The sequence below is a fragment of the Alloprevotella sp. Lung230 genome (assembly GCF_014385435.1).
GTDB lineage: Bacteria > Bacteroidota > Bacteroidia > Bacteroidales > Bacteroidaceae > Alloprevotella.
The window spans coordinates 1-115,343 of record NZ_JACSUD010000002.1; the positions used below are offsets into that span (position 1 = coordinate 1).

Sequence of the window (115,343 nt, forward strand, 5' to 3'; positions counted from 1 at the left end):
ATTAACTTCAAAAAAACAAACAACAATGAAGAAATTATGGTATGTCTCGTTCGCGCTCTGCGCTGTTTTTCTTGTTTCCTGTAAGGAAACATCATCACAATCTTCTACGATTGATACCTCTACTGTCGATTCGACTTCTATTACTCCAAATGAAAATGAGAGCACGCTAAGTGAAAGTGAGAGTGCGTCTTCTTCTGAAGACTGGGATGCCGTGATTGAGGAATACGATAGCTTCACGGATAAGTACATCACGATGCTTAAGAAGGCTCAAAAAGGTGATATGAGCATGTATGCAGAACTGGCTGAAGTCACAGAGAAACTGGAAAGTCTCACACAGAAAATAGAAGAAGCAAAGGGAGAAATGTCCGCATCTCAAGCTGCTAAGTTTACAAAGATACAAGCCAAGTATCTAAAAGCTGCAGCTCAGTCGATGTAGTTCTTGACTGAAGGAGGATTAAGTGGGTCTTCAAATTTAATCGCAACTATTTTAATAAATCTAGTATCAATTAATTTTGAATATCTGCTTAATGATTCCCTAAATTCAAAAAAATTATGATCAAGTATGTAATTCGTTCAAAGAAAAACCCACAGAAAAAGGACGTGGTCAAGTATTATCCACAGATGGCTCCAACCACTCCGTTGAGTCTTGAGCAGATTATCAGACGTGTGGAGAAGCGATCCACAGTGTCGAGTGCCGATGTCAAAGCGGTTTTGGATGCGCTGCAGTACGAAGTGATGGAAGCGTTGGCATCGGGAAGCACCGTCCGTCTGGGCGACTTAGGCTCTTTCCGCCTCACCATGAAGTCCGAAGGAGCAGCAACGGCAGCTGAAGCCAAGCAGAAAGGCGCACAACTCATCAAACGAGTAAATGTGCAGTTCACCAAGAGCACAACCATGCGCGACACGCTTGCAGTGCCCCTCTTAGACTTTGGTGCTCAAGAGGACATCGTCAACGCTACGGACAAGAAAAAGAGTAGCAACGACAAAACTTCGGGGGATGTGAACCACTCATATCTCCGTTGACAGACTTCATTTCGGTGCGTAAAATCAATAGGTTTTGCGCACCGAAATTTATTGTTGTCGGTGAGCCAAACCCACTGTGTCGGCACTCTTTTGAGAGAAGAAGGTAAGAGGGCGAAAATTGTCTTATAGGACAATTTGAATTGTCTTATAAGAGAATTTGAATTGTCTTATAAGACAATTTTGAGAGGCATCGTAGAGAATGGCAAAAATGACGGAAATCGAGGAGGAACTACTTTTTTCAAGAGAAAAGTTGGCCATTTCGAAAACAGTTTGTAAATTGCGCTCGATTTGACAGGAGGAGATGTCATTTTCCATGTGAAATGAGTTTCTCGTTGAAACGACACCTTTACCTGAAAAACACAATCTATCATTCTTTGTTTTCATTATTCTAATGGTCGTCACGTTCTGCTCCTGCAGCATTTCGACCCCCTCTAAATCTTTACTGTTATGAAAGTGTACAACTCTCAAGACATCAAAAACATTGCCCTTCTTGGCAATGACGGCTCCGGCAAAACCACCCTGACCGAGAGCCTGCTCTATCATGCCGGCGCCTTAAAACGCCGTGGCCGCATCACGATGAAGAATACGGTTTCCGACTACTTACCGGTGGAACAGGAGTATGGCTATTCGGTGTTTGCCACGGCTTTTCATGTGGAATGGAAGGGCAAGAAACTCAACATCATCGACTGTCCGGGTTCGGACGATTTTGTCGGTGCAGCCATGACGGCGCTGAACGTGACCGACACGGCGGTGTTGCTCATCAATGGCGGATTTGGACATGAAGTGGGGACGCAAAATCACTTTCGCTATACGGAGAAGTTGGGCAAGCCGGTCATTTTTTTGGTCAACCAATTGGATAGTGAAAACTGCGACTATGAAGCTATCGTCGAAGACTTGCAAAACATCTATGGTCCGAAGGTGGTGCCGGTGCAGTATCCCATCAGCACAGGACCAGACTTCCACGCCCTGATTGATGTCATCCTGATGAAAAAGCTCTCTTGGTCGGCCGACGGGGGAGAACCTACGATAGAGGAGATTCCGGCCGAAGAGCGCGACCGCGCCGAGGAGATGCACAAGGCGTTGGTAGAAGCTGCGGCCGAAAATGATGAAAGTCTGATGGAGAAGTTCTTTGAGACGGACCATCTTTCGGAGGACGAGATGCGCGAAGGCATTCGCAAGGGAATGGTGACGCGGAGCATTTTCCCCGTTTTCTGCGTCTGTGCCGGTAAGGATATGGGCGTGGGCCGCCTGATGGAGTTCTTAGGCAACGTTGTGCCTTTTGTCAATGAAATGCCCAAGGTGCACAACACACGCGGCGAAGAGGTTGCTCCTGTCGAAAATGCCCCTACAAGTGTCTATTTCTTCAAGACCGGCATCGAGCCACACATCGGCGAAGTGCAATACTTCAAGGTGATGAGCGGAATTGTGCGCGAAGGTGATGATTTGACCAATGCCGACCGTGGTTCGAAAGAACGTATGGCACAACTTTTTGTTTGTTCCGGCGCTCAGCGCGACAAGGTAGAACAACTTTCAGCAGGTGATATCGGTTGCACCGTCAAGCTCAAAGATGTCCGCACCGGCAACACCTTGAACAGTAAAGACTGCGACAATCGCTTCAATTTTATCAAATATCCCAATTCGAAGTTTACACGTGCCATTCGTGCCGTCAACGAGGCCGACACCGAAAAGATGATGGTTGCTCTCAACCGTATGCGCCAGGAAGATCCGACATGGGAAGTTGAGCAGAGTAAGGAACTTCGTCAGATTTTGGTGCACGGACAAGGCGAGTTCCACCTTCGCACCTTAAAGTGGATGCTTGAGAACATCGACAAAATTGCAGTGGAATACTACCAACAGCGCATCCCCTATCGCGAGACCATCACAAAAGCCGCTCGCGCAGACTATCGCCACAAAAAGCAGTCCGGTGGCGCCGGGCAGTTTGGCGAAGTTCATCTGATTGTCGAGCCTTACTATGAAGGCATGCCCGACCCAACGACCTACACCTTTGGAGGACAAGAATACCGCATCACGCCCCGCGGCAAAGAAGAAATAGCTCTGGAATGGGGCGGTAAACTCGTGTTTATCAACAGCGTGGTGGGTGGTGCCATCGATGCCCGTTTTATGCCGGCCATCTTGAAAGGCGTGATGAGTCGTATGGAGCAAGGTCCTTTGACCGGTTCTTATGCTCGTGATGTGCGCGTCATTGTCTATGACGGGAAGATGCACCCCGTGGACAGCAACGAAATCTCTTTCATGCTTGCCGGACGTAATGCTTTCTCACAAGCTTTCCGTGAGGCCGGTCCGAAGGTGCTTGAGCCTATTTATGATGTCGAAGTCTTCGTTCCTGCCGACAAAATGGGCGATGTGATGAGCGACCTCCAAGGGCGCCGAGGGATGATTATCGGCATGAGCAGTGAGAATGGCTACGAAAAGTTGCAAGCCAAAGTGCCCCTTAAAGAAATGAGCACTTATGCGACGGCCTTGTCCAGCCTCACCGGAGGCCGTGCGAGCTTCATCATGAAGTTTGCCAGCTACGAGCTTGTGCCCTCTGACATTCAGACAAAACTTGTGAGTGAGTTAGAACAAAAGGACGAAGAATAAGCAAGTTTTCAAAATCAAACGTAGCTGTCTTAATGATAGACTGCTCCCTACTTTTTAGGTTCGCTTCCATTGTGGAGGCGAGCCTTTTTGCTTGAAGATCCACTTTCTAACCTTTCAGGGCGTGTTTCTTAAAATAAATCACTAATTTTGCGAGGCAAAACAAATAACTACAATTCAAATGTTGACAATCAAACAAATCACAGACAATAAGGAAGCCGTGATACGCGCTCTTGAAAAGAAACATTTCGCAGGTGCGCGCGAGGCCATTGAAGCCGTGCTGGCAGCCGACCAAAAGCGCAAAACTGCGCAATCGGACATGGACGCCACTCTGGCCGAGCAAAAGCAACTGGCCAAGGCCATCGGCGGACTGATGAAGGAGGGAAAGCGCGAAGAAGCAGAGACGGCCAAAGCCCAAGTGGGCACTCTCAAAGCCAAAAGCACCGAACTTGAAGAGGCCATGAGAGCCGCTGAACAAGAGCGCACAGAATTGCTTTACACCATCCCCAACCTCCCCTACGACCTCGTGCCCGAAGGAAAAAGCGCCGAGGACAACGAAGTAGTGAAAATGGGCGGCCGGCAAACGGCACTGCCTGAACATCCCCTTCCCCACTGGGAGCTTGCCAAGAAGTATGACCTCATCGACTTTGACCTCGGGGTGAAAATCACGGGCGCTGGTTTTCCCGTCTATAAAGGCATGGGCGCCCGCCTACAACGTGCCCTCATCAACTTCTTCCTCGATGAAGCACGCGCTTCGGGCTACACAGAAATCATGCCCCCCACCGTGGTCAACGAAGCCTCGGGCTATGGCACCGGTCAGCTTCCCGACAAGGAAGGCCAAATGTACCACTGCACGCTCGACAATCTCTATCTCATCCCGACAGCCGAAGTTCCTGTGACCAACATCTATCGCGATGTCATCCTTGACGAAAAGGACCTGCCCATCAAGAACTGCGCCTATACGCAATGTTTCCGCCGTGAAGCCGGTTCGTATGGCAAGGACGTCCGTGGACTGAACCGTTTGCATGAATTTTCCAAAATCGAAATTGTGCGCATCGACCGCCCCGAACACTCAGAACAAAGCCATCAAGAGATGCTCGATCACGTCGAAGGGCTGCTTCAGAAGCTCGAACTCCCTTATCGCATCCTGCGACTTTGTGGTGGCGACATGAGTTTCACCGCCGCTATTTGCTACGACTTTGAGGTTTACAGCGAAGCACAAGGTCGTTGGCTCGAAGTGTCTTCGGTTTCTAATTTTGACAGTTATCAGGCCAACCGTCTCCATTGCCGCTATCGCCGTGCGGAAGACAAGAAAATCGAACTCTGCCACACCCTCAATGGGTCGGCACTGGCCTTGCCTCGCATCGTGGCCGCTCTGCTCGAAAACTTCCAAACTCCCGATGGCATCCGCATCCCGAAGGCTTTGCAGCCTTATATGGGCTGCGAGATGATTTCCTAAGCACTGCCCTTTTTGCTCCACATTCTTCCGGCGCGCGTCCCTCACCGACAATCAGACTCGGGGTAACGCGCGCTTGGAATTTTCTTTTCATCCTGACCTTCAAGTAACACTCATCTAAAACAATGAAACTGTCTCTGTCTTATTGGTTATCGGCTGTCATAGGTGCTATGCAGCGATTTGGTTTAGCTTTTGCTTTTTTGTTGGCATTAGGAAGCGTTTCTCTATTGCAAATATGGAATGAAAAATCCCTTTGGAGTGATTATGAATTTGGTGTATTGATTTACTATACCTCAGTGGGCTTGCTGTTGAGCCTCGTCTTGCAGCTATGGGGTGAAGAAAGGGTGTCACGTTCTCGACAGGTAATCGTGGGCACACTGGGTCATGGTTTGCTTCTGGTGGACAGCTTGTGGCTGTGGTCGTTGAGCAGCGATGCGTTCAGCACAGGTTTAGGGATAGGTCATCTTTCTGCCATCGTGTCTTTGGGATTAGCTCTTTTCTTTCTGCCCTTCTTTCGAGAACGCGATGACCTCCCTTCTTGGCACTTTGCTTTGCAGGTGTTTGTCGGTGCAGCGGTGGCACTGCTGGTGGGCAGCATCATGACCGGTGGGCTGTGTCTGCTCATCAGTTCGCTGGATTTATTGTTTGGAATTTCTCTCGACTGGGAATGGTATGGCACGACGGCCGTACTCTTCGAACTGATGTTGCCGATACTCTTGTGGATGAGTCGCTTTCCTCAAGGGGATAATAAACATTGTCATCACATCGTCCCGTCCAACTTTCTGACCGGCATCGTGCGCTTCCTTTTCCTTCCCTTATTGGGTTTGTACGTGTTTGTGCTCTATGTCTATGCACTTACGATTTTGGTGCAATGGGAGTTGCCCAACGGGGGTGTGGGCTGGATGGTCTCTGTGCTGACTTTCGGAACTATTGCCTTGACCTTCACGCTTTATCCTGCCATGCAGCAACGTCCGAATGCTTGGGAATGTCGTGCGGTGAGATGGCTCTCTATCGTTATCCTACCTCTTCTGCTCTTGATGACTATCGGCATCTGTCGGCGTCTATCGGATTATGGTGTGACCGAGATGCGACTTTATGCCTTGCTGCTCAACATCTGGTTTTACGGTGTGTGTATCGGCCTGTTCGTCACTCGTGCTCGCCGCATCCACTGGGTCGCCCTCTCTTTTGGTACGCTGTTTCTACTTTCATCGGCATTGCCCATCAACTTCTCTACGATAGCCTTGTCTGCGCGCAAGGTCAAACTGCAAGAACTGTGGGCTTCTTTTCCTCCTCCGAACTCTCCCATGAACCAATCACAATTTGAGACTTGGTTGCAACACTATCAGGGCAAACGCCGTGCAGCGATTGTAGAGAATTTACGGTATATCGAAAGCCGCTACAATGAGAAGGAAGTGGCACAATGGGTGAAAAGCGATGTTTCTCTTTGGACGGACGACTATGCACAAGCAGAAGCCGCAAAGCAAGCGGGTGAGATTTTGCTAAGTGCCGAGATACGTGAAGCCATCAATGTCCCCAAAGGATTTGGCAAAGTGATTCATATCCCTTACCTAAATGTAGACTGCTCGTGGAAAGATAGTACTGCAATCATCAGTTTTCAATTCTCAGAGCGTGTCGGCAAGCAAGAGGGAAAGGAGGCTGAATATACGACGGTTGATGATAGCGTAAGAGCGACTATTCACGAACTGTCTACTCTAAATGACGACAACCTTCATCTTCGTTTTTTTCCTACAATAAGTGGAAAGTATCATCTGGTGTTGGAAAGTATCGAAGGCTCTTATGTGCCCAACAATCCGGAGGCTTCTTCTTTACGGGTAAGTGGGGCTTATGTATTCTTCCGAAAATGACATTTGTCAACTCACTCAGGGCAAAATCAGCCCACTTTCCTCGGAGGAAGTGACACATTTCCGCAGGGACTTGCCTTAAAAACGCAGTTTCTTGAAAAAAAACGTCCAAAAACTTGTCCGTAAACAATTATATTTCTACCTTCGCATTGCAAAATCATTGTTTAACCCTTATTCTCTAAAACTTCCTCTTTATTATGAACATTGAACTTTTTATGAGCCAACTCGAGGCTCGTCACCCTGGTGAAAAAGAGTATTTGCAAGCCGTTCACGAAGTCTTGCTGTCGATTGCTGACATCTATGATCAACACCCCGAATGGGAAAGCGCCTCCTTGTTGGAGCGTATCGTAGAACCCGAACGTATCATCACTTTCCGTGTACCCTGGGTAGACGACCGTGGTAAAGTACAAGTCAATTTGGGCTACCGCGTACAATTCAACTCCGCGATTGGTCCTTACAAGGGGGGCTTGCGCTTTCACGCGTCAGTAAACTTGAGTATCCTTAAATTCTTGGGATTTGAACAGACTTTCAAGAATGCCCTCACCACTCTTCCCATGGGAGGCGGAAAAGGAGGAAGCGATTTCTCTCCTCGTGGCAAAAGCGATGCCGAAATCATGCGCTTCTGCCAAGCGTTTATGAATGAACTATACCGCTATATTGGGCCGGAAATAGATGTTCCCGCCGGCGACATCGGTGTTGGTGGTCGTGAAATCGGCTACTTGTTTGGACAATACAAGAAGCTGACACGAGACTTCTCAGGCGTCCTCACAGGAAAGAACCTTGAGTTTGGCGGCAGCCTTATTCGTCCCGAGGCCACAGGATTTGGCGGACTATATTTTGTCAATGAGATGCTTCAAACGGCAGGAATTGACATCAAGGGGAAGACCATCGCCATCTCGGGCTTCGGCAATGTGGCTTGGGGAGCTGCCACCAAAGCCACAGAACTTGGAGCAAAGGTCGTGACCATCAGCGGACCTGACGGCTACATCTATGATCCCGATGGCATTAGCGGCGAGAAGATAGACTATATGCTCGAACTTCGTGCTTCCGGTAATGATATCGTTGCACCTTATGCCGAAGAGTTCCCCAATGCAAAATTTGTGGCAGGCAAACGCCCATGGGAAGTCAAGGTAGACATTGCTCTCCCCTGTGCGACACAAAATGAGCTGAATGGTGCTGACGCCAAGCAGTTGCACGAAAATGGTGTGCTCTGTGTCGGTGAAATCTCCAATATGGGTTGCACTCCTGAAGCCATAGACCTCTTTATCGAAAAAAAGATGCTTTATGCTCCCGGCAAAGCCGTCAATGCCGGCGGTGTGGCCACTTCTGGTCTTGAAATGAGTCAGAATGCCATGCACTTAAGTTGGACTGCCGAAGATGTGGATGCACGTTTACACCAAATTATGCATGGTATTCACAAGCAATGTGTTACCTATGGCACAGAACCTAATGGCTATATCAACTACGTGAAGGGTGCTAATGTGGCAGGCTTCATGAAGGTGGCTAAAGCCATGATGGCACAAGGCATTGTATAACTCTGAATCCTTTTTCAATACTCCCACTCAAAAGTGTTTCACAATATTCAGTGTTTCACTTTTGAGTGGTTTTTGCTTTTTAGGCATATCAATATCGACTCTCTATTTTCTATTATCTCTATTTCCAATTTGAAAAGTAAGTAGAATCAAAAAATAATCACTATCTTTACAATCAATTTAGGATAGTATATACTATAAATTACATCCACTTCATTTGTTCCAAATTGATAATGCTCTATTTTATTATGAAAGCAACATCTCTCAAGAAAATCAGTTTCTGGGTACTTCTTGCACTCCCTTTGGGAATGTGGGGACAATCAATAGATGCGGTTGGTATCAACACACGTAAGCCAACAGAACTATTAAATGTAAATGGGACAGTGCGTATACGAGAACTACCTCAGAATGGTTCTACTAATAGTATACGCACCCAAAGCAATGGAATAGTTTCGGCGGCTGGAAAAGATCAAGAGTTTAAGATTTCAGATAATAATGTAGATAATGCAACCCATACTTTCAGAGACCCTGATCAAAGAGGGGTTCTCCATGCTAATGATCAAGGAGTGATAGGAGCTGCACCGGCAGCAAAGCCGCTTTTCTTCCATATGCCTTGTATGGTATTACCTTTAGAAACGACTTTTTCGGGTTACAATCCGACAACTCAAGAATTTGTTGTGGATCTCTATCAGACCTATGCAGACCAGTTTGCCACACACTATGTTGCCTCACCGACTCCCACCAGTACCTCTGCTGCCAGCAATACAGCAGGTGAACTTCCTGTGGAGCAAGCAGCGGATTTGGAATACTACATTACCTATTATGACCCTTTGGTCTTCTCTAATGTTAGTGTAGATAATGATGGCAAGTTGCACTATAAAGTAATTCCTGGCGCAGAAGCAACGCAAAACACCTTTATGAACGTCATTTTTAAGGTGAAATGATTAAACTATAATATGGTATAATATGGAGTCCCCTTTGGAGGCTCCATATTTTATTGTAGTGTTCTCATAGTTTTCCTATTCGGAGTTCTTGATAAAGTAGATGCTCAAAATAAATGGGAACATTTAACTTTGAGCATCTACTTATTTTCTATTTAAGAGGAAATATCATCGCCTCGGAGGGTGGGCAGATTGATTTTGTAGCGTACAGCCACCACTCGCGAGATTATGACGACGGCCCCGCACACTAAGCCGCACCCTACGGAGTCTAAGCCTAAACCTCGGCAAGCCCAATAGGCGATGCCACCGAACACGCAGGCCACAGCGTAGATTTCGGCACGGAAGATGAGTGGGACTTCGTTGAGAAAGACATCACGCACCACACCGCCGCCGGCACCGGTGAGCGCCCCCATCACGATGGCCACCCAAAAGGGATAGCCGGTGGAGAGCGTCTTTTCGATGCCAATCACGGCAAACATCCCCAAACCGATGGTGTCGAAGATGAACCAAGTGTTTCGCTGGCGAATGACAATCTTTCCAAATAGCGCCACCAAGAGCAAGGCCACCAGGTTGATGAGGAAGTAGATGCCGTTGTGCATCCAAAAGATAGGCACATTGAGCAGCAAGTCGCGGATTGTGCCGCCCCCAATGGCTGTGGCCAAACCTACAACGTAAGCTCCAAAAAGGTCAAAACGTTTGGCACTGGCCAAACGAATGCCGGAAATGGCAAAAGCCAGCGTACCGATATAGTCGAGCAGGTTGACAAAAGTCAGTTCGAGAGGAAGAAAAGTCATGTGGTACAGAAGGAGGAAAAATCAGCTTTTTGCAGTGGTTGCTCCTACCAGTCGGGTGTAGCGTTCGCCCGGCCTTTGGTAGTAGATAAGAATGGTGTAGTCGTTGGTGGTTTGGAAGAAGTCGCCCTCTATCAGAGAGGAGTCTGTCGGGTGCCCCACCTTTTTTTCGAGAGTAAGATAACGATAGCTGTAATAGCCCTGTTTGAGCCATAAAGCAGCTTCATAGGCTTGCCGTTGCTCATCGTAGGTCATACGATACTGCTGAGGAGGGCCATTCGTCCATTGTCCATCAATATAGATTTCGGTGTTGGGCAAAGGAGAACTTTGGAGACTAAAATGCACAAAGACATATTCACTCTCGGTGGCGTTGTCTTGATTGTCCGTGTTGCGGATGACGCTCGTGCCATTGCTGTCCCCTACCAGCAAGTAGTTCTTTCGAGGCTCATCAGTTTGCAATGTGGTATGGAAGTAAGGAGGAAACCACTCGATACGCTCCATGTGCATACCGGGGAAACGCGTACTGAGCATCTCAAAACTTCGATACTCGTTGCCGGCTCGGAAGATGAGGTCCGGACAATGCTGCCAAATCAATGTCCCTCCTCGGGTTAATGTGGGGGCCGGGGCAACAACAGCGCAATCCACATCGGCATTCTGCACAATCTCGACCTTCAAGGCTTCACGCAAGTCATTGCTCGGCAGAGCTTGGGCATTTAGTTCGACGCTCACTTGCTGGTGACGGGCATTCCAGTCGATGTCAGTGTTGCTGCTCACCTGTGCCTGCACGCCCACAATGGGCTCTACGACTCGACAGCAGACCTCAGCAACAGGCGTTGACTTCTCTCCATTATCATCGAAAATCGTGATGCGATAATTTCCTGAAATCAAAGGGCGCATTTCACCATTGGGAAAGGAAAAGGAATAGTGTGTGTAGAGCGTCGAAGTGTTGCGACTCTCGCTATGGTTCTCAATGGGCACATCAGTTTGAGTACTCTCCATAAACTCTGCGGCAAACAGTCCCTCTGTGGGCTTCCAGTTGAAGTCGCAATGTTCCACCCGATAGAAAAAGCGCAGGTTGTCGTGCGACATTTGGTCGAAGCTCACGTGCATCAACTGAGCCCCCTGAAGCTGAATCACCGGGAGGGCTGAGAGCCGTCCATCGACTTCACAGCGCAACGTGCACACATCGTCGCGCAACGTTCGGTGGTGCTGAGGAAAGAGGACTCCGCAACAATAGCAAAAGAGGAAGAGCAAACTAATGCGACGCATAAATTCCATTAAGTAGGTGTTCAAAATTAATGGATACTATATTTGTTTCAATTTTTCGTCAGGCTGTCTTTGAGAAGAAGGAGTGTAGCGGGCTACACGACTGATGAACAAAGGTAAGATGACGGAAAAGGGGAGACAAAGAGGGTTGCAAAGTAGAGAATCGCCTACAACTAAGATAATTACGTTTAGTTTTGAAGACTGACTTATTACTTTAGAGAAATCACAAAGATGCGGTCGGCCATTTCTTTGTCTGCAGGTGGGAGGTCAAAGGACAAGCGTCTGCGAGTTTGCTGAAATGTCATCGGCAAGGTGTTGCCAAAGGGCGTCATGCGTTTGACGCGTCGGTCGCACTCCACTTCTATATGTGTGCAGTTGGGGTCAAGCACGTGTAGGTACACCTCGTTTCCTCGTTGTGTGCTCACCACATCTTCACCATTTCCCAAGCACCCGGCTTCCGTACCATAGATGGTTGTCCCATAACGACTGAGCCATTTGCCCAGGTCTGCCAAGCGTTCGAGTGCCGCCGTAGGCAGATTGCCATCAGGTTGCGGACCGATGTTGAGCAAGAGATTTGCCCCCTTGGAGGCGGTGCGCACCAGTAGGCGAATGAGCGTTTCAGGCGACTTGTAGTTTTGATCGGCCACTCGATAGCCCCACATACCATTCATCGTTTGACAGGTCTCAAGAGGGAGAGGGCTGATGTCTTGTCCGCTCAGTCCGGCGTGATTTTCACCAGGCACATCCCGCTCAAAGATTTGGATGTCTTCCCCTTCATAGGGAGTTTGGTGGTGATTGTTGCCCACCAAACACGCGGGTTGCAGGCGATGGATGAGCGCGTACTGTCCTGGCAACTGCCAATCAAAGGGTACACTGTCCTCATCGTGATCCCACCAGCCATCAAACCAGATGGCACGAATAGAGCCATAGCGTGTGAGGAGCTCGGTCAGTTGCCGATTCATGAAGTCGTAATACTGAGGCCAATTCTCCAGCTTGGGATCTTTGCCCGTGTGGCGGGCAGTGCGTCCGGTGGGATAATCATCACGCGTCCAGTCGATGTGGCTGTAATAAAGGTGCAATGCGATGTCATTGTCGTGGCAGGCACGGGCAAGTTGAGCCACGATGTCCTGTCCGTAGGGAGTATGCATGATGTTGTAGTCGCTCGCTCGAGTGTCCCACATCGAGAAACCATCGTGGTGTCGTGTGGTGAAAGTGATGTAGCGTGCCCCGGAGGCTTTGATGGCTTTCACCCAGGCATTGGCATCAAAGGCATGAGGATAGAAAGCATTGGCAGCTTTGGCATACTCTCGGTGATCGATATTGGCATTTTGCATATACCACTCGCCTTGTCCGAAAATCGAGTAAATTCCCCAATGCAGGAAGATGCCCAATCGGTCGGCCGCAAAGGCACGACGGCTATTGAGATTTTCGGAAGAGGGTTGATAATGTTGTGCTGTGGAGGGCGATGTCCAGAGCAGCAGAGCGAAGAGGAAGACTAGAAAGCGTTTCATGGGGACGTAAAGGATTTATTCTCTGCGCAAAAGTAGTGAAAAAAGCCGATTTCCCCACGTTTTCCAGAGAAAAGTTGTACTTTTGCAGCAGAAAGGTTGCAGTCGGACAGTCTGTCGCTTGCATTCTTGTGATGTAAGAGGAAAGTCCGGGCAACACAGAGCATTCCGCTTCTTAATGGGAAGTTGCTCGCGAGAGTAAATCAGTGCAGAAGAAAACAACCGCCCCTCACGCTCCTAAGGGCTTCGAGGGGTAAGGGTGAGAAGGTGGGGTAAGAGCCCACCGGCTGAACGGTGACGTCTCAGGCCGTGCACATCGGAAGTTGAAAGTTCATGTAAACCGACGCAGTAAGAGTTGCTCGCTCAAATCTCTATGGAGATGGGTCGGAGGGTAGAACGATAGAGTGGGTCGGCAACGGCTCACCAAGATAAATGACAGACGGCTCACCCCGCGTGAGAGACAAAACCCGGCTCATCGGCCGGCTGCTCCTTTCTTTTCAAGAACCAAACGGCTTTACATAAAATAAAAAATGGGCCATAGAGACGTCTCTATGGCCCATTTTTTATAAGAGGGTTGTCGCAAAGCAACACTGCGGCTTAGTTCTGCAGCAGCCAAGCGTCAGGATGTGTGCTTCTGAGCTGGTTGCGGCTTTGCGCTGCTTGTGCTTTGTCATCGAACGAAGAAGCCACTACACGGAACCAACCGGTATGTCCATTGATGGTTTCGTTGGTTTTCACCACGCGTGCAGCAAAACCTCGATTGCGCAACGTTGTCATCACGCCCTCGGCATTGGTCTGATTGATGAAACTGCCCACCACCACACTATAAGCTTTGAGAGGCTCACCATTGATGACAGTGACACCACCGGCAATGGTGCGTACAGGTACATCGTCTACCACGACAGGGGTCGTCACAACGGGGGTTACTTCTTGCTTGGGAGCAACAGTCACGGTCTGTGTGTTGTTCTGCTGTTCCTTAGCACGAGCAGCTTCATAGGCTTTACGATAAGCGCTTTCTTGAGAGCCACAAGAAGAGAGGGACGCCACAGCGGCACAAAGGGAAAGGGCGAGAATGATGTGATTCTTCATGTTGAAAATGACTTTTATGCAATGAAAATGATGATTATTTCTACGAAAGGAAAAATCGTCCTCTGTTTCTGAGGAAAATCCGTTCAGAGGGAAAGATTTAATGTGGCAAAGTTACAATGAAAATCCTATTTAAGGCCAAGAAAAGGCAAAAAAAAGATTAAACCTTCTACTTTTGAGTAAGTTTATTGCCTTTTCTCAAATAAAAGTGCTATTTTTGAAGTCGAAAATTTATTAACCCTCTAACACCCAACTATTATGAAAGGTTTAAGCATCCTTGCAGCATTTCTTGGTGGTGCCGCTGTTGGCGCCGCTTGTGGTATCCTCTTTGCTCCCGAACGCGGTGAAGACACTCGCTCACGCATCGCTGAAGCTATCCGTAAGCGTGGCATCAAGCTCAACGGCAAAGAGCTCGAAAATCTGGTCGACGACATCGCCGACGAACTCAATGTGTCTAACGCATAATTCCTGACCGTGTTTTCAAACGATAAGAACATCGAAGCCTTGGTGCGTTTGGTCGAAAATCTCAAACGCTACGGAGAGTTACGCTGGGAGAGTTTACAGCTCGATTTTGTGAGCAAGATGACCCTTTTGGCCACGACACTCATTTTAGGAGCGGTGATTTTTGGCATCACAGCGCTGGTGGTCGTGTTCTTGTCCTTTGCAGCTGTCCACTTCTTGGCTTCACACGTTGGAGGATTGGCGATGGCCTATCTTATTGTTGCCGTGGGCTATGTCGTCTTGGCCTTTTTGGCCTATTCCCTACGGCGTCCTCTTCTGCTTAATCCGATAGCCACTCTTTTGGAACGCCTCTTCTTGGCCGACGACCATCGCCCCGAAGACAGCACTGTTTCTGATGGATATCGTGCTGCACGGCGTGGAGAAGATTACGACTACCTTTAAGATTGAATGCCTATGCCAACTTCATCCCCACTTGCTGCCTTGAAGGCACGTCGTGTTGCTGTGGAACAAGAGTTGAGCAAAGTCGAAGCGCAAATCGCCAAAGACTATGCCTTCTTAACAGCACCTCCTCCCCCGACCAACAATCGATTTGAAAACATCCTTAGTGTGGCCTCACGCGCTTGGTTTGTGGCCGATGGCGTCATGACGGGCTATAAGCTCTTCCGTCGTCTAAATGGCCTGACCGGTATTTTTCGCCGCAAGAAAAGCAAGCGCTAAGGTTTACCCTTTACTTTAAGAAAGCCCTTGCACCTTTGGCAAGGGCTTTTTTTTGAGTAAAACCTCACGGCCGATTCGCATGCTCTCTCTTCCGTACGTTCACTCCTCACTTTTTCGACTACGACCTTTCGTCTAATCTATCTTTTCATGCCCATCAAGTCTTTCTTCATTAGCATTGTCTGCCTCCTGAGCAGCACGCTTCCTCTTCCCGCTCAGTCATTCAACATCATTCCCATACCTTCTCATCTCGTTGCTGGACAAGGAACTTTTTTGCTGTCACGCAACACGTCCGTATGGGTGCAAACGCCCATCGCCACGACTGCGGCACAATATCTGACTCGGAAAATCAACCGCGCCACAGGTTTTTCGCTTCACGCCACAACAGGGAAAACCGGGAAATCCGGAATTTTGCTGCGCCTTTCGTCCACGCCGCTGCCTGCCGAAGGCTATGTGCTCCACGTGGATAGACGCGGCATCGAGTTAGAGGCCGGCGATGCATCTGGTTTCTTTTATGGCGTGCAAACTCTCCTCCAACTGCTTCCTCCCTCGGTCGAAGGAGAACGCGCTGCGATGGGCATTTCGGGGTGGGAAGTGCCGGCGGTGAACATCGAGGATGCACCTCGCTTTGCTTATCGCGGTGTGATGCTCGACCCCTGCCGCCATTTTCTGAGTGTGGAGGAGATAAAGCGCGAAATAGACCTCCTTTCTTCCTACAAAATCAACCGCCTGCACTGGCACTTGACCGACGACCAAGGCTGGCGCATCGAAATCAAGAAGTATCCCCAACTCACTGCCATCGGAGCGTGGCGTACAGAAGCCGACGGTACACGCCATGGCGGCTACTACACCCAAGAAGAGGTGCGCGAAGTCGTGGCCTATGCCGCTGAGCACGCGATGGAAGTCGTGCCCGAACTCGAAGTGCCGGGACATGAACTGGCCGCCATTGCCGCACTGCCCGAACTCTCTTGCAAAGGGGAAACTACCACGCCGCGCATCATCTGGGGCGTAGAAGAAACGGTGATGTGTCCGGGCAAGGAAACTATGTTCAACTTCCTGCGCGATGTCATTGATGAGATGACAGCCCTCTTTCCCTCCCGCTTGTTCCACATTGGCGGCGATGAATGCCCTCGCACAGAATGGGCCGCGTGTCCTCAATGCCAACAGCGGATGAAGAGCCTGGGCTACACCCGCGAAGCGCAACTTCAATCCTACGTGGTGGAACGTGTGGCGCGCTATTTGAAGAAGAAAGGCAAGACGGCCATCGGATGGGACGAAGTGCTGGAAGGGGGCAATCTGCCGAAGGAGGTTGTGGTGATGTCATGGCGTGGGGTGGAAGGCGCCACAGAAGCCGTCAAAGCCGGGCATCCTGTCATCCTCTCTCCTGCCAGCGATGGTTGCTATTTCGACTATCTGCAAGGCGACCTCGTCACCGAACCGATAGCTTTCAGCGTCTATGGCGACCTGCGCATGACCTACGGACTCGACCCTGTGGCCGCTTCGCAAGCCGATGAAGCCCAACGTCCCTTGGTGATGGGCGTGCAGGGCAACTGCTGGAGCGAATACATCCACAATCCGCAACACCTCGAATACAAAATCTTCCCTCGTGCTCTCGCCCTGGCTGAAGTGGGATGGTCCCCCCAGGAGAAGCGCGACTTTGACTATTTCTGTCGACGTCTCGACAGCGATGCAGCTCTGCGCCTGCAAGCCCGTGGCGTGAACTTCCACATCCCCCTTCCCGAACAGCCCGGAAAGAAGCGCGGTGACTGGGCTTCGTGCAATAAGGTCGTGTTTATGGGCGACAGCACTACCCTATCGCTCACCACCACCCGTCCGCTTGACATCGTCTACACCCTCGATGGCAGTCAGCCATCAGCGCGCTCTCCGCGCTACACCGGCCCCATCCGCCTGCACGACACCCGCCAAGTGCGCACACGCAGCGTCCTGCCCTGCGGCATTCTCGGTCCAGAACGCACCATCGATGTGCTGCGCGAAACACCGCGCCCTGCTATTCCTTCAGGGACAACAGTGGAAAAGGGCATCAAGGTGCGCTATGTCAAGGGCAACTTCACCTACGCCAACGGAGCTCAAGCTCCTTTCGACCGCGACACCGTGGTGAGCACTTTTGCAGACGTGACGCGCCTCACTCCCTTGCCCAAGAACATGCGCGGAGTGGAGCACTACACCGCCATGGCCCAAACCCTCATCGACATCCCCACCGATGGTGTCTACGAATGGACCACCCACAACGCCTGCCTTTGGATAGACGACGAATTGCTGGTCGACAATCGCGCCGTCTTCATTCCGCGCAACTCTCTCCAACCTGCTCAAATAGCTCTCCGTGCCGGACGCCATCGTGTGCGCACCCTCTTTGTCGGGGGCATCTTCCAGGGGTGGCCCACCTATTGGGACGAAGGCTTCGTCCGCTTCCGAAAAATCGCAGAATAGCCTCATCATCTTTCTGCTAAAACCAACAACGCCGATTGCTTCACCGCAGTCGGCGTTGTCTTTTTTCGTTGTCTTTTTTCTGTCTCTCGTCCCCCACCGCGACAGTCCTCAAACCTCATGCTTCGTTTTGGCCCTACACGTCCGGCTGAAAAAAGTTCGTTGCTTCAGCAAGAAAAGTTCAAAAGATAGGGAGCATTCTATAAACCAAAGTTTGGTTTATGTAATTCAAACCTTGGTTTATATAAACCAAAGCTTGGTTTATGTAATTCAAAGTTTGGTTTATAGTTTATCCTTGGAGAAAGCAACTTTTTGTCGTAGGTAGCATCTTTTTCGCACTGCGCGTCGAACTATACGAGAACATGGATACATCCAATCTTTGAGCGGACAGTAATATCAAAAAGTAGGGAGAGCGCTGCTTCGTGCAGCACTCTCCCTACGACTGAGGGGAAGAAAAATAGAAGTTCTGTAAGGGATTTTAGTAGAGATGTTCGTCCTGTTCGAGTTCTCGGCGGGTGAGACTCTTGCGGTCGATGGCGCGCCAAGCGTAGAAGATGTAGGCCAAGACAAAGGGGATGATGAGGGAAACAACGCCCATAGCCGTGAGGGTGAACTCGCTCGAGCAACTATTGGCCAAGGTGAGAGAACTCTGCGGGTCGGCCAGCGAGGGATAGTAAGCCGTGTGGTTGTAGCCGGCAATCATCAGCAAAGCCCATACTGCCAAAACTGCACCGATACCGGTGGCCCAGATGCCGCGCTTGAAGGTGGGCATGAGAAGGGTTTTGGCAATGCCGAACAAGACAAGGACAACGCCCAGCAGGAAGAGCACGAGGACAGCGGGGAGTGCTAGGAAATTGTGAAGATATTTGTAGGCTTCAAGGCCGACCACGCCTGTGGTGGGATCGACCGCCCAACCGTCCATCAGGAGCAGATGTCCCACGAAGGCGAGGAAAAGGATGAGGAAGACCACGGTGTCGATGAGCAACTGGCGACGCACGCGAGGGGCAAGTTGTTCGTCGTCGATGTTGTTGACGAGGTAGAGGTCGCCCAAAATGCGATCGAGGAAGAAGACCACCAAGCCGAGGACAACATTCCAAGGATTGGCCACAGCGTCAAGTCCATGCCAAGCATTGGCCCACTGGCTGATGGCAGGAGCGATGCTTTCGCCCATCACGTCTTTGTTGACCACAAAATTAGCGCCATGGAAGAAGGTGCCGACGGCAGTGCCCAAGAGCACCGGCCCCAACACACCATTGAACACGAGGAAGGCGCGATAGGTGGTCTTGCCCAGGAAGTTGCCCAGTTTGGATTGGAACTCATAGCTCACAGCTTGGAGCACGAAACTGAAGAGGATGAGCATCCACACCCAGTAGGCACCGCCGAAACTGGTGCTGTAGAAGAGGGGGAAGGAGGCGAAGAAGGCGCCGCCGAAAGTGACGAGCGTGGTGAAGGTAAACTCCCATTTGCGTCCTGTGGAGTTGACGATGAGCTGGCGTTCGGCTTCGGTTTTTCCCAAGGTGAAGATTTGGCTGTTGGCGCCTTGTACGAACATGAGAAACACCAAGAGTGCACCGAGCAGCGTGACGAGCAGCCACCAGTAGTTTTGAAGCAATTCGTAAGTAATCATGAGACGAAGTTTTGTTTGTGGATAATGGAGTTACTCTTGTTCGTGCTTCTTGATGGCACTAAACAGGATGCGCAGTTCGGCGATGAGGAGTGCGGTGAACACGATGAGGAACAGGAAGAAGGTGGTCTGCACACTGCTCACCGAGAGTTTAGAGATGGCAGCCCCTACGGGAAGAAGGTCTTGGATGGCCCAAGGTTGCCGACCCACTTCAGCCACAATCCATCCGGCCTGTTCGGCGAGGTAGACCAAAACCACGCTCCAAATGCCCACGTGGAGCAACCAGCGATGTTGTTGCAAACGCCCTTTGCGCTCGAACCACCAGAAGAGTGCCATGACGAGCAGCAGAGCACCGCCGGCACCCACCATCACGCGGAAGGGCCAATAGACGAGGAACACGGGCGGCACGAGATCTTCGACCTTTTGGATGTAGCCGTAGCCAAAATAGGCTTTGTGCTCTTCGAACGTCTTGCGAGCTTCGGCAGCCTTCTCAGGGTTGGTGTGGCGAGTGGCACGATAGGTCTTGAAGGCTTCGAGTGCTTTCTGTCCTTGCTTCATCTTCTCAGTGGCGGGCAACACTTGTTCTCCCTCTGTATTGGTGTAGCCTTTGTAGAGAATGTCGTTGATGCCCGGCACGTAGCCATCAGGATCGTGCGTGGCCAAGACGGAAAGAACTTTAGGGACATGGACGCCGGGAACGATAGAGAAAGGCGCCCCCTTTCCGCCATCGTACAATCCCTCGGCAGCGGCCAACTTCATGGGCTGGTGTCGAGCAATGTCCACACCACTCTGGTCGCCTGTTCCGGCCACGACAAGGGCTGCAAAGAAGCCTACGATACTGGCCACCTTGATGCTCTTGGTCGCCATCTTGACATTGCGGTTGCGCAGAAGATACCAGCAGCTCACCGCAACAACAAAGACTGCGCCGGTGAGCCAGCCGCTCGACACGGTGTGGAAGAACTTGTGTACGGCAAAGGATTGAAAAGCCACACCGAAGAAGTCCATCATTTCGTTGCGGACGGTGTCGGGATTGAAGTCCATGCCCGTGGGGTGTTGCATCCAGCTGTTGGCCACCAAAATCCACCAAGCAGAGATGGTGGCTCCCAAGCCGGTGAGCCAAGTGGAGGCCAAGTGGAACCCTCGGCTCACTTTGTTCCAGCCGAAGAACATGACAGCAATGAACGTAGACTCCATAAAGAAGGCCAAGATGCCCTCAATGGCCAAAGGTGCGCCAAAGATATCGCCCACAAACCAAGAATAGTTGCTCCAGTTGGTGCCAAACTCAAATTCGAGAATGATGCCGGTGGCGACACCGATGGCGAAGTTGATGCCGAAAAGTTTTTGCCAAAACTGAGCCGTCGTTTTCCAAAATTCATCGCCTGTGCGATAGTAGGCCGTTTCGATGATGGCCATCACCAGTGCCAAGCCCAGTGTGAGCGGGACAAACAACCAGTGATAGCATGCCGTCAAGGCAAATTGCGCTCTCGACCAGTCGAGCACCGCAGGGTCAAATGCATGAAGTAATGTCATATCTATAAAATTAAGGATTGGATAATTCAGTGGCAACGTGTATCTCCTTTTCTTCGGGTGTTCCTTTCAAAACCGGCTGAAAGAAGAATAGGCGCAACACAGCAAACATCACGAACAGCTTGATGGCAATAATGAGCCACAGCGTACGCCCCCAGGTCATTTGTCTGAAGCCGTCGTAATAGAAATGTAAGATTGTTTTCAGAGGATTTCTCATATTGAGAATAAGAATTCATTGTTTTGTGGCTACAAAAGTAGTCTATCTCCTCATAACTACCAAGTGTTTTTTGAGATTTGTAACTTTTCAAACCTATTTTTCTGCATCAACGATATAAAAACAGGATTTTTAGGCTTGAAATTTGGCCTTTAACGGTGTTCTCCGTACCTTTGCACATCGAAAATGAACCTATGGCAATGAACATTATTCATACTCAAGAAAATCTGGCTGCCGCAGTCGCAGCGGCCAAGGCCGGAGGCAAAATTGTGGGTCTTGTTCCGACAATGGGCGCACTTCATGAAGGTCATGCCTCCCTGATTGAGCGCTGTGCAGACGAGTGCGACCTCACAGTGGTGAGCATTTTTGTCAATCCCACGCAGTTTAACGATCCCAACGACCTACGCAACTATCCTCGCACCCTCGATGCCGACTGTCATTTGGTCGAAAGCAAAGGAGGGGACATCGTGTTTGCCCCGGATGTGGCGGAGATTTATCCCGAACCCGACCAGCGGCATTTTTCTTATCCATCGATTGACACAGTGATGGAGGGGGCACGTCGGCCCGGGCATTTCAATGGTGTTTGTCAGATTGTGTCTAAACTTTTTCTAATGGTCAATCCTGACCGGGCCTATTTTGGCGAAAAAGATTTTCAGCAAATTGCGGTGATTCGCGCCATGATGGCAGACCAAGACTTCCACTTCACTTTGGTGTCTTGCCCCATTGTTCGCGAAGAAAGTGGATTGGCCCTATCCTCCCGCAACACCCTGCTCACAGAAGAAGAACGGTGCGTGGCAGCCAACATCAACAGAGTGCTCCAAGAAAGCAAGCTGTATCGGCAGACGCACACGCTTGTCGAAACTCGAGAATACGTGACGGATACACTCAATCGGATTGAAGGGCTCGAAGTGGAGTATTACGAAATTGTGGATGCTTTCACATTAACCCCTCTTACAGACTGGAAGGAGAGCAAGCATATACAGGGTTGCATCACTGTATATTGTGGTGCACGTCCGGTACGCTTGATTGACAACGTTTCTTATCAATAATCCCAACACCCATAGAAGTTATAAGTAGGTGTTCAAAATTAACCCTAAACACCTACTTATGCCGTTTCTTCCCCGTCTTCTCCCCAATCCTCAATATTATGACGCTTAGCATTCTCAAATCAAAAATTCACTGTGCCACCGTCACAGAAGCCAATCTCCACTATATGGGGTCCATCACTATCGATGAGGCTTTGATGGAAGCTACCGACCTCTTGCCGGGAGAGCACGTCCATGTCGTTAATAATATGAATGGCGAACGCATCGAGACTTATGTCATCCGCGGCCCTCGTCATTCTGGATGTATTTGCTTGAACGGTGCTGCAGCACGGAAGTTTCAAGTGGGCGATGAGATTATCATTATGGCTTTTGCCGATATGCACCCCGATGAAGCTCGCACATTTGAACCCAAGGTGATTTTTCCGAACGAAAACAATCAGGTAGATTAACTTATGCTGCACATCGGTATATTGGGCGGCTCGTTCAACCCCATCCACAATGGTCACCTCAGATTGGCACAAGCCGTGCTTGAACGAGGATGGGTCGATGAAGTATGGTTGCTTGTCTCCCCTCAAAATCCTCTCAAATCCCAAGCAGAATTGGCCGATGAGCAGTTGCGCCTTTCGATGGCGCGCGATGCGGTGAAGCGAGAAAATCACATCAAGGTGTGTGATATTGAGTTCTCACTTCCTCGTCCCTCCTACACTTGGAACACTCTCGAAGCGCTTGAGGAACAGTATCCAGAGAATTGCTTTTCGCTGATTGTCGGAGGAGATAATTGGCAGGACTTCCAACGCTGGGCACACTGGGTGGAGATTTTGGCCAACTATGAATTGATAGTCTACCCACGTCCGGACAGCTCTATATCTCCCACAACTCTACCGCCAACAGTGCATTTACTTGACGTACCTCTTCTTCCCATAAGCAGCACTGATATTCGCAAGAAAATCAAGCAAGGTAAAGATATTTCAGAGGAAGTTCCCTCCTCTGTTGTTCCTGTTTGCCAACAGATTTATCGATGACCTTCTCTTTCTGATAAAATCCGTAAAGGAAAAACTCCCTCTCAAACTCTTACCGAAAGAGATTGAGAGGGTGTTTTTCCTATGGAGAGATTGTTACTTAGACAAGTGAGCAAGACACTCGACAATGGTTCATCACAGCGTGGCAACCAAAGGAGAGAAGAGTCATAGCGCACCGATACAGAGGCAAATCATGCTCAGCAACACCAATAGCAAATCGACCGCCTTCAAACGTAGATTACTCTCACGAAATAGAAATGCCCCAAAAAGAAAACTCACCAATACGCTGCTGCGCCGCGTCATAGAAACGATAGCAATGAGAGCTTCCGGATGCGAAAGGGCAAAGAAGTAGAAAAGGTCGGCTGCTGTCAAAAACACACTAATACCGACAATGCTCCATCTCCACGCAAAAGGAGTGGAATGCTTACGCTTGGGCCACCAAATCGCAAGAAAGATTAAGCCCATCAATACGACTTGATAGAAGTTGAACCATACCTGTACAAACATGGCATTCAACCCCATACCACCAGAAGACTGAGGGGACAACAGAAACTTGTCGTACAATCCACTACAAGCACCGAGTAGTGCTGCCAAGATCAGCAAGAAAATCCACTTGTTGTGTGTAAAGTCTATTCCTTCTTTCTTTCCGCTTCTACTCAGCAAGAAAAAGGAAATGATGGCCAGCCCTACACCAGCCCATTGCCAGGCATTAAAATGCTCGTTGAACAGAAGTAAAGCCCCCATCAATGTCAATACCGGCCGTGTTGCATTGATAGGGCCTACAATCGTGAGGGGAAGATGCTTGATGGCGAAGTAGCCGCACATCCAAGATGATAGGACAAGGATGGCTTTTAGTATCACCCAGCAATGTGCCTCTCCATCCATGAGCGGAACATACCAATGACAGTCCGTAGAAAGTTGCCCGGTCACAGAGAGTAGCAATGTGGGAAGGAACAATGCACTACATATAATGGTGTTCAGCAACAATACCGGTATGACAGCGTTGTTCCGCAACGACTGTTTTTTGAAGACATCATAACCGCCCAAAAGCACGGCTGAACAAACAGCAAGAAAGAACCACATAGATGATATCAATATTGGACGTCCACCAAGAATAAAGCGTTGGCAGCAACACTTTCTCCTGCCGAACAGCGATTTTGGGCTGCAATGACCTTCCGAAATTCATCGATTGACATGCGCCCACGTCCCACCTCTAAAAGTGTTCCGACAACAGCGCGCACCATATTGCGGAGAAAACGATTGGCGGTAATTTCAAATCGCCAATAATCCTCCTCTATCTGTACCCATCGGGCGTGTTGGACGTCACAGATGTTGGTCTTTTGATCATTGTTGAGTTTCGAGAAACTCGTAAAATCCTCTGCATCGAGCAAGAGAGCTGCAGCTTGATTCATCAGTTCATAATTAGGCACAAAGGTCAGCCGATGTGCATAATGCCGACGATAGGGATTCTTCTTGGTGTAAACAAAATAATGATAGGTGCGTAGGATGGCAGAAAAACGGGCATGCAAATCGTCATCTACTTGCTTTACGCCGTCGACAGCAATGTCTTCGGGTAAAATACGATTAAGACGAAATGCGAATTGTTCCACATCAAGGCTTTGTTCTGTATCGAAATGGGCAACCATTTTCGAAGCATGCACTCCGGTATCTGTACGCCCCGCTCCCACACATTCTGTCGGTGTTGGAAGAAGTTTAGAGAGTGCATCATTGAGACGCTCCTGAACAGTAGCAGCATTGGGTTGAACCTGCCAGCCATGATAGCAAGTGCCATCATAGGAGAAAGTAATGAAATAGCGCATAAGCCGGCAAAGAAATGAAAAGGGACAATAAAAAGCGTGCTGCACTCTGAGCAGAATGCAGCACGCAATGATAGGTATTTAAGTGAGATTGCTCAATCGCAATTAGGCTTCTTCAGCAACAACTTCGAAAGCAACTTCTGCCGAAACATCCTTGTGGAGTTTCACAACCGCAGTGTAAGCGCCTACTTGCTTCACTTCTTTCAGAACGATGCTCTTGCGATCTACTTCGAGACCACGCTTAGCCAATTCTTCAGAGATTTGAAGGTTGGTCACAGAACCATAGATAGAGCCTGTAACACTTACCTTCATGGCAATCTTGATGTCGGCAACAGCATTGAGTTTTTCGGCCAAAGCAACAGCTTCGTTCTTAATTTTTTCGAGCTTGTGAGCCTGCTGCTTGAGGTTTTCAGCCAACATTTTTTTTGCAGAAGCTGAAGCGATGACAGCCTTACCCGTAGGAATGAGGAAGTTACGGCCATAGCCGTCCTTGACAGTTACGATTTCGTTCTTGAAACCGAGACCTTGTACGTTTTCTTTCAGAATGATTTCCATGTGTGTACCTCCTCTTTTATTATTTCATCAAATCGGTTACGAAAGGAAGGAGAGCCAAGTGACGTGCACGCTTCACAGCTTGTGCCACACGACGCTGAAACTTCAGAGAAGTACCCGTGATGCGACGAGGCAGAATTTTACCTTGTTCATTGAGGAACTTCTTCAAAAATTCAGGATCCTTGTAGTCGATATACTTAATACCGCTCTTCTTGAAACGGCAATACTTCTTTTTCTTGACATCGACAGTGGGGGGAGTCAAATAGCGAATTTCAGATGCTTGTGCCATGGTTTAGTTCTCCTTTTTGTTTGAGCGACGTTTTTCTGCATATTGTGCTGCATACTTGTCGAGTTTAACGGTAAGGAAGCGGATTACGCGCTCATCGCGACGGAAACCGAGTTCCAACTTTTCTACTACGGAGGGTTCAGCCTTGAACTCCAGCAACTGGTAGAAACCGGTGCTCTTCTTGTCGATGGCATAGGCCATCTTCTTGAGGCCCCAGTTTTCTTCATTGACAATCTCGGCACCTTGTGCAACGAGAACATCTTTGAACTTTTCGACCGTCTCCTTCATCTGAACATCAGACAAAACGGGAGTAAGGATGAAAACGGTCTCATACTGATTCATCATGAGATGTGATTGAATTGAGTGAATAAAATGATTTTCTTGTTGCTTTGGGCATATTTATCCTTCCCAAAGAGGAGAACAATCCCAAAAAGCGCTGCAAAAATACGCCTTTTTTCTCGACACAACAAGTTTTTCGCTCTTTTTTTTCTTTTTGCCGACTAAATTCTTCTATTATAGAAGTAGTGTCATTTGTTTTTAGTACTTTTGCATACCTCTTTTTTCAAAGAAATCACATTCACAAAACTATGACTCAGAACTTATCTCCTCAAATAGTCCACCTGCTTGCTCTCAGCAGAGAGGAAGCTCACAACAATAATTGTCACTCTGTTGGGTCGGTAGCTTTGCTACTTGGCATGCTTCGGGATGAAGATGGTTCCGCCCGAAAGGTGATTGCTCAGTTTGGACTTCCTATTGATGTGCTTCGCGCGACTCTTATGAAACGTTTAAACACAGAAGATGCAGACATTGAGCACGACACAGACCTTCCTTTGGATAGTGATACAGAGCGTATATTGCGCCTGTCTCAACTAGAAGCTCGTTTTCAAAAAGCAGAGGAGGCCACCGATGTGCATGTTTTATTGGCTTTGTTGCGCGACCACATCAATGAGGGCTGCAAGGTGATGCAAACATTTGATATTGACTACAAGAAAGTAATCAGTGTCATGAATTTGAAGTCAACAACTCCGGCCCCACAAGGCAATCTTGGGTTTGCCGATGAAGATTCCTCCAATACCACAAATTCCACAAATACTCCCACAGCACAATCCAACAGTCACGAGACCCCCATTCTTGACAACTATGGGACAGACCTGACCAAAGCAGCCGCTGAAGGCGTGCTTGATCCCATTGTGGGAAGGCATGCCGAGATTGAACGGATGGCGCAAATTCTCACACGCCGTAAGAAGAACAATCCGGTTCTGATTGGTGAACCCGGGGTTGGAAAAAGTGCCCTTGTGGAGGGACTTGCTCAGCTTATCGCCCAGAATGAAGTACCCCATCTGTTGCTCAACAAGCGCATTGTGAGCCTGGATATGGCCTCCGTCGTGGCCGGCACACAATATCGCGGTCAATTTGAAGAACGCCTGCGTCGATTGATAGAAGAACTGAAGAACAATCGCGATATTATTCTTTTTATTGACGAAATACACACCATCATCGGGGCTGGTAGTGCTCCAGGCAGCCTTGATGCAGCCAACATCCTCAAACCAGCTTTAGCACGGGGTGAAGTGCAGTGCATCGGTGCAACGACCATCGGTGAATTTAAGAAAAGCATCGAAAAGGATGGAGCGCTCGATCGACGCTTTCAGAAAGTCTTGCTTGAACCCACTACCGCAGATGACACATTGCGCATCCTTCACAACATCAAAGAACGCTACGAAGCTCACCACAACGTGCACTATACAGATGCTGCATTAGACGCTTGTGTCAGTCTCACTGAACGTTATATCACCGATCGTGCATTGCCGGACAAAGCGATTGACGCCCTTGATGAGGCTGGGAGTCGAGTGCATCTGCTTAATGTGCGTATGCCTCATCATATTGAATTCAAAGAGACAGAAGTAAACCGCTTACGAGCCCTGAAAGAAGAAGCTGTGGTTCAGCAGAACTTTGAGTTGGCCGCAAGTCTGCGTGACCAACTGATTCAGGCAGAGGATGAACTAAACCACTTGAAATCAGAGTGGCAAAAAGACTTGCAAGACCACCGCATCACAGTCGATTTAGACGATGTAGCCGGAGTCGTATCAATGATGAGCGGAGTTCCGGCAGAACGTATGAAAGAAAGCGAAAACATTCGTCTTAAAGGAATGAAACAAGCGCTTTCTTCGAAAGTGATTGCTCAGGAACGTGCCATCATGCGTTTGACGCGTGCCATCACGCGCAACCGTCTCGGACTCAAAGATCCTAATCGTCCTATTGGTACCTTTATGTTCGTTGGTCCCACCGGTGTAGGCAAAACGCATTTGGTCAAGACCTTGGCCGAGTTTATGTTTGGTCGTAAAGATGCACTCATCCGCATTGACATGAGTGAGTATGGTGAAAAGTTCTCCACCTCTCGGCTTGTGGGAGCCCCTCCCGGATACGTAGGCTATGAAGAAGGGGGGCAGCTCACCGAACAAGTGCGACGTCATCCCTACTCTATTGTGCTGCTTGACGAAATTGAAAAAGCCCACCCTGACGTGTTCAACACCTTGCTCCAAGTGATGGATGAAGGACGCATGACGGATGGAAATGGCACAACCGTAGATTTCCGCAACACCATCATTATCATGACCTCTAATAGTGGAAGTCGACAACTGAAAGAATTTGGAGCAGGCATCGGCTTCTCAGCTCCCACTGATGGACTCAATGTAGAAGTGGCTGAGAGCATCGTACGCAAAGCACTTCAACGCCAATTTGCTCCCGAATTTCTCAATCGACTGGATGAAATCATCATGTTTGACCCCCTCAGTCGAGAAAGTGTAGAAAGCATTGCCCAGCTCGAAATCCAAGCACTCTCTCACCGTCTGACAGCAACAGGACACACCCTCACCTTGACGCCCGCTGCTATCGCCTTCATCGCGAGAAAAGGTTATGACCCACAATATGGTGCTCGTGCCCTTCGCCGCACATTACAACAATATGTGGAAGACCCCATTTGTGATCTTTTTTTGGATAATGCGGCAGGCACAGCTTTGACAGCCGACTTAGATGAAGAGGCTGAAAAGATAGTCATATCAACTGACACCACCATGTCGTAAATTTACATCTATGAAAAGTACCTTCCTATAAAGGTTGTAGTTTATTTTACCTCAGAGGTAGTTTTTTCTATCTCTGAGGTAGAAAAAATTATCTCCTATGTAGAATTGAAGCCTTCCTAAGCAGGTATTCAAAATTAATCGTAGCTATTTTAGTCACAGGAAGTTCTCTACTTTGATACCATCTTTGTGTATTTTTTCCGCCATCTCGCCTTTGTTCATTGGTCGTGTAGCTTGATACACTCCTTGTTCGCAAAGACGACCTGACGAAAAATTGAAACAAAGATAGTATCCACTAATTCCGAGCACCTACTTAGCTTTCGTTTTTCCACCTTTCTTTTTGCATTTTTCCTCTCTAAACCTTAGAATCTTCCACCATGTCTCCTGCAATAGATTTATTTTGGGCTTGCACCACATCTAATGATTTGCATTGCGCTCAGAGTTATGCCAACGCCCACCCACAGGTTGTTCTCCATCCCATCGTTCAAGACGAACATCTCTTAATGGGGGAACATCAAGCAATATTGGTTGATAGTTTATCCTCTTCAAAGAGCCTGCGACTCATTGCACAGCACAGCACAGCTCCTTATGTGGCTCTATTTCTGCGTCCCACCCACTTTCAACCGGCTTATCGTTGTCTGGAACGCCTACTCCAAGTCGCCATCGACACTCAAGCTGCAATGATTTACGCAGACCACTGGATCCAACAGGAAGAAAAAGATGGAACACTCTCTCTTCCTCAACTCCACCCTCTGATTGATTATCAGATAGGATCCGTGCGTGATGATTTCGATTTTGGTGGTTTGTGGTTAGTACGTGGAGAATTACTTCGCAACTTTGTTGCCGAGAACAAATGCCGGTACAAGTTTGCCGCGTTTTATGCGTTTCGTCTTTACCTCAGCCAACAAGGAGAGCTATATCATTTGCGCGAGCCACTCTATACCGAATTGCAAATCGATTTGCGACAAAGTGGTGAAAAACAGTTTGATTACGTCAATCCTTCTGCTCGAGAGGTGCAACTCGAAATGGAACGAGCTTGTACTCACCACCTCAAGGAAATCGATGCTTGGCTCGACCCCAGCGAGTTTGATGACATACCGATAGAATACGCTCCTATCAATAATAGTGAGTCAGAAGTTATTTCAAATTATAAGGAGGGCACACAGTTGCTCAACCAATCCTTTGAAGGGACTTTTCCTGTGACTGCGTCTGTGATAATTCCCGTTCGCAACCGTGTCCGCACCATTGCTGATGCCATTCAATCTGTGCTCTCGCAAGACGCTGACTTCTCTTTCAATCTTATTGTCATAGACAACCATTCAAGTGATGGAACACTGGACGTGATTACGAAGTGGCAGCAGCAGGATCAGCGAGTGGTGCTACTCACCCCTGAGCGTACCGATTTAGGCATTGGTGGATGTTGGGATATGGCCATACGTTCTGAGCATTGTGGACGTTATGCTGTGCAATTGGATTCCGATGACTTATATAGTGGCGCCGATACACTGAAGCGCATCGTAGAGGTTTTCCAAAAGCAGAAGGTTGCCATGGTGATTGGTGCCTATCGTATGGTGGATTTCTCTCTCAATACTCTTCCTCCCGGACTCATCGCCCACACCGAGTGGACGGCCGATAATGGAAGAAACAATGCGCTTCGTATCAATGGATTAGGAGCTCCACGTGCTTTCAACACTTCAATCCTTCGGACGATAGGATTTCCCAACACTTCTTATGGTGAGGATTACGCATTGGGACTGGCTATCTCCCGACACTACCGCATCGGACGCATCTACGACGAACTTTATCTTTGTCGACGATGGGAGGACAACTCCGATGCCGCCCTTAGCATAGAGAAGATCAATGCCAACAACGCCTACAAAGACGAACTGCGATCCCTTGAAATTCGTGCACGTCAACAGATGAACTCTATTTGGAAGCATTCCCTCAACGAGAATGAGGTCTATGACTTTATCAAAGTACAAAAGAAAATATGGGACGAAGTGCGCGAACGCTTTGAGGCCCTGCAAAATGTCGTACAGATAAAATCTTTTGAAACAGTGGGAGGAGAGATTGCTGTTCAACACAATCCGGCCCGAATTGTTTCGACCGGAGCAAAAATCGATGCTCATTATCTCAAGAAGCGTCCTTGTTTCTTGTGTGATCTCCATCGTCCCACCATACAAATGTCCTTACCGGTTGAAGCCTACTATCAAGTACTGATCAACCCCTTTCCTATTCTTCCCGACCATCTTACCCTCCCCACGCGGCGTCATCTCCCTCAAGAGATTGAACGACACCTTTCTGCCTTTTGTCGTATGACCGCTGCATTACCACATTTCCTATGCTTCTACAATGGAGCACGTTGTGGGGCCTCCGCTCCTGATCATGCTCATTTTCAAGCAGGAGCACGTGGCATAGTGCCATTGGAGCGAAATTGGGGAAAATACGAGGGACGACTGGAACGCCTATTTCCTCTAAATACGGAGGAAGTTGCTGAAACGGAAGAAGCGGGCTATACCGACAAGCGAGCCGGCATTTATTTATTACGTGACTACGTCTGTCCTGCTTTCGTTGTCATTGGAGAGCAGGCAGAGGGTGGCCAACCTCTGTTGCGCAAACTTCTTGCTGCAATTCCATGTCCGGAAGGTCGGAAAGAGCCCGATATCAATTTACTCGCTTGGATGGAGGAAAGCGCAACCACACAGCAAAAAACAATGATAACCATCGTATTCCCTCGCTGCAAGCATCGTCCTGACTGCTACACTGCCGAGGGGGAGGCACAAATGCTTGTGTCTCCAGGCGCATTAGATATGGGTGGACTTATCATTACACCTCGCCCAGAAGATTACCAGCGCATCACCGAAAAGCAAGCAGTAGGGATTCTCCGCGAAGTGACACTTTCAGAAAGTGAAATGCAGAGCATTGCTCGGCATTTGCATCATTCGATGCGGCAGAACACAGGAACTATCAGTAATAGTTCTCTGAAGAAAGGTAAAGAGCCTATGGTCAATGTCGGAATCATGACTGCAGACAGCATCCAGTTTTCCATAGACACTGTTTACACTGCCAAGGGGAAAAATATCAGCGGAGTGCAAACTGTGGAATACTGCGAGGGAGGAATCCTATGGAATGGTAATGTGTATAGCGAACTCACTTTCCGTCCTACCTCCGAAGAACACGAGTCTCAATTCACTCTAAATGAAGTCCCTATAGGTATCAACTTCCATTGGGAGTGCAAGCAAAAACAAACCTTTCATGGAACTTTAAGTTTCATGGTAGAGGAAGAGAAGTTGGTCGCTATCAACCGCATTTCTGCAGAGTTGTATCTGGAAAGTGTAATTTCTTCTGAGATGAGTCCAAATGCCTCTTTTGAATTTCTCAAAGCTCATGCCGTGGTCAGTCGTTCTTGGCTGTTCAAAATGCTGCAACAGCGCCAGAAGATGGTGCAGTCAGGTAATGAAGAAAACTTTTTCTCCTTTCAGCGAAAAGGAGATGAATACATTCGCTGGTATGGGAGGGAAGATCATACTCTATTTGATGTCTGTGCCGATGACCACTGCCAGCGTTACCAAGGTATCACCTCTATCACACGCTCCGAGGTGCATCGTGCCGTAGAGGCAACTCGTGGACAAGTGCTGAAAGTGGGCGAAGACTTTTGTGACGCCCGTTTTTCAAAATGCTGTGGCGGTGTCACGGAACGTTATTCTACATGTTGGGAAGACCAAGATTTTTCTTACCTTTCTCCCATATTTGATGGCCCCAACACAACGAAGCTGGATCCGGGAATACCGAACCTCACTGATGAGCAGGAGGCACGGCATTGGATAACTTCTGCTCCAACCGCTTTCTGCAAAACGAAAGATGCGCAACTACTGTCGCAGGTGATGAAAGATTACGACCAAGAAACTCCGGACTTCTATCGCTGGGAAGTTCGCTATACCCAGGAGGAATTGTCTCGGTTGCTTAAGAAAAAAACAGAGGTTGACTTTGGAAAAATCATCGACCTTATTCCAGTGGAACGGGGAGGCAGCGGGCGCATCATACGCCTCAAAATACTCGGCACAGCCTGTACAATGACCATCGGGAAGGAGTTGGAAATCCGCCGTTCTCTGTCTGAATCCCACCTATATTCCAGTGCGTTTATTATTGAAAAAGAAGGAGTTGACGAAGATGGAATCCCCAAGAACTTCAAGCTGATAGGTGCAGGCTGGGGACACGGCGTAGGCCTCTGTCAGATAGGGGCGGCCGTGATGGCTGCAAAGGGCTATTCCTATCAGCAAATCCTACTGCACTATTATCAGAACGCAGAAATTCAACGTCAGTATGAGTAGAATTTATAGTACTTGGAAGTGGGTTCCTTCACTTTACTTTGTCGAAGGAATACCCTATATCATTGTGGGCAGTGTGGCCTTAATACTCTTTAAGCGCATGGGGTTGTCCGACACCGCCTGTACAGCCTATACCTCTTGGCTGGCCTTACCTTGGGCCATTAAGCCCATTTGGAGTCCGTTCATTGACATCTTTAAGACCAAACGTTGGTGGATTATAACGATGCAGGCTGTCATAGGTATCGCTTTGGGCACAATCGCTTTCACGCTCCCCACGTCCTTCTTCCTGCAAGCTGCTCTTGCTTTGTTTTTTCTTATTGCCTTCAGCAGTGCCACCCACGATATTGCAGCTGATGGGTTCTATATGCTGGCGCAAGATGAGCAGCAACAAGCCCTTAATGTTGGGGTGCGCAGCACTTTCTATCGTCTTGCCACAATCTTTAGTGAGGGGCTGCTGTTGATGCTCATCGGATTGCTTGAAGTTTATACGCGAAAATCAGTTGTGGCTTGGAGTTGGGGACTTGGAGCGATTGGATTGCTTTTCTTCCTCATCGCTGCTTACCATAACTGGGCACTTCCTCGTGTAAAAGAAGACCAAGGCACCTCATCGGATAACATTTCTGTTCGTGAGGTGATGGAGCAGTTTTTAGAGACCTTCGCTGTATTTTTCCGCAAGCCTCACGCCCTCATAGCGATGGCATTCCTCTTGATTTATCGACTGCCGGAAGCTATTTTGGTGAAACTCACCCCACTTTTTTTGTCCGAACGAATGAGCCAAGGCGGTCTCGGATTGACCACTTCGGAATATGGTTTTGTAAAAGGAACAGTCGGCGTTATCGGACTCACCTTCGGAGGGATTATTGGAGGCATTCTCGTTTCTCGCGATGGGTTTGCACGCTGGAAATGGCCCATGGCGTTGTCGATGTCACTACCCAACATCTTCTACGTCCTACTGGCCTATTATCAACCCCACAACTTACTATGTATCAATTTGGCAGTTGGCATTGAGCAGTTTGGCTATGGATTTGGTTTTACGCTTTATATGCTTTATATGCTTTACTTCTCCCAAGGAGCGCTAAAAACGGCCCACTATGCCATCTGTACAGCCTTTATGGCCTTGAGCATGATTATACCCGGCTTGTTTTCCGGCTGGATTGCCGACCACCTTGGCTATTACAATAGCTTCATCCTTGTGATGTTGCTCATTCCTCTGTCGTTTTTTGTGTGTCATCTTATTCGTGTGCCGGCAGACTTCGGACAGAAAGCGAAAGAAGAGAGTGACACAATATAATCATTTGAACCTTTCGCCTGCACACTATTGGAAGGGAGGGAAAGAAAATCTGCAAGCTTTTATTTTTTTTGTTTTTCTCTTGAAGAAAATAGGCTCAATAGCTTTCAAAATAGATTTATCTTTGTATCTTTGCAAAGTCTCAATGGCAGAATTTGCCTTCTGACAAGTCTTTAATATCAAATTATCTTCTCAACGAAATTATCACTCACATGGCAGAATGGTTTGAATGCAAAATAAAGTATGAGCGCACGATGGAAAATGGCATGCTCAAAAAAGTAAATGAGCCCTACCTCGTGGATGCGCTGAACTTCACGGAGGCCGAACGGCGTATTACCGAAGAAATTGCCCCCTTCATGATGGGAGAATTTCAGGTAAGCGACATAAAGCGTGCACGTTTTGCCGAAATCTTTGAAACCACTGACGAAAGTGCTGACCGCTGGTTCAAAGCCAAACTCACTTTTGTCACCCTCGACGAAAAAACTGGTAAAGAAAAAAAATCATCCCACAACATTTTGGTACAATCCTCTGATTTGCGTGACGCTGTCAAACGTTTAGATGAAGGGATGAAGGGCTCGATGATGGACTATGTGATTTCATCTCTTGCAGAAACTCCTTTGATGGGCGTTTTCCACTATAAGGTCGACATCCCTGAAAAGAGTGAATGATACTCAACCTCCAACTGCCATGCTCACCCCTCTTCAGCAACAACTATTGCAAGTACGTGCGACATTACCTCAAGACGTAGAACTGGTGGCTGTCTCCAAATTTCATCCTGTGGAGGCCCTTCAAGAAGCCTATGACGCAGGACAGCGTATATTTGGAGAAAGTCGCGTGCAAGAGTTGGAGCAAAAACGTCCACTAATGCCTGCCGACACACGATGGCACTTCATTGGGCATCTGCAAGCGAACAAGGTGAAATATATTGCACCCTATGTAGAACTCATACATGCAGTTGACAGCCTTAAGTTGTTGGTAGAAATTGACCGACAAGCCGCGCGCTGTGGACGTATTATTCACTGTTTGCTGCAAGTACATGTGGCACAAGAGAATACAAAATATGGCTTTCTCCCTAACGAATTGTTTGATTTCTTGGAAAAAGGAGAGTGGCGAGCACTTTCCAATACCTGTTTAGCCGGTTTGATGTGTATGGCCACCAATACGGACAACGAGCAACAGATACGTCAAGAGTTCCACCAAGCGAAATCACTTTTCGAGCAAGTAAAAGTACGCTATTTCTCCAAGGTACCCACTTTCTCCCAATGCTCTTGGGGAATGAGCGATGACTACCCAATTGCTATAGAAGAAGGGAGTACACTGATACGAGTAGGATCAAAAATCTTTGGAGAACGGCACTATTAGCGATTACTATGAAAACTTTTAAGCGCATTCAGCAGCTTATTGAACAACAAGATCTAAATGTGGCAGAACAGCAACTATTTTCTGCCTCAAAAGAGGAACTTTCTCCTGCCGAACATCACTATCTTTTAGGGCTGATTTGGGCAAAGCGTGCAGACTGGAAGCAAGCGAAGAGTCATTTTCTCGAAGCTGTTGCCCTTGACCCAAAAAGCCCGGCTCAATCTCCACTTGAGATGCTGACGAACATCTATGACTACTATTATAAAGACAATTTAAATCCTTAAAAATCATTTGTGTATGGCTAAAATCAGAGGTGCTGTGGTCATTGACCAAGAGCGATGTAAAGGATGCAATCTCTGCGTTGTGGCATGCCCAACCCAAACTCTCGCGCTGAGTACGACAGCCGTCAACCATCATGGCTATGCATTTAGCCAAGATGTTCAGCCCGAAGCTTGCATTGGATGCGCGTCTTGCGCAGAAGTTTGTCCCGATGCGTGTATTGTAGTTTACAAAATCAAAGAAGGATAATTCTTTCAGTCAGAAGAGGGATATCCCTTCTTTTCTGCCCCTCTTACTGAACGAACGACTCCAAGTTCTTATTTTTTCCTTTTGACCCCCCTTGACTATGGAAAAAGAAATAATGCTGTTAAAAGGCAATGAAGCTTTGGCACATGCTGCCGTGCGTTGTGGATGTGATGCCTACTTTGGCTACCCCATCACCCCGCAAAGCGAAGTGCTGGAAACCTTAGCCGAACTTGCACCTTGGAAAACAACCGGTATGGTTGTGCTACAAGCCGAAAGCGAGGTAGCTTCTATCAATATGCTCTATGGAGCTGGTGGCTGTGGCAAACGCGTAATGACATCTTCCGCTAGTGTAGGAATTGCCCTGATGCAGGAAGGTATCAGCTACATGGTAGGAGCTGAGGTGCCCTCTTTGATTGTCAATGTGCAACGTGGCGGCCCCGGCCTGGGAACCATTCAGCCTTCTCAGAGTGACTATAACCAAGCGACTCGTGGAGGCGGCAATGGTGACTACGAAATGATAGTGCTCGCCCCCAATAGTGTGCAAGAGATGGCTGATTTCGTAGGGTTGGGCTTTGACTTAGCGTTCAAATATCGCAATCCTGTCATTATGCTCGCCGATGGCGTCATCGGCCAGATGATGGAGAAAGTCGAATTGCAACCTCAACAAGAGCGACTCTCTGATGAGGAGATTGCTCACCGCTACCCTTGGGCGACTACGGGATGCCGACAGCGTAAGCCCAATGTCATCACCTCCGTAGAGTTGCAACCCGAGATTATGGAAAAGCACAACCTCCATCTGCAAGCTAAATATCAAGAGATGGAGCAGAATGAAGTGCGCTACGAGTGGTCGGGCTCTGACCATCCTGTGCTTGGTATTGTGGCTTTTGGTTCGGCAGCACGCATCTCCCAGAAAGTGGTAGACTTAGCTCACGAAGAGGGCATCGAGGTGCGTCTCTTACGCCCCATCACGCTGTGGCCTTTCCCAAAGGCTGCTGTACGTGAAATGGCGGCTCAGGTCAAAGGCATTCTGACGGTCGAAATCAACGCCGGCCAGATGGTAAACGATGTCCGCTTAGTGGTCGAAGGGCGTGTACCGGTCGAACACTATGGCCGTTTAGGCGGCATCGTGCCCAGTCCGAATGAGATTTTAAGAAAACTGAAATCCATGCTCTAACTATGTCCAATCGCATTCCAATTCAAGACGAAAAGGCTCGTCGCCAAAGACGTTTGCTCAGTCTTCGCAACTGGCTCAATGGTGTGTTTATGCTGCTTGCGCTTATTGCCATCATCGGTGTGCTTCTCTTTAAGGCCGGCGACATCAGGCTCTATATCAGCTACGGCATAGCCATTCTGGCCATACTCGTCAAGATGGTAGAGGCCATATTTCGTATGCCTGGAATTTTCAATAAGTTATAGCCATGACAAAAGAAGAAATCATACAGCAGGGGCAAGTCGCTTACAAAAGCTCATCTTTGCTCAACAAAAATACGATGCACTACTGCCCAGGGTGTTCCCATGGGGTGGTTCATAAGTTGGTGGCTGAGGTCATCGAAGAGATGGAACTCGGCGACAAGTCGGTGGGTGTCAGTCCTGTGGGATGCGGTGTCTTCATGTACAAATACCTCGACATCGACTTCCAAGAGGCGGCTCACGGGCGCGCTGCTGCGGTGGCCACAGCCATCAAGCGCGTCTTGCCAAACCATCTCGTTTTCACTTATCAAGGAGATGGAGACGCTGCCGGTATCGGTACCAACGAAACGCTCCATGCGCTCAACCGCGGTGAAGGCATTACCATCATCTTTATCAACAATGCCATCTACGGCATGACCGGTGGACAAATGGCCCCTACGACCCTACTGGGACAAGTTACGGCCACAAGCCCTTATGGACGCGAACCGGCCATCCACGGCTACCCTCTCAAACTCTCGGAAATGGCAGCTATGCTCGAAGGTACAGCTTATGTCACACGACAGAGTGTAGAGACTGTGGCTGCCATCAAGAAGACCAAGAAAGCCATTCGTAAGGCTTTTGAACTTTCGATGGAGCATAAAGGCTCCTGCTTGGTCGAAGTTGTGGCCACTTGTTCCTCCGGTTGGAAGCTTCCCCCCGTCAAGGCCAATGAGTGGATGAAAGAAAACATGTTTCCCTATTATCCAAAGGGCGATCTGAAGGATATCACCAAAGTACAATAGTTATGACACAAGAAATCATCATTGCCGGATTTGGCGGACAAGGCGTACTCTCTATGGGGAAAATTTTGGCTTATGCTGCCTTGATGGAGGGCAAAGAGGTGAGTTGGATGCCCGCTTATGGTCCCGAGCAACGCGGAGGGACAGCCAATGTGACAGTAATCATCAGCGATGAAAAAATCTCATCGCCCATCCTTTCAGCCTATGACACAGCCATTCTACTCAACCAGCCTTCCATCGACAAGTTCCAGCCGAAAGTCAAAGCCAGTGGAGCACTTATCTATGATGGCTTTGGAGTGATGGAGCCCCCCACACGCACTGACATCCACAACTACTGCATGCAGGCGATGAATGCGGCCACTGAAATGCGGTTGGCCAAATGCTTCAACATGATTATTTTAGGTGGATTTCTCAAAGTGCATCCGATTGTTGCGATCGAAAGTGTGATGAAGGCCTTGCGCAAAACCTTGCCCGAACGCCACCATCATCTGCTCCCCGCCAACGAACAAGCCATTTTGAAGGGAATGGAGCTCATCACCCTCTAAACATTACCAACATTATCTATTTAGACTTCACCTCCTAAAATAACAAACTACCTATGGCAAGCAGAAGAAATTTAAAGAAAGTGGTAAAAAACATCTCCGGTGAACTTTTTGCCGATTGTGTATTACTACGTCTTACCGAGCAAGCCGATCGCACGAAAGTGGAAGAACTGATGCGTGACATCGCCACGATGTACGCAGAGTTTGTGGCACGCATCAACCACACCGAAAAAGGCAGCGAAGCTTTGTTCTACAAAAAACTGCGCAAAGAGTTCACCGATACGGTCAATCGTATCCACGAAGAGCTCATCAAGGCTTGATTTCCTTCCTATCTATCTAACGCGTGAGCCTACGCGCCACTTGGGAAAAACTGATTTTCCTTCTCGACCTTCACACCTTTGACTGATTAGCTCTTAGGTGTGGAGGTTGAGTGTTGCCTGATGTTATCTTTATTTTACCAACAGCATGTTACAAAAAATCGCACATTACCTTCTGTTTCGTATGATGGGTTGGACTGCAGAGATTACCGTTCCTCATCGTGCCAAGTGCATTCTCTGTGTAGCGCCACACACGAGTAACCAGGACTTCCTGATCGGTGAACTGCTCTACACGGCTTTGGGACGAAAGGCTGGCTTTTTGATGAAAAAAGAATGGTTCTTTTGGCCGCTGGGCATGTGGTTGCGCCATATTGGAGGCGTACCTGTGTTCCGTTCCAAACACGTGAGTTTGACCGACCAACTCGCTGAGATGGCGCGCAACAGCAGTTATTTCAACCTGGCAGTAACACCCGAAGGCACGCGCTCACGGACAGAAACGTGGAAACGAGGCTTCTATTTCATTGCCCAAAAGGCAGATATTCCTATCCAACTTTTTGCCATCGATGCGCAGCACAAAAGGGTTGTCTGCACAAAAGAAGTATTTCCCACGGGCAATATTGACGCTGATTTCCGTACGATTGTCGATTACTATCGCGCTTTTGACGGATGTGCGTTCCATCCCGAAAAGTTTGCATTAGATACCTCTTTACCTCCCCTGTCATGACCCTACACCTACGTTTTCTCCTTTTGCCCTTCGTCTTTGCCCTGTTCGCTTCGCCAGTGTTGGGGCAAAACACCTCCTTCCCTTCGGTAAAGCCTTTCGATTTGTCGAGTCTGAAGGTTGACTATAAGGGCAATCGCTGGGTAAAGAACGTTTCCAAGCCCTACAACATCAAGGATGGGCTGGTGGGACGACACTTATATGTATCCCCCAGCCATGGCCGATATTTTAATGGAGACAGATGGCGCTGGCAGCGCCCCACCCTCTTCTGCACGACGGAAGATTTACTCACACAGAGTTTCGTCTTCCCCTATCTGATTCCGATGTTGGAGAATGCAGGGGCCATAGTCTACGCACCACGCGAGCGCGACCCACAGACCTACGAGGCGATAGTCGACAACGACCAGCCCGGATGTTATGGCACCTACGAGGAGTGGAACACCGCCAAGTATGCTTGGCAAACGGCAGAAGGACGCGGTTTTTCCGCCCCCTTGACGACCTACAACAGCCAAAACATGCCCTTTGAGATGGGGACTGCTCGTTGCGTACCCACTACACGTGAGCACAACGAGCACGCCACCGCCACTTGGACGCCGCTAATTCCGAAGCGTGGACGCTACGCCGTCTATGTGAGTTACGCCTCCCTTCCCAACTCGGTGTCCGATGCTCACTACACCGTCCATCATGCCGGGGGCGAAACGTCCTTTCGTGTCAATCAGCGCATGGGCGGAGGCACGTGGCTCTACCTCGGCACGTTCCTTTTTGACGAAGGGCGCAATGAGCGCGGACGTGTGGTGCTTCACAACGAGAGCCGGCACAAGGGCGTTGTGACGGCCGATGCCGTCCGTTTCGGCGGAGGTATGGGCATTGTTGAACGCTCCATCCCCACCATTTCCTACGCCCCCGACAGCACCAAGATTTACACCTATGGGCAGGGCGTGACCAGCGGTCTGCCCCGGCAGTTGGAGGGTGCACGCTATTATGCCCAATTGGCCGGACTTCCCGACTCTTTATACAATCTCGACGAAGGGCGCAACGACTACAGCGACGACATCCGCTCCCGCTCGCATCTACTCAATCTGCTGAGCGGTGGATCGGCATTCGTGCCCGACACCACAGGACGCGGTGTCCCTTTCGAACTGGCGTTTGCGCTACACACCGATGCCGGTTACAACCGCTCCAACATTCCCTACGGAACGTTGGGGATTGTCACGACCTACAACGACCAAGGCGACAGCCTCTTCCGGACAGGCATTGACCAGCGCATCTCGCTGGAGCTTGGCAGCCGGGTGCTCAACCAAGTGGTGCAAGACCTCTCATCGGTCTACAACACCACCTGGCCGTTGCGCGAACTGCGCGACAAGAACTACGGCGAAACGCGAAGCCCTTTGGTGCCCAGTATGATACTCGAATTACTGGCTCATCAGAACTATCGTGACATGACCTATGCCCACGACCCCAACTTCAAGTTTACGGTGTCGCGAGCCATCTATAAGAGCCTGCTCCGTTATGTCAGCGCCACCCACGGACAGCAAGACCCTGTGGTGCAGCCGCTTCCCGTTTCCCACTTTTCGGCTTGCTTGGTGAAAGGCAAAAATCAGGTACATCTCTCGTGGCAACCCACGCCCGATCCCCTTGAACCTACGGCTACACCAGTCGAATACATTGTCTACACCCGCACGGCCGACTCCGATTTCGACAACGGCCGGCTCACAAATGGGCGCACCACACTCACCCTTCCCATCTCCCCCGATCATCACTATATCTTTCGTGTGGCGGCCATCAATGCCGGAGGCGAGAGTTTCCCTTCCCAACCGCTGAGTGTCTACTGCTCCTCCGATCATGCCGCCGGACGAAGCCGGGAAGTGCTCATCGTCAATGCTTTCGACCGCCTCAGCGGACCGGCACGCGTCGAAACGGCCGACAGCCTCGGCTTTGATCTCGATGCAGACGCAGGCGTGGCGTGTGACTACACTACGGCCTATTGCGGTCGGCAAACAAACTTTTCCCTCTCGGGCTTGGGCAAAGAAGGCCCGAATGGATTGGGCTACGGATCGTCCGAACTGATGGGGAAACTGATTGCCGGCAACCGTTTCGATGGCGTTGAGACCCATGCCGAAGCCATGATTGGAACACGCACCGACCTCTCCATTTCCTCCGTAGGCAAAGACGCCTTTTTGGCGTTGAAGGAGAAAGAACTCTCCACCTACGACCTGACCGATTATGTCTGTGGGTTGGAAAAAGACGCCCCCTACAATCTTCTCCCTTACAAGACCTTTCCCCCTCGTGCCCGCCAACTGCTGCGTCGTTTCAGCGAGCGAGGCGGACGCCTGCTGGTAAGCGGCAGTTTTGTGGGGAGCGACATGCAGCAGGATGAGGAGCGCGACTTCCTCAACGAGGTACTGAACGTGAGCTATATGGGGAGCGTCCGCTGCGACACCCTTCAAAACTTCCGGGGGCTGCAGGTAGACCTGCCTGTCTACACGGGCTTGAATACCGAACACTTCGCTTGTCCTCACAACGATGTGCTCGAACCGACAGGCAAAGCCTTTTCAGCCTTTGCCTATGGGGGCAATGGATACAGCGCCGGTGTGGCCGCTGCCGAAGGACGTTCGCGCACCCTCACGATGGGATTTCCCTTTGAATGCATCTCCGACAGTACAACGCGCCGAGTGGCTATGGACGCCATGCTGCGCTTCCTTCTCAAACAATAAATACCACAATATCATTATGGCAACAGTAGACGACAAGAAAATCATCTTCTCGATGATCGGGCTGACCAAAACAATCAAGCAGACCAACAAGACCATCCTTAAAAACATCTACCTCAGTTTCTTCTATGGCGCTAAGATTGGCATCATCGGTTTGAACGGCGCCGGTAAGTCGACCTTGATGAAAATCATTGCCGGCTTGGACAACGACTACCAAGGCGAAGTGGTCTTCTCCCCGGGCTATTCCGTGGGCTACCTGCCGCAGGAGCCCCACTTGGACGATGCAAAGACCGTGCGCGAAGTGGTACAGGAGGGCGTGCAGCACGTGGTCGATGCCTTGAAAGAGTATGAGGAAATCAACAACAAGTTTGGCCTGCCGGAATACTACGAAGACGCCGACAAAATGAACGAACTCTTTGCCCGCCAAGGCGAGTTACAAGACATCATCGACGCCACCGATGCTTGGAACCTCGACAGCCGCCTCGACCGCGCCATGGCCGCGCTCAACTGCCCACCGGCCGACCAAAAGTGCGAATTCCTCTCCGGAGGTGAGCGCCGTCGCGTGGCCTTGTGCCGCCTTTTGCTGCAAAAGCCCGACGTCCTCCTCCTCGATGAACCCACCAACCACCTCGATGCCGAGAGCATCGACTGGCTGGAGCAGCACCTCAACCAATACGAAGGCACCGTCATCGCCGTGACCCATGACCGCTACTTCCTCGACGACGTGGCGGGATGGATTCTTGAGCTCGACCGCGGGGAGGGCATCCCCTGGAAGGGCAACTACACCTCATGGCTCGAACAGAAGTCCAAGCGCATGGAACAGGAAGAAAAGGTGGCCTCGAAGCGTCGCAAGACCCTCGAACGCGAGTTGGAATGGGTACGGATGGCTCCAAAAGCCCGCCAGGCCAAGGGAAAAGCCCGCCTCAACAGCTACGACCGCTTGCTCAACGAAGACCAGAAGGAAAAGGAGCAGCACCTCGAAATCTACATTCCCAACGGACCGCGTTTGGGCAATAAGGTCATCGAAGCGCAGCACGTGCAGAAAGCCTTCGGCGACAAAGTGCTTTTCTCCGACCTCAACTTCATGCTGCCCCCCAACGGCATTATCGGTGTGATTGGACCCAACGGCGCCGGCAAGACCACGCTCTTCCGCCTCATCATGGGACTCGAAAAGGCCGATGGCGGCCAGTTTGAAGTGGGCGAAACCGTCAAACTGGGCTACGTCGACCAGCAACACAAGGACATCGACCCCGACAAAAGTGTCTACGAAGTGGTGTCGCAAGGCAGCGAACTCATGCGCATGGGCGGCCGAGACATCAATGCCCGTGCCTACCTCTCACGCTTCAACTTCTCCGGTGCCGATCAGGAGAAGAAGTGCGGCGTCCTCTCCGGCGGTGAGCGCAACCGCCTCCACCTCGCGCTCGCGCTCAAGCAAGAAGGCAATGTGCTCCTCCTTGACGAACCCACCAACGACATCGATGTCAACACCCTCCGTGCGCTCGAAGAGGGCCTCGAAGCCTTTGCCGGTTGCGCGGTGGTCATCAGCCACGACCGCTGGTTTCTCGACCGCATCTGCACGCACATCCTCGCTTTCGAAGGCGATGGCAACGTCTTCTTCTTCGAAGGCAGCTATTCCGACTACGAAGTGCACAAAGCCAAGCGTCTCGGCGTCGAAGAACCGAAGCGCATCCGCTACCGCAAGCTCGAAGAGTAGCTCTCTACCACCCTTTTCGCCACAACGCCGACTGCCTCACAGTCGGCGTTTTTTATGTCCTTGCCGTATTCAAACGGGAGGTGGTGAAGTTTTCAACACGTTGAAAAATGATTTTCAAGGTGTTGAAAAATTATTTTCACCATGTTGAAAACTTGCTTTCATCATGTAGAAAACTCTGCCGCCTCAGGCAGAGATCCGATGAAAGCAAAGGCAGGGGAGCGCAAAACGCAGACGCAATGCTCTGGAAAGCAAGAAAAATGCCTTGCCGCGTGCTCTTCGCTCATCGGTAGAATGTAGGATGGGGCTTGCAAAGCACGGAGATAGACGGCGAAGTATGTCGGTTTCGAGCACGAAAAGTTGGGAGTTCGTTTATTATTTATTACTTTTGCAAGCAGACAAATAGTATATCGTCGCTTATGATTAAGACTCATTCGACTCTTCTTCCCGATGTCGTCTTTGAGACCAGCTGGGAAGTTTGCAATAAAGTAGGGGGCATCTACACCGTGCTGTCGACACGTGCTAAGACCCTGCAAGAACAATTCCACGATCATCTTATTTTCATCGGTCCCGACCTCGGACAGGACAAGGACAATCCCCTCTTCACCGAGCAACCGAAGCTGCACGCCGACTGGCGCAAGGCCGCAGCCGCAGCCGGATTGAAGGTGCGCATCGGCCGATGGAACGTGCCCGGCAATCCGGTGGCCGTCTTGGTGGACTTTGCACCTTTCTTTCCCGAAAAAGACGAAATCTACGGCCGCGCGTGGAATCTGTTTCAAGTGGACTCGCTCCACGCCTACGGCGACTACGACGAAGCCTCGATGTTCTCTTATGCTGCAGGGCGGTTTGCCGAAATTGTGGTGAAACACGCCCTCGCCGGCAAGCGCGTCATCTACCAAGCCCACGAATGGATGTCGGGGCTGGGCATGCTCTTCCTGCAACACGAATGTCCCGAAGTGCGTACCATCTTCACCACCCACGCCACGAGCATTGGACGCTCCATTGCCGGCAACGACAAGCTCCTCTATGCCTACTTCGATGGCTACAACGGCGACCAAATGGCGGCCGAACTTCACATGGAGGCGAAGCACAGTATCGAGAAGCAAAGCGCCCACCGCACGCATTGTTTCACCACGGTGTCGGACTTCACCGACCGCGAGTGTGCCCAGTTGCTCGACAAGCCGGCCGACGTGGTGCTGCCCAACGGCTTCGAACTCGACTTTGTGCCCAAGGGAGCTGCCTTCACCAACAAGCGCCGCGCTACACGAAAGGCATTGCTCAACACGGCCGGCGCACTGATAGGCGAAATGCTTCCTGCCGACACCCTTATCATTTCCACCTCCGGCCGCAACGACTTCCGCTGCAAAGGCTTTGATGTCTATCTCGAAGCCATGCGCCAACTCAACGAGCGCCTGCGCGACAGCGAGCAGAAGGTGCTTTCACTCATCGAAGTGCCGTGCTGGCTCTATGGGCCGCGCTTGGACTTGCAAGAGCGTCTGAAGGCCATGGAGAAGAAGGACAATGCCGAGTTTACAGAGGCCTTACCCACACCGATGATTACGCACGACCTCTACAACCTCAACGAGGACCGTATCCTCTGTCTCATCAAGGATCTCGGGTTGGACAACCGCCACGAGAACAACGTGAAGGTGGTGCTTGTGCCTTGCTATCTGGATGGCAACGACGGCATTTTCAATCTGCACTACTACGATGTGCTCACCGCCAACGACCTCACCCTCTATCCTTCCTACTACGAGCCTTGGGGCTACACCCCGCTCGAAAGTGTGGCCTTCAAGACGCCTTGTATCACTACCGATCTCAGTGGTTTCGGCCAGTGGGTCGATGCCGAGCTGGGGCACAGCGGTACGCTCAGCGATGGAGTGCGCGTGTTGCACCGCGACGACAGCAACTACTATGAATGTGCAGCGCAGATTTGCGACACCATTCAAGAGTTTCTGGAAGCACCCAAAACCACTCGTGAGCGGATGCGCGAGAACGCGGCCAAGTTTGCCGACAAGGCACAATGGAGCCACTTTGTGAAGCACTATTATAAAGCTTATGAGGTAGCCCTGAGCAAGTAAAACATTTCTGACAACAAAAAACTATAACATCATATCCACAACCCCATGAACGTTAAAATCACTAACGCCAATCAGCCTACGTGGAAGACAGTGACCGTGAAAAGCCACATCCCCGCTGCGCTGAAATCGCTCGATGAAATTGCGCACAACCTTTGGTTCTGCTGGAATCAAGAAGCGCTCGACCTCTTCAGAAGCCTGGACGCCAAGCTCTGGGAGGAAGTCGACCAGAACCCCATAGAACTGCTCAGCCGCATCCCCTATGCCCGCTTGAAAGAAATGGCGGCCGACAAGGAAGTACTGGCCCGCGTGGACAAGGTCTACAAGACTTTCCGTGCCTACATGGACGAAAAGCCCAATCCCGAACGTGCCTCTGTGGCCTACCTCTGCATGGAATACGGCATGAACCACAATGTGAAGATTTACTCCGGTGGTCTCGGCGTGCTCGCCGGCGACTATGTCAAGGAAGCCTCCGACTCCAACGTGGACATGTGTGCCGTCGGTTTCCTCTACCGTTACGGCTACTTCACCCAGACGCTTTCGATGGACGGACAGCAGATTGCCAACTACGAAGCTCAAGACTTCGACCGCATGCCCATTGAGCGCGTGCTCGATGCCAACGGCAACCAAGTCGTGGTGGACGTGCCTTTCCCCACCTTCACCGTCCACGCCCTCATCTGGCGCGTCAATGTGGGGCGTGTGCCCCTCTACCTGCTCGACACGGACAACGATATGAACTCTGAGTTCGACCGCAGCATCACACACAGCCTCTATGGTGGTGACTGGGAAAACCGCATGAAGCAAGAGTATCTCCTCGGTATCGGTGGTATCCTCGCCCTGCAAAAACTCGGCATTAAGAAGGACGTGTACCACTGCAACGAAGGTCACGCTGCGCTCTGCAATGTGCAGCGTCTGGCCGACTTCGTGGCTGGTGGTCTCAACTTCGATCAAGCCCTCGAACTCGTCCGCGCCAGTTCCCTCTACACCGTGCATACTCCCGTACCTGCCGGCCACGACTACTTCGATGAAGCCCTCTGCGGCAAGTACCTCGGCCAGTATCCGGAGAAACTCGGCATCAGCTGGGATGACTTCATGGGGCTTGGTCGTCAGAACCCTACCGACAAGGGCGAACGCTTCTGCATGTCCACTTTCCTCTGCAAGACCTGTCAAGAAGTCAACGGCGTGAGCTGGCTGCATGGTAAGGTGTCGCAGATGATGTTCAAGCCCATCTGGCCCGGCTATATGCCCGATGAAGCTCCTCGCGATCACCAAATCCTCACCCACGACGAGTACGAGCAAATCTACAACGTCAACCCCGAAGAGAGCCACGTGGGCTACGTCACCAACGGTGTGCACTACCCTTCTTGGTGTGCCAGCGAGTGGAAGGCCGTCCACAAGAAGCACTTCGGCGCCGACTTCCTCCAAGACCAGAGCAACCAAAGCTTGTGGGAAAACATCTACAAGGTGTCGGATAAGGAAGTGTGGGAAACCCGCGTTGCCCTCAAGAAGAAGCTCATCGACTACATCCGCGACCGCTTCCGCGACAATTGGCTCAAGAACCAAGGCGACCCTGCTCGCGTCATGTCCCTCCTCGACAAAATCAACCCCAACGCGCTCATCATCGGTTTCGCCCGCCGTTTTGCCACCTATAAGCGTGCCCACCTCCTCTTTTCTGACCTCGACCGTCTGGCCAAGATTGTCAACAACCCCGACTATCCCGTCCAGTTCCTCTTCGCCGGAAAGGCTCACCCCGCCGATGGGGCCGGGCAAGGTCTTATCAAGAAGATTCACGACATCTCGATGCGCCCCGAGTTCATCGGTAAAATCATCTTCCTCGACAACTACGACATGGAGTTGGCGCGCCGTCTCGTGAGCGGTGTCGACATCTGGATGAACACCCCCACCCGCCCCCTCGAAGCCTCCGGCACATCGGGCGAAAAGGCACTCATGAACGGTGTGGTCAACCTCTCCGTGCTCGACGGATGGTGGTATGAAGGTTATCGTCCCGGTGCAGGATGGGCGCTCACCGACAAGCGCACCTACCAAGACCAAGGCCAACAAGATCAACTCGATGCAGCCACCATCTACAGCCTGCTTGAGAACGAAATCATCCCGCTCTACTACAGCCGTGGTGCAAAGGGTTACAGCGAAGGTTGGGTGAAGACAGTGAAGAACTCCATCGCCCAAATTGCTCCTCACTACACCATGAAGCGCCAGCTCGACGACTACTACACTCGCTTCTACAACCCCTTGCGCGACCGCTACGCCATCATTGCAGCCGACAACAACAAGATAGCCAAAGAAGTGGCCGCATGGAAAGAAGCCGTGGCTCAGCGCTGGGACAGCATCCACGTGGTAGAGAGCAACTACGGCGAAGGCTACAACGGCGGCATCCTCGTGAGCGACCACGAGTTTACCGTGCAACACGTTGTTGATGTTCAAGGCCTTGATGACTCCATCGGTATCGACCTCGTTGTACTTCATCAGGACGCCCAAACCGGTGTCGATGTCATCTACAAGACCTTCCCCCTCCAAGTGGTGAAGCGCGATGGCAACCTCGTGACCTTCGAACTGAAGACCTCCATCGACATGGCCGGCTCCTTCCGCACAGCTTTCCGCATGTACCCCAAGAACAAGCACCTCACTTCACGTCAGGACTTCTGCTTCGTTCGCTGGTTCTAACTCACAGCGCTTCTGCGCTCCCCTTTCAGCAACTCCGCACTGATCGTATGTGAGCAGTGCGGAGTTTTTGTTTTTCTCCCTCCTTATTACATTGGCCGCAACCACCTCCGGAGCTCCTAAGGTTTTGCCCAAAAGCTTAGAAACTTTTCGTTGGAATTTGAAACAAAAGGGAATATTTTCATTTTACGAGTTGGTCAATTACACTTGCTCGGTGACTCTACCGCGTGGTAAAAATACGATGAAAAAGCGAAAAAGGAAAAGAAAATCTTTGCTATTCCTTACTTTTGGCGTAAATTTGCGGAGAAAATAGTACAAACAAATCATGGATATTTACAAAATCAAAAAAGGGCTAAACATCCCGCTTGAAGGTGAAGCAGCACTACAAGTACATGATGCTAAGCCTGTTTCTGAGTATGCTCTTCGTCCGGAAGATTTTGGCGGCATTACCCCCAAAGTCGTTGTCAAGGAAGGGGAGTCAGTGCTGGTAGGTACCCCTCTTTTTGTCGACAAAGCTACTGAGCGCATCAAGTTTGTTGCCCCGGTGAGTGGAACTGTGACAAGTGTTGAGCGCGGAGAACGTCGTAAACTCTTAGCCATCCATATCAAACCGGATACTTCGCAGATGGCAAAGACATTTGAGTTACCGAATCTCAATCAAGCAACGTCTGAAGAAGTCACAGACCTGCTCCTGAATTCTGGTATCTTCGCCTATCTGCGGCAGCGCCCTTACGATTGTGTTCCCATGCCTGATGTGATGCCCAAGGCCATTTTTGTCAGTGCATTTTCGACTATGCCATTAGCAGCCAACTTTAGTTTTGTGGTGCAAGGTCAAGAAGAAACATTCAAATCCGGTATTTCTGTACTGAGCAAAATTGCAAAAGTGCACGTTGGCGTCAACCCAGATCAATTAAATACCAGTCTGTTGCCCATCAATCTTCCCAATGTGGAAGTTGCTTGTTTTGAAGGTCCCAATCCTACGGGCAATGTTGGTGTTCAAATCAACCATATTTCTCCGATTAATAAAGGAGATGTCGTATGGACATTGGGAGCAGAAGAAGTTCTTTTCTTGGGCCGGCTGATAGAAACTGGTAAGGTTAGTTTTGAACGCATTATAGCTCTTGCCGGTAGTGAAGTGGCTGCTCCTCACTATGTGCATGCCAAAGTGGGCCAACCTCTGGGTAGCATTATAGAGGGAGAATTGAAACCTTCTTCACATCATGTGCGTATCATCAATGGAAACCCCTTGGTGGGCAGCAAAACTCATCCAACCGATTTCTTAGGTGCACACGTCACCGAAGTTACGGTCATCCCGGAAGGCGATGATGTAAATGAAGTACTAGGCTGGATTATGCCTCGTTTTAATCAGTTCTCTACTTCGCGCAGTTACTTCTCTTGGCTGTGGGGCAAAAAGTCTTACAATTTAGATAGTCGTATCAAGGGAGGAGAACGCCATATGATTATGTCGGCCGAATACGAACGCGTATTCCCGATGGACATTTATCCCTCTTACTTGATTAAAGCCATTATTACAGGAGACATCGACCGCCAAGAAGCTTTGGGCATTTATGAGGTGGCTCCTGAAGATTTTGCAGTAGCCGAATTTATTTGCTCTTCAAAGCTTGAACTTCAACGCATTGTGCGCGAAGGCTTAGAAATCCTTCGCAAAGAAAACGCTTAAAATAATGATTAAACAGTTTTTTGACAAAATCCATCCTTATTTCCAACCTGGTGGTAAGTTACAAGCGTTCCACAGCGTTTATGATGGTTTGGAGACGTTTGCCTTGGTGCCCAATCGCACCTCTAAAAGCGGTGTAAGCATCCATGACGCTATCGATTCCAAGCGCATCATGAGTTTCGTGGTGATAGCGCTCATACCAGCTCTCTTGGTTGGCATGTACAACATAGGTTTTCAAAACTATAAGGCGGCTAGTGTAGAAGCTTCCTTTGTAGAGATGTTTGGCTATGGTCTGATTGTGATGTTGCCCAAGTTGCTCGTGAGCTATGGCGTTGGTCTCGGCATTGAGTTTGTTGTAGCTCAGTGGAAAAAAGAAGAGATTCAGGAAGGCTATCTCGTGTCGGGCATGCTTATTCCGATGATTGTACCTGTCGAAACTCCCCTTTGGATGTTGGCTTGCGCTGTGGCTTTCTCTGTGATTTTTGCAAAAGAAATCTATGGTGGAACAGGCATGAACATCTTCAATCCTGCGCTTGTGGCGCGTGCATTCCTTTTCTTCACCTGGCCTACTAAGATGAGTGGTGACACGGTGTGGATCAGCACACAGCAATGGCTGGGTCTGGGTAACCATTTAGATGGATTTACGGCTGCAACACCACTGGGTCAAGCCGCGAATGGACACTTAGTGGAAGCATCCATCAGCGATATGATTACCGGCCTAATTCCCGGCTCAATAGGTGAAACTTCCGTTATTGCCATTGCCATCGGTGCCGCCATCCTCTTGTGGACACGCATTGCCTCTTGGAAAACAATGGTCAGTGTCTTCGTGGGTGGTGCTCTTGTTGCTGCGCTATTTGACGCTTTTGGTGAAGCCGGCAATGTAGCCGCTCATCTGGGCGTTGTACAGCACTTGTGCCTGGGTGGATTCGCCTTTGGAGCTGTGTTTATGGCTACCGACCCTGTTACTTCCGCACGTACTGAAAAGGGAAAGTACATTTATGGTTTCCTGATTGGTGCCCTCGCCATTACAATTCGTGTGCTCAACCCCGGCTATCCCGAAGGTATGATGCTCGCCATCTTGTTTATGAATATGTTTGCGCCCCTCATTGACTACTGCTTTGTGCAAAGCAACATCAATAAACGCCTCAAACGTTTGAACACTAAATAACGATATCGCCATGAAACTGAACACCAATAGCAATGTCTATACCATCGTCTACGCTTCGGTAATGGTCATTATCGTTGCTTTCCTTTTGGCTTTTGTCTCCTCTGCCCTCAAAGCTACTCAAGATGCCAATGTCGCAAATGACAAGCGCGGCCAAATTCTGGCAGCACTTAATCTCCGCGATGTGAAAAACGTGGAAGAAATCTACCACCAAACGATTATCGCCGACCCCATCATCAATGTCAAAGGCGAGGTTGTGAAAGAAAAGGGAGGTTTCGAGGTTGACAGCAAACTGATTACTGCCAAAAATGACCAGGACAAGCAGTTACCCTTGTACGTAGCCAAAGTGAACAATGACACCATTTATGTCGTCCCACTCTATGGCCGTGGCTTGTGGGGCGGTATCTACGGATATTTGGCGTTGAAGAAAGACTTCAGAACCGTCTATGGCGCCAACTATGGACACGAAAGTGAAACTGCCGGACTTGGGGCACGCATTGTTGAAAAAGAAATCCAAGAGCAATTCATCAACAAAATTGCCTTTTCCGACAGCACCTTTGCCCAGGTGTCTTTGGGCATGAGCAAAAAGGTTGAACATCCCGAGAGTCAAGTTGACGCCATCACCGGTGCAACGCTCACGTCCAATGGTATGGATGAGATGTTCAAAACCAGCTTAGCCCCTTACAAGAACTACTTTATTGCCAATCACAAATAAAAAGGAGGACAACAAATATGAGTCTTTTTTCTCAAAAGAACAAAGAGGTATTCACAGCTCCTCTCAATCTTGACAACCCCATTGTAGCACAAGTGTTGGGCATCTGCTCCGCGCTGGCCGTTACCTCCCAGCTTGAGCCCGCCATCGTGATGGGTCTCTCGGTGACCGTCATCACGGCGTTTTCTAATGTCATCATTTCGCTCATCCGCAACACCATTCCCTCTCGCATCCGCATCATCGTCCAGCTCGTAGTCGTCGCCGCACTCGTTACGATAGTGAGCATGTTCCTCAAAGCCTACGCTTACGATGTGAGTGTGCAATTGTCGGTCTATGTCGGCCTGATTATCACCAACTGCATTCTCATGGGACGTCTTGAAGCCTTTGCCATGATGAACGGGCCTTGGGAATCGTTCTTGGACGGCATCGGCAACGGTTTGGGCTACGCTTGGATTTTGGTGGTCGTAGGTTTCATCCGCGAGCTTTTCGGTTCAGCCTCGTTGTTGGGACACAAGATTGCATTCTTGGACCAATACGATTTCTTCCATAACGGAATGATGACCATGCCCGCCATGGCGCTCATCATCTTGGGATGCGTCATTTGGGCGCATCGCGCCGTCAACGACCGTCGCGAAAACAAGTAATTCCTCTCAAACGTCTATACTCTAACAACAATGGAACATTTGTTAAGTCTTTTCGTCCGCTCCATCTTTGTGGACAATATGATTTTTGCGTTCTTCTTGGGCATGTGTTCTTACCTTGCCGTATCGAAGACCGTAAAGACTGCTTTGGGACTCGGAGTTGCAGTCACTTTCGTGTTGCTCGTCACCGTGCCCATCGACTACCTTTTGCAGACAGAGGTGCTCTCTCCCGAAGGAAGCCTCAACCCTGGTGTCGACCTCACCTTCCTTTCATTCATTCTTTTCATTGCCGTCATTGCAGGCATCGTCCAGTTGGTCGAAATGGTGGTGGAGCGCTTTTCCCCATCTCTCTATGCCGCGCTCGGCATCTTCCTCCCTCTGATTGCTGTGAATTGCGCCATCATGGGCGCATCGCTCTTCATGCAGCAACGCATTCAGATGGACCCCGCGACTTCCTCACAGGCCATTGCCAACACCCTGGACGCTGTTGTCTATGCGTTGGGCTCCGGTGTGGGCTGGCTGTTGGCTATCGTGGCACTGGCGGCCATTCGTGAAAAGATGGCCTACACCGATGTGCCCAAACCGCTACAAGGACTTGGCATCACCTTTATCACCGTAGGTCTTATGGCCATGGCTTTCATGTGCTTCTCCGGCCTCAAACTCTAACCGACATCAGATAGATAAATGGATACTAACTTAATCATTTCGAGCATCATCGTTTTCTTCATCATCATTATCTTGCTGGTGATGATATTGCTCATAGCCAAGCGCTACCTTTCCCCTTCCGGTTCGGTGAAGATTATCATCAACGGCAAGGAAACTTTAGAAGTAGAGCAAGGCAGCAGTTTGCTCTCCACGCTTTCGGAACAAGGCGTCTATCTGCCTTCAGCCTGCGGTGGCAAGGGCTCGTGCGGCCAGTGTAAATGCCAAATCACAGAAGGTGGTGGTGAGATTTTAGATTCCGAAAAGGGACAGTTCTCTCGCAAAGAAATCAAGGATCACTGGCGTTTGGGCTGCCAAGCCAAGGTGAAAAGCGATATGAGCATCAAGGTGCCCGACTCGGTGATGGGCGTCAAAGAGTGGGAGTGCACCGTCATCGGCAACCGCAACGTTGCCACCTTCATCAAAGAGTACAAGGTACAGCTTCCTCCCGGCGAGCACATGGACTTTGAGCCCGGCTCTTACGCCCAAATCCGCATTCCCGAATTTGAGATAGACTACGACAAAGATTTCGACAAGTCGCTCATCGGGGACTTGTACCTCCCCGCTTGGGAAAAGTTCGGTCTGTTTGGACTCAAGTGCGTCAACAAAGAGGCGACTATCCGTGCCTACTCAATGGCCAACTATCCGGACGAGGGCGACATCATCACCCTCACCGTCCGCATCGCTACGCCTCCCTTCAAGCCCAAAGACCAAGGTCCGGGCTTTATGGACGTCAATCCGGGCATTGCCTCTTCCTACATCTTCAGTCTGAAACCCGGCGACAAAGTGGTGATGAGCGGCCCTTACGGCGACTTCCATCCCCGCTACAACTCCAAGCGCGAAATGATTTGGGTGGGCGGTGGTGCCGGTATGGCTCCCCTCCGCGCGCAAATCATGCACCTGCTCAAGACCAAGAACGTGCGCGACCGCGAGATGCACTACTTCTATGGCGCACGTGCCATTGATGAAGTGTTCTTTATGGACGACTTCTTGGCCCTCGAAAAGGAATTCCCCAATTTCCACTTCCACTTGGCGCTCGACCGCCCTGATCCAAAAGCCGATGCACAAGGCGTGCGCTACACCCCCGGATTCATCGCTCCCGTCCTGGGCGACACCTACCTCAAAGCCCACGAGGCGCCGGAAGACATTGAGTATTACCTCTGCGGACCGCCCATGATGTCGAAGACCGTGCTCGATCTTCTCCACTCGCTTGGCGTGGAAGACGACATGATTTCGTTCGACGACTTTGGAGGATAATCCTCGATTCATCCCCTCTCGACCTCCCTTCTTGCCCATGCAGGACAAAAAGGGAGGTTGCTGTTTCTACACACACACTGAGGGATTTCTCCTCTCCCGAAAGTGCGATTGCTCTTGCCCGTTCGCGGGATGGCCTTCGGAGGGAGTGCTTCTATTGTGCAAACTAAGGTACTCCCCCATTTCACTCAATCATTCTGCCCCATCGGCTTGTGGAGTATTCTCTGAAAAGTGGAGCAACAAAGTTGCGGCAACGCTTCCCAAAGTTGATTTCTCCACAAGTATTCTATAAACCAAAGTTTGGTTTATATAAACCAAGGTTTGAATTACATAAACCAAACCTTGAATTACATAAACCAAACCTTGAATTACATAAACCAAACCTTGGTTTATAGATTATCCCTCGTTCGCAGAAGTTTTTCTGTGCTCCTGTTGTCTTTATCATTGAGCCAGATGAAGAGCAAAGCCATGAACTCCACAAGACCCTCTTCATGACGCCTCCCCACCTTCGTCTCCTAACATCCACTTAATCTCTCATCCCCCTATCAATTCCTTATGAAACGCTCCTTCCTCTCCACGCTGCTGTTCCTATGCACAGTTGCGCTGCTCCACGCTGCGAAAGTAGACGTTCAGCACGTTCATCCCCTCCACTGGTGGGTGGGGATGAAACAACCCGAATTGCAAATTCTGATTCACGGCAAGAATGTGGGCCAATGCACCCCGACCCTATCTGCCACCGATGTGCAGCTCATTCGTACCGAGACCACAGCCAATCCCAACTACCTCCTTCTCTACGTCGACACGCGCAACGCCCGTCCGCAGACCTTCGACATCGTCTTGCGTGGAAAAGGACTGAACGGGCGCATCCCCTACACCCTAAAACCACGCACGCCTCGGACGGTGGACAGTTTCACCTCCGCTGATGTGATGTACCTCCTCATGCCCGACCGCTTTGCCAACGGCAACCTCCACAACGACAACATTCCTCACCTGCTTGAGCCCAAAGCCAATCGCACCAATCCCGATGGTCGGCACGGCGGCGACCTGGCCGGCATCGCCCGACATCTCGACTATTTGGCCGACTTAGGAATCACTGCCCTCTGGCCGACACCCGTGCAGGTGAACAATCAGAAGAGCCACACCTACCACGGCTATGCCATCACCGACTATTATCAAATCGACCCCCGCTTTGGCAGCAACGAAGAGTTTTATGCCCTCGTCGACAACTGCCACTGCCACGGTATCAAGATGGTCATGGACCTCGTGTTCAACCACTGCGGCAGCAACAACTTCCTCTATGCCGACCGCCCTGCCGACAACTGGTTCAACTTCGACAGCCGCTACGTGCAGACCAACTACAAGATAGGCAGTGTCTCCGATCCCCATGCTGCCAAGGCCGACAAAGCCTTGGCACAGGATGGCTGGTTCGTTGAGCCCATGCCCGACTTCAACCAGAAGAACCCGGCCGTGATGGATTATCTCATCCAAGCCTCCATTTGGTGGATTGAGCAAGCCGGCATCGACGGCATCCGACAAGACACCTATCCCTACACCGACCTCGAAGCCATGGCCGCTTGGAACGAACGCATCGAACTGGAATATCCGGGGTTCAACATCGTGGGAGAAACCTGGATCAACCACAACGTGGGGGTGAGCTTTTGGCAGAAGGACAGTCGTCTGGCTGCCCCGCGCAACAGCCGCCTGCGCTCGGTCATGGACTTCCCGCTCATGTATCTTCTCAACAGTGTTGTCGACGAGGAGACCGACGATTGGGACCACGGATTTGCCCGCCTCTACGACTATCTCACGCAGGACCGCGTCTATGCCGACCCCATGAACCTGCTCACTTTCCTCGACAATCACGACACCAACCGCTTCCAATCCACCCCCGAAGCGGCACAGGACATCGACCGCTACCGACAAGCCCTCACGCTCTTGCTCACCCTGCGCGGCATCCCACAACTCTACTATGGAGATGAAATCGGAATGGCGGCCAACAAGAGACAAGGCGACGGTGCATTGCGACAGGACTTCCCCGGCGGCTTCCCCGATGACGAACAAAACGCATTCTCGCCCGAAGGCCGCACTGCCCGACAAACCGCCTATTTCGACTTCACGCGTCGACTCCTCCACTGGCGCAAAGGCAACAAGGCCATCAGCGAAGGCACGCTCATCCAGTTTGCGCCCAAAGATGGCATCTACGCCTACTCTCGCCAAGTCCCCGGTCGCTCCTGCTTTGTTGTGCTCAATGGTACGCGCCATCCCAAGCGTATCGGTCTCTCGCGCTTTATCGAAAGCCTGCCTTCGCCCATTGCCCACGAGGTACTGACTAATCAAGACATCGCTATCGGCGACTCCCTCAGCCTTGCCCCACGCGGCATCGCCATCTTCGACTTCAAATAAAGACGTTTCGATGCGTCAAGACTGCCTGCGCCATTCCTATCGCGTCGTCACACACTCAATGAAACACAAAACCAACTTACACGATTCTCTTTATGGACAAGACGTTTATCCCTCCTTTTTTGCTTTCTTTGCTGTTGGCCGCTGTGGGATGCAGTAGCGAAAAGGTGCTGCCGGTGGAACCGCCAAAACCTGAAGTAAAACTGCAAATGGTGAATTATGTCGAGACGAAAGAACTCTTTCCTAATCCGGAACGCGGATTTTACCGCTACTCTATCAGTACCGACTCGCTCACCGAACGCAAAGTGCGTGAGTCACGCAACGAAAACACCACCCTCATCTTCCGCTTCTATTATTTGAAGGATTTCCGCAACGCTCCGCTCAGCAACGACCTGCTGACCCAAGTGGAGCACGACATGGCCGTGCTGCGCAAAGTGGGGGGAAAAGCCGTTGTGCGCTTCGCCTACTCCAACAGTGGGACAGAGCCCGATGCTCCGCTTTCGGTGGTGCTCCAACACATAGAACAACTTCGCCCCGTCTTGCAACGCAACAAAGACGTGATTGCCGTCCTACAAGCCGGTTTCATCGGTGCTTGGGGAGAGTGGCACAGTTCGACGAATGGACTCGAAACCGACGAAACGCGCAAAGCCATCCTCGATAAACTGCTCGATGTGCTACCTGCCGACCGATTTGTGCAGGTGCGCAAACCTCGCTACAAGCAGACGTATGTCGGCGCACAAGAGGCGATGAGTGCCGGTATGGCTTTCGACCAAAGCCGGCGGGCGCGCATCGGCCTGCACAATGACTGTTTCCTCTCCAGCGAAAACGATGTAGGGACTTATCTCAACATCACTGAAGAAAAGAAGTACCTCCACGGCGAGGGCCTTTACACTCCGATGGGTGGCGAAACGTGCCGTCCACGCGGCATCGACAAGCCCGGGTGCGACAAGGCGCAACAAGAGATGGCCTATCTGCGCTGGTCCTACTTAAATCGCAGCTACTATAAGCCCACCATTGAGCAATGGGCGGCACAGGGTTGTATGGACGAGATTGCGCGAAAGATGGGCTATCGCATCGTCATGAAGGAAGGCATCTTCTCCGACCGACTTGCCCCTGGAATGGACTTCTCTATCGCCCTCACCTTGCGCAACGTCGGCTACGCCCCGATGTTCAACCCGCGCAAAGTGGAGTTCATTCTCCGCTCTGCCGATGGCCGCTCCACCTATGTTGCTCCACTCCCCGATGACCCTCGCCTTTGGCAACCTGACCAAGACGTGAAGTTGGAAACCAAGGTGATGCTGCCCGTTGACATTGCCTCTGGGAACTACCGCCTTTTCCTCTTCCTTCCGGCTCCTGAGCCTACCCTCCACGACCGTCCGGAATTTGCCGTCCGCCTTGCCAACCACAATTGTTGGGAAACTTCCACGGGCTACAACGACCTTGGTGTCGTTCTCCGCATTGAGCCACTTCCCGAAATGTCTCCCGGCACTTCCTCTCTCCGCTTTGTAAGCAAGCCCTAAGCTAAGCACCGCTTTACGAAAAAAGAACTACCTCACTCTTGAATAGGAGCGAGGTAGTTCTTTTGGGATGTATAGGTCAGTGCAGTCTATTCTTCAATCTGAGAAATCTCCTCAAACTCACGGCCGAGGTTGAGTTTGAGATAGACTTCGTAGAGCATCGGACGCCAAGCGGAAACTTTGTCGGGCTGCAGACGGCGGAAGGCTTCGAGATGTGGGCGAGCCAAGGTGTAGAGTTGCTGGCGGCGGCGATAGGCCGCGGAGTAACTACGGGCGTTGATGGAAGTGGGGAGTTCCACTCTCTGCGCCTGCCGGAAGTAGGACCGCCCTAAAAGATATTGAGCTTCGATGCTGGTGCTGTCGCATCGGAGGAGATTGTGGGCAGCACGGATGCAGAGGTTGTCGTTGCCTAAGTGCTCATAGGCGATGGCCTGTGCGAGATAGAGGGTGGCATTGGTGGTATCTTCGGGCAAGAGGAGGTCGACCCAGAAGAGGACAGAGTCGGGACGTCGACGGTTGAAGTCGTAGTCGGAGAGGTGGGTGAAGAAAAAGGTGTTGCGCGGATAGGCGTTGATGCCTTGGCGCAAATAGCGGAGGAGACGGCTGCTGTCGGCTTGGGCATCGGCGGCAATGGTGAGGGCTTCCAGCACTTGTTCTCTCTGGAGGGTATCTGTCCAAGCAAGGTCTTTGTAGCGCTCGCATTCGGCATAGTTCTTCAAGTGGAGCTGGGCGAAGAGGTAGCGCTGAGCGTGCTGCGCCAAAGCATTGGAAGAGAGGTTGGCGCGCTGATGAGCGAAGAGCGTAGAACGCTGTGCCTCAATGGCCATCTTCGAGAAGCGGGCGGCATCGCTCATCTTTTGCAGATTGAAGAAGTAGAGTGAGGCCGCGGTGAGGTTGGGATAATAGTTGTTAAGCAGAAGAGCGTGTTCTTGTCGAAACTTATGTCGGGCGCTGTCCTGTTGCTGTTCGGCTCGTTCGGTCAGAAGGGCATAATCGAAGATGCTGTAGAGCCGATTGAAGAAGGCAGTGGTGTCGGGCGAGCGCTTCAAATAGATTTTCTCATTCTCCTGTTCGTAGAGGCGGCGGCTGGCTTCCACTCCGTAGGCATAGAGTCGGGGTTGCGTGGAGAGCACACTGTCTTTCCTCATTTTTTCGACCAGCCCGATGGCATCGGCTGCCTTCTTATTTTTGAGGGCAAGTTGAATGGGAGCAAACGGATTCTGCACTCCCCCACACGCTGTGAGGAGGCAGAGCAAGGCAGGGAGTAGAGCGTTGCGTGGTGACATATTTGTGGAAAGGCAGAGACACCCCGGTGGAGGTGTCTCTGCAAGTTTAGAAATAGGGAAAAAGAAAGTCGCTTACTGATGAGCGCTGCGGCTCATGATTTCGTCCATTTGGTTGGCTTCTGCCTTGCGGCCGAGGTTGAAATAGATTTGCTGCAAAGCCGAGGCCCACATCTTAGAGCGGTCGGGAGCAAGTTGGCGCACCTTTTCCATGAAGGGGAGAGCCTTTTCGTAGTAACCCTTAATTTCGGCTATCTCCTTGTTGTACTGGTCGACGGCCTTCTGACCGATGACCTTCGTGGTCTTGCCGGCATACTTATAGACACCGTCCTGACGCTTGGTGACCACTTCGTTCATATAGGCATAGGCCATATTGGCGTTGGCTTCGAGGAAGTTGGCATCGTAGCCCAAGCACTTTTCGAAGGCTTCACGTGCTGCAGGATAGTCACGCTTGAGGTTGAGGTCGACACAGCCCTTCATGTACCACGCACTCTTGCTGTCGGGGCGCTTGGCGATGATGTCGGCAGCAGTGGCTTCGGCGCCGGCCACATCGTTGTTGTTGTAGTAGACGCTGATGAGGCTTTCCATGAAACCGATGTTGTCCTCAACGTCGGTGATGGCTTGCTTCAAGCAGTTCACGTAGGCCGTGGTGTCATGCGTGGTCTCCATGATGGCTTGGAGCTTCATCAAGTAAAGGTCGCGCTTCTGCTGTGGGAGGGCGAATCCTCCGTCAACGGTTTCGAGCACCTCTTGCCATTTCTTCTGTTCGTAGGAGAGAATGGTCATGTAGTAGGCCGTGGTGGCATAGCTTTCGGCCTTGGCTTGGAGGAGCGAGTCCTTCACGCCGGCGAGGGCGGGGTTGTTGGGGAGATTGAGGTGTTTGCCAAACATTTCGCGGGCACCCACCTTGTCGCCGTTTTGGTTGAGAAATACACCAGCATAGAAGAAGTAGTCTTGGCAACCGAGGAGCATGCGGGTGTTGTCGGCGTCAAACTTGGCCTTGGGCATCTTACCCTTTTCGTTGGGCGTGTGTTCAGCCATGTAACTCTTGGAGTAGTAGTCGTACATCTGGCCGAGGCGGTTGATGAACGTCGCAGTGTCGAGCGGCTGATTTTGTGCCGCCTTCATCAATTCGGGATTGAAGAGTTGCGCTGCACAACGGCCGGCCATGTTGTAGATTTCATTGAACTTGGTCGTCTTCGGATTGTCAAACGACGATTGAAGTAAGGTGAGCGCTTCGGCGCTTTTGTTTTCACCCATCAAGGTCTCGGCCTTGTAGATGACGCTGTTTTGGGCAAACCCACAGAGCGTGCTTGCTGCCAGCACAGCCATAGTAAAGATTTTCTTCATGGTGGAATATGTTGTTGAGTGAATATTATTCGTTGACTTCCGGACTTTCAGGCGTCTCGGTGATGGGAGTTGCGCCGTCTTCGCCTTCGAGGATTTCGACCTCTTCTTCATCATCGGCCGGAACCTGACACACGCTGCTGATAGCATCATTGCGTTTTTTGAGATCAATGAGACGAACCCCTTGAGTGGCACGACCGCACAAGCGCACATCGGCCACATGGAGGCGCAGGGTGATGGCGCTTCGGTTGATAATCATGAGGTCTTCTTCTTCCGTTACGCTCTTAATCGCCACAACCTTACCGGTTTTGTCGGTAATGTTGAGCGTACGCACACCCTTGGTGTTGCGATTGGTAATGCGGTAGTCATCCACGAGGCTGCGCTTACCATAGCCCTGCTCGCTGACCACGAGAATGGTTTCGCGCTCTGGGTCGTTGACGCAAACCATGCCCACGATTTCGTCATCGCCGCCGTCGAGCACCATACCACGCACACCGGTGGCGTTACGTCCCATCGTGCGGATGGCTTCTTCGCGGAAGCGCACGGCACGTCCGTTGCGGTTGGCCATGATGATTTCGTCGCTGCCGTTGGTCAGCACCACGCTCACCACACGGTCGTCTTCGTTGATGTTGATGGCGTTCACACCGTTGGTGCGCGGACGAGAGTATTCCGTGAGACAAGTCTTCTTGACAATGCCCTGTTGGGTGGCGAAGACCACATAGTGGCTCTTGCAGAAGTCTTCATCGCGGAGCTTACGAATATGGAGACAGGCATTGATACGGTCGTCTGGGTCGATATTGAGCATGTTTTGAATGGCACGCCCCTTCGATTGACGCGTTCCTTCTTCGATTTCGTAAACGCGCAACCAGTAACAGCGGCCTTTGGCGGTGAAGAACAACATCGTGTTGTGCATCGTGGCTTGATAGATGTACTCGATGAAGTCTTGGTCGCGGGTCGAACTTCCCTTATAACCTACGCCGCCGCGACCTTGTGCACGAAATTCTGCGAGCGGAGTGCGCTTGATATAACCTAAATGACTAATGGTGATGACCACTTCATCGTCGGGATAGAAGTCTTCTGCGTTGAAGTTGGTCATATCCGGCATAATTTCAGTCTTACGCTCGTCGCCATAGGCTTCTTTCACTTCCAGCAGTTCGTCCTTAATCACCTTTTTGCAGAGTTCGGGATCTGAAAGAATTTGGTTGAAGTATTCAATCTTACGCGCCAACTCATCATACTCCTCGTGGAGTTTTTCCTGTTGCAAACCGGTGAGCTGTCCGAGACGCATATCCACAATGGCACGTGCCTGCAGTTCATCAAGGGCAAAACGTTCCATCAAACCCTCCATAGCCACCTGAGTGTTCTTGCTGGCTTTGATGATGCGCACCACTTCGTCAATGTTGTCGGAAGCGATGATGAGCCCCTTTAAGATGTGCTGACGTTCTTGAGCCTTGCGCAGGTCGAAACGAGTGCGGCGAACGACCACATCGTGACGATGTTCCACAAAGTGGCGGAGACACTCTTTGAGGGTGAGCAACTGCGGGCGCATCTTGGCGGGATGTGTGCCGGGGATGGGCACAAGTGCAATACAATTGACGGCAAAGCTCGTTTGTAAGCCGGTCATCTTATAAAGCTTGTTGAGCACGACATTGGCGTTTTGTCCACGCTTCACATCGACCACAATGCGCATACCATCGCGGTCAGACTCATCATTGACATTGGCAATACCCTCTACCTTCTTCTCATTAGAAAGCGCGGCAATGGAGCGGCACAAGTCGGCCGTGTTGGTGCCATAAGGTACGGCACTGATGACGATTTTGTCGTGCTGCATACCGGCTTCGATTTCGGCTTTGGCACGAAGGATAACGCGACCGCGCCCCGTTTCGTAGGCACTCTTAATACCCACGTTGCCCATGATGTAAGCCCCCGTGGGGAAGTCAGGGCCTTTGATGTAGTGCATGAGCCCTTCGGTGTCGATGTCAGGATTGTCGATATAAGCAATCGTTCCATCTATGACTTCGCTCAAGTTGTGGGTAGGTACATTGGTGGCCATACCCACAGCGATACCCGTGGCACCGTTGACGAGAAAAGAGGGAATGCGGGTGGGCAACACCGAAGGCTCATCGCGCGAGTTGTCGTAGTTGCGGTTCATGTCCACCGTTTCCTTCTCGATGTCCTGCATCATGGCTTCACCCACCTGGCTCATCTTCGCTTCGGTGTAACGCATGGCTGCAGCACCATCGCCGTCCATCGAACCGAAGTTTCCTTGTCCGATTACCAGCGGATAGCGCATCGCCCAAGGCTGTGCCATGCGTACAAGTGCACCATATACAGAACTGTCACCATGAGGGTGATACTTACCGAGCACTTCACCGACAATAGCAGCCGACTTCTTCGTGGCTTTGTCGTGTGTGATGCCCATATCCATCATACCATAGAGGATGCGGCGATGCACAGGCTTGAAACCATCGCGTACATCGGGCAACGCACGGCTCACGATGACCGACATCGAGTAGTCAATATAAGAGGATTTCATTTCCTCTTCAATATTGACCGGCTTAATTCTTTCTTCGTCTTGAATCATTGTTTATTGAAATTGGCTCATTTGTGGGTCTTGTCTTTCGCTATAAAATGCCCACAAACGAACTTTTTTATTTTGGTTTATAGTGCAAAAATACGCTTTTCTGCCGATATGGAGCCATTTTTCAGTTTCTTTTTTGAGAGAACTTTGCTTTTAAGGGCATTTTTAGGCGCTCTGACGCATCTTCTCGAGTCAAGGAGTATAAATACCGCACTCGAAGACCGACAGACATTCGATATTCGTCTATCTATTCCTCATTTCTCATTTTTCTGACAAGAAGCAGTGGAACTTACTCGGCAAATAAGGGTTACTCCAGACTGTTAGAAAATTATTTCCATATATTGCTGTCCGGTAAAAGTTTTTCAAAAGATATCATCACGATAAATTTGGGAAGACCTTTTTGTGGAAAGAATCGGAGCGGCAAATGGAATTAGGGAGCGAAAATCCTCGCGCGCACGCGCGCATCCCTTGCAAAATGTGTTTTTATCCTTCACTTCCTTCACCGAATAAGTTATTCTCTTGTTAAACAGGGTGTTGTGAGTGAAGGTTTTATTTTACAGAATCCTTCACCAGATAGGGTAATTTTGAGAGGAGGACTGATGGGTGAAGGAAGTGAAGGAAAAAAACACGAAATTTGTGTGTATGACGCGCGCGTATGCGTGTGTGCCGAGAGGGAGCATTTTCCTCAGAGGTAGTTTCATTTAGATAGGAGCTGAAAAAAACTACCTCTGAGGTAGATTGAGCCACATCGTTCGGAGGAAGTCGAAATGTTAAAATCGCGTTAAAATTGAGGTGCGGTGGTAAGAATCGAAGGTGAGATGTCTATATATAAATAGAGGGCTTGCTTTTTGAAAAAGAAAGCCTAAACTCCTATTCTAAAGGGATTCAGGCTGGTATTTTTTGCGGTTTTGAAGTTTACCGGACAGCAATAAATTCCATACTGTTGGAAATTTATTTCCATGATACTGGTTTTTTTAGGAAAAACAAGGCGTAAAAAACTCCTCTACAAAAAATGCCCCCGATGCTGCAAAACTTTGCAGCATCGGGGACAATGTTCGGTAAAAAACAGTTCAAAAGATGAACTATGGAGACAGCGGAATTATTTTACCCAAACCTTGCGGCCACCCACAATATAAATTCCGGCAGGGAGGCGGTGGAGATTCTGAGCACTGAAATTGCGGCGCACCACTTTTCCCGAAAGATCATAGACTGTAACGAGGGCGCTTTCACTGGCAAGCGGGGTGAGGGCTGTAAGCGTTTGCGGGCGATAGAGCTTCACGGCTTGGAATTGGTTTGAGGAGGCTGTATAACAAGCAAATCGGGGGTTGCTCGTATTGTAAGCAATGTGGCGATCAGAGGACAGGCGAGGCACGATTTCGACTGTGCCATCGGCGTTAAACGTAATACTCCACTGCGTTTTATCGTTGAGCGATGGGTAAGAGTAAAGTTTGTTTCCTGAGCCTTCAAAGCCCAAGTAGGTAGTGGTAGCCATATCGAGCAGCGTATAATTGCCTGTGCTACCACCGAGAGTAAAGAGCGTAGGATTACCCTCCTTATTAACCTCTGTAGTGATACCCTTGTTAATCACAGTAACTTGTACGATTTCACGATAATTCCCAGTGTGTGGTTTAGACATGGCAGCCGTTTTTTTGCCTTCACTCACGATGAGGTAATGTCCACCGATGGTGAGATCGGCCGCAACATCAACCGAAATATAGACATTATTTCCATCAGGCGTAGGAGTGGGTGTGGGGTCGGGTGTTGGAGTGGGAGTCGGTTCTGGAGTCGGTGTTGGGGTTGGGGTCGGTGTAACTCCTCCATTGTTGTAATGCTCAGGATCAAAGGCCAAGGCCGTCTTTTCGCCCCAAATGTATTGCTCGAGTCCTGGGAAGTCAATATAGGGATTGCGGTTGCCTTGTATCTTTTCGACAGCGTTGTTACGATCAATCTCCTTTTGGCTTACGGGGTCTTGCTGTGCCCAACGCAGGAGCATCTTGATGGCCCACTCTTTGTAGCCCGAGTTCTTGTTGCCCGAAAGCATAGGGCTGTGCCACGATGCGATTTTATCTTCGTAAGCTGTGGCCATATAGAAATAGGTGCGAGCAAAATCACCTTTATACTCGTCGTTAGGTTCAAATACTGTGCCGGAGTAACCGGGTGTTTTGCTATCACCGCATTTGGAAAATCCGCCGTTACTTTGCTTCGTAACCCGTCCCACTTCGCCAAAAGGTAGGTTACCACGCATGCTGTTGATGTAAATATCGGTAGGATAGAGGTGAAAAAGGTCGTTGTGCATTGGCTGCGCCTTGTTAAACCAGCTTTTCGGGAAAGAGTGCTCGCGATTATACCCTTCACCTTCTCCTCTGGCACCACTGCCTTGGTCTGCACCATAAGTATAATTGGTGGTGCTGGAGTACATGTCCCAAATTTTACCATCAGGGCGTAGGTCGGTGGTTTTATAGGCTGCCCATACACTATTATAACCAATGTCTTTATGTTTGGCAACGACATTATAGAGGGCGGTTTTCAGAGAAAAGCCCTTTTGTCCCTTGGCCGATGAGTAGTAGCCGGATTTGGGTTGTGCGCACAAACTTGCGACAGCCACGAGGGCGAGTAAGAATGAACTAAACTTACGCATAAGAATGAATTTTAATGTGTTGTTTCAATGATATTAGTAGTGTAGAATTACAAACCGCGTTGTGCAAGGAGCGCATCCATCTCTTGCTGTAACTCTCGTGCTTTTTCGCCCGCCACATCGGCAAAGCGTTCGGTGCCATCGGCATAGATGATGCCGCGACTTGAATTGACAAGCAGTCCGCATTCGTCGGTCATGCCGTAACGACATACTTCTTCAAGACTCCCCCCCTGTGCACCGACACCGGGAACAAGCAGGAAATGATGGGGAACAATGCGACGGATGTCGGCAAAAAGGCTACCCTGTGTAGCACCGACCACGTACATCATTTGCTCATCACTCCCCCACTGCCCGCTGGTGCGCAACACACGTTCAAACAGTCGTTCGCCCTGCGCATCGGTGGTGAGTTGAAAGTCATGGCTGCCTTTGTTGGAGGTGAGGGCAAGAAGCACGACCCACTTGCCTTTGTATTGAAGAAACGGTGTCACCGAATCTTCTCCCATATAAGGGGCTACCGTAAGAGCATCAACGCCAGTACCCTCAAAGAAGGTGCGGGCATACATGGCCGAGGTATTGCCGATGTCGCCCCGCTTGGCATCGGCTATAATGAATTGGTCGGGATGGTGCTCTTGAATATAGGCCACAGTGCGCTCATAGGCTTGCCAACCTGCCAACCCGAAGCACTCATAGAAAGCCAGATTGGGTTTGTAAGCCACACAATAAGGAGCAGTGGCATCGATAATCGCCTTATTGAACGCGAAGATGGAATCGGGTTCTTGGAGCAAATGAGGAGGCAGCTTCTTCAAATCGGGATCGAGTCCCACGCAGAGAAAGGTGCGCTTACTGCGGATATTAGCAATGAGTTCTTGCTTGGTCATAAGGGTAATGTTTTTGAAGATTAATGTTGCAAAGGTACAGAAAAGAAATGGTTTGCCAACAGCTTCTTTATAAAATGTAACGAATGAAGTGGCGAATTGCTGGAAAGACATCTTTATATTGTCAGACGATATCTCCCCCAACTGCAGACTTCGTTGATTTGTTCACCTAACTTCATGACGTTTCATCAGGAAAAGGAGAGCGTTCCGCAAAGCGAGGCTCATCGGAATCGGCCGAAAAAACACGGTAAAAGCTTTGCTTTTCGCCAAAGTCTATGTATCTTTGCGCATAAATACCGCTCTTATGCTCTTACTCCGCCCGCAGTTTTCACTTAGACCTTGGCTGATGCTTCTACTGCTCAGCCTAACGGCCGTGATAGACACGATGGCACGCACTTGGCGTCCTGAAGAAGTGCCTATCCCCTATTTGCAGGATGCGCGCCGCTACGTGAGCAATCCCGAAGGCATTCTTTCTGCAGCGGCGGTCGACTCTATCGACAGAATACTCTTTGCGCTCGAACGCGACAAAGGGGTGCAAACGGTGGTTATGGTGCTCGATCGTTTGGAAGGGGATGACCCTTATGACTTTGCGATGCGTGTTGCACGAAAGTATGGTGTGGGCAGTAAGCAGAAACGTACAGGGCTGGTGATTGTCCTCGCTACGGGAGACCGCTCCTATCAATTCCTCACCGGCAACGGGCTGGAAGGCACGCTCCCCGACGGCGCTATCCAGCGCATCGAAGACCGCATCTTCGTCCCGCGACTCAAGCGACAGGACTGGGACGGCGCAATGGTGAGCGCGGTGGCGGCCATCGACGGGATTTGTCGCGGTGATGAGAGCCTCAGCCGTGGTGAGATCGAAGGCCAAGAGGACGGATGGGGCGGCTGGATGTTTCTCCTCATTGCGGTGATTTCCATCGGAGGGACAGCGCTCTACACCCACTATGTCAAGCTCCGACCGCGCCTTTGCCCCGCCTGCGGACGGAAAGAACTCCGCTTTCAGCAGCGCCGCACACGCCACGAGCGGCGCGATGGCCACCGCTATCTCGTGGTCGAAACGACCTACCGTTGCCGGCAGTGCGGTCACGTCAAGGTGGAGCGTGAGGCCCATCGAGACGACCCGCCCGATGTGGGCACCGGTCTGCTGCTCGGCTCATTGCTGGCCGGTGCCGCCCGCGGTCGCAGCGGTTTGGGTGGCAGCGGTTTCAGCGGTGGATCGTTCGGTGGTGGATCGTTCGGCGGCGGTGGTTCGGGCGGCCGTTTCTAATCGCTTTTTCCTCATTTTGTTTCCTATCAACCCCTCAAAACTTTTATCCCTATGAACCTTTCTCGTACACAAATCGGTCTCATCGCTGTCATCCTCTTCCTCCTCTCCTTGGGCGGCTGCACGGTGTCGAAGTACAACGGCCTTGTGCAGCAGGACGAAGCCGTCACCCGCTCGTGGAGCGACCTGCAAAGCGCCTATCAGCGCCGCGCCGACCTCATCCCAAACCTCGTCGCCACCGTCAAGGGCTATGCCAAGCACGAAAGCGAAACCCTCGAAGGTGTGGTCGCTGCCCGCGCCAAGGCCACGCAGATAACCATCGATCCCAGCAAGGCCACACCCGAACAGATGACGGCTTTCCAAAAGTCGCAAGGTGAACTCTCGCAAGCTCTCGGTCGACTCCTCGCCGTGACAGAAAACTATCCCGACCTGAAGGCGGCCGAAAATTTCAGCCAACTCCAAGCCCAGCTCGAAGGCACGGAAAATCGCATCAACGAAGGGCGCAAACTCTACAACGAGCAGGTGCGGACCTACAACATCATGGTGCGCTCCTTTCCCATGAACCTCCTCGCCGGCTTCTTCGGTTTTCAACAAAAACAAGGCTTCGCCGCCTCGGAAGGCGCACAAAACGCTCCCACCGTACAGTTCTAATCCCATTGCCAAGCCCCTCTCGCGCTGAGGGATTTGACAATCGAGCTTTGTAGCCCCCTCTTCATTTTTTTACTCCTCAACCACAATGGACAAGAACCAACGATACATGATGCGCGGTGTCAGCGCTATGAAAGAAGATGTGCATGCCGCCATCAAGAACATTGACAAGGGCCTCTTCCCCCAAGCCTTCTGCAAAATCATCCCCGACATCCTCGGTGGCGACCCCGACTACTGCAACATCATGCACGCCGACGGCGCCGGAACGAAGTCGAGCCTCGCCTATATGTACTGGAAAGAGACGGGCGACCTCTCCGTGTGGAAAGGCATCGCGCAGGACGCCCTCATCATGAACACCGACGACCTCCTCTGCATCGGGGCGGTGGACAATATCCTCGTGTCCTCCACCATCGGTCGCAACAAGATGCTCATCCCCGGTGAGGTGATCTCGGCCATCATCAACGGCACCGACGAACTCTTGGCCCAGCTTCGCGAAATGGGCATCGGCATTTATGCCACTGGTGGCGAAACCGCCGATGTTGGCGACCTTGTGCGCACCATCATCGTGGACAGCACCGTCACTTGTCGCATGAAATGCAGTGAGGTCATCGACAATGCCAACATCCGCCCCGGCGATGTCATCGTAGGCCTCTCTTCGAGTGGACAAGCCACCTACGAAAAGGAGTACAACGGCGGTATGGGCAGCAACGGCCTCACCTCCGCACGCCACGATGTCTTTGCCAAATATCTGGCAGAGCGCTATCCCGAAAGTTATGACCATGCTGTGCCTAATGAACTCGTCTATAGCGGCAGTTATCGTCTCACCGATGCCGTAGAAGGTGCTCCGATTGATGCCGGTAAACTCGTGCTTTCCCCCACTCGCACCTATGCTCCTGTCGTGAAGCGCCTGCTCGACGAACTCCGCCCGAAGATTCATGGCATGGTGCACTGTACCGGTGGCGCTCAAACCAAAGTTCTGCATTTTGTAGGTGAGAACTGCCACGTCATCAAAGACAACATGTTCCCTGTTCCTCCGCTCTTCCGCACGATTGCTGAACAGAGCGGCACAGATTGGAGCGAGATGTACAAGGTGTTCAACATGGGACATCGCCTCGAAATCTATCTCTCTCCCGAACACGCCCAAACAGTCATCGACATTTCCCGCTCTTTCAACATCGATGCCCAAATCGTAGGACGTGTCGAGGAAGGGCAACGCAGCCTGACCATTGAGAGCGAATGTGGCAAGTTTGAATACTAACCTCTCCAGCTCCTCATTTCATAACAAGAGAATAGAATGACAAAATGATTGGAAGATGTGGAAAGACAACGAAAATAAAACGCTTAAAGCATACATAGCAGAAAATAAAGACCAATAAAATATGGCAGAAACAACTTCTCTCCTCGAAAAGCTCGAAGGACTTGTAGCACGTTTTGAGGAAGTATCCACTTTAATTACCGACCCCAATGTCATTGCAGACCAACAGCGGTATGTGCGACTGACGAAAGAATACAAAGACCTCGAAGATTTAATGAATGCGCGACGAGAGTACGCAAATTTATTGAGCAACCTCGCCGAAAGCAAAGAAATCCTCATGAACGAGGACGATGCAGAGATGAAAGAAATGGCTCGCGAAGAGGTGGCGCATTGTGAAGCACGCATTCCCGAGCTCGAAGAAGCCATCAAGCTTATGCTCGTCCCCAAAGATCCCGAAGATGCCAAGAACGCCATCCTTGAAATCCGTGGTGGAACCGGCGGCGACGAAGCTGCACTCTTCGCCGGCGACCTCTTCCGCATGTATGCCAAATACTGCGAAACCAAAGGATGGAAGCTCGAAGTATCCAGCACTTCTGAAGGAGCAGCAGGCGGTTTCAAAGAAATCGTGTGTTCAGTCACAGGAGCCGATGTCTACGGCACACTGAAATACGAGAGTGGCGTGCATCGTGTACAACGTGTTCCGGCCACCGAAACCCAAGGCCGCGTGCACACCTCGGCCGCCACCGTTGCCGTACTGCCCGAAGCTGAAGCTTTCGACGTTGTCATCAATGAAGGCGAAATCAAGTGGGATACTTTCCGATCATCGGGTGCAGGTGGTCAGAACGTCAATAAAGTAGAGTCCGGTGTGCGCTTACGCTACAATTGGAAAAATCCCAACACGGGCGAAGTAGAAGAAATTCTCATCGAATGTACCGAAACCCGCGACCAACCCAAAAATAAGGAGCGCGCTTTGGCTCGCCTGCGTACTTTTATCTACGACAAAGAGCATCAAAAGTATGTCGATGACATCGCTTCACGGCGCAAGACCCTCGTTTCTACCGGTGACCGCTCGGCCAAAATCCGCACTTACAACTATCCGCAAGGGCGCATCACCGACCACCGTATCAACTACACCATCTACAACCTCAGCGCCTTTGTCGACGGCGACATCCAAGACTGCATCGACCACCTCATCGTGGCCGAAAACGCCGAACGCCTCAAAGAAGCAGAACTCTAAACGGCCGGAGGATGTCGAATCGAAAAACTGCCGACCGCTGTGGAAACAGGCGGCAACGCAACTCACAAAGAGCGACAAAGCAAAGCGAGCCAAAATATGATATCATTTCCAAGCAAATATGATATCATCTTCTGAGAGGGGTGGCGTCATCCTCAGAGAAATATGACGCCATCTTGAAAGGACGATGACGTCATCTGCGAATAGGCATGATATCCTCCTCGGAGGAATATTCTGCCATATTCAGGCAAATATGCCGCCATATTTCTCCAAATATGGCGGCATATTTTTTAGGTCGACCGCGGAGGCGGAAGTTGAGGAGGGCAGAATGTGTTCTGTCGAGGTGCTCGGGCGGTGCCGTTGGTGGAGGTGTCCCGACCTCGATGGTGGAGATTTACGGCAGGCGGCAGCGGACGCTCAGGTCTTAGTTCAGACGCTCCAAGAATTCGGCCTCGGTCAGCACCGGGATGCCCAGTTTTTCGGCCTTTTCGAGTTTGGAGGGGCCCATGTTTTCGCCGGCCAAGATGAAGGCGGTGTTCTTCGAAAGGCTCGACACATTTTTGCCACCGTATTGCTCAATCATCTGCTTGTACTCCTCCCGCGAATGCAGCGAGAAGACACCGCTCACCACGACGCTCTGTCCGGCGAGCGAGGTGCCCAAGGCGTGGGTCTCCTCGACGGCCATCTGCACGCCGCATTGAGCCAGGGTGTCGACAAGCGCTGCATTCTCGGGCTTGGAGAAGTAGGTCTGCACGCTGCCGGCAATGACTTCGCCCACGCCTTCCACGGCCTGCAATTCGGCCAAGGGGGCTCGGCGCAGGGCGGTGATACTCTTGAAATGGCGGGCCAGATTTTTGGCCGCTACCTTGCCGACAAAGCGGATGCCCAGAGCGAAGAGTACCCGCTCGAAGGGGACGGAACGGCTTGCGGCAATGCCGTCGAGGATTTTCTGGGTGGCGCGTTGCGACACCGACATCGTGGGTGTCTTGCGGTCGGCTTCCCCAAAGAGTGTGGGCGCGACGAAATCTCCGCGCGAGAGCCACCAACTACCGTCCCAAGCGGTGAGTTTCAGCCGGTAGAGGTCGGTGACGTCGTGAAGCAATCCTTGTTCGAAGAACTTGTCGACCACTTCTGGGCCGAGGCTCATGATGTTCATGGCATCGCGGCTGATGAAGTGTTCGATGCGCCCTTTCAACTGCGGTGGGCAGGCCGTGTCGTTGGGGCAATAATGGGCGGCTTCGCCTTCGTAGCGCACCAACGCAGCACCGCATTCGGGACATTGGCGGACGAACTCCACACGTTCGCCCAAGTCTGCACCGCGCATCGTGGTTTCCACCCCGACGATTTGGGGAATGATTTCGCCCGCCTTTTCCACATAGACTTGGTCGCCGATGTGGAGGTCGAGCTGGCGGATGATGTCGGCATTGTGGAGGGAGGCGCGCTTCACCATGGTGCCGGCCAGCAACACCGGCTCCATGTTGGCCACCGGCGTCACTGCGCCCGTGCGCCCCACTTGGAAGGTCACGGCATCGAGGCGGGTCAGAGCGCGCTCGGCTTGAAACTTGTAGGCGATGGCCCAGCGAGGCGACTTGGCGGTGTAGCCCAAGAGGGCTTGTTGTGCAAGGGCATTCACCTTGAGCACTACCCCATCGGTGGCCACGGGGAGCGAATTGCGGGCTTCGTCCCAATGATCGAGAAAGGCGTAGATGTCCTCCAGACTGTGGGCGAGACGCATGGCGGTGCTCACCTTGAAGCCCCATCGGCGGGCGGCCTGGAGGTTGGCCAGATGTTCGCTCGTGGGAAGATTGTCGCTGAGCAGATAGTAGAGATAGGCGTCCAGATGGCGCTGCGCCACCACACGGCTGTCTTTGCTTTTGAGCGTACCGCTAGCGGCATTGCGGGGGTTGGCGAAGAGCTGCTCTTCGCGTGCCTCGCGTTCGGCATTGAGACGATCGAACGATTGCCACGGCATAAGCACTTCGCCCCGAATTTCAAACCGCGCGGGATAGCCACTGTCGGGTGTCAGCACCAGTGGTACGCTCGAAATGGCCCGCACATTGGCCGTAACATCGTCGCCCCGCACGCCGTCGCCGCGTGTCAGGGCACGCACCAACTGCCCCTCTTCATAAAGGAGGGAGATGCTCAGTCCATCGTATTTCAACTCGCAGCACACCTCAAAATCCTGACCATTCAAGCCCAATCGAACGCGTTCATACCATTCGTGCACGTCCTCACGATTGTACGTGTTGCCCAGCGAGAGCATCGGGTATTCGTGGGACACCTGCACAAAGTCGGTCGTGAGGTCGCTCCCCACTCGCTGTGTGGGCGAGTTGGGGTCGAAGCGCTCAGGATGTTGTGCCTCTAAGCGCTGTAGTTCGTCCATCAAGGTGTCGAACTCCTTGTCGGAGATTTCAGGCTGGTTGAGCACGTAGTAGTTGTAGTTGTGGCGATGCAGTTCGGCACGCAGTTGTGCAATGCGGTCGGTCATAAGTAGGGATGTATTGAGGAGGGAGAAGGTGATTTGTCGTAATGAGAGTCTTTTAGCTTTAGCGCTCCAATAAGTCCGGACGCAGGCGCTTGGTGCGCTCCAACGACTGTGCCATCTCCCATTCGTGGATTTTGGCATCGTGCCCCGAGAGCAGGACATCGGGCACGCGCCAGCCTTTATAGTCTGCAGGGCGAGTGTAGACTGGTGCTGCCAGCAGGTGGTCTTGGAACGAGTCGGAGAGCGCACTTTGTTCATCACCGATAGCACCGGGCAGTAGGCGTACAATGGCATCGCTCATGCAGGCCGCTGCCAGTTCACCGCCGGTGAGCACGAAGTCACCGATGGAGACTTCTTTCGTGATCAGATGTTCGCGGATGCGGTAGTCGATGCCCTTGTAGTGACCACAAAGGATGATGAGGTTGCCTTTGAGCGAAAGTTCGTTGGCCATAGGTTGGTCAAATTGTTCGCCATCGGGTGTGGTGAAGATGATTTCGTCATAGTTGCGTTCGGCTTTGAGCGCTGCAATGCAATCATCAATGGGTTGGCACTGCATCACCATCCCGGCAAATCCGCCATAGGGATAGTCGTCGACACGGCGGTGCTTGTCGGTGGTGTAGTCACGCAAGTTATGCACGTGTATCTCCGCCAAGCCTTTCTTCTGAGCACGGGCTAAGATGGAAGTGTTGAGAAAACCGTCGAGCATCTCCGGCACAACGGTGATAATGTCAATACGCATATAATAAGTTAATAACTAGGTGTTCAAAAAATTAATCGTAGCTATCTTAGTTGTAGGATGTCTGATATTTAATTTGGGGTCGCTTAGAGTGGCATTCTGCTACCGATGTGGTACACAAACCACTTGGCTCTATGCTGCTACAAAGGTAATAAAAAAACACGAAAGGTTTTCTTTCCTACGCTCGGAAACCACTCGAAGTAGAGAAATATGACCTTCACGCACAAAAAAACACACGCATCCCTTGCTGTTTTGAAAAAAAGTAGTACTTTTGCACTCGAAAACAAAACGGTACCATGGCCGAGCGGTTAGGCACAGGTCTGCAAAACCTGCTACAGCAGTTCGAATCTGCTTGGTATCTCCACCTCAAAGGAGCGGCTCTTATCGAGTTGCTCCTTTTTGCTTCAATTTACTTTGCCTTTATGGAAGATACCACCCTGCTTACTCATCCCGAAACAGACAACCTCACTGCTGGCACGTCCGCTGCGGCTGCAACATCGCTCACCCTTCGCACAGAGGGCTTGGTGAAGCGCTATGGCAAACGCACCGTGGTGAACGACGTTTCGTTTGATGTCAAACAAGGCGAAATCGTAGGACTGCTTGGGCCGAACGGCGCCGGAAAAACCACATCTTTCTATATGACCACCGGCCTCGTTGTTCCGAACGATGGACACATTTACCTGGGAGAGCGAGAAATCACCAAAGCGCCGGTCTACAAGCGCGCCAAAGCGGGCATCGGCTATTTGGCACAAGAAGCTTCGGTGTTTCGCAAGATGACCGTTGAGGACAACATTTCTTCGGTCCTTGAAATGACGGGAAAGAGTACGGAAGAACAACGCGAGATGTTGGAGTCGCTCATCAGCGAGTTTCGTCTGCAAAAGGTGCGTAAGAATCTGGGCGACCAACTCTCCGGAGGTGAGCGTCGCCGCACAGAAATTGCGCGCTGTCTGGCCATCGACCCTAAATTCATCATGCTCGACGAACCCTTTGCCGGTGTAGACCCTATTGCCGTCGAAGACATTCAATACATCGTCTGGAAACTCAAAGACCGTAACATCGGTATTCTTATCACCGACCACAATGTAGAAGAGACGCTCTGCATCACCGACCGAGCCTATCTACTCTTTGAAGGCAAAATCCTCTTCCATGGTACACCCGAAGAGTTGGCCGACAACCAGGTGGTGCGTGATCGCTATCTGACCAACTCCTTCAAACTCCGCAAAAAAGACTTTCAACTCATTTCTGAACAACGCGAACAACAATAGCTGTTGGTGTGTTGTTCACCAATTCTTTACCCCTTATTCTCTTTACCTCTTATTCTATGATGCGACGTCTCTGTCTTTTCTTTTTTATCGTCCTTACTATGGTCAAGGGCTTAGAAATTAACGCAGCCTTCCTTTCAGCTTCGGCCTCATCTGATACACTGCACGTTGCACAAGCTTATCTTGATGGGCCTCATCGACTACGCCTCCCCTTTTCTACGGACAGCGTCAATCTGAAAGGCAACGCTTTTGATCCCCAAGAGGTTCTCAAAAACAACGCCTCGCTTGCCTTGCGGCATTTTTCGGCATTCCCCACGGTTGCCTATGGAGCTGCCCTTGACAGCAATTCCGTGAGCGCTCTCCACTTCTCTCTCGACACGGAGTGCTGGCGGAAGTTGAAATTGGACGCCAAGAGCATGGCGCGCTACGACATTTATCTGAATGGGGTGAGGCAACAAGGAGGAGAGTTGCGTCTAAATCCTGGACGCAGTGTTGTTGCGCTGCTGATTTATTCGGAAAAATCGGCTCGCGACACCTTCAAAGTGAGCCTGATTGGGGAACACCTCAAAGGGGTAATCATCAACTCCACCGAAAAGCGCAAACTTTTGTTGGACGATCTCAACCATGGTGAACGCTACTATGGAATGAAGATGTCGCCTTCCGGTCGTTACCTCATCTCTTATTATTACACGACTCAACATGATGGCGCAGCTTCTTACAAAACGATGCTCACCGACCTCAACACCAATCGTACTCTCTACAACCACGATGGCTACGAGCATGTGGATTGGCTGCCACAGCGCGATGCGCTCTACTTTACCAGAAATACCGATAAAGGAAAACAACTGGTTACTCTCAATCCTGCCACGATGCAGGAAACCATATTAGGGACAGGCTTGCCCAGTGGTTCTTATGAAATTGCTCCCAATGAGCAATTCCTCATTGTCTTCAAAGACGAAGAAGGTCCGACTTCACAAGGGTCTTTGCGCCAACTCATTGAGCCGGACGATTGTCAGCCCGGATGGCGAAACCGCAGTTCGCTCTTTCTCTATGATTTGAAATCAGGGATGATGCAACGTCTCACCTTTGGCAAAAACAATATGCACCTGAGCGAAATTTCGCACGATAGTCGGAAACTGCTACTGATGCAGAGCCGGATGGAACTGACCAAACAACCCCTCAGCTATACCAATGTCTACGAGATGGATTTGGCCACCGGACGCATTGACACGTTGCTTGTTGACCAACCTTGGTTGAGCAGTGCCTGCTATAGTCCCAACGATAAGCAGGTGCTCTTTAAGGGAACGCCAGCGGCCTTCAACGGCATCGGCAGTGAAGTGAAAGCTGGTCAACACCCACAGGGCTATGACATGCGTCTCTTCCTCTACGACATCGCCACCCGAAAAACAACGCCTCTCCTCCGCAATTTCGCTCCCTCTGTGAATGACGTGGCTTGGCACACGGCGGATGGCTTCATCTATTTCGAATGTACCGATGGCTATGACGAAACGCTCTGGCACCTTGATCCACGCACCGGCGAACGCTTCCGTTTTAATCTTCCCGTAAGCGTCATTCAACATTATGGCATTGCCAACACTAAAAATCCGCGGATGGTGTTCTATGGACAAACCGGCACCACCTCACGCAACGCCTACTTGACTCATCTCTCCGGTGCAACACCCAAATGTACGCCTTGGGGCCATCTCTCTTTCAAGCAGCTTTTTGGCGACACTCGTGTAGCCTCTTGCCATCCTTGGAAATTCACGACCTCACGCGGCGATCAAGTAGAAGGTTTCTACTATCTTCCTGCTGATTTCGACCAGTCGAAGCGCTACCCTATGATTGTTTACTATTATGGTGGATGCAGTCCTACGACACGCGTCTTGGAGTTTGTCTACCCCTTCTCAGCTCTCGCCAACATGGGTTATGTTGTTCTTGTTTTGGAACCCTCCGGTACCATCGGATTTGGACAAGAGTTTGCAGCCCGTCACGTCAATGCCTGGGGAGATATGACAGCAGATGACATCATTGAAGGCACACGTACATTCTGCGCAGAAAACACCTATGTAGATGCCAAGAAGGTGGGATGTATGGGAGCCAGTTATGGCGGATTTATGACGCAGTACCTGCAAACGAAAACCGACCTCTTCGCTGCTGCCATCAGTCATGCGGGTATCTCAAACATTGCCTCCTATTGGGGAGGAGGATATTGGGGCTACACCTATGGAGAGGTTGCACAATATGGATCTTATCCTTGGAACAACCCCGACCTTTACGTCAAGCATTCTCCCCTCTTCAATGCCGACAAAATTCATACCCCCATTCTCTTTCTCCACGGCACTGCCGATACCAATGTACCTAACACCGAGAGCCAGCAACTCTACACGGCTTTGCGCCTGCTCGGGCGTCCGACAAGCTACATTCAGGTCGAAGGAGAAAATCACCACGTGGTCGACTACCATAAGCGTAAACAATGGCAGGCAGCCATCATGGCTTGGTTTGCCAAATATCTTCAAGGTGACGATGCGTGGTGGAAAGACTTAGGCTTTGAGTAGCTTCCTCTTTTACCTTTTATCTTTCATCCATTCGTCTATGTGCCTCACTCCCTCCCGATGAAACAAATTCTCCCACTCTTTCTTTTGATAACGCTGCTGAATTGCTTCGTCAGCTGCAAGACTAATAAGGAAACGCCCACTGAAGCTTATACCGAGATGGACACGACAAGCATCGACACGACCGAAACCGATGCGATTGAAGAGACTCTTGAAGTGACACCTCCGAAGAAGGCTGATGAATTCTTTGACGACTTTCTCTATGCCTTTATGAAGCAAAAACGATTCCAGCGTAATCGCATTAGTTTCCCTCTCCGTCACTTTATCGATGGAGAAGAGCACCTCATCACGCGTCGGGCATGGGTCTACGACCCAATGTTTTCCAAACGAGAAACCTACACACTCATCTTCGATAGTCGAAAAGGCATGAAACTGGCCAAAGACACCAGTATCTGCCACGTCATTGTCGAAGAACTCAATCTTGCCGAACAGCGCGTCAAATGCTACCATTTCGACCGTGAACAAGCCGAATGGAGACTCACTCAACTCGTAGAAGATGAGATGCAGCAAAGCGAAAACAGCGGTTTCTACACCTTCTACCAACAGTTTGCTGCGAACAAAGAGTTCCGCCGTTCTCACATTACCAGTCCCTTGGCTTTTTCCACCATTGATGAAGACACTTTCGACCCAATTGATGGAGTCATCACCCCGGAACAATGGGAAGACTTTGGACCACAACTCCCCACTACGCAAATCACCAACATCCTCTACGGGCAAACCTACCTCAACTCGAACGTACGCCTGCTCACCCTTTCCTCGATTTCGGGAGGAATGAACTGCACGCTCACCTTCAAGAAACAAAAAGGTGAATGGATGCTCATCAAACTTGAAAACTAAGTCTCATGTATCCTTCTCTCCTCTCTTATAACACCTTCCGTATCAATGCCACTTGTCGTGAGCTCCATGTCTATGATTCCATTGACCAACTGGTCAGCCTGCTTCCTCAGCTTGTGGGGCAACGTTGGCTGCACATCGGAGGGGGAAGTAACTTGCTCTTCGTCACTCCGCACTTCGATGGCATCGTGCTCCACAGTCACATCCGCAGCATTGAGGTAGTAGAGCGGACGAGTGACAGTGTACTGCTTCGTGTGGGAGCCGGCGAAGACTGGGACGCTTTCGTGGCCTATTGTGTGGAACATGGATTTTATGGATTGGAAAATCTCTCTTTCATTCCCGGACAAGTCGGTGCCAGTGCTGTACAAAACGTCGGTGCCTATGGCGTAGAAGCCGGTGATCACATTGAGGCCGTTGAAACTATTGATACCGAAACGGGAGAAAACCGCCTCTTCTCCCATGCTGAGTGCCACTATGCCTATCGCAGCAGCATCTTCAAGCACGAGTACCAAGGGCGTTACGTTGTGACCCATGTGCTTTATCGCCTTTCGCTCACCTTCCACCCGGTGCTCACCCACACAGCTGTGGTACGCATCCTTGAAAACTCAGGACTTTCCCCAGATACAGCAGATGCCGCTGCACTGCGTCATGCGGTGGTCGAAGTGCGCCGTGCCAAACTACCCGACCCACACGAGGTGGGCAGTGCCGGTTCCTTCTTTATGAATCCCATTGTCTCCGAAACGCAAGCACAACAGCTCTTATCAACTCACCCAGAGATGCCACATTACCCTGCCTCTAATGGAGTGAAAGTTCCCGCAGGTTGGCTTATAGAACAGTGCGGCTGGAAAGGACGCACCCTCGGTCGGGCCGGTGTTCATCCGATGCAAGCTCTTGTGCTCATCAATCTCGGGCAGGCTACGGGGAGTGAAGTTGTGCAACTGGCAACTGCCATTCAGAACGATGTGAAGCAACGCTTCGACATTGCCTTACATCCTGAAGTTCTCTATATTCACTGATTATGCCTAAGATTCACCCTTCATGGTTGGAACAGTTGCAGTCCGAATTTGATGCTCCTTACTTCCAGCAGCTCAGTGCTTTTGTACACGAGGAATATCGCACGACAGTGTGCTATCCACCAGCCAAAAGCGTATTTGCAGCTTTCGACCTCTGCCCATTTGACAAAGTGAAAGTTATTATCCTCGGACAAGATCCTTACCACGAGCCAGGACAAGCCGAGGGGCTTTGTTTTTCTGTGCCGGAAGGCGTACGACAACCGCCATCACTCGTCAATATCTTCAAGGAATTGGCCGACGATCTCGGTGTCAGCCCTGCACAAAATGGCAGCCTGCGCCGCTGGGCTGCTCAAGGTGTCCTACTGCTCAATGCTACCCTTACCGTACGAGCGCACGCTGCCGGCTCTCATCAAGGGCGAGGCTGGGAACAATTCACTGACGCTGTAATTCATCGCTTAGCTCTCGAACGCGAAGGCCTGGTCTTCATCTTGTGGGGTAGCTATGCTCAGAAGAAAGGGGCATTTATTGACACTTCTCGTCACCTAGTCCTCCGTAGCGCCCACCCTTCTCCTCTCTCCGCACATCGTGGTTTCTTTGGCAACCATCACTTCTCACTCACCAACGACTATCTCATCCGGCACGGAAAAACGCCCATCGATTGGTAATCTTTCCTCCTAATCCCCTCTCTCCTATGCACCCTATTCTTCAAGTGGGCGATGTGCTCCTATCGCCCGATATTCTCACCGAACACTTCTGCTGCGACCTTGATGCTTGTGGAGGTGCCTGTTGCATTGAAGGTGATGCTGGAGCTCCTGTTACCCTTGAAGAAGTTGCCGAATTGGAACGTGTGCTTCCTGCTGTGTGGAACGACCTCGACCCACGAGCTCGAAAGGTGCTCAACAAGCAAGGTGTGGCCTACCGCGATATCGATGGCGACCTCGTGACCAGCATTGTGGGAACGAAAGATTGCTGTTTCACCTGCTACGATGAAAAGGGCATCTGCCTTTGTGCCACCGACCGCGCCCATCGAGAGGGACGCATCAACTGGTCGAAACCTATTAGCTGTTACCTCTACCCAATCCGCGAGCAGCCGCTCTCCAATGGTACTGTTGCCCTCAATTACGACCGCTGGACAGTATGCCACCCCGCCGTTATAAAAGGTCGTGAACTTCGACTTCCACTGTATCGTTTTTTACGCGAACCTCTTATCCGTCGCTTTGGTGAAGCTTGGTATGCCGAGCTCGAAGTTCTCGTCGACCAACTCAAAGAGCAAGGTTTGCTGAGCGACTGAATTCTTTGCAATCTCCAAATACATTAGCCACATTTCCATCCACAAACAAGACGTGCATCATTTCGTCGAAGAAATGATACACGTCTTGCTATGGTGGGCAAAGATGGATTCGAACCACCGAAGGCGTAAGCCAGCAGATTTACAGTCTGCCCCATTTGGCCACTCTGGTATTTGCCCGTTTGCACTCACTTTGTGTTTGTGAGTGCAAAAGTAGTGTTTTATTTACAATCCGCCAAACAAATGGCGAAGAAATCCTCTTCTTTACTCGAAAGACTTCATGAAGTCTACCATTTTGATGGCAGTGATAGCAAACTCTCGACCTTTATCCATGGTGCGCCAAGCACGGTCTATCGCTTGTTCCTCGGTATTGACGGTGAGAATACCGTTGATGACAGGGATTTTCCCTGTTGCGTTGAGACGAACCAAGCCTTCGGTGGTGCCTTCGCAGATGTAGTCAAAGTGCGGTGTGTCTCCTTTGATGACGCAGCCCAAGGCAATGATGGCGTCGATATAGCCATGCTGTGCCAGTTGAGAGCAGCCATAGATGAGTTCAAAGCTGCCAGGCACACGGCGGATGGTGATGCTGTTTTCCTGCACACCATACTCTACGAGGGTTTCAAGAGCGCTTTTGAGCATCGCATCGGTGATGTGTTTGTTCCATTCTGTGACAACGATGCCAAAGCGCATGGATGAGGCATCCGGAACGTTGTCTGAGTTGTTTTCGAGAAAAGAAAAAGTAGACATAAGAGATATAATGGTAGGGGTATGTAAGCAAAGGAATTAGAACGACTCAATCCGATGAAGATTAAATCGTTCTAATTCCTCACATTTATAATTGAAGGGTTGCGTATTATTTCGTACGCTCGATGTACTTATCGATTTCTGCACCGATTACTTGCCCGTTTTGATAGTTGGGCGAAGCGAGTTGGCTCGTAGGATAGTCCTTTTTGAGGTCGGTGTAAACCTTGTTGGCCTCTTCTTTCTTGTTTTGGCTTTCCAAGATTTGGCCGGCTTGCAGCAAATAGAGAGGAGAAAGCGCGGGATTGTCAGCCTTGTCAGCAGCGGCTTTAAGGGTGCTCACCGCCTTTTCCAACTGCTTGTCGGCTGCATAGGCATTGCCGAGAGCCGCAAGTACATTGGCAGAGATGGTGGCATCTCCTTTGGGCGAAAAGTCTTCTAGGAAAGTGATGGCTTTCTTGTAGTCTCCTTTGTTGAAGTAGCAGATGCCGGCATAAGCTTGTGCCAAATTGGTAGCATCGATAAAGGCAGAACCCTTGGCGAGCTTCTCAAAACCTTTGAAAGTGCCATCGCCTTTAAGGGCTGTGTCCCATTCGCCAGTGGCAAAATAGCGCTGACCAAGTCCGATTTGCGCTTGTGCTTTTTCGTTTTGTCCCTGCAGATAGGAACGACCTGCAAATCCACCAGCCACAATCACTGCTATGGCTACGAGGCCAATAATGAGGTAGTTCTTGTACTTTGCAATAAACGCTTCCGACTTTGCAATGGAATCGTTGACATCCAGAGTTGGGTTCTTTTGACTCATAATGGTATATTGGTATTTTTGTTGCGATGGGTGTTTGTGTAAGACAGATGAGTAGAAACACCTGCCCCAGGTGCAATTTGAGCGCAAAAGTACTACTTAATCGTTGATTAACGAAACAAATGCCTCTTTTTTTTGGAGAGGTTTTCAAAAAGGAGGTGTTTTTCTTCGTTTTTCGACCTACGCGCTGTAATTTTGCAGCCAACAAGTTTTTATCCCCATGATTTTAGAGCAACTTTCCATTCTCAATTATAAGAACATTGAGCAGGCCGAATTGAGCCTCTCGCCCAATGTTAATTGTTTCATCGGTGCCAACGGGATGGGCAAAACCAACGTGCTGGACGCCATCTACTTTCTTTCCTTTGGCAAAAGCGCCGGCAATCAGACAGATAGTTACAATATTCGCCATGAGGCCGACTTTCTGATGGTGCAAGGGCGGTATCGCAACGAAATCGGGGAGGAAGACGTCATATCCTGTGGGGTGAAGCGCGGACAGCGCAAGCGCATTCGTCGCAATGACAAAGAGTATAAGCGGGTCAGTGAGCACGTAGGTGTAGTCCCTCTTGTGCTCATCTCGCCAACCGATTCTCTGCTCATCATTGGTGGAAGCGAAGAGCGCCGAAAGTTCATGGATATCGTCATTTCGCAATCCAATCCAGCTTATCTCGAAGCCCTCATTCGCTACAACAAGACGTTGCAGCAGCGCAACGCCTTACTCAAACAAGAGGACGAAGCAGACTGGAACGTGTGCAGCGTGCTTGAAGAATTGATGGCGGCCGATGCCGAACGGATTTATGCTGCACGTCAAGATATGGTAGAGGCCTTTTGCCCCATATTCAAAACCCTGTATGCCCGCCTTTGCAACCAGGCTCGGGAGGAGGTCGATATCCTTTACAAAAGCCACCATGAGCGTGGCAATCTGCTCCCTTTGCTACAACAAGGACGAGAGCGCGAGCGCATCGTCGGTTACACTCTCCACGGCCCTCACAAAGATGATTTGGAACTGCTGATGAACGGGCACAGCGTCCGCCGTGAGGGGTCGCAGGGGCAAAGCAAAACCTTCTTCATCGCCATGAAACTGGCGCAATTTCTCTACCTCAAGTCGCAAGGCCGACAGCGCACTCCTCTGCTCTTGCTCGATGACATTTTCGACAAACTGGATGCAGGACGCGTGGCCTGCATTGTCGATTACGTCGGCGGAGACGATTTCGGGCAGATTTTCATCACCGACACCAACCGCGAGCACCTCGACAGTATTCTTTCAGCCACTACGCGCGACTATCGCCTCTTCACCGTGGAAGCCGGGCGGGTGGAGGGATGACCGGCATTGCCCATTCTCCTTGCCGATGACATCAGTAGAAGTTCAGAATGAATGAATACCATGTTTGTTCCCATTTTTCCTCAGGTCGTTTTTGCGAAGAACGGAGTATAGCCGGCAACACGAAAGAAAGGTAAACAAAGGCAAAGTGGCCGAAAAGGAGACAAGTAGAGAACAGGCAACCACTAAGATAGAGACAACTACCATTATTTTGAACACCTACTTAATCTCTAAAAAAACATTCTTGAGTGGACGTTCCTAACCCTTCTCCTCAAACTCCTCTACCATCTTTGCAGCCTCCATCTCTGCACCCGACACATCCTCCACAATCGACAACGCGCCGGAGCCGGCCTTTATCGGACTTCGCTTAAAAGCACGACCGAAGTTCGTCGTACCCTGAACAGCCGCATTCCAGAAAACATAAAACGTCCGACCGAAACCCGAAACAAAAGCCGAAATATCCCCCAACATCGTCTGACCATGAGCACCTAAGAACGTAGCACCCGCACCCTTCTTATTAAAGTTCACCGTTATCTCCTTCGCATCATAAACCGAACGACCCACACTGCGACCCATCTCACGAGAAGTCAAATAAGCCGCAAAGCGAGAACCTATTTCCACAGAGCGATTAAAAAAATCTAACCCCTCCAAGAAATCATCCCAAGCCCCCAACAACTTACGCCCACCATTCAGACGTCTCAACACCTTCTTCACCTCACGCTTGTGCGCATCAATCTCACGAATAGAAATGTAACCCGTCTCACCACCATTCAACATAAATTCAGAAAAAGCACGCTCCAAACCTTTACCCATATCCAATTTTCCTGCCTTGTAACGACCAATCAAGACAGCCATGTGCACAGGAGTCGTACGCAGCGCATTCTTATGATAAGCCAACGCATAGTTGCTACCCTCCTTCGCATGCACCATCGTGTGGGAATAAATCGTATCACGCAAAAGGTTACTTACCATAAAATTAGGAGAAAGACTAGTAAACACCATCGACTGCCAGCGCTTCAAGGTATCCATAGCCCCAACAATTTTTCCCACGACACCCGACAAATTACTGTCAGGATTTGTAGCACCGTTCAGTGCCTGAGCCAATCTAGGGTTGCCGTTCACCGTCAGCACATAGTCCCGACCACCACGCTTCACTACCACCTGGTGCTGATGAAGCTTCGCATCACCCGCCACACGATAAGGCACATCCGCACCATCAGTCACCCGCATATACAAGTCAGGCCTTTCCGCTGCACGCTGCTCCATCTTCGCCTCAAAAGCCTCCAACTTCGACACCACCACATCACCACCATCATCCACACCAATATCATCAGGAAGCACCACACGCCATTCACCACTCTGTTCATCCAAACCCACCCACAACTCACTCACACTCACCAAATCACTCGGGTGGTTCATTACAAAGTTCAGCATCTTCTGCTTCACCAATACATTACGATTACCCTGAGCAATCGCACTATCGGCCATCATCGCCATGTTCGCAAACGGATCATCCGCCTTGCTCTTACGACCACGTGCCTTCTTGATAGGAGCATTAAACATACCGCCGCCTTGAGCCATATAAGCATACACCTCATCACTCGTCTGCTCCGCAAAACCACGCAGCGGAATATAATACTTGTACATCCCACGAATATCATCATACAATCCACGCGAAATCAAACCGCTCTCATACGTCTTGCGAAGCGTAGCCCCATTCACCAACCCAATCTTTTCCCACAGCGCTGACACAAGCTCCGCATCGTGCTTCTCCTCAAATTCCGCCACCATCTTCCCTGCCTCCATCTCAGCCCCCATCACATCGTCCACACCCGTCAGCGCTGTCAAGCCCGAATAGTCGCGCCCCCGGGCCTTCTCCACGAACTCGCCCACCTCCTTCTCGCTCTCTGAGTGCTTCTTCACGTACGTCTCATAAGCCTTCAGCCCCTCACGTTCCGCCATCACGCGGTTACGCTCCAGACCATGCTTAGCCATCAAATAGTCCGTCAGCACCATACGCTCCTCCTCCGTCTCCGCCAACTTCGCCACAGCACCTAACATCGGCTTGAACATCCCACGAGTGAAAGCCTCCTGCTCCGCACTGTTCACCGAACTCAATCGGTTCTCACCCATGTACGCATTCTCAAGGTCGCTCACATCCTCCACACGCCAACCCTTACCATGTTTACCCTCATGCAAAATCAAGTCCATAGCTTCCCGCAAGCTCAGCATACTATCCTGCAGCGCCTCCCTGCTCTGGAAAGCCCCCGAAGCCATACGTTGCTCATACGCCGCACGCGACACCGCCTGCCCATATTCCACCGAGCCCCCCTCTCTATGATAGCGCGCATTTCTTCGCGCCCTCTGCTCACGCTTTGTCTCCTCCGCAATGCGCTCCGCCATAGAAAATATATCCTCACCCTTGCCTTTCTCAGAACTTTTATCTACCTTTGCAGCAGAAGAAGTCTCAGACAAATTGACACCGAGAGGGACAGCGTTTTTATCGCCCGAGGTATCTGTCCACGAATTGTCTTGGGAAAGCGATATTTCCTCGCCTTGCGTTTCGGATGCAGGCTGATACTTCTCATTTATCCAACCTATTTCACCTTGTTGAAGTAGGTTGGATATTCTTTTACCCGTCTTCTCTTGATTAGAAATCACCACCTCTTGATTGTTACGATGCACTGTTACCGAGGTAAAGAAGTATTGCCGTTTACCTTCTTCATTGACAAAACTCTTCACAAACACATACGAACTACCCCTTTCCGTTTCCTCACCCACTTTCGCACGGCTCTTATCCTCGATGACCACATCGGGGCTTTCCAGCGTAGGCTTCACCATACCCAGCTTGCCACGCCGTCCCTGTTGCTCCAATTTCTCATATTGGTGCTCGCCCATCTTCACCTCGCCCAGCGGCGTCTGCACCACACCATCCGCACCAAACTCCGCAGCCCAGTTCTCACGCGTCAGTTCCAACTCGCGCACAGGAACAGCATTCTCCTCCATCATCGACACCAACTCCTTGGCCTCCTCAGCACTCAGCGAGCGACCCACCATAGATACAGACACACCCTCTCCATCCAGTCTCCGACCCCGCAGCAAATCCCCCAACACCATATCCGCCACCTCATCAGCACTATCAAAGTGCACATTCAAAAAATCAGCCACGCCCTTCCAGAAGCGAGCCAAAGCACGCTTCACACGCTCAAAAGCACTCACCACCTGAGCACGTTCAAACACACCATCCGCCCCCGCCATCTCCTCACCCAAAGCCGCACGCAGTTTCGCAGCACCACGCCGCCCCGAATAGTGGGCCAACACCTCATCCGCTATCTCATCCTCACTCTCAAGCTCAGGATAATTCCGTTTCACCTCATCCCACACACTCGTACCCTTCATCAACTCCACCACATTCCGCCACTCCGCAGGGTTCACACGGCGCAAAGCATCCGCCCACAAGTGCGTGTACTCATGCACAGCCGTCTCCACACCCGCCATCTTCGGGTCAAGATACACCTTCCCATCCACCGTAAAACCATATGCCTTCCCATCTTCTGTGCGGAAGAAACGCCTTTTTTCCACTCCCAATTTGGGGTTCTCAAAATCTTTCACTACCTTTGCAGCAGAAGAAAGCTCGGCGTTTGCTGCTGTTGCCGCGATTGGTGCGGATTGATGGGACAGGAACGTTAGGGCTTTCTTCTTGTTTATATAGGTAGCCAAACCTTTGTTTATCCAGTCCACAATACTATTGTCCCCCTTACCAAAGACTGAGCGCACAATATTGAAGTCTATATCAGCATCCTTGCCAATATCCACAGACACAAGGAAGTTGCCTTGCTTTGTCCTCAATTCGGTAAGAATGGAGCGGTTTCCCACTTCACCATAGTTGTTAAACACAGCTACAGGATCAGCTACCGCACGGGGCAAATCGCGCAGTTCTTCCAGCGCAAAGCCGTGCTTGCGCATCTTCTTCATCACCTTGTTGCCATACAGCTTCATCGGGCGGTCCTCAACCCCAGCCGACAGCAATATGCCCGATGGACGACCCAGCGAAAGCACCACCTTGTCCGCATTCGCCTCCGTCAAGCCCGAAAGCTCATCATTAAAGCGCGCATTCACCTCCTCTGCATCTTCCTCCGACCCCACCTTATGCAACCGCGCCTCACCCACAGCACGAGACAGTACCTCCTGAGCCGAAGCCCACCGCCTCGACATCTCCTCATTCCCCTTCAACCACTCCTCCAGCGAAGGCGCACTCTCCTCCCACGCCATCAGCCGTGCCTCATAAGGAGCAACAGCCGCCTGATACTCCGCAAAAGCCTCCTTGCGCAACTTCTTCGCATCCCCAAACCGCCCAATACCATGCGACAAAGCACTGCCCACAGGCATCAGCGACACATACCGCCCGAATCCATCGGAAAGGTGCTCAATTTTCAGCCCATTCGAAGCCGTGAAAGGCAGGTGCAGCCACTCATCAAGCACAGGTTTCCCCGTCTCCTTTTCATAAGCCTCACGCACAGCCCCTACCTCAGCCTGAGCCTCCTTGACCCGACCCTTAAACTCATCACTCCTCAGCACCTCATCATCCAAGAACCCACTCAACAGCGGAAACTCATCCCCCAAATAAGATGAAGGCAGCACAAAGCCCGACACACGCTCCTTACTCAACACATCCACACTACTCCCATTGAAGCGCTCCACCTCGTCCATCAGTGCCCGCAAATCCTCCACCCCCATCTCATTGAGCGACAAGTCCACCTCCACACCATACACCGGCCTCTCCCCATCTTTCAAATCCATCGTCAGCTCAATACCCGACATCCCACGCACCTCATCCAGCGTAGTGCCCGCACTCAGCGCCTTCGTATGATTAGCCGAACGCACCTTATACCACACACCACCTCTCTCAAACTCCGCATAGCGGCTGCCCGTCCTCGCCTTGTGGCTCTCCACCTCCACACCCTCTTTCTTCAGCCCACGCTCCAGCGCATTGAGTGTAGTCGTAGGATTAGCACGAGTAAACACAATCGAGCGTCCACTCCGAAACGTCTTGCGCTCCATCGCCCACCGCACACGCTCATTCTCCATATCCAACACCCGCTGGCCCTCCTCACTGTCCACCACCACATCAATACCCGCACCACGCATCAACTCCACAACAGCATCACGAAGCGCAGTATCCTCAGCACTTACAACCACATCATCACCCTTATGATAAGAAACATCCGACACACCCTCATCAAATCGCTTCGACAAAGGAATAAGAACACCATCCGCATCATAAGTCACTGAAAAGGACTTGCGGTTGTTCGCCACATTCTTGTAAGCCTCCTCTCGACCATTATCATAGCCCCACTCAGCAATATCATTCCCATCCCACCACACATCCTCAATCGGCACCTCCTGCTCGATGATACGATACCCATTCTCCCATCCTGGATAACCGCCGTGCACAGCTGCATTATCCTCAGCATACAAACGGCTCGGAGTCACCCAATCGCCATTCCGAAACTCCCCCTCCACAACACCCGCAGGAACACTACGATACATCGTTATCCGAACATCCTTCTCACCCGCATTAACACGCGCACGAACATTCCTCAAGTTCTGTATCGCCTCCCTGCGCGACCTATCTGCATGATTCAATTCACGGTCACTAAGACGAAAATCCAAACTCCCCATCTCAATACCATGCACCAACTCATCTGCCAAAGACCAATCACCCTCAAAATCCTCCTCATCAAAAGCCGCCTTACGTTCTTCAAGGCTCTCGTAATACCCATTCTCACTGGGCGCCGCCCCATTAAAAGCACTCGTACCCTGATAGTCGCTCTCCATCATATAGCCCTTGCGTGCAGCCTCCTCAGCCAGCATACGCTCAGCCGTTTCCATATCCCCACGCGCCACAGCATCAGCATAAGCCGCATCACGAGCCGCAACACCATCATCACCCTTTTGAAGCCTAATCACACCATTTTTACCATCAAATCCTTGCTCCTTTTTAGAACTTTCACTAACTTTGCCCTCAGAAGACAAGTTGTTCGTACGGCTGGAAAGGCCACCAGCCTCTTCCGAATCTTCGGAAGGCAGTATGAGGATAGGGCCGCCCTCACGAACAGCTTGTCTTTTTATTGTTTCTAAGGCATTGTCACGAACATAGTGCCAGTGCACAATCTCCACATTATCCTTATTCTCATTCACCTCCAATAGGACGACCCGATTTTCGCCCTCAGCATCCCGCGTCTTTATCAACACCCAGTTGTAAGGACGCTTCGTCTTTTGGTTCTGCCCATAAAGCGTAGGCGTATACAGTGCTGCCTTGAGAATGTCACGACTATCAGCGGCAGTCAAGTCGCCATGCGCCTTCGCATTGCGCTCAAAGATATTCTTCTTAATCACCACAGGCTTACCACCCGTCCCGATGGCATCCGCCACGCGTGCGTCAAGCTCGGGCAACTCCACACTCCGAGAGGGCGAAGTGAAATCCTCGTCCCGCAACTCATCGATGCTCCCCACCTTCTCCGTCACCAAACGACCTTCACCATCCACCAAATTACCCTGATCATCCACAGCATGCAAAGCCGCATCAGTTGCACCCTTCCTATGAAGCTTCACCCCATCCCTATGCTGTACCCAATCATAAAATCTCACCGCAGCATCCACACTCCTAAATCCAAGTAGTGCAGTATCCCCTCGTTCCCATCCCTTATCCTCTTCGGCTGCCTGTGCATTATACTCATCGGCAAGATTACCCCACTTTTGCCAACCACTGTTTGTTTTCTCGTCAATCTCTTGCGAATAATCATATACCGCAATCTGCACAGAAGGGTCATTGATGTCATCAGACACAGAAGTCATCACAGCCAGCGGCGACGGCTTTCCATCAAGTAACAACGGAGCAAACAGCTCTTTTGCATCATATCCGCTTTCATCCATTGCAGTTCTGTCCATCGTGTCCGTTTGAGCAATAAAGTCCTGCAACTCCTTCTTAAGCGCAGCATCCACCTCATCCACCTCGCGCTTCACCCCCTTATACTCCGCAAACGGTTTCGTCTTGCGATGGCTGCTCGCCAGCCACTTCTCAAAGTCTTCAAGGTTCGTGGCAGACACATCAAGTCGGCGCCCATCTTCCCATCCTTTCTCATAGTTGGCAAGATAGTCGCTTTTTGCATCCTCTGCATTATTAAAGCCCAGCATCACCTTGTGCTCGTCAAACGTCCCATCAGGGTTATACTGGTCCACCACAAACACCTTTTGCCCATTCCACCCATCTATATCATTCGACACAAACACATCGATGTGATCGCCATCTACACCCTCCGTGCCGCGGAAGTAGCCGTAAGTGTTGTGCATCTTGCTCTCCCACGCCTTTCCGTTCGCATCCACACCACGACGCACACTCCCCTTAGGCTGTTCGATACTGATGTCAAACGCACCAATCCGAATATGTCCCTTCTTGTAATTCCCCGCCTCCTTCTGCCCTTCACTCGGGTTAGTGTCCACCTCGCCCTCTGCCGCGGCAATCTTCGCCGACAGAGACTCATCAGAACTCAAAGGCTCATTGCTGCGCACCAGCACATCAGACGCCTTAATCGTATAGCGACGACCATTCTCCAATATCGTTATCGAAGTGGGTGATTGTTCCACAATCTCACCCTCCACAACACGACCATCTAGGAAAGTACCGCGAGCATACTTCGCTCCACCCTCCAAATAATCCTGTCGCTTCACACGATTAGGAGATGTATCCAGCAAATCATGATAGTCAAACCCCGCAAATTCAATCTCCTTGCGTATCTTGTTTTGAGTCTTTACCGAACTTTTGTCATACACCTCCTGTAAAGTCCCCTCTTCCGCAAGACGAGAAACATAAGATGCATATTCCTTACCCACATTATCATACACGGTAACAAAAGCATCCGGTTCTTCAATCTCCCAATCTTCCAACGAGGCATAACCGCTTTTCTCCAACTCCTCTGCCATACGCTGTTCCGTAAAAGCATCAAGCCCCACAAAGGCGGGTTTATCCCCATTAGACGTTTTTTTCTGCGCTTTTCTTTTTCCCTTTTCAGAAGAAGTGCTAACTTTGCCATCGGAAGCATCCAAATCCGAAGTCGCTACGGGCGTGTCTGAGACCGGCATTTGCAGGTTCTCGTCGGTGAGGGAGCTTCCTTTTTGTTTATACATAGTCTTCAGAGCAAGCTCTCCACGCCCCATTCTTACTTCCTCTACATAGACAATCGTCCCATCATCAAGCCTTTTCTTATACTTGATGATAGGAGTAGATTTTTTTTGCTCCACAACAACATCATCGTAAGAAGACACAACATTCTCTATCAAAGCAAAGTCTTTGGCTTCAATAGGAACTTGCCCACGCTTTTTCTCCTTGATATGGCCGTGTTGTTTCATTGTGTGACGGATACCCGAAACGTCCACCACATGTTTGTAATCCTCCCCAATTTCAAGACCTTGGGCAGAAAGATCATTACGTAGTTGCTCCGACACTACCGAAACGACTTTCTTATCATTAGCCGTCTTGTCAGACGATTTACCAATCAACTCCTCCATACTGCCATTAAAGTAAGAGAAAGCTTTTTGTGCCTTGCCCTTACTTTCATTCACATTCCCTTGCTTGCTATTAGAAGAGGTATTCACTTTGCCATCAGAAGATGCAGGAATAGCCATGCGGGAGGATGTCCGATTGTCGCCCTGTTCGGCATTCTGCAATGTTTCAACATCCTCCTTGCGCTGCACCTCAGCTGCACGCTTCGCCTCTTCTTTGGCCGCACGCTCCTGACGATAGCGCTCATTAGCCGCAGCAATCTCACGCTCCTTCACCGCATCACGTGCTGCAGCTACAGAACGCCAGTACTCCAAGTGAGGCACAGCCTCCGCAAGTTCCGCCTCCACCTTTCCCTTATGCACCCTGATTTCCGCAGGGCTCGCCCCCTTACGAGGTTTTCGAGCCTCAATCCCCTTCACCACCTTCTCACGCTCAGCAATTTTAGCCGACACAAAATCATCTGCCTGCTCTCTGGTGATACCGCTTTCCACCTCATTATAAAGATAATCCTGCGTACGCTCCGGGCTCACCGCCTCAAAGTCCTCCTCATCCACCTCCACCATCTGTCCCTCAATCTTGCGCTTCACCCGCCGCATAGGCATCTCTATCACATTTTCACCCACATTCCCTTGCCCATTACCAGAAGAAACGCTATCTTTGCCCTCAGAAGAAGGGACGCCTTCTTCACCTTGCCCTCGCGCATCAGGATATTGATGGGGAGTAGTCCCATCCAGAAGTGCCTGTTGCTCGGGGGTAAGTTCGTTTCCGACGTACACCAATTTCTCGTGGACATCCGAAATCACAGAACGACCGAACACCGTGTTAATCGCATTCACCTCCACATCACGACCCGCATTCTTCACCTCTGCACTCACCATCACGTGAGAACCGTCGGCAAGTTGCAGGCGCGTATAAATCCGATACCCCTTTTGCTGTTGCTTATCCTCATCCGTATAGTACTCTGAGATAGCAAAAGGTTTCTGCAAAGCATCAGGCAATTGTTCCCATACCTCCATCGGCAAATCGTGGCCACTATCCTTACCAAAGTGGCGGGCAAGCACTCCATAGCGAACCGTAAATCTATCTCCCGTTAATCCCACACCCTTCATAAACTCAGGAGTGCGCGCCACATCAAAGAAGGTGCGCGCAAATTGCTTGGCTGCATCCTTTCCTTTTTCATAGAGCGTACGCACAGCATCCATCAAAGACGGACGCTCATCCCTCCCATCTTCACCCTGCAAAGTTCCATCTTCACCCTCCTGCGCTCCCTCTCTCAGCCCCTCAACACCCTTAGCCTCCACCAGGCGCATATCCTCAGGCGCATAATAAGCCGAGCGAAGCCCACCAACACTACTATCCGTAAACACCTCATACAGCCCATCCTCATTCATCGGACGGGTCACGTACCCCTGCACCATCTGTCCATTTTCACCCCTCACCTCCACCACATCATTCAACTCAAACCCACGAGACGCTGCACCCTCCGTAGTTGCAGAGTGCACTGCCTCTCCCTCAACCGGTGACACATCCTCACCGGTTGCTTTCGCCTCCTCCTGCTCATCATTATCCAACAGCAACTCCCAGCGCTGAGCACGCGCCAAGTCCACCATCCCCTGCACATCCTCCCTGCGCATCGACACCTGAGTAGCACCACCATCAAAGTTCACCACAACGTTCCCCTCACCATCTTCCCCCACCACGACTCACCATCACGTGAGAACCGTCGGCAAGTTGCATTATGAATATTGCGTTAATGTTCGTGATTATATTCTATTTCACAGCCTTTTTTTGTAAATTCGCGGCATATTACACATCAATAAAGCACTTTAATATGGTCAGACATCATCAACATAATTGGGTGGTTTCCCCCGGAACAACGCCCACTCCCTTTGATTGCCGCATCTTGGAAATGCAGGAGAAGGGCTTTATCGTCCCCACCAATCGGCTGGTGAAAACGCCCGAACAGATTGAAGGCATTCGACGCGCTGGAGTCATCAATACGGGCATTCTCGACATGCTGACCACCGAAATCCGCGAAGGCATGACCACTGGTGAAATTGACCGACTTGTGGCGCAATATACCGCCGATCATGGGGCAATCTCGGCCTGTTTGGGCTACGAGGGATTTCCAAAAAGTTGCTGCACTAGCATCAATGAGGTGGTGTGTCACGGCATCCCCTCCGACGAAGAAGAACTCTTTGACGGTGACATCATCAATGTTGATGTGACGACCATCAAAGACGGCTATTACGCCGACGCTTCACGAATGTTTATGATTGGCAATGTCGACCCTAAGGTGAAACGTCTGGTCGAAGTGACCAAAGAATGCTTGGAGATTGGTATGAAAGCTGCACAGCCTTGGGGTTTTGTCGGTGACATCGGCAAAGCGATTGGCAAATACGCCCATGAACACGGCTACAGCGTGGTGCGCGAATTGGCAGGGCACGGTACAGGACTGGAGTTTCACGAGGACCCGATTGTGGACCATTACGACACACGCCATCGGGGGATGCTCCTCGTTCCAGGCATGGTGTTTACCATCGAACCGATGCTGAACATGGGCGGCCGCGAGGTCTTTATCGACGAGGAAGATGGATGGACTGTGGTGACTGAGGATGAGCTTCCCTCTGCCCAGTGGGAGCACACCTTTGTGATGACCGAAAAAGGTTTGGACATCTTGACGCATTAAACATTCACACCTTAGTTTATGAAATCTACAATCACGATTCTCGCCATCGAATCCAGCTGCGACGACACTTCAGCAGCCGTGATGCGCGACGGAGTGCTACTCAGCAATGTCACCACCTCCCAAGCCGTGCACGAGCAGTATGGCGGCGTTGTCCCGGAGCTTGCCAGTCGCGCACATCAACAGAACATTGTTCCCGTGGTAGATGCTGCCCTCAAACAGGCCCACATCGATAAGTCGCAACTCACGGCCATCGCTGTCACCTTAGGCCCGGGGCTGATGGGCAGTCTGCTCGTTGGGGTGAGTTTTGCCAAAGGGTTTGCTGCGAGTTTGGGCATTCCGCTCATTGAAGCCAACCACCTACATGGCCACATTTTAGCCCACTTCATCCATGCTGAAGGGGAAACACACGACGATCCGCCCTACCCTTTCCTTTGTTTGCTGGTGAGTGGCGGGAACTCTCAGATTGTGAAAGTCAACGCTTATAATGACTTTGAAGTGCTTGGTCAGACTATAGACGATGCTGCCGGCGAAGCCATAGACAAGTGTTCAAAAGTGATGGGATTGGGATATCCTGGAGGCCCTATCATCGACCGTCTTTCCCGCGAAGGAAATCCCAAAGCATTTTCTTTCTCCAAACCTCATATTGGTGGATATGATTATAGTTTCTCAGGGTTGAAAACCTCTTTCCTTTATTTTCTGAGAGACCATATGAAGGAAAATCCAAACTTCATCGAGGAAAACAAAAACGACCTCGCCGCATCGCTTGAAGCTACGATTGTAGACATCCTTATGAAAAAACTCATCGCTGCTTCTAAAGCTACGGGCATTCGCCACGTGGCTTTGTCCGGCGGTGTGAGTGCCAACACGGCTCTGCGCTCTGCTTTCAAAGCGATGGAAGAACGAGGCATTTGGAGAATCTATATTCCCAAGTTTTCTTACACCACCGACAATGCTGCCATGATAGCCATGACAGGACACTATCGATACCTTGACGGCGAGTATTGCCCGCTGGATAAACCAGCCTTTTCACGCACAGTATTTTAATCATAACGTAATTATATAATGGAATTAGATCTCAAAGTAACCAGTAAGGATATTAACGAAATCCTTTGGCGCAATCACAAAACCCTCTCTGTGGCAGAAAGTTGCACTTCCGGCCGCGTAGCCAGTGTCATCACCTCCGTTCCAGGTTCATCACAATACTTTAAGGGAGGCGTCATTGCCTATTCAGACGAGGTGAAGATTAAGAACTTGGGCGTTTCGGCCGAAGTCATCGAAACACAGACTCCCGTTTCAGAAGATGTCGTAAAAGCCATGGTACTGGGCGCCAACAAAATGTTTGAAAGTGACTATGCCGTAGCCATCAGTGGCTTTGCAGGCCCCGGTGGTGTAGAAAATGGAAAGAATGCCATCACGGTGGGCACCATTTGGATTGCGGTGGGCAATGAAGAAGAAATCATGACCACTATGCTTGAGGAAGACAATGGGCGCGACAAAAACCTCGCTTCTGCCACCAGCACTGCCATTCACATGTTGCTTGATTATCTTAAAAAGCACCTCGACGAAACAACCGAAGAGTAAAAAACTCGTCTAATGGCGTTTTTCGTTGGAAAAGTTTGTTAGTTAGGAAATTAAATCGTAATTTTGCCTCTCGATTGGGAATAACAACAAATTAAGCAATAGAAAATTACAGATAGCAATGTCTAAGATTTGTCAAATTACCGGTAAGAAAGCCATGATTGGCAACAACGTTTCGCACTCGAAGCGTCGCACAAAGCGCACTTTTGATGCAAACTTGTTTACTAAGAAATTTTATTATGTTGAGCAAGACTGCTGGATTTCACTCAAGATTTCTGCTGCCGGCCTTCGTCTCATCAACAAGGTCGGCCTTGATGCAGCCCTCAACAGCGCTGTAAACAAAGGTTATTGCGCTTGGAAAGAAATTAAAGTAATCGGCTAATCAGTAAAATAACATGGCAAAGAAAGCGAAAGGTAATCGAGTTCAGGTAATCCTCGAATGCACCGAACACAAAGATAGCGGCATGCCCGGAACCAGCCGTTACATTACGACTAAGAACCGCAAGAACACTCCCGAACGTCTTGAGTTGAAGAAGTACAACCCCATTCTCAAGCGTATGACGGTTCACAAGGAAATCAAGTAAACAACACCGCAATCTCCATAAATCATGGCAAAGAAAACAGTCGCTTCGCTCCAATCGGGTAAGACTGATGGGCGTTCGTATACGAAAGTTATCAAGATGGTAAAAAGCCCCAAGACTGGTGCTTACATCTTCGATGAGCAGATGGTTCGCAACGAAGAAGTCGCAGACTTTTTCAAGAACTAAACCCTGCTTGACAGCATAGAACAAAAGTTCTTTTCTATCGCTTCTGCAATCAAACTTTGCAGAAGCGATTTTTTGTCGCTTTTCTTGTAGCGAAAAGCCTACAATCCAGTTTTTTGTTGTATTTTTGCACGAAATAGATTGCAGTAGTATGGGATTTTTTAATTTCTTCTCTAAAAAAGAAAAGAAGGAGACCTTAGATACAGGTCTTCAGAATACAAAAGCCAGTGTTTTCAGCAAATTGACTCACGCTGTTGCGGGAAAGTCCAAAGTCGATGAAGACGTCCTCGACAATCTTGAGGATGTCTTGATTACGAGCGATGTCGGTGTCGATACGACCCTCGACATCATCCATAATATAGAGGCACGAGTGGCACGCGACAAGTATGTCGGAACCTCTGAACTCAACCGCATCTTAAAAGAAGAAATCATCAACCTCTTGGCAACCGATGGAAGTCCAGACACAGAGGGTTTCGAAATCCCATCCCTCAATCGCCCTTATGTCATTTTAGTGGTGGGCGTCAATGGCGTAGGAAAAACGACAACCATAGCCAAACTCGCCTACCAGTTTAAGGCAGAAGGCAAGAAGGTGGTATTGGGTGCTGCCGACACATTCCGTGCTGCTGCAGTAGAACAGCTCTCCATCTGGGGCGAACGCATAGGAGTGCCCGTGGTCAAACAGAAAATGGGAGCAGACCCTGCCTCTGTGGCCTACGACACCTTGGCTCACGCCACCGTAGAGCACGCTGATGTCGTCATCATTGACACCGCTGGTCGTTTGCACAATAAGATAGGTTTGATGAATGAACTCACCAAAATAAAGAAGGTGATGCAAAAGATAGATGTGAACACCCCGGACCAAGTGTTGCTTGTACTTGACGGCAGCACCGGACAAAATGCTTTTGAACAAGCCAAACAGTTTGTCAAAGCGACCGAAGTGACCGCTTTGGCCATCACAAAACTGGACGGCACCGCCAAAGGTGGTGTGGTCATCGGTATTTCTCATCAAATGAAAGTCCCTGTGAAATATATTGGTCTGGGCGAAAAAATGACCGACCTCCAGCCCTTTAATCGAATAGAATTTGTCGAATCCCTCTTCTCCAATCAATAAACCTCGCATCCTTTTTTACGCCAATGAAACATACCATTGATGTCATCACCATGGGGTGCTCCAAGAATCTCGTTGATTCAGAGCGCCTCCTCCGTCAATTTGAAGCTATCGGCTGTGACTTCCATCACAACCCAGACGAACTTCATGGAGATATAGCCGTCATCAACACATGTGGATTCATCGGTGATGCTAAGGAGGAGAGTATTAATACCATTCTGGAGCTCTGCGAGCAAAAGGAACAGGGAAATCTGAAAGAAGTCTATGTTATGGGCTGCCTTTCAGAGCGATACCGCAAAGAATTGAAAGAGGAAATTCCGGAGGTCGACAAGTTCTATGGAAAGTTCGATTGGAAAGACATCATTAGCGACCTTACAGCTGCCAATGAGTGGAGCAAGAGTAGTTGTCAGAGCCTAAGCAATCGTGTGCTGACCACCCCCAAGCACTATGCCTACTTAAAAATCTCCGAAGGTTGCGATCGCACTTGCGCCTATTGCGCCATTCCATTGATCACCGGTCGTCATAAGACGCGACCTATGGAAGAAATCTTTGATGAAGTCAAAGAGCTTGTAGAACAAGGCACTCACGAGTTTCAAATCATCTCCCAAGAACTCACTTTCTATGGCATAGACCTCTATGGACGCCAAGCCATAGCCGAGTTGATAGAAGGAATTGCCCACATTCCTGGGGTAGAATGGATACGTTTGCATTATGCCTACCCGGCTCGCTTTCCTATGGATTTGCTTCGGGTGATGCGTGAGAACAAAAATGTCTGCAACTACTTGGACATTGCCTTGCAGCATATCTCAGAGAACATGCTTTCGCGCATGAAGCGCCACATCACGAAGCAAGAAACGTTAGATCTTATTGCGGCTTTTCGCCGTGAAGTGCCTGGTATTCACCTGCGCACGACACTTATGGTGGGCTTCCCCGGCGAAACGGCCGAAGATTTTGAGGAGCTTATGGACTTTGTCAAAGAAGCTCGTTTTGAGCGTATGGGCGCCTTTGCTTATAGTGAAGAAGAGGGAACCTTTGCTGCCGAAAATTATCAAGATGACATCAGCGATGAAGTCAAGCAAGAACGCCTTGACCAACTGATGGCACTGCAAGAACAGATTTCCTCCGAAGCGCTGGCTCAAAAAGTGGGACAGATCTATCGTATCATCATTGACCGCCGTGAAGGAGACTATTTTATTGGCCGTACTGAGTTTGACTCTCCCGAGGTCGATTGTGAAGTGCTTGTCAAAGCAACAGATGCTCCTCTACACATCGGCAGGTTCTACAACGCCCGAGTCACCCGCACTGAAGAGTTCGACCTCTATGCTGACATCATTTAACCCCATTGCCAAGCTCTCTTTCCCATGAACAACAAAGAATTTCTTAGTGAGCTTTCTGCGCGTTGCGACATCACTGTCAAGGAGGCTCGCCAACTCGTCGAAGGGTTGACCAATGTTCTGGCAGATACCCTGGACGATGGTGACACTTTCTCCCTACAAAACTTCGGAACTTACGAAGTGAAGATGAAAAAAGAGCGTATCATCGTCAATCCCTCGACCAAACAGCGGCAATTGGTTCCTCCCAAACTCACTATTGCTTTTAAGGCCAGCAATACGCTGAAAGATAAACTCAAAAAATAACAGTGAAGAATGGCTCGAAAGTTTCTCCTTCAAGACATAGCTGAAAGCCTCTCTGCACGAGAAGGTATCACCAAGCGAAAAGCCGAACTCTTTCTTCGTGCATTCTTTGAATTGACAGAAGAGGGAGTGCTGCGCGACAGTTTTGTCAAAGTGACCAACTTTGGCACCACAAAGATAGTGGACGTCAGCCCCAGAGAAAGCGTGAATGTCAATACCGGGGAGCGTATCCAAATTAATGGTCACGCCAAAGTCTCTTTCCTACCAGACAGCCTGCTGCGCAATCTGGTCAATCGCCCATTCGAGCTCTTCTCCACAGCTTTGCTTCATGAGAATACCACAGAAGAAGAACTGGATGCGGTCGATGACACCCTTCTTCTTGAGGAGGTAGAAGAGGAGAGGATGCAGGAGGAAAAAGAAGAGGAATTGCTGCCCCTCTCCGAAGAGTCCCCCTCCTCGGCAGATACATTTTCAGGAACTGCAGAAAAGCCCTCAGCCATAGATGCCGATGGAGAAGCCGTAGATGCGACCTTATCCACATCCGACACCGACTGGAAGGTCTCTGAAGAGAAAACAACCGAAGAACAATTCGGAACTCTTCAGCCTGATCCACAACCGGACATCACTCTCAGTAAAGAGGAAACTTCAGATACCCTCGAAGATGAGGAGCATTACAAAAAGACAGCAGAAATAGATATCGAAACCGAAACTCAAACCATTGTCACTACGGTTTCGCCCGGCACAACGACCTCCCCGACCCCAACTTCCGCTTCGGGGGTGACAAATATCAAAGGTTCAATCATAGTGAAGACAGAAAAACCAGAAAAAGGCGTCACCACGAAGATGGTGAATAAGTGGCAAATTGCCTGCCTCGTATTGTTCACCCTGCTGATGACTGCAATTGGCTATATCATAGGTTTCCAGTTAGGACAAAATACAATCTCTCCTTCTTCGCAGCACTCAAGCAAAGCGGTGCAAGAAGTGGTCGAAAAGCCTTCCCGACAACCGACCACCTCCCAAGCTCCTCAGTCCTCTATGCACCCAGAACCTTCTGCTAACAAAGTTGACGTCCAACAACAGAAAACCACCTCTACCGACCTTCAGATTGCTCCGGCCGAGCAGACAAAGACTCCTCAAAAGCCTGCCCCCACCATCTCACAGTCCCCGACACGAGAGCAACTGGACAAAGCCGCGCAATACCAGCAAATGCCCAAAGGCAACTACCTGATAGTCGGTACGCTCAGTACTCACGTACTGAAACCCGGCGACAACCTCTATCACTTGGCCAAACAAATCTATGGGGACAAAGCCTTCACACGCTACGTCATTCTCTACAATGGTCTACAAAATCCCGACTTGATTGCCGTCGGGCAAACCATTAAGTTTCCCAAGCTGGTAGAAAAATCAAGCCGACCCCAATAAGCAAGCCCACTTTCTCTATTCCCTCAACAGTTCAAAATAGATATCATGTTTGACATCCAACTCAACGAGAGCGGGACACGCCATCTGCAAGTGAGTGAGGACAACCTACGCACCATCGAAAAATACGCCCTCTTCCGTGACCTTGTAGATTCCACGGGCTATGTGACAGAAGATGTTTTGGAAAAGCTCAAGTGCAACATTCGCTCCATCATTGCCCACTCCACAGAGAACAGCAAAGACCTCCTTGACCTCTGCATCGATGTGATTTATCACGAAAAGATGAAAGCCTTTGGACTGAAAAATCTCATCTTGGCTTTCTTGGAATGGGAAGCAAACCGCCCTTCTCTTCCGGCCGAAGAAGCATAGACCATCATCCCCCTCTTTATCTTCATCTCAAAAAAACATCCTATGTTTCCGCCATTCCCAAGGAAACATAGGATGTTTGGCTCATACTCTTGTCACAGCCACTCCCTTGCCGACACCGCAAAGTAAGGCTTCCACTTTTTCTTTTCTTATGCCACAACTCACCGACTGGCTCCCCACTACGAAGCGCGAAATGGAGCTTCGCGGTTGGACACAGCCCGACATCATTCTTTTCTCCGGCGATGCCTATGTCGACCACCCTTCCTTTGGAGCAGCAGTCGTTGGACGATTGTTTGAAGCCGAAGGTTTTCGCATTTGCATTGTGCCCCAGCCCTCGTGGCACGGCGACTATCGCGACTTCAAGCGCTTCGGCCGCCCACGCCTTTTCTTCAGCATCTCTCCGGGAAATATGGACTCGATGGTGAATCGCTACACCGCTGCCCGCCGCCTGCGTTCGGAAGACGCTTACAGCCCCGATGGACGTCACGACATGCGACCGGAAATGCCGAGCATCGTCTACACCCACATTCTCAAAGAGCTCTATCCCGATGTGCCCGTGGTGCTGGGAGGCATCGAGGCTTCCTTGCGGCGCGTCACCCACTACGACTATTGGAAGGAGACCCTGCGCCCCTGCATCCTGGAGGAGAGTGGCGCCGACCTGCTCATCTATGGCATGGGCGAACTTCCGCTGGCAGCTTTGTGCCGGCTCGTAGAGGAGAAACTCACCCACCACAAGGAGGAATTGTTTGCAACAGCCGAAGATTTCCGCCAACTGCTCCGTAAATATCCCATCCTCCAGACCGTTACGCTCGAACACGAGAAGGACATCCACGGTGGCATCCGCCCCGACGATATCGTGCTCCACTCCCACGAAGAGTGTGCGCGCGACCGCAAACTCCACTCGGCCAACTTTCGCCATGTTGAGGAGGAGAGCAATAAGCTCGAACCGCAGCGCATCCTCCAGCGCATCGGCAAGTGGAAAGGTGTAGGCATGGAAGAAGCCTACGACCCGCGCTATGCCGTGGTCAATCCACCCTTCCCCCCGATGACCACCGAGCAGATCGACCGCAGTTTCGACTTCCCTTACACCCGACTGCCGCATCCGAAGTACAAGGGCAAGAAGATACCGGCCTACGAAATGATCAAGTTCTCCGTCAATATGCACAGAGGCTGTTTCGGAGGCTGCTCTTTCTGTACCATTTCCGCCCACCAAGGCAAGTTTGTCATGAGCCGCTCGAAAGAAAGCATTCTGCGCGAAGTGCGGCAAATCATCGAAATGCCCGACTTCAAAGGCTATCTCTCCGACCTGGGCGGCCCATCGGCCAATATGTATGGCATGCGCGGTCGCAACCTCGACATCTGCCGAAAGTGCAAGCGCCCCTCGTGCATCCACCCCAAAATCTGTGCCAACCTCAATGTAGACCATGCCCCGATGGTCGACATTTTCAAGGCCGTCGATGCCTTACCCGGCATCAAAAAGAGTTTCATCGGTTCAGGCGTACGCTACGACCTCCTGCTCTACAAGCAAAAAGATCCGGCCCTCCAAAAGGCCGCAATGGACTACACCCGTGAGCTCATCCTTCATCACGTTTCGGGACGATTGAAAGTGGCTCCAGAACACACAAGCGACCGTGTGCTCAACTTCATGCGCAAACCCTCGTTCAATCTCTTCTATGAGTTCAAAGAACTTTTCGACCGCATCAACCGAGAAGCCGGACTGCGCCAGCAACTCATCCCCTACTTCATCTCCTCTCACCCCGGCTGCGAACCCGAAGACATGGCCGACCTTGCCGCAAAGACCAAAGATCTCAACTTTCAGCTTGAGCAGGTGCAGGACTTCACGCCGACTCCCATGACCGTAAGCACCGAAGCCTGGATCAGTGGCATTCACCCCTACACGCTCGAAAAGGTTTTCTCTGCCATCTCTCCGACCGAAAAGAAAAAGCAACACATGTTCTTCTTTTGGTACAAACCCGAAGAACAGCAACGCATCGTACAGGAGTTGCGCGCTATGGGCCGCGATGATCTGCTTCATCGGCTTTTTCCCAATGGCGCCCCCTCTCTGCACGCTCAGCAGCGGCACACCGACAGTCACCGGCACCCTTCGACGGACTCTGGCCGCCAACGCGGAAAGCCGAGTGGAAAACGTGAAGGCAAATCAAAGTCCAAAAGCTACAATCCCAACTTCGCGCCCCACCCCACCAAGCGCCCTAAACGTTAGTTTTCGCCCGATTGACAAAATCCCGACAATACAGGCAAAGTTAACTGGAAGGTTGAAAAACTTCAATAAGTACCGTGCAATCTATAAACCAAACTTTGGTTTATGTAATTCAAACTTTGGTTTATGTAATTCAAACCTTGGTTTATATAAACCAAAGTTTGAATTATAGAATTGCTTTGATCTAATTGACTTTTTCTCCGGCAGGGAGAAGTTTTTTTCTGGAAGTTTCGGATTATGAGTATAACAACACAACACCGCCTGAGTTCATCGATGAACTCAGGCGGTGTTGTGTTGTTAGAGGAAGCCTTCGGTCAGCGTGCACGCTGGTAAGTGATTTCATAGAAATAGGGGTGGACGCTCCGTGTGGCGTTACGCTGCCCCTCTGTGCTGGGGATGATGAGGCGCACTTTGGCAATCTCCCCCTGCGAAGTGCTTTGGCGCCCAAGGCGCAGGAAAGGAAGCGGTTGCAACCAACCCGAGGGGACAATGGCACCGTAGGTGCGGGCCATCAGGCCGCTTAGAAACGAGGCGGTGTAAGTGCCGTATCTGTTGGTGACGGTCATGATTTCGGGCCACTGCTCGTAGCGCCAGTCCACGTTGCTCAGAGTGAGGGTGTCGGCCGCGATGTCAAACTCGGTGAAGCGGCAGATGACTTGTGAGGTTTCGCCCTGCTTGATTTTCTCCCCTGTTCCTTTGCGCAGGATTTGGAGGTAAACCCCCGAACCGGCCAGCAAGACGTACTCGTTTTGCGCCACGTTGGTGGTGGAATCTTGGGCGTAAAACTGTGTCTCTGAAATGACCTTGATGTTGGGAGCCACGGAGAAGAGGTCGGCGGTGTTGTCGGGATTGCGCAGGGTGCGTCCGCGCTTCAAGAAACTGTCAATTTGCTTGTTTTCCTTTTCACGAAGGTCGGCATAGGTATCGTCGTTATTGCAGGCGACAAAGGCAGACAGCAGGGTGGCAAGAGCAAACAGGGGAAGGAAGAGGGATTTCAACATAATGGAGAGGTTGGGTTGATTTTGTGGCAAAAGTACAAAAAAAATCTCTCCCGCTCGTAAAGTGGAAGAGATTTTAACGAGGTGGGACGACTACACTTCGGCATCTTCGTAAAGGAAGCGCTTGATGGAGCGTTTGGGCGTCTTTTCAAACTCTTCGCGATAGATGCGGATGCCCACAATCTGCTCGTAGGCATTGATCATCTGGTTGAGTTCCTTACGATTCTGTTCCATTTGTGCGGCGAGGGCTGCTTCATCCAGCCCGACTTTCTCCGCCTCCTCAAAGTCGGGATGAATGAGGGCGTAAAGTTTTTGGTCGCGCTGGATGACGATGCTCTCCATCACGTAAGGAAGCGTGTTGAGTTTGTCTTCGATTTCTTCGGGATAGATGTTTTGACCGTTCGAACCGAGCAGCATGTTCTTGCTGCGTCCACGGATGTAGAGGTTGCCCTTTCGGTCGAGGATGCCCAGGTCGCCGGTGTGATACCAGCCTTCACTATCGAGGGTGGCAGCGGTGGCTTCGGAATTCTTGTAGTAGCCAAGCATGACGTTGGCACCGCGCACCAGAATTTCGCCCACAACGTGGTGAGGGTCGCTGCTGTCGATGCGTACTTCCATACGTGGTGCTGCCTTTCCGCAAGATCCTTGGGCAAAGTTGTTCCAGTCCTCGTAGGTGATGATGGGGGCACACTCAGTGGCGCCATAGCCCACGGTGTAGTTGAACCCGATTTTCTTCAAGAACTGTTCCACCTCGGTGTTGAGGGCTGCCCCACCAATGATGACTTCGTAGAACTCGCCCCCAAACACTTTCATGATTTGCTCGCGCACCTTGGCTAGTATTTTATCGCTGATTACGGGCAGGCGAAGCAGGAGTTTCATCGAGGGTGTTTCGAGTTTGGGGAGAACGTTCTTCTTGATAATTTTCTCGATAATCAAAGGTACGCTGATGACCACGCAAGGCTTCACATCGGCAAAAGCCTGCACAATGACTTTGGGGCTGGGCAGACGGGTGAGGTAGTAGATGTGAATGCCGTGGATGAACTCGAAGAGGAACTCAAAAGCCATGCCGTACATGTGGGCCATGGGAAGCATGGAGATGATGCGCTGCCCGGCTTGGACATGGTTGCCCAGCACTTCGACGGCAAACTCATAGTTCGACCACAGAGCACGATAAGGCACGAGCACGCCTTTGGAGTTGGAAGTCGTTCCGGAAGTGTAGTTGATCATGGCCAGCGCTTCGCCATCGGCGGCAGCGGCGTAGTGCACGTGCTCTTTGCGGAAGAATTTGGGATACTTCTTACCGTAAAATTCGTTGAGCCGTTCGCGGGCTTCGGTGAAGGCTTCGTTGCGGCTCAATTGAAGCATGAAATCCGGGATGTAGACGATGCCCTCCAAAGCCGGCATCGCGTCCGGGTTGAGCGTGGGCCAAACCACATCGCCCACAAAGAGCAAACGGGCATCGGAGTGGTTGACAATGTTGTGCACCTGCTCTGCCTTAAACTCATGAAGGATGGGCACCGCAATGGCGCCATAGGTCAACGTGGCCAAGAAAGCCACCGCCCAATGTGCACTATTGCGGCCGCAAATGGCAATTTTATCACCGGGCTGAATATCGGCATTTTCAAAGAGGATGTGCAATTTCTCGATTTTGCGCGCTACGTCTTTATACTGCAACGTAGCTCCTTTGTAGTCGGTCAGCGCAGGCATGTCCCAGTGGTCAATGATGCTTTTCTCGATCAGCCCGACGTAGTCTTGATAATGGTATTCCATGAAAAGAATAAAAATTTCTGTCAGCGGACGATGGGCAAACGGCTCATCTCTCCTGCTCAATCTTGTTCGTTTTGTGCAAAAGTAATATATTTTTCAGAATTGGCAAGAACAAAAGGATTGGAAACTGCACACGTAAGCGGTTTTTTGTGTACTTTTGCCAAAGAAAACGGCTGATTAGAACGTTTTCCCTACGCTAAACGAACCTAATTCATTCTCCAAACTTCCTTGTTTATGCTCTCCTTCATCTCTCGTCGGCGATGGCTCTTGCTGGGCCTGATTTCGGTGCTGTTCTGCCTGCTCGCTTCTCCCTTTTTCCTCGTGTTCAGCACCCGTCAAGAAAACATCATCTACCTTGACCGGCAAGATACGCTCGAACAGATTTTGCAGCAATCGAAAGCCGCCAACTGGGCCACGAAGGCTGCCTTCCGTGTGTTGGCACAACTCACAGGCTATGGGTATCCCGTCCGTGCCGGACGTTACGACATCGGTTCGGGACAATCCACACTCACCGTCTTCCGCCACCTGCGCAATGGGCATCAAGCTCCCGTGCGGCTGACCATCCCCGTGTTGCGCACCAATGCCGACTTGGCCACATTTTTAGGGAACAATCTGCGGCCTGATGCTAAGGAATTCTTGCAGCAGCTCAATGATTCGGCCGCGATGGCCCGATGGGGCAAAACTCCTGCCACGGCGGTTTGTCTCTTCATCCCCAACACCTACGAGATTTACTGGACTTCCTCGGTCGATGAGGTGATGAAGCGTATGCAGCGCGAAAGCCGCCTCTTCTGGACGAAGCAGCGTCAAGCCCAAGCAAAATCTCAGCAGCTCACGCCTGACGAAGTCCTGACCATAGCTTCCATTGTCGAACAAGAAACGGCCTACAACCCCGAGAAGCCCCGAGTGGCCGGGATGTACCTCAACCGCCTTCGCAGCCGGATGCCGCTCCAAGCCGACCCCACCATCAAGTTTGCCCTGCAAGACTTCACGTTGAAGCGCATCCTGCAAAAGCACCTCTCGGTGAAAAGCCCCTACAACACCTACCGCAACGCAGGTTTACCTCCCGGTCCCATCTGCATTCCTTCCGTGTCCAGCATCGAGAGCGTGCTCAAGGCTGAGCGACATCCCTATATCTATATGTGTGCCAAGGAGGATTTCTCCGGCAGCCACAATTTTGCTGTCACCTATACCGAACATCAGGCCAACGCTCAAAAATATGCCGATGCCCTTGACAAGGCAGGGATTAAATAGGTGCTCCAACTTAACAGATTTCATCATGATACGCAAACTGCTCTTCCTGTTCGTGTCCTTCGCCGTCTTTTCAGCGACTTTTGCCGAGAAGTTTCCACAGCGGCCCTTGCGGCGCACGAACAATCCGCCGACCGACAGCACAACTCTCATCGGGCGTGTCTATCAAGCCCGCCTGGCAGACCTCGTCCGACAATGCCGCAGAGACAGCACCGCCCTTGAACACGTTTTGGAAAATCCCTACCTCTTCCCGCTGTTTGGCGCACCTGCCCTCTACAACTTTCCTATTCATCGAGAGTTTGCCCTAACGGCCGAAGACAGCACCACCGTCTCGTCATGGGTGAGTCAGACGCTGTTGCACACCTACGCCCACGATCCGGAGCTCATTCTGCACAATTTGACGCTCCTGCCGACGGCCTTGCCGCCTCGTAAAGAGCATGCAAAGGAGCAGCCCACAAAACCTTCGACCGCCTTATTGCCGCCCATCGCGCCCCCCGTCCCGTCAACCACCTTCCAAGCCCCGAACGCCAACGACTTAGAGATTACCGTCCACAAGCCCAACTTCTGGACCTTTGTGGGCAACTTCTCGTTTCAGTTCATGCAATACTACGTTTCGGACAACTGGTACAAAGGCGGTGAAAAGCACAATTCCTTCCTGGCTGCCACCAACTTAGAGGCCAATTACGACAACAAGGAAGGGCTGGTCTTCAACAACAAGTTGGAGATGCGCTTGGGCTTCCAGTCGTCCAATTCCGACACGCGCCATCGCTACAAGACCAACACCGACCTGCTCCGCCTCACCAACAAACTGGGGCGACAAGCCACCAAAAACTGGTACTACACGGTGATGCTGCAATCGTGGACGCAGTTTTCCCCGGGCTACAAGTCCAACGACCCCAAGGTCTACTCCGACATCTTCTCCCCCCTTGAAGCGGTGCTGTCGGTGGGTATGGACTACAAGCTCAACCGCCGTGCTTTCGACCTCACCACCACCCTATCACCGCTCGCCGTCAATGCAAAATATGTCGACCGCCTCGCGCTCTCCTCACGCTATGGGCTGGACGCAGGCCACCACACGAAGTTCAATTTCGGTTCGAGCATTACGGTCAATGTCAAGTGGCAACTCATGAAGGATGTGCAATGGGTGTCGCGCCTGTTTGCCTTCACCAACTACTCTCGTGTGCAAGCCGAATGGGAAAATACGTTCAACTTCAAGGTCAATCGCTATCTCTCGGCCAAGTTGTTCCTCTATCCTCGCTTCGATGATGGCGTACGCCGCGTCAAAGACCAAAGTTACTTCCAGTTCAACGAATTCCTCTCTCTTGGCCTCGACTATACTTTCTAAATCCTCCATTCGGAAAACAACTACCGCCTCGGTTCGTACAGAACCGAGGCGGTAGTTGTTTCAGGTCAAGCGGATGAAATGGAGGAGCAATCACTGCCTCTGCGTTTCGAGGTCGAGTTTCTCCACATGTCCCGTGGTGGGTGAAAGGAGCACCCGCGTGTTGAACTTCTTGTTGAAGAGCGCACCGCCCAAGTGCTCAATGCGGCCAAACTGGGCGAGAGACAGCATTTGGTCCACAAAAGTGCGGTCGGCCGTAAAGAGACGGATGCGTGCCGTGCCGGGATTGCAATAGCGCAAGTCGTCGGTGGGCTTCTTCTTGTCGGCCTTCGGATCGGGAGTTTCTTCGGGCAGAGTGTTTTGGTTTTTCACCTCAATATAGATCGGATTGCCCGCCAAGTCGTCGCGTTCCACCAGACCTAGGTGGCGCGAGAAACGGAAGATTTCGTCGGCCTCTACGTCCTTCGTCGGCACATAGTCGAAGGTAAACACGTGGTCGTCCTCGGTCGTTGTGCCCACAAACATAGCGGTGAGTGCCGTCTCCTGCTGGTCGATTTTTTCGAGCATCAAACGCAGTTGTTCGCCGTCTTTGGGGTTGAACTCGGCCTGCCCTTTGATGAGCAGATTGCGATTTTCGCGAAGGTCATAAATCTCCTGCGCTGCCAGTTCGGCCTTGGTGCGCAAGTTGCCGGCGCGCAACATCTCCTGCGTTTCGACCGAACGCGAACTCGTGCGCGGTGTGCTCCGGATTACCGAGGGTTGCGTGAGTGCAGACACAGCGGGCGCTTGTGCGTTGACCGCAAGCAGGCAGCCATCCGGTGCCAGCGACACCAGAGGAGCTGAGGTCTTGGGATTGAGTTTGATGGTGTAGGCTTGCTCCCGATTGGCTGTGCCGAAGGGTTCGAGGTCGATGTCCGTGAGCGTCCAAGTTTCCGTGGGGAGTTGCTCCACATTGCGCGCTTCAAGGAAGCGTTCGGCAAAAGCAGCATAAGGTCCTGGGGCGTAGGTGACGCGATGGGCACGCACCACGATGTGCAGCCCAGTGGTGGGTAGAAAGTAGGTGATGCCTTCCGTCGTCACGCCCGGACGATAGGGCGTCACTTCCGTCTGTGCCCCGCAGGGCAGCGAAGCGGTGAGGGAGGCAGCGAAAAGGAGAAAAGCAGAAAGGGAGTGTAGGAACTTCTTCATAGGTCGATGAGATAAAGAAAGAGGGGACTTCCGGTGTGCAGGCGTCCACGTCAGAGAGTATAGGTGTTCGGAGATTTCGGAAGATAGACCTCAGACGGACGCCGGCAAGAGCGAAAGGAACGCATCCGGCAGATAGTCGATGAGGTCGGACGCGATGAGGCTGTGCTGTCCCAACTCCCGCGCAGCGAGGTCGCCGGCGGTAGCGTGCAGAAAGACACCCAGTACGGCTGCATCCCGCCGGGGATAGCCTTGAGCCAGCAGTCCACCGATGAGTCCCGCCAGCACATCGCCGCTGCCGGCAGTCGCCATCCCCGCATTGCCCTGACTGAGGTTGCTGTAGATTTCGCCCGTGGGCGTAAATATTTGGGTATGAGGGTTTTTCAGCACGATGTAGAGTTGCATCTCGGTGGCCAAAGTCAAGGAAGAAGCCGCACAATCTTCGGCCAAAGCCCACGGCAAGTCGAGCGCTTGGCAGAGGCGCTTCATTTCGCCAAGGTGAGGAGTGAGGATTGTCCCTTTCGGAAGGAACGAGAGCATTTGATAGTCGGCCGCAAGAAGGTTGAGCGCATCGGCATCAAGCAGCAAAGGCACTGCCGACTCCGACTCTGCCATGAAAGCGTGGAGCTGTCGGCGCAAGGCCCATTGCGTTTCGCCCTCTCGACCAATCCCGGGCCCGATGACCACGCTTTGCCACAATCTCGGCTCCTCGGGTGTGCTCCAGTGAGTGGAGCTGTCGGTGTCAAAGCTAAGGACGGCCTCGGGCAGCGCGGTTTGAAAAATGGTGTTGGCGCGCTCGGGGATGTGTGCCGTCAGTTTCCCTACCCCACTGCGCAAAGCCGCTCTCGCAGCCAAGAGTGCCGCCCCCATCATGCCGTGGCAGCCGGCCACCAGCAGCATGTGTCCAAACGTCCCCTTGTGTCCCTCAGCAGGGCGTGGGCGCAGGAGCGTTGTCGTCCATTCGGGTGTTATCGGAAGAGGGGAATTGTGTTTCATACGGCAAAAATACGCTTTTCTCGGCAAAACAGAAAGCTTTTGCATAGGTTTCTAGGCCTTCCAAGTTCACTTTCCGCGCTGTGCTTGCGTCATCGAGTCGCGCTTCAAGCGGAGAACCGATTTTTTCTACACTGCTATTTTTCAAGGCTTTACAGCGCCAAAAAATCTCCACCTTGTGGCGACGCGTCGCCAAGGCGTGGCGTTTCACCGCCAAAGCGTGGAGCGTTGCACAGGTCAAAGACAGCAGGAATTGGTCGAAGGTTGAGAGGCACAGAAGACAATTTGGCGGCATTTCTTCCCTTATTTATTATAATGTGCCGCCTGCCGCTTGCAGGTTTGGCAAAAATGGCGTATTTTTGCGTGCAAATAGTTATTCCGGGGAAGCCGTGAGGCTGTGCTCCAAAACAATGTTTTCGACTTTGGGCCCAAACTCCCCTCTTGGGGGAAGTGCTATGAAGTTTGGCCGACTTAGAAAACATTGGTCATCTCAAAGAACGTAATTACGCATGTCCAACTTAGTAGCCATCGTAGGCCGACCGAACGTCGGCAAATCCACCCTTTTCAATCGTCTCACCGGGACGCGCAAAGCCATTGTCAGTGACGAAGCCGGCACCACGCGCGACCGCCAATATGGCAAATGCGAGTGGGGAACTCGCGAGTTCTCGCTGGTCGACACCGGCGGCTGGGTGGTGAACTCAGACGACATTTTTGAAGAAGAAATCCGCAAACAGGTGGCCATCGCCACCGAAGAAGCCGACCTTGTGCTCTTCGTGGTCGATGTGCTCAACGGTGTGACCGACCTCGACACAGAAGTGGCGCAGATTTTGCGCCGTGCCAAAACGCCCGTGATTCTTTGCGCCAACAAAACGGACAACAACGAAGACCGCTATGGTGCAGCCGAATTTTATGCCCTCGGTCTGGGCGAACCTTATTGTATCTCGGCCGCCTCAGGGAGCGGAACGGGCGACCTGCTCGACCTCATTCTGGAAACGCTCCCCTCACAATCTGCCGACGAGGGCGAGGCCGACATCCCGCGTTTCTCGGTGGTGGGACGTCCCAACGCCGGCAAGAGTTCGCTCATCAATGCCTTCATCGGCGAAGACCGCCACATCGTCACCGACATTGCCGGCACTACACGCGACTCCATCCTCACGCGCTACGACAAGTTCGGCTTCGACTTCTACCTCGTGGACACGGCGGGTATCCGCAAGAAGAACAAGGTGACGGAAGACCTTGAGTTCTACAGCGTGATGCGTTCCATCCGAGCCATCGAAAACTCGGACGTGTGCATCCTGCTCATCGACGCCACCCGCGGCATCGAAAGTCAGGATATGAACATCTTCCAGCTTGTCCAGCGCAACAACAAGAGCCTGGTGGTGGTGGTCAACAAGTGGGACACGGTGGAGGAGAAGAACCAAAAGGTCATCTCCCATTTCGAAAACACCATCCGTGAGCGTATGGCCCCTTTTACCGACTTCCCCATCATCTTTGGTTCGGCCCTTACGAAGCAACGCATCTTCAAAGTGCTCGAAACGGCCAAAGACGTTTATCTCAATCGCAAGCGTCACGTCGGCACCACGCGCCTCAACGAGGAGATGCTGCCGCTCATCGAAGCCTATCCTCCTCCCTCTATCAAGGGCAAATACATCAAAATCAAGTATTGCGCCCAAATCCGTGACACGCAGATCCCGACTTTTGTCTTCTACGCCAACCTGCCCCAATACGTCAAAGAGCCTTACAAGCGCTTCCTCGAAAACAAGATTCGCGAGCGCTGGGACTTCTCAGGCTCGCCCATCAACATCTTCATTCGTCAAAAGTAAAAACGCATGTTCTCTCGCTTTGTCTTCCTGCTTTGCACTTGCATGATGATAGCCTGCGGCGGTCGGCAACCT

The 115,343-nt window shown here is 50.9% G+C and carries 93 protein-coding genes, 2 tRNA genes and 1 other RNA gene (1 of these 96 running past the window's edge); 68 read left to right on the top strand and 28 right to left on the bottom strand.

Going from position 1 to position 115,343, the window contains the following annotated elements:
- The 7 genes from H8527_RS02130 to H8527_RS02160 all read left to right on the top strand — a co-directional run.
- Positions 1–436: DUF6591 domain-containing protein (locus H8527_RS02130; protein ID WP_370539217.1), on the top strand; the 436-nt coding region annotated here is incomplete at its 5' end.
- A gap of 116 nt (positions 437–552) precedes the next feature.
- Positions 553–1,023 (top strand): HU family DNA-binding protein, encoded by a 471-nt coding sequence (locus H8527_RS02135; RefSeq protein WP_187545187.1) that lies wholly within the window; start codon positions 553–555, stop codon positions 1,021–1,023.
- Positions 1,024–1,470: 447 nt separating this feature from the next.
- Positions 1,471–3,624 (top strand): translation factor GTPase family protein, encoded by a 2,154-nt coding sequence (locus tag H8527_RS02140; protein ID WP_187545189.1) that lies wholly within the window; start codon positions 1,471–1,473, stop codon positions 3,622–3,624.
- Between the two features lie 178 nt (positions 3,625–3,802).
- Positions 3,803–5,080: a serine--tRNA ligase gene (serS, locus tag H8527_RS02145; protein WP_187545190.1), complete on the top strand. Its 1,278-nt coding sequence runs from the start codon at positions 3,803–3,805 to the stop codon at positions 5,078–5,080.
- A gap of 122 nt (positions 5,081–5,202) precedes the next feature.
- Complete coding sequence (locus tag H8527_RS02150) at positions 5,203–6,942, top strand: DUF4153 domain-containing protein (protein WP_187545192.1); 1,740 nt, start codon at positions 5,203–5,205, stop codon at positions 6,940–6,942.
- A 194-nt stretch (positions 6,943–7,136) separates the two neighbouring features.
- Complete coding sequence (gene gdhA, locus H8527_RS02155; protein WP_187545193.1) at positions 7,137–8,474, top strand: NADP-specific glutamate dehydrogenase; 1,338 nt, start codon at positions 7,137–7,139, stop codon at positions 8,472–8,474.
- Positions 8,475–8,719: 245 nt separating this feature from the next.
- Complete coding sequence (locus H8527_RS02160) at positions 8,720–9,415, top strand: hypothetical protein (RefSeq protein ID WP_187545195.1); 696 nt, start codon at positions 8,720–8,722, stop codon at positions 9,413–9,415.
- 152 nt (positions 9,416–9,567) lie between these two features.
- Here the strand turns inward: H8527_RS02160 and H8527_RS02165 are convergent, their stop codons facing one another.
- The 3 genes from H8527_RS02165 to H8527_RS02175 form a co-directional block, all read right to left on the bottom strand.
- Positions 9,568–10,206: a trimeric intracellular cation channel family protein gene (locus H8527_RS02165; protein WP_187545196.1), complete on the bottom strand. Its 639-nt coding sequence runs from the start codon at positions 10,204–10,206 to the stop codon at positions 9,568–9,570.
- Positions 10,207–10,227: 21 nt separating this feature from the next.
- Complete coding sequence (locus tag H8527_RS02170) at positions 10,228–11,472, bottom strand: DUF5103 domain-containing protein (RefSeq protein WP_222935081.1); 1,245 nt, start codon at positions 11,470–11,472, stop codon at positions 10,228–10,230.
- A gap of 206 nt (positions 11,473–11,678) precedes the next feature.
- Positions 11,679–12,980 (bottom strand): alpha-L-fucosidase, encoded by a 1,302-nt coding sequence (locus H8527_RS02175; RefSeq protein WP_187545200.1) that lies wholly within the window; start codon positions 12,978–12,980, stop codon positions 11,679–11,681.
- A gap of 98 nt (positions 12,981–13,078) precedes the next feature.
- Here H8527_RS02175 and rnpB point away from each other — a divergent pair.
- Positions 13,079–13,468, top strand: an RNA gene (gene rnpB, locus H8527_RS02180) — RNase P RNA component class A.
- 106 nt (positions 13,469–13,574) lie between these two features.
- On the opposite strand, the gene H8527_RS02185 is transcribed toward rnpB, so the two are convergent.
- Positions 13,575–14,066: an SPOR domain-containing protein gene (locus H8527_RS02185; protein ID WP_187545202.1), complete on the bottom strand. Its 492-nt coding sequence runs from the start codon at positions 14,064–14,066 to the stop codon at positions 13,575–13,577.
- A gap of 255 nt (positions 14,067–14,321) precedes the next feature.
- Between H8527_RS02185 and H8527_RS02190 the strand changes: the two genes are divergently transcribed.
- The 4 genes from H8527_RS02190 (at position 14,322) to H8527_RS02205 (ending at position 17,687) form a co-directional block, all read left to right on the top strand.
- Positions 14,322–14,528, top strand: a complete 207-nt coding sequence (locus H8527_RS02190) for a YtxH domain-containing protein (protein ID WP_187545204.1) — start codon at positions 14,322–14,324, stop codon at positions 14,526–14,528.
- Between the two features lie 9 nt (positions 14,529–14,537).
- Entirely contained in the window at positions 14,538–14,966 is a 429-nt protein-coding gene (locus H8527_RS02195; protein ID WP_187545205.1) for a phage holin family protein, read from the top strand.
- Between the two features lie 12 nt (positions 14,967–14,978).
- A complete protein-coding gene (locus tag H8527_RS02200) occupies positions 14,979–15,242 on the top strand; it encodes a hypothetical protein (RefSeq protein WP_187545207.1) in 264 nt (87 codons plus the stop codon).
- Positions 15,243–15,389: 147 nt separating this feature from the next.
- Positions 15,390–17,687 (top strand): family 20 glycosylhydrolase, encoded by a 2,298-nt coding sequence (locus tag H8527_RS02205; protein WP_187545208.1) that lies wholly within the window; start codon positions 15,390–15,392, stop codon positions 17,685–17,687.
- Positions 17,688–18,162: 475 nt separating this feature from the next.
- On the opposite strand, the gene H8527_RS02210 is transcribed toward H8527_RS02205, so the two are convergent.
- From H8527_RS02210 to H8527_RS02220, 3 genes are read right to left on the bottom strand one after another with little or no spacing between them, the layout of a single operon-like run.
- Positions 18,163–19,308, bottom strand: a complete 1,146-nt coding sequence (locus H8527_RS02210; RefSeq protein ID WP_187545444.1) for a cytochrome d ubiquinol oxidase subunit II — start codon at positions 19,306–19,308, stop codon at positions 18,163–18,165.
- A 33-nt stretch (positions 19,309–19,341) separates the two neighbouring features.
- Positions 19,342–20,838, bottom strand: a complete 1,497-nt coding sequence (locus H8527_RS02215; RefSeq protein WP_187545210.1) for a cytochrome ubiquinol oxidase subunit I — start codon at positions 20,836–20,838, stop codon at positions 19,342–19,344.
- 10 nt (positions 20,839–20,848) lie between these two features.
- Complete coding sequence (locus tag H8527_RS02220) at positions 20,849–21,052, bottom strand: DUF4492 domain-containing protein (RefSeq protein ID WP_187545212.1); 204 nt, start codon at positions 21,050–21,052, stop codon at positions 20,849–20,851.
- A 197-nt stretch (positions 21,053–21,249) separates the two neighbouring features.
- On the opposite strand from H8527_RS02220, the gene panC reads away from it, so the two are divergent.
- From panC to nadD, 3 genes are all read left to right on the top strand, one after another.
- A complete protein-coding gene (gene panC / locus H8527_RS02225; protein WP_187545213.1) occupies positions 21,250–22,098 on the top strand; it encodes a pantoate--beta-alanine ligase in 849 nt (282 codons plus the stop codon).
- Between the two features lie 98 nt (positions 22,099–22,196).
- Complete coding sequence (gene panD / locus H8527_RS02230; RefSeq protein ID WP_187545215.1) at positions 22,197–22,544, top strand: aspartate 1-decarboxylase; 348 nt, start codon at positions 22,197–22,199, stop codon at positions 22,542–22,544.
- A gap of 3 nt (positions 22,545–22,547) precedes the next feature.
- Positions 22,548–23,117, top strand: coding sequence for a nicotinate (nicotinamide) nucleotide adenylyltransferase (gene nadD, locus H8527_RS02235; protein ID WP_187545217.1), 570 nt, complete (start codon positions 22,548–22,550; stop codon positions 23,115–23,117).
- 162 nt (positions 23,118–23,279) lie between these two features.
- Here nadD and H8527_RS02240 read toward each other — a convergent pair whose 3' ends face one another.
- The 5 genes from H8527_RS02240 to rpsF form a co-directional block, all read right to left on the bottom strand.
- Positions 23,280–24,197 carry a DMT family transporter gene (locus H8527_RS02240; RefSeq protein ID WP_187545218.1) on the bottom strand — a complete coding sequence of 306 codons (918 nt, stop codon included), beginning with the start codon at positions 24,195–24,197 and terminating at the stop codon, positions 23,280–23,282.
- A gap of 8 nt (positions 24,198–24,205) precedes the next feature.
- The gene (gene truA / locus H8527_RS02245; RefSeq protein WP_187545220.1) at positions 24,206–24,934 is read right to left on the bottom strand and encodes a tRNA pseudouridine(38-40) synthase TruA; all 729 of its coding nucleotides are present in this window, start codon (positions 24,932–24,934) and stop codon (positions 24,206–24,208) included.
- A 102-nt stretch (positions 24,935–25,036) separates the two neighbouring features.
- Positions 25,037–25,486, bottom strand: coding sequence for a 50S ribosomal protein L9 (gene rplI, locus H8527_RS02250; protein WP_187545222.1), 450 nt, complete (start codon positions 25,484–25,486; stop codon positions 25,037–25,039).
- A 19-nt stretch (positions 25,487–25,505) separates the two neighbouring features.
- Entirely contained in the window at positions 25,506–25,772 is a 267-nt protein-coding gene (gene rpsR, locus H8527_RS02255) for a 30S ribosomal protein S18 (RefSeq protein ID WP_187545224.1), read from the bottom strand.
- Positions 25,773–25,775: 3 nt separating this feature from the next.
- Positions 25,776–26,111, bottom strand: a complete 336-nt coding sequence (rpsF, locus tag H8527_RS02260; protein WP_187545445.1) for a 30S ribosomal protein S6 — start codon at positions 26,109–26,111, stop codon at positions 25,776–25,778.
- A gap of 245 nt (positions 26,112–26,356) precedes the next feature.
- Here rpsF and H8527_RS02265 point away from each other — a divergent pair, with 245 nt between their 5' ends.
- The 25 genes from H8527_RS02265 (at position 26,357) to H8527_RS02385 (ending at position 59,366) form a co-directional block, all read left to right on the top strand.
- Entirely contained in the window at positions 26,357–28,849 is a 2,493-nt protein-coding gene (locus H8527_RS02265) for an ATP-dependent Clp protease ATP-binding subunit (protein ID WP_187545226.1), read from the top strand.
- A 374-nt stretch (positions 28,850–29,223) separates the two neighbouring features.
- Complete coding sequence (locus H8527_RS02270) at positions 29,224–33,177, top strand: DUF4922 domain-containing protein (protein ID WP_187545227.1); 3,954 nt, start codon at positions 29,224–29,226, stop codon at positions 33,175–33,177.
- A complete protein-coding gene (locus tag H8527_RS02275) occupies positions 33,170–34,465 on the top strand; it encodes an MFS transporter (RefSeq protein ID WP_187545229.1) in 1,296 nt (431 codons plus the stop codon). Before H8527_RS02270 ends, H8527_RS02275 begins: the two co-directional genes overlap by 8 nt.
- 209 nt (positions 34,466–34,674) lie before the next feature.
- Positions 34,675–35,130 (top strand): DUF4494 domain-containing protein, encoded by a 456-nt coding sequence (locus H8527_RS02280; protein ID WP_187545447.1) that lies wholly within the window; start codon positions 34,675–34,677, stop codon positions 35,128–35,130.
- Between the two features lie 19 nt (positions 35,131–35,149).
- Complete coding sequence (locus H8527_RS02285) at positions 35,150–35,824, top strand: YggS family pyridoxal phosphate-dependent enzyme (RefSeq protein WP_187545231.1); 675 nt, start codon at positions 35,150–35,152, stop codon at positions 35,822–35,824.
- 8 nt (positions 35,825–35,832) lie between these two features.
- Positions 35,833–36,105 (top strand): hypothetical protein, encoded by a 273-nt coding sequence (locus tag H8527_RS02290; protein ID WP_187545233.1) that lies wholly within the window; start codon positions 35,833–35,835, stop codon positions 36,103–36,105.
- A 13-nt stretch (positions 36,106–36,118) separates the two neighbouring features.
- On the top strand, positions 36,119–36,349 hold the full coding sequence (locus H8527_RS02295; RefSeq protein ID WP_187545234.1) for a 4Fe-4S binding protein: 231 nt from the start codon (positions 36,119–36,121) through the stop codon (positions 36,347–36,349).
- 97 nt (positions 36,350–36,446) lie between these two features.
- A complete protein-coding gene (locus H8527_RS02300) occupies positions 36,447–37,520 on the top strand; it encodes a 3-methyl-2-oxobutanoate dehydrogenase subunit VorB (protein ID WP_187545236.1) in 1,074 nt (357 codons plus the stop codon).
- 53 nt (positions 37,521–37,573) lie between these two features.
- Complete coding sequence (locus H8527_RS02305) at positions 37,574–37,762, top strand: hypothetical protein (protein ID WP_222935085.1); 189 nt, start codon at positions 37,574–37,576, stop codon at positions 37,760–37,762.
- A gap of 2 nt (positions 37,763–37,764) precedes the next feature.
- The gene (locus H8527_RS02310) at positions 37,765–38,538 is read left to right on the top strand and encodes a thiamine pyrophosphate-dependent enzyme (RefSeq protein ID WP_187545239.1); all 774 of its coding nucleotides are present in this window, start codon (positions 37,765–37,767) and stop codon (positions 38,536–38,538) included.
- Positions 38,539–38,540: 2 nt separating this feature from the next.
- Positions 38,541–39,080, top strand: coding sequence for a 2-oxoacid:acceptor oxidoreductase family protein (locus H8527_RS02315; RefSeq protein WP_187545241.1), 540 nt, complete (start codon positions 38,541–38,543; stop codon positions 39,078–39,080).
- 53 nt (positions 39,081–39,133) lie between these two features.
- Positions 39,134–39,397, top strand: coding sequence for a hypothetical protein (locus H8527_RS02320; protein ID WP_187545242.1), 264 nt, complete (start codon positions 39,134–39,136; stop codon positions 39,395–39,397).
- A gap of 145 nt (positions 39,398–39,542) precedes the next feature.
- Positions 39,543–40,118 (top strand): 1-acyl-sn-glycerol-3-phosphate acyltransferase, encoded by a 576-nt coding sequence (locus H8527_RS02325; protein WP_187545244.1) that lies wholly within the window; start codon positions 39,543–39,545, stop codon positions 40,116–40,118.
- On the top strand, positions 40,115–42,829 hold the full coding sequence (locus H8527_RS02330; RefSeq protein WP_187545245.1) for a hypothetical protein: 2,715 nt from the start codon (positions 40,115–40,117) through the stop codon (positions 42,827–42,829). The genes H8527_RS02325 and H8527_RS02330 overlap by 4 nt, the downstream gene beginning before the upstream one ends.
- Before the next feature lie 16 nt (positions 42,830–42,845).
- Positions 42,846–44,540 (top strand): energy-dependent translational throttle protein EttA, encoded by a 1,695-nt coding sequence (gene ettA / locus H8527_RS02335; protein WP_187545246.1) that lies wholly within the window; start codon positions 42,846–42,848, stop codon positions 44,538–44,540.
- A gap of 416 nt (positions 44,541–44,956) precedes the next feature.
- Positions 44,957–46,618, top strand: coding sequence for a glycosyltransferase (locus tag H8527_RS02340; RefSeq protein WP_187545248.1), 1,662 nt, complete (start codon positions 44,957–44,959; stop codon positions 46,616–46,618).
- Positions 46,619–46,663: 45 nt separating this feature from the next.
- Positions 46,664–49,297 (top strand): alpha-glucan family phosphorylase, encoded by a 2,634-nt coding sequence (gene glgP / locus H8527_RS02345; RefSeq protein ID WP_187545250.1) that lies wholly within the window; start codon positions 46,664–46,666, stop codon positions 49,295–49,297.
- 319 nt (positions 49,298–49,616) lie between these two features.
- Entirely contained in the window at positions 49,617–50,975 is a 1,359-nt protein-coding gene (locus H8527_RS02350) for a Na(+)-translocating NADH-quinone reductase subunit A (protein WP_187545448.1), read from the top strand.
- 4 nt (positions 50,976–50,979) lie between these two features.
- Positions 50,980–52,140 (top strand): NADH:ubiquinone reductase (Na(+)-transporting) subunit B, encoded by a 1,161-nt coding sequence (locus H8527_RS02355; RefSeq protein ID WP_187545251.1) that lies wholly within the window; start codon positions 50,980–50,982, stop codon positions 52,138–52,140.
- Between the two features lie 16 nt (positions 52,141–52,156).
- The gene (nqrC, locus tag H8527_RS02360; RefSeq protein ID WP_187545450.1) at positions 52,157–52,852 is read left to right on the top strand and encodes an NADH:ubiquinone reductase (Na(+)-transporting) subunit C; all 696 of its coding nucleotides are present in this window, start codon (positions 52,157–52,159) and stop codon (positions 52,850–52,852) included.
- 17 nt (positions 52,853–52,869) lie between these two features.
- Positions 52,870–53,493, top strand: a complete 624-nt coding sequence (locus tag H8527_RS02365; RefSeq protein WP_187545253.1) for an NADH:ubiquinone reductase (Na(+)-transporting) subunit D — start codon at positions 52,870–52,872, stop codon at positions 53,491–53,493.
- Positions 53,494–53,523: 30 nt separating this feature from the next.
- A complete protein-coding gene (gene nqrE / locus H8527_RS02370; RefSeq protein WP_187545255.1) occupies positions 53,524–54,156 on the top strand; it encodes an NADH:ubiquinone reductase (Na(+)-transporting) subunit E in 633 nt (210 codons plus the stop codon).
- Between the two features lie 18 nt (positions 54,157–54,174).
- Complete coding sequence (nqrF, locus tag H8527_RS02375) at positions 54,175–55,449, top strand: NADH:ubiquinone reductase (Na(+)-transporting) subunit F (protein ID WP_187545256.1); 1,275 nt, start codon at positions 54,175–54,177, stop codon at positions 55,447–55,449.
- A gap of 552 nt (positions 55,450–56,001) precedes the next feature.
- Positions 56,002–57,849, top strand: a complete 1,848-nt coding sequence (locus H8527_RS02380; RefSeq protein ID WP_187545258.1) for a glycoside hydrolase family 13 protein — start codon at positions 56,002–56,004, stop codon at positions 57,847–57,849.
- Between the two features lie 92 nt (positions 57,850–57,941).
- Positions 57,942–59,366 (top strand): DUF4832 domain-containing protein, encoded by a 1,425-nt coding sequence (locus H8527_RS02385; protein ID WP_187545259.1) that lies wholly within the window; start codon positions 57,942–57,944, stop codon positions 59,364–59,366.
- Between the two features lie 86 nt (positions 59,367–59,452).
- Here the strand turns inward: H8527_RS02385 and H8527_RS02390 are convergent, their stop codons facing one another.
- The 5 genes from H8527_RS02390 to pyrF all read right to left on the bottom strand — a co-directional run bounded on the left by H8527_RS02390 (position 59,453) and on the right by pyrF (position 68,087).
- Positions 59,453–60,649: a hypothetical protein gene (locus tag H8527_RS02390; RefSeq protein WP_187545261.1), complete on the bottom strand. Its 1,197-nt coding sequence runs from the start codon at positions 60,647–60,649 to the stop codon at positions 59,453–59,455.
- 72 nt (positions 60,650–60,721) lie between these two features.
- A complete protein-coding gene (locus H8527_RS02395) occupies positions 60,722–61,996 on the bottom strand; it encodes a lipopolysaccharide assembly protein LapB (RefSeq protein WP_187545263.1) in 1,275 nt (424 codons plus the stop codon).
- 25 nt (positions 61,997–62,021) lie between these two features.
- The gene (gene gyrA, locus H8527_RS02400; protein WP_187545452.1) at positions 62,022–64,574 is read right to left on the bottom strand and encodes a DNA gyrase subunit A; all 2,553 of its coding nucleotides are present in this window, start codon (positions 64,572–64,574) and stop codon (positions 62,022–62,024) included.
- Positions 64,575–65,673: 1,099 nt separating this feature from the next.
- Complete coding sequence (locus H8527_RS02405; protein ID WP_187545264.1) at positions 65,674–67,212, bottom strand: endonuclease; 1,539 nt, start codon at positions 67,210–67,212, stop codon at positions 65,674–65,676.
- A 47-nt stretch (positions 67,213–67,259) separates the two neighbouring features.
- Entirely contained in the window at positions 67,260–68,087 is an 828-nt protein-coding gene (gene pyrF / locus H8527_RS02410) for an orotidine-5'-phosphate decarboxylase (RefSeq protein ID WP_187545266.1), read from the bottom strand.
- Positions 68,088–68,388: 301 nt separating this feature from the next.
- Here pyrF and H8527_RS02415 point away from each other — a divergent pair, with 301 nt between their 5' ends.
- The 4 genes from H8527_RS02415 (at position 68,389) to prfA (ending at position 72,488) form a co-directional block, all read left to right on the top strand.
- Positions 68,389–69,351 (top strand): YgcG family protein, encoded by a 963-nt coding sequence (locus H8527_RS02415; protein WP_187545267.1) that lies wholly within the window; start codon positions 68,389–68,391, stop codon positions 69,349–69,351.
- A 51-nt stretch (positions 69,352–69,402) separates the two neighbouring features.
- Complete coding sequence (locus H8527_RS02420) at positions 69,403–69,999, top strand: LemA family protein (RefSeq protein ID WP_187545269.1); 597 nt, start codon at positions 69,403–69,405, stop codon at positions 69,997–69,999.
- 85 nt (positions 70,000–70,084) lie between these two features.
- The gene (locus H8527_RS02425; RefSeq protein ID WP_255498494.1) at positions 70,085–71,254 is read left to right on the top strand and encodes an AIR synthase-related protein; all 1,170 of its coding nucleotides are present in this window, start codon (positions 70,085–70,087) and stop codon (positions 71,252–71,254) included.
- Between the two features lie 121 nt (positions 71,255–71,375).
- Entirely contained in the window at positions 71,376–72,488 is a 1,113-nt protein-coding gene (gene prfA / locus H8527_RS02430) for a peptide chain release factor 1 (protein ID WP_187545271.1), read from the top strand.
- Between the two features lie 421 nt (positions 72,489–72,909).
- On the opposite strand, the gene ligA is transcribed toward prfA, so the two are convergent.
- A complete protein-coding gene (ligA, locus tag H8527_RS02435; RefSeq protein WP_187545272.1) occupies positions 72,910–74,973 on the bottom strand; it encodes an NAD-dependent DNA ligase LigA in 2,064 nt (687 codons plus the stop codon).
- A gap of 58 nt (positions 74,974–75,031) precedes the next feature.
- On the bottom strand, positions 75,032–75,709 hold the full coding sequence (gene trmD, locus H8527_RS02440; RefSeq protein WP_187545274.1) for a tRNA (guanosine(37)-N1)-methyltransferase TrmD: 678 nt from the start codon (positions 75,707–75,709) through the stop codon (positions 75,032–75,034).
- Positions 75,710–75,996: 287 nt separating this feature from the next.
- Between trmD and H8527_RS02445 the strand changes: the two genes are divergently transcribed.
- The 7 genes from H8527_RS02445 to H8527_RS02475 all read left to right on the top strand — a co-directional run bounded on the left by H8527_RS02445 (position 75,997) and on the right by H8527_RS02475 (position 82,718).
- A tRNA-Cys gene (locus H8527_RS02445) sits at positions 75,997–76,070 on the top strand.
- A 58-nt stretch (positions 76,071–76,128) separates the two neighbouring features.
- The gene (gene lptB / locus H8527_RS02450) at positions 76,129–76,971 is read left to right on the top strand and encodes an LPS export ABC transporter ATP-binding protein (protein WP_255498495.1); all 843 of its coding nucleotides are present in this window, start codon (positions 76,129–76,131) and stop codon (positions 76,969–76,971) included.
- 98 nt (positions 76,972–77,069) lie between these two features.
- Positions 77,070–79,523, top strand: a complete 2,454-nt coding sequence (locus H8527_RS02455) for a prolyl oligopeptidase family serine peptidase (protein ID WP_187545275.1) — start codon at positions 77,070–77,072, stop codon at positions 79,521–79,523.
- A 57-nt stretch (positions 79,524–79,580) separates the two neighbouring features.
- Positions 79,581–80,417 (top strand): DUF4348 domain-containing protein, encoded by an 837-nt coding sequence (locus H8527_RS02460; protein WP_187545277.1) that lies wholly within the window; start codon positions 79,581–79,583, stop codon positions 80,415–80,417.
- Positions 80,418–80,422: 5 nt separating this feature from the next.
- Positions 80,423–81,430 carry a UDP-N-acetylmuramate dehydrogenase gene (murB, locus tag H8527_RS02465; RefSeq protein ID WP_187545279.1) on the top strand — a complete coding sequence of 336 codons (1,008 nt, stop codon included), beginning with the start codon at positions 80,423–80,425 and terminating at the stop codon, positions 81,428–81,430.
- 2 nt (positions 81,431–81,432) lie between these two features.
- Positions 81,433–82,092 (top strand): uracil-DNA glycosylase, encoded by a 660-nt coding sequence (gene ung, locus H8527_RS02470; RefSeq protein WP_222935088.1) that lies wholly within the window; start codon positions 81,433–81,435, stop codon positions 82,090–82,092.
- 26 nt (positions 82,093–82,118) lie between these two features.
- Complete coding sequence (locus tag H8527_RS02475) at positions 82,119–82,718, top strand: DUF3109 family protein (protein ID WP_187545281.1); 600 nt, start codon at positions 82,119–82,121, stop codon at positions 82,716–82,718.
- 91 nt (positions 82,719–82,809) lie between these two features.
- Here H8527_RS02475 and H8527_RS02480 read toward each other — a convergent pair.
- The 3 genes from H8527_RS02480 to H8527_RS02490 all read right to left on the bottom strand — a co-directional run bounded on the left by H8527_RS02480 (position 82,810) and on the right by H8527_RS02490 (position 84,261).
- A tRNA-Tyr gene (locus H8527_RS02480) sits at positions 82,810–82,895 on the bottom strand.
- 84 nt (positions 82,896–82,979) lie between these two features.
- A complete protein-coding gene (gene ribH / locus H8527_RS02485; protein ID WP_187545282.1) occupies positions 82,980–83,462 on the bottom strand; it encodes a 6,7-dimethyl-8-ribityllumazine synthase in 483 nt (160 codons plus the stop codon).
- Between the two features lie 106 nt (positions 83,463–83,568).
- Positions 83,569–84,261, bottom strand: a complete 693-nt coding sequence (locus H8527_RS02490; protein ID WP_187545284.1) for a tol-pal system YbgF family protein — start codon at positions 84,259–84,261, stop codon at positions 83,569–83,571.
- Positions 84,262–84,478: 217 nt separating this feature from the next.
- Here H8527_RS02490 and H8527_RS02495 point away from each other — a divergent pair, with 217 nt between their 5' ends.
- Complete coding sequence (locus tag H8527_RS02495) at positions 84,479–85,579, top strand: DNA replication/repair protein RecF (RefSeq protein ID WP_187545286.1); 1,101 nt, start codon at positions 84,479–84,481, stop codon at positions 85,577–85,579.
- Between the two features lie 255 nt (positions 85,580–85,834).
- Here H8527_RS02495 and H8527_RS02500 read toward each other — a convergent pair whose 3' ends face one another.
- Positions 85,835–95,809: a PBECR2 nuclease fold domain-containing protein gene (locus H8527_RS02500; protein WP_187545297.1), complete on the bottom strand. Its 9,975-nt coding sequence runs from the start codon at positions 95,807–95,809 to the stop codon at positions 85,835–85,837.
- Between the two features lie 161 nt (positions 95,810–95,970).
- Between H8527_RS02500 and map the strand changes: the two genes are divergently transcribed.
- The 12 genes from map (at position 95,971) to H8527_RS02560 (ending at position 105,918) form a co-directional block, all read left to right on the top strand.
- The gene (gene map / locus H8527_RS02505) at positions 95,971–96,828 is read left to right on the top strand and encodes a type I methionyl aminopeptidase (protein ID WP_187545299.1); all 858 of its coding nucleotides are present in this window, start codon (positions 95,971–95,973) and stop codon (positions 96,826–96,828) included.
- Positions 96,829–96,846: 18 nt separating this feature from the next.
- Positions 96,847–97,872 carry a tRNA (adenosine(37)-N6)-threonylcarbamoyltransferase complex transferase subunit TsaD gene (gene tsaD / locus H8527_RS02510; RefSeq protein WP_187545301.1) on the top strand — a complete coding sequence of 342 codons (1,026 nt, stop codon included), beginning with the start codon at positions 96,847–96,849 and terminating at the stop codon, positions 97,870–97,872.
- Positions 97,873–97,890: 18 nt separating this feature from the next.
- Entirely contained in the window at positions 97,891–98,409 is a 519-nt protein-coding gene (locus H8527_RS02515; RefSeq protein WP_187545303.1) for a CinA family protein, read from the top strand.
- A 118-nt stretch (positions 98,410–98,527) separates the two neighbouring features.
- Positions 98,528–98,788 carry a 50S ribosomal protein L28 gene (rpmB, locus tag H8527_RS02520; RefSeq protein WP_187545304.1) on the top strand — a complete coding sequence of 87 codons (261 nt, stop codon included), beginning with the start codon at positions 98,528–98,530 and terminating at the stop codon, positions 98,786–98,788.
- 13 nt (positions 98,789–98,801) lie between these two features.
- Positions 98,802–98,990, top strand: coding sequence for a 50S ribosomal protein L33 (gene rpmG, locus H8527_RS02525; RefSeq protein WP_187545306.1), 189 nt, complete (start codon positions 98,802–98,804; stop codon positions 98,988–98,990).
- Between the two features lie 24 nt (positions 98,991–99,014).
- Positions 99,015–99,173: a DUF4295 domain-containing protein gene (locus tag H8527_RS02530; protein WP_187545308.1), complete on the top strand. Its 159-nt coding sequence runs from the start codon at positions 99,015–99,017 to the stop codon at positions 99,171–99,173.
- Between the two features lie 148 nt (positions 99,174–99,321).
- Positions 99,322–100,281: a signal recognition particle-docking protein FtsY gene (gene ftsY / locus H8527_RS02535; RefSeq protein ID WP_187545310.1), complete on the top strand. Its 960-nt coding sequence runs from the start codon at positions 99,322–99,324 to the stop codon at positions 100,279–100,281.
- 23 nt (positions 100,282–100,304) lie between these two features.
- On the top strand, positions 100,305–101,615 hold the full coding sequence (rimO, locus tag H8527_RS02540; protein WP_187545312.1) for a 30S ribosomal protein S12 methylthiotransferase RimO: 1,311 nt from the start codon (positions 100,305–100,307) through the stop codon (positions 101,613–101,615).
- A 24-nt stretch (positions 101,616–101,639) separates the two neighbouring features.
- Positions 101,640–101,915: an HU family DNA-binding protein gene (locus tag H8527_RS02545; RefSeq protein ID WP_187545314.1), complete on the top strand. Its 276-nt coding sequence runs from the start codon at positions 101,640–101,642 to the stop codon at positions 101,913–101,915.
- A 9-nt stretch (positions 101,916–101,924) separates the two neighbouring features.
- Complete coding sequence (locus tag H8527_RS02550; RefSeq protein WP_187545316.1) at positions 101,925–103,334, top strand: HU family DNA-binding protein; 1,410 nt, start codon at positions 101,925–101,927, stop codon at positions 103,332–103,334.
- Between the two features lie 45 nt (positions 103,335–103,379).
- Positions 103,380–103,700, top strand: coding sequence for a hypothetical protein (locus H8527_RS02555; protein WP_187545318.1), 321 nt, complete (start codon positions 103,380–103,382; stop codon positions 103,698–103,700).
- A 148-nt stretch (positions 103,701–103,848) separates the two neighbouring features.
- A complete protein-coding gene (locus tag H8527_RS02560) occupies positions 103,849–105,918 on the top strand; it encodes a YgiQ family radical SAM protein (RefSeq protein WP_187545320.1) in 2,070 nt (689 codons plus the stop codon).
- A gap of 311 nt (positions 105,919–106,229) precedes the next feature.
- On the opposite strand, the gene H8527_RS02565 is transcribed toward H8527_RS02560, so the two are convergent.
- Positions 106,230–106,916, bottom strand: a complete 687-nt coding sequence (locus tag H8527_RS02565; protein WP_187545322.1) for a DUF4827 domain-containing protein — start codon at positions 106,914–106,916, stop codon at positions 106,230–106,232.
- Between the two features lie 90 nt (positions 106,917–107,006).
- Complete coding sequence (locus H8527_RS02570; protein WP_187545324.1) at positions 107,007–108,683, bottom strand: AMP-binding protein; 1,677 nt, start codon at positions 108,681–108,683, stop codon at positions 107,007–107,009.
- Positions 108,684–108,914: 231 nt separating this feature from the next.
- On the opposite strand from H8527_RS02570, the gene mltG reads away from it, so the two are divergent.
- Together mltG and H8527_RS02580 are read left to right on the top strand one after the other, a co-directional pair.
- On the top strand, positions 108,915–109,931 hold the full coding sequence (gene mltG / locus H8527_RS02575) for an endolytic transglycosylase MltG (RefSeq protein ID WP_187545326.1): 1,017 nt from the start codon (positions 108,915–108,917) through the stop codon (positions 109,929–109,931).
- Positions 109,932–109,956: 25 nt separating this feature from the next.
- On the top strand, positions 109,957–111,273 hold the full coding sequence (locus tag H8527_RS02580; protein ID WP_187545328.1) for a DUF3078 domain-containing protein: 1,317 nt from the start codon (positions 109,957–109,959) through the stop codon (positions 111,271–111,273).
- Positions 111,274–111,363: 90 nt separating this feature from the next.
- Here H8527_RS02580 and H8527_RS02585 read toward each other — a convergent pair whose 3' ends face one another.
- The 3 genes from H8527_RS02585 to H8527_RS09705 all read right to left on the bottom strand — a co-directional run bounded on the left by H8527_RS02585 (position 111,364) and on the right by H8527_RS09705 (position 113,743).
- Positions 111,364–112,458, bottom strand: coding sequence for a DUF4831 family protein (locus tag H8527_RS02585; protein WP_187545330.1), 1,095 nt, complete (start codon positions 112,456–112,458; stop codon positions 111,364–111,366).
- A 90-nt stretch (positions 112,459–112,548) separates the two neighbouring features.
- Positions 112,549–113,451: an NAD(P)H-hydrate dehydratase gene (locus H8527_RS02590; RefSeq protein ID WP_187545331.1), complete on the bottom strand. Its 903-nt coding sequence runs from the start codon at positions 113,449–113,451 to the stop codon at positions 112,549–112,551.
- The gene (locus tag H8527_RS09705) at positions 113,381–113,743 is read right to left on the bottom strand and encodes a hypothetical protein (protein WP_222935089.1); all 363 of its coding nucleotides are present in this window, start codon (positions 113,741–113,743) and stop codon (positions 113,381–113,383) included. The genes H8527_RS02590 and H8527_RS09705 overlap by 71 nt, the downstream gene beginning before the upstream one ends.
- 214 nt (positions 113,744–113,957) lie before the next feature.
- Here H8527_RS09705 and der point away from each other — a divergent pair, with 214 nt between their 5' ends.
- Together der and H8527_RS02600 are read left to right on the top strand one after the other, a co-directional pair.
- A complete protein-coding gene (gene der / locus H8527_RS02595; protein WP_187545333.1) occupies positions 113,958–115,271 on the top strand; it encodes a ribosome biogenesis GTPase Der in 1,314 nt (437 codons plus the stop codon).
- A gap of 6 nt (positions 115,272–115,277) precedes the next feature.
- A protein-coding gene (locus H8527_RS02600; protein ID WP_187545334.1) for a hypothetical protein crosses the window boundary here: on the top strand, positions 115,278–115,343 show its beginning. The gene runs 336 nt beyond the window's last position; only the first 66 of its 402 coding nucleotides appear in the window; its start codon is at positions 115,278–115,280; the stop codon falls past the right edge of the window.

Coding starts and splice junctions, on each gene's coding strand:
- H8527_RS02135 (WP_187545187.1), top strand. CDS start 553: ATGATCAAGTATGTAATTCGTTCAAAGAAAAACCCACAGAAAAAGGAC.
- H8527_RS02140 (WP_187545189.1), top strand. CDS start 1,471: ATGAAAGTGTACAACTCTCAAGACATCAAAAACATTGCCCTTCTTGGC.
- serS (WP_187545190.1), top strand. CDS start 3,803: ATGTTGACAATCAAACAAATCACAGACAATAAGGAAGCCGTGATACGC.
- H8527_RS02150 (WP_187545192.1), top strand. CDS start 5,203: ATGAAACTGTCTCTGTCTTATTGGTTATCGGCTGTCATAGGTGCTATG.
- gdhA (WP_187545193.1), top strand. CDS start 7,137: ATGAACATTGAACTTTTTATGAGCCAACTCGAGGCTCGTCACCCTGGT.
- H8527_RS02160 (WP_187545195.1), top strand. CDS start 8,720: ATGAAAGCAACATCTCTCAAGAAAATCAGTTTCTGGGTACTTCTTGCA.
- H8527_RS02165 (WP_187545196.1), bottom strand. CDS start 10,206: ATGACTTTTCTTCCTCTCGAACTGACTTTTGTCAACCTGCTCGACTAT.
- H8527_RS02170 (WP_222935081.1), bottom strand. CDS start 11,472: ATGCGTCGCATTAGTTTGCTCTTCCTCTTTTGCTATTGTTGCGGAGTC.
- H8527_RS02175 (WP_187545200.1), bottom strand. CDS start 12,980: ATGAAACGCTTTCTAGTCTTCCTCTTCGCTCTGCTGCTCTGGACATCG.
- H8527_RS02185 (WP_187545202.1), bottom strand. CDS start 14,066: ATGAAGAATCACATCATTCTCGCCCTTTCCCTTTGTGCCGCTGTGGCG.
- H8527_RS02190 (WP_187545204.1), top strand. CDS start 14,322: ATGAAAGGTTTAAGCATCCTTGCAGCATTTCTTGGTGGTGCCGCTGTT.
- H8527_RS02200 (WP_187545207.1), top strand. CDS start 14,979: ATGCCAACTTCATCCCCACTTGCTGCCTTGAAGGCACGTCGTGTTGCT.
- H8527_RS02205 (WP_187545208.1), top strand. CDS start 15,390: ATGCCCATCAAGTCTTTCTTCATTAGCATTGTCTGCCTCCTGAGCAGC.
- H8527_RS02215 (WP_187545210.1), bottom strand. CDS start 20,838: ATGACATTACTTCATGCATTTGACCCTGCGGTGCTCGACTGGTCGAGA.
- H8527_RS02220 (WP_187545212.1), bottom strand. CDS start 21,052: ATGAGAAATCCTCTGAAAACAATCTTACATTTCTATTACGACGGCTTC.
- panC (WP_187545213.1), top strand. CDS start 21,250: ATGAACATTATTCATACTCAAGAAAATCTGGCTGCCGCAGTCGCAGCG.
- panD (WP_187545215.1), top strand. CDS start 22,197: ATGACGCTTAGCATTCTCAAATCAAAAATTCACTGTGCCACCGTCACA.
- nadD (WP_187545217.1), top strand. CDS start 22,548: ATGCTGCACATCGGTATATTGGGCGGCTCGTTCAACCCCATCCACAAT.
- H8527_RS02240 (WP_187545218.1), bottom strand. CDS start 24,197: ATGTGGTTCTTTCTTGCTGTTTGTTCAGCCGTGCTTTTGGGCGGTTAT.
- truA (WP_187545220.1), bottom strand. CDS start 24,934: ATGCGCTATTTCATTACTTTCTCCTATGATGGCACTTGCTATCATGGC.
- rplI (WP_187545222.1), bottom strand. CDS start 25,486: ATGGAAATCATTCTGAAAGAAAACGTACAAGGTCTCGGTTTCAAGAAC.
- rpsR (WP_187545224.1), bottom strand. CDS start 25,772: ATGGCACAAGCATCTGAAATTCGCTATTTGACTCCCCCCACTGTCGAT.
- rpsF (WP_187545445.1), bottom strand. CDS start 26,111: ATGAATCAGTATGAGACCGTTTTCATCCTTACTCCCGTTTTGTCTGAT.
- H8527_RS02265 (WP_187545226.1), top strand. CDS start 26,357: ATGACTCAGAACTTATCTCCTCAAATAGTCCACCTGCTTGCTCTCAGC.
- H8527_RS02270 (WP_187545227.1), top strand. CDS start 29,224: ATGTCTCCTGCAATAGATTTATTTTGGGCTTGCACCACATCTAATGAT.
- H8527_RS02275 (WP_187545229.1), top strand. CDS start 33,170: ATGAGTAGAATTTATAGTACTTGGAAGTGGGTTCCTTCACTTTACTTT.
- H8527_RS02280 (WP_187545447.1), top strand. CDS start 34,675: ATGGCAGAATGGTTTGAATGCAAAATAAAGTATGAGCGCACGATGGAA.
- H8527_RS02285 (WP_187545231.1), top strand. CDS start 35,150: ATGCTCACCCCTCTTCAGCAACAACTATTGCAAGTACGTGCGACATTA.
- H8527_RS02290 (WP_187545233.1), top strand. CDS start 35,833: ATGAAAACTTTTAAGCGCATTCAGCAGCTTATTGAACAACAAGATCTA.
- H8527_RS02295 (WP_187545234.1), top strand. CDS start 36,119: ATGGCTAAAATCAGAGGTGCTGTGGTCATTGACCAAGAGCGATGTAAA.
- H8527_RS02300 (WP_187545236.1), top strand. CDS start 36,447: ATGGAAAAAGAAATAATGCTGTTAAAAGGCAATGAAGCTTTGGCACAT.
- H8527_RS02310 (WP_187545239.1), top strand. CDS start 37,765: ATGACAAAAGAAGAAATCATACAGCAGGGGCAAGTCGCTTACAAAAGC.
- H8527_RS02315 (WP_187545241.1), top strand. CDS start 38,541: ATGACACAAGAAATCATCATTGCCGGATTTGGCGGACAAGGCGTACTC.
- H8527_RS02320 (WP_187545242.1), top strand. CDS start 39,134: ATGGCAAGCAGAAGAAATTTAAAGAAAGTGGTAAAAAACATCTCCGGT.
- H8527_RS02325 (WP_187545244.1), top strand. CDS start 39,543: ATGTTACAAAAAATCGCACATTACCTTCTGTTTCGTATGATGGGTTGG.
- H8527_RS02330 (WP_187545245.1), top strand. CDS start 40,115: ATGACCCTACACCTACGTTTTCTCCTTTTGCCCTTCGTCTTTGCCCTG.
- ettA (WP_187545246.1), top strand. CDS start 42,846: ATGGCAACAGTAGACGACAAGAAAATCATCTTCTCGATGATCGGGCTG.
- H8527_RS02340 (WP_187545248.1), top strand. CDS start 44,957: ATGATTAAGACTCATTCGACTCTTCTTCCCGATGTCGTCTTTGAGACC.
- glgP (WP_187545250.1), top strand. CDS start 46,664: ATGAACGTTAAAATCACTAACGCCAATCAGCCTACGTGGAAGACAGTG.
- H8527_RS02355 (WP_187545251.1), top strand. CDS start 50,980: ATGATTAAACAGTTTTTTGACAAAATCCATCCTTATTTCCAACCTGGT.
- H8527_RS02365 (WP_187545253.1), top strand. CDS start 52,870: ATGAGTCTTTTTTCTCAAAAGAACAAAGAGGTATTCACAGCTCCTCTC.
- nqrE (WP_187545255.1), top strand. CDS start 53,524: ATGGAACATTTGTTAAGTCTTTTCGTCCGCTCCATCTTTGTGGACAAT.
- nqrF (WP_187545256.1), top strand. CDS start 54,175: ATGGATACTAACTTAATCATTTCGAGCATCATCGTTTTCTTCATCATC.
- H8527_RS02380 (WP_187545258.1), top strand. CDS start 56,002: ATGAAACGCTCCTTCCTCTCCACGCTGCTGTTCCTATGCACAGTTGCG.
- H8527_RS02385 (WP_187545259.1), top strand. CDS start 57,942: ATGGACAAGACGTTTATCCCTCCTTTTTTGCTTTCTTTGCTGTTGGCC.
- H8527_RS02390 (WP_187545261.1), bottom strand. CDS start 60,649: ATGTCACCACGCAACGCTCTACTCCCTGCCTTGCTCTGCCTCCTCACA.
- H8527_RS02395 (WP_187545263.1), bottom strand. CDS start 61,996: ATGAAGAAAATCTTTACTATGGCTGTGCTGGCAGCAAGCACGCTCTGT.
- H8527_RS02405 (WP_187545264.1), bottom strand. CDS start 67,212: ATGCGTAAGTTTAGTTCATTCTTACTCGCCCTCGTGGCTGTCGCAAGT.
- pyrF (WP_187545266.1), bottom strand. CDS start 68,087: ATGACCAAGCAAGAACTCATTGCTAATATCCGCAGTAAGCGCACCTTT.
- H8527_RS02415 (WP_187545267.1), top strand. CDS start 68,389: ATGCTCTTACTCCGCCCGCAGTTTTCACTTAGACCTTGGCTGATGCTT.
- H8527_RS02420 (WP_187545269.1), top strand. CDS start 69,403: ATGAACCTTTCTCGTACACAAATCGGTCTCATCGCTGTCATCCTCTTC.
- H8527_RS02425 (WP_255498494.1), top strand. CDS start 70,085: ATGGACAAGAACCAACGATACATGATGCGCGGTGTCAGCGCTATGAAA.
- prfA (WP_187545271.1), top strand. CDS start 71,376: ATGGCAGAAACAACTTCTCTCCTCGAAAAGCTCGAAGGACTTGTAGCA.
- ligA (WP_187545272.1), bottom strand. CDS start 74,973: ATGACCGACCGCATTGCACAACTGCGTGCCGAACTGCATCGCCACAAC.
- trmD (WP_187545274.1), bottom strand. CDS start 75,709: ATGCGTATTGACATTATCACCGTTGTGCCGGAGATGCTCGACGGTTTT.
- lptB (WP_255498495.1), top strand. CDS start 76,129: ATGGAAGATACCACCCTGCTTACTCATCCCGAAACAGACAACCTCACT.
- H8527_RS02455 (WP_187545275.1), top strand. CDS start 77,070: ATGGTCAAGGGCTTAGAAATTAACGCAGCCTTCCTTTCAGCTTCGGCC.
- H8527_RS02460 (WP_187545277.1), top strand. CDS start 79,581: ATGAAACAAATTCTCCCACTCTTTCTTTTGATAACGCTGCTGAATTGC.
- murB (WP_187545279.1), top strand. CDS start 80,423: ATGTATCCTTCTCTCCTCTCTTATAACACCTTCCGTATCAATGCCACT.
- ung (WP_222935088.1), top strand. CDS start 81,433: ATGCCTAAGATTCACCCTTCATGGTTGGAACAGTTGCAGTCCGAATTT.
- H8527_RS02475 (WP_187545281.1), top strand. CDS start 82,119: ATGCACCCTATTCTTCAAGTGGGCGATGTGCTCCTATCGCCCGATATT.
- ribH (WP_187545282.1), bottom strand. CDS start 83,462: ATGTCTACTTTTTCTTTTCTCGAAAACAACTCAGACAACGTTCCGGAT.
- H8527_RS02490 (WP_187545284.1), bottom strand. CDS start 84,261: ATGAGTCAAAAGAACCCAACTCTGGATGTCAACGATTCCATTGCAAAG.
- H8527_RS02495 (WP_187545286.1), top strand. CDS start 84,479: ATGATTTTAGAGCAACTTTCCATTCTCAATTATAAGAACATTGAGCAG.
- map (WP_187545299.1), top strand. CDS start 95,971: ATGGTCAGACATCATCAACATAATTGGGTGGTTTCCCCCGGAACAACG.
- tsaD (WP_187545301.1), top strand. CDS start 96,847: ATGAAATCTACAATCACGATTCTCGCCATCGAATCCAGCTGCGACGAC.
- H8527_RS02515 (WP_187545303.1), top strand. CDS start 97,891: ATGGAATTAGATCTCAAAGTAACCAGTAAGGATATTAACGAAATCCTT.
- rpmB (WP_187545304.1), top strand. CDS start 98,528: ATGTCTAAGATTTGTCAAATTACCGGTAAGAAAGCCATGATTGGCAAC.
- rpmG (WP_187545306.1), top strand. CDS start 98,802: ATGGCAAAGAAAGCGAAAGGTAATCGAGTTCAGGTAATCCTCGAATGC.
- H8527_RS02530 (WP_187545308.1), top strand. CDS start 99,015: ATGGCAAAGAAAACAGTCGCTTCGCTCCAATCGGGTAAGACTGATGGG.
- ftsY (WP_187545310.1), top strand. CDS start 99,322: ATGGGATTTTTTAATTTCTTCTCTAAAAAAGAAAAGAAGGAGACCTTA.
- rimO (WP_187545312.1), top strand. CDS start 100,305: ATGAAACATACCATTGATGTCATCACCATGGGGTGCTCCAAGAATCTC.
- H8527_RS02545 (WP_187545314.1), top strand. CDS start 101,640: ATGAACAACAAAGAATTTCTTAGTGAGCTTTCTGCGCGTTGCGACATC.
- H8527_RS02550 (WP_187545316.1), top strand. CDS start 101,925: ATGGCTCGAAAGTTTCTCCTTCAAGACATAGCTGAAAGCCTCTCTGCA.
- H8527_RS02555 (WP_187545318.1), top strand. CDS start 103,380: ATGTTTGACATCCAACTCAACGAGAGCGGGACACGCCATCTGCAAGTG.
- H8527_RS02560 (WP_187545320.1), top strand. CDS start 103,849: ATGCCACAACTCACCGACTGGCTCCCCACTACGAAGCGCGAAATGGAG.
- H8527_RS02565 (WP_187545322.1), bottom strand. CDS start 106,916: ATGTTGAAATCCCTCTTCCTTCCCCTGTTTGCTCTTGCCACCCTGCTG.
- H8527_RS02570 (WP_187545324.1), bottom strand. CDS start 108,683: ATGGAATACCATTATCAAGACTACGTCGGGCTGATCGAGAAAAGCATC.
- mltG (WP_187545326.1), top strand. CDS start 108,915: ATGCTCTCCTTCATCTCTCGTCGGCGATGGCTCTTGCTGGGCCTGATT.
- H8527_RS02580 (WP_187545328.1), top strand. CDS start 109,957: ATGATACGCAAACTGCTCTTCCTGTTCGTGTCCTTCGCCGTCTTTTCA.
- H8527_RS02585 (WP_187545330.1), bottom strand. CDS start 112,458: ATGAAGAAGTTCCTACACTCCCTTTCTGCTTTTCTCCTTTTCGCTGCC.
- H8527_RS02590 (WP_187545331.1), bottom strand. CDS start 113,451: ATGAAACACAATTCCCCTCTTCCGATAACACCCGAATGGACGACAACG.
- H8527_RS09705 (WP_222935089.1), bottom strand. CDS start 113,743: ATGCCGCCAAATTGTCTTCTGTGCCTCTCAACCTTCGACCAATTCCTG.
- der (WP_187545333.1), top strand. CDS start 113,958: ATGTCCAACTTAGTAGCCATCGTAGGCCGACCGAACGTCGGCAAATCC.